The following is a 115,343-nucleotide window of genomic DNA, read 5'->3' on the forward strand; positions in this document are numbered from 1 at the left end:
TCATGATTATAGTTTTTTTAATAATTTATTATATTAAATCCGATATAGCTATCTGATACACTATATCTATAAAATATTTGTTTTTCTACTATTGAATAAGTTGTATCATTAGAATATCCATAGTCTTCCATCCTCGACCATTTGATACCTAAATAATTAGCAAATTCATTAGGATTAGTTACTAATTTAATATCTCCATTATTCATAAAAGACGAAATACTAAATCCATAAATTATATTGGTTTCTACATCAATTATTATGTTAAGGTCACACTCATCAGTACTTAAGCTAATATCCCAGATTTTAACTTTGGTTTCTAAATTCTTTGAATCTATATATGTTTTAAGAGAAAAATTTGTAATCCTTAAGTTATTATCTAAATTAACCTTTGGAAAAATCTCTTTATCTTGTAGCTTCTTAATTTCATTAACTATTGAATCTGGTATTCTTATATTGTTCATTTTGGGTTCAAATAGTTGTTTTTTATCAATTAGAATAATATCTTTATTCATATTTCCATAGCCACATACCATAGATAATTTATCAATAATAGATGTTTCAGAACTGTTGATATTATTATCACTATTTATAGCAGAAGTCTCAACTTTGCCTACAAGGTAGTTCTGTTGAACGTAAGATAAAATTAGAGGCAAAGAAGCAAAGGCTGCTATAATGCTGAAAAATATTATACCAATTATAATATTTTCGTATTTAATTTTATCTTTTCTCATATTGTATTTCACCCCTTAACTTTACTATAACTTTAGTTCCTTCATTTAGCTTACTATGAAATAGAATTTCCCCATTATGAAGTTTTATAATTTCTACGCATATTGCAAGTCCAAGACCAGCTCCAGCTTGACTCCTTGCCCTTGATTTATCTACCATATAAAAGGCCTCTGTAATTCTTGATAGTTCACTTTCTTCCATGCCCTTACCGTTGTCTTCTATAGTAACTATATAATCTTCACCTTGTCTTCTTCCTAATAAAGATATTCTACCACATTCATTATGCTGTCCAGCATTAATAGCCTTAACAGAATTGTCTATTAGATTTATAAATACCGTCTTTAGGAAATCGGGCTCTATATATATTTTTTCTTTATCTACATTAAGTGAAAATTCTATATTATGTTTTCTAAAGGAAGGATGCATAATTCCATTTATCTCTTCAAAAAACTCACCTGTTGATATATAGTACATTTTAAATTCTCTCTTCTTTAAAATAATTAAATCTAAAAGCTTCATAGATAAAGCTTCAATTCTTTTACCCTCCTCAAAGATATAATTAGCTGAAAGCATTATTTCTTCTTGTGACAATTTTTTTGAGCGAAGCATATCTGCATATCCAATCATAGATGTTAAAGGAGTTTTTGTTTCATGGGCAAAGCTTCCTATAAATGACTCCTGCCTAACATTTAAATCTTTAAGTTCTTTGACTGTTGTATCTAAGTTCTCTGCCATCAAATTAAAATTATCTGCAAGGTCTCCGGTTTCATCCTTAGATTTTGTATATACTCTTTGTTCAAAATTCCCCATTGCAATTTCTTGAGTTGCCTTTGATAACCTATATATAGGTTTTAAAATTAGCCATGAAACAAAAAATGATACCATTCCGCTTATAGCTATCATTATAATAACTATATATATAAAGGTTTTGTATTGGTTGTTTAGACTATCAAATACGTGAGAGATATCAGTAAAATTTTGTACATAGAAGGTTTCTTCCAAAGTTTGCATTGGAACTATAGCATGTATGTAGTATTTATTATTTATATGTACGATTTCATGAGCTTTTGTATTTTTATCAAGCTTTTTTATAATTTCATTACCAAACTTGTCTTCCAAGTTTTCATAAATAACTTTACCGTTATCATTGCTTATTCGAAAATTCATCTTGCCTTGAACAGTACCAATATTCACTGTAGGGGCAATTTGAGCTATCCATTGGGATTTAGTGTAATTTGCCTCATCACTATTACTATTTGAAAATTCAATAAACGATTCACTGATGTCATCAAGTTCTTGGGATAAAGTAAAATTTAAAATATCATTTTCTATATAAGTTGTATCAATTTCTCTTTTTAGTGAAGACTTAAAATTGCTGTTAATTAAAATATAGCTTCCAATACTAAAACAGCTAATAGATATTATGATAGTTGCAAAAAAAATTTTCCAAAATATCTTCAAAGATTATACCTCCAGTCTATATCCTATTTTGTATACTGCCACGATTTTATCCTCTAAATCTAATTTTTTTCTCATTCTTTGTACATGCAAATCTACAGTTCGAGTATTTCCCATATAATCGTCGCCCCAAACTCTCATGTATATCTGCTTTCTAAATAGAGCAATATTTTTGTTCTGGATGAAAAGCAATAATAAATCATACTCTTTAGCAGTTAAATTTATAATTTCACTCTTCTTTTTTACTATTCTAGATAAAGTATCTATCTCTATATCAAATAGATAAAGATGATCTTGAAGCTTATTAAAGCGTCGAAGTACTCTCTCCACTCTTGCAAGTAATTCCATTATTTCAAAGGGTTTTGTAAGGTAATCTTCGGCTCCAAGCTTTAAGCCTTTTACCGTATCTTTTACATCAGATTTTGCTGTTAAAAATATAACTGGAATTTCTAGGGGTTTTATATATTCAAATAGTTCATATCCATCTACCTTAGGTAGCATAATATCTAAAAGAATTAAATCATAATTATTTTTTTCAATCATTTCAATAGCTTGTTCTCCATCAAAGGCACATTCGCAATCATAGCCAGCATCTAAAAGATTTATCCTTATTAAATTAGAAATTGGTTTTTCATCTTCAACTGTTAATATTTTAATCATACATTCATCTCCTTATGGAATATAAAATACCCTTATTTCTTTATTTTATATCATTATTGCATCATTCGTCATTTTTTATATAAATAATGCCTTTGTCTTTTTTATCAAATTTAGGAACACTAGAACCTTATCTGGCTAATTTAATAAACAGCAATAGAAATAAAATACAAATAAAATATTAAATCAACTAAATATAAAAGTTAATTAGTCAATTAAATTAAAAAAAGCTGATGCAATACTTATACCGCAACAGCTATATTTAATGAAACTTAAATATTTAATGTACTTTATTAGGTATGATGTATAAATGATATTCAAAGAAGTAATTATATTCTATTAGATATCAAATTAACTAAGAGTTATCCAATACCTTTGAGTTATTTCATCTCCATTTATAACTTCATTTTCTAGAATTCCACCATTATTCATAATGGTTTTAGCTGAACCTACATTACTTTTGTCACAAGTAATTAATGCCTTATTTATTCCTAATTCTTTAGCTATGGGTAGTGCTAGAGTTAACATTTGAGAAGCATAACCTTTTCTCCGCTGAGAAGGTCTTATTCCATATCCAATATGTCCTCCATACTGTAATAAGTAATCATTTAGCTCATGCCTAATATCTATAGCACCATAAATTTTATTATGATTATCTATCAGAAAATACATAGAAGAAGGAACAAGTCCTTTCTCATACATCCTTTCTGATTCATATTCTTCCCACTTATTTACTAACTCTTTGAAACTCATGCTATCTCGTTTAGCTGCATTTGGAACAATCTTCTCTTCAGTAGCTTCCCATTCAGTAACATAGTCTATATATTCTTTCTCCATAGATAATGAGGGTTTAACTAATTTAAACAACTATCTCACTCCTTGTCATATTATATATTTATTAAAGCTTTAATCTATATTTTAATGCCCTTCTCTTTTAAATAATTAAATATACGTTCTTTATCTTTTAATCCTTTGAATAATATTGCCTCATAAATGTAATATCCACTTGTAAATGGAGTTCTTCCTTCTTCATTTATAATGGAGTTTTTTACATTTAAGATTAAGCTCTTGTTTTCTTCATTTAAATTTTTAATTACTTTAGAGATATAGTTTTTATTAAATTCAAAACTTTCTTTATCTACAATCCACAAATCCATTTTCCAAGTTTTATCGGTGATCTTACTTTCATATTGGATTCCCCAATAAAATCCCTTTGGAAGTCCTTTCTTAGGGTAATTAACAAAGTCTTGAAATTTCATCAGTTTAATGTTCTTTATCTTTGCAAGTTCATTCCCCATTTTAAAGAAATTATCTAAAGAAAATTCTTCTCCATTCATTACCATGTTCATATCAATATCTTCCCAGGCCATTAAATTAAATCTATAACTACCAGTATAATTAACTTGTCCATATTTCTTTAGAATAGAGTCAATACCTTCTTTATAAATTATATCTTCAGCTTCTTTATGTAATTCTATAGCACGATTTAAATAATTCATTATTTCACCTCACTCACTATTTTAATTGTGTAATAATCTATTTTCAATTTCAGATTTACATGATAAAGTTCCTTGATGAAAAAACATTTTCCATTTTCCATCACAATATTTCCATATGGAACTACGAAGAGAATATTTTTTATTTTCATCAGTTTCATTATGCTTTATTACTTTATACATGGCTAATATACAATCCTTTGATAATTCTTTTATATTAAAATCTAAAATTTCCCACTGTAATGTAGTATCATCAGCTTGATCTTGATATACATCTCCTTTTTCATAATAATATTCTCTTCCTGAGCCACAAAATTCGATAAAATCATCTGTTAATATATCATTTATCTTTTGTGCTGATTTTCTTACTTCTGATTTTAGTAAATTATTCTCTAATTCTAATATATGTTCTTTGATATAATTCATTATTTCACCTCACTATTAAAATAGTTATCTATATTGTTCATAATAAAATCTGCAAAGTTCACTAGACCTTTCTCATTAAAATTAGCTTCTTCTCCTTTTTCATAGCAGTTTAAAGCTTTTTCCACAGTCTTTATATACTCCTTCGGAAGATTAGAGCATGCCCATTGTCCACCCTCTTTTTTTGAACAAATAACGTCTTCTTTAAGATAATATAAAACTCTACAAAGATTAAGAATAGTATACATAGGCAACTCTATAATTTCTTCTCTAGAATTTGATATGTCAAAATAAATTGATTTTAAATAGTCTTTTCTTGGTACAGGCGAAAAGATATCTTCTATGGGACTACCATATATACAAATCCCTCTAGCTCTTGTTATTGTAATATGAGCAGCTAAATCAGGATCTTCTCCATCTTCACATAAATAGCTATGATTAGCTTCATAAGTTGCTTTATATGCATTAGAATAGTGAAGTATATATGGAGTTGGATGCTTAAAGTTCTTAACATCCTTTTCTAAAAGCACACTCATTTCCAAACCTTTTCCTGGTCCATCTTTAGATAGTCCTAATAAAATATCTACAAGTTTTCTTTTATCATTGGCATTTAGGTTTTCTTTTACTACTACTAAAAAATCTATATCACTTATATCAGGGTTAAAACAATCCATAGCTAAAGAACCATGAATATAGATTCCTATCAGGTTATCCTTTAATATGGTCTTATAGCTTTCTACTATACTATCTAATATGGTTTTTATATTTTGCATTTTATACAATTCCTTTCCTATAACTCATACTTTTCATTACAGATCTCTATGATAAATTTGATGAAGTCTTTAACTGAGTGTTCTCTTTCAAATGTTGATCTGTAAAAGGATGAATCAGAATTTCTCTTCCTAAGTCTTAAACATTCTTTTATAATTAAACTATACTCCTTAGGTATAGTAGTTATTGCATATTCTAAAGCTTTGTCTTTAGAAGTTATAGCTTTATTTTCTAAGGTATATAGTATTCTACATAGGGTTGCAACTGCGAATTCAATCCATTCATCCTGGAGAAATATATAATTTTCACTTAATTTATCCTTCCAATAATTATTTAAATTGTAGTTCATATTCTCTATGATACTACACCAATCTACTTCTATAGATAAACTGTTAACATCAGAGCAATTTATAGGTATGCCAAAATACTTTAATGTCCACCAAGTAATATAATTAATATCGTAATAGCCATAGTAATGAAGAATATTATCACAAAAGTATATATAAGGACTTATTTCTGAATTAAGCTTACCTACTTTATCCTTAGTTATATACATGCCTTCCATCCTATTACCATATTCAAAAGCTTCACTTATTTTCCTATGGACTTTTTCTACGGTACCAATATCTTCATTTTCAAATTCCTCATTTAATATTGTTATAAAATCTATATCGCTTGTTTTCTCACTAAAACAACCTAGTGCTACTGAATTATAAATATATATACCAAATATCTTATTAGGAAAGTTTTCTCTTAGGGATTTATCATATTCATTTAACATAGGAATTAAAATCTCTGGAATGGGCGTGTTTTTTACCTTCTTCTCATAGCAATAAAAGTGACCTTCTCTATTAGGAAAATATAATTTACCTACTCTTTTATATCCATGATTCTCATATAATTTAAGTGCTTTTCTATTTTCGCTATAAGCATCTAATCTGATAGATGTATATACGTTTTCATCAGCAAACTCTTCAATGAATTTTAACATTTTCTTTGCAATTCCCATACCTTGATATTCAGGAAGTATAGCTAACCTATGAATAACCAATACTTTTTCACCTTGAGTAATCCAATTTATGTTATTGTACTCTGATGGTTGCTCTTCATCTAAAGCGAAATATGCTATAGATAGTCCATTGTCTTTTAACAAATAGCAATTACCACTAATAATATCAGTTTCTATAATATCTAAGCTGGGATAAAATTCATTCCATTGATAGATATTATGGCTTTCCATATGAGTTTTACACTTAGAAATTATATCAAAAATACTTAACAGATCTTGTTTTTGGCATTTAACAATATTCATAACATATTTCCTTTTTAATCATATTTTTTTATTGAATATATTTTAAAGTAGTAGTTATATTATACCATTTATATAAATATAATTCATAAATTTATAATAATAATATTGAAGTTAGTGTATAATATTTATATATTTTCAAATTAATTATTTTCATAGAGGTTGTGATTTTTGAAAAGCCTTTAGGTATATTATTTGACTAAGGAGATAAAATAATGGATATTTTAATTAATAATATTGATGAGAATATGAGCTATGAAAAATCATGTGGAGCAGTAGTATATAAAACCTCAAATAAAGGAATTAAATATTTGCTTTTAAATAGTATTGGCCTTGATAGTTATTGGGGATTCCCTAAAGGTCATATGGAATATTCAGAAACAGAAGAAGAAACAGCTTTAAGAGAAGTTTTTGAGGAATGTGGACTGAAAGTTAACTTAATAGATGGATTTCGAGCTACAGATAAATATAATATTGATAATTTTATTGAAAAAGAAGTGGTATTGTTTTTAGGAGAAGCTGATAATAGTTTAATTAAAATTCAAGTAGAAGAAATTGAGGACTATAGATGGTGTAATTATGAGGAAGCTAAGAGCTTATTAACCTATGAAAGTGGGCGAAGAATCCTTAGTGATACTAACAAATTTTTATGTAAGTGAATTTAAGTAAACAGAAATTAAAATAAGAGGTAACCCGGAGGTTACCTCTTTTACATCTGCTCAGCTGCAGCTTGTGCTTTTTCCATCATATCTTTTACCTTCATTAGACGGCTTAAAGCACCTCTTTCATTTTCATCCAGCTTCATTTTAATATACTTAATTGTTTCTTGAAGCTGAGGAATTGTCATATATTCTAGAGCGTTTACCCTTCTTCTTGTCTTCTCAATCTCATCGGCCATAAGCTGACAAGACTTTTCTACTTCTGCAAGTTCTAGAAGCTTAGGAAGAATTAAATAAAGCTGTTCAATTGAATTATCAAGTTCTGAGGAAGTACTGTAAAATCCATAAGGATATATACTACCTGAATCTCCTTCTAGCTTACGTACAAAGTTCATAACAGGTACATTTACACTCATTATGTTTTTTTCTGCTAGCTCTAAAGATATGCTTTCCTTAGGATAAGAAATAGCTTCTTCCAAGAACTCAGGTGATATAGCTGCTGATGCCATTAGGAAATCCTTAAAGGCACCTTGAAGCTTATCTTCAACTTCACCACGTAACTTATTGTTGTATTTTATTAGATCTATGAACCTTCTCATTAATTCATCTTGTTTATCTTTAAGAAGTTTATGCCCTCTAGTTGCTGTAGCTAGTCTTTTCTTTAATTTGGATAGCTCCATTCTAGTAGGATTGACATTTAATCTTGCCATATGCTATGCCTCATCTCCCTTAGGCATATACTTTTCAAGGTATTCATCTCTAATTCTCTTAAGCTCTGTAGTAGGAAGTATGGTTAGAAGCTTCCATCCAAGAGATAAAGTTTCTTCTATGCTTCTATTTGTATTAAATCCTTGAGAAACATATTCATTTTCAAAAGCCTCAGCAAACTTAGCATATTTTTTATCTGCATCTGAAAGAGCAGATTCACCTAGAATTGCTGATAATTCTTTTGCTTGCTTACCTTGTGCATATGCTGAAAATAATTGGTTCATAGTATCTGCATGGTCTTCTCTAGTTTTACCCTTACCTATTCCTTTATCTTTAAGTCTTGATAGTGAAGGTAATACATCTATTGGAGGCATTATACCCTTTTGATATAATTCTCTAGATAGAATAATTTGTCCTTCTGTTATATATCCAGTTAAGTCTGGAATTGGGTGAGTCTTATCATCCTCTGGCATTGTAAGAATCGGAATTTGAGTGATAGATCCTTCTATACCTTTTAATCTTCCAGCTCTTTCATAAAGAGTAGATAGGTCCGTATAAAGATATCCTGGATATCCACGTCTACCTGGAACTTCCTTTCTAGCAGCTGATACTTCTCTTAAAGCTTCTGCATAGTTTGTTATATCAGTCAATATAACAAGTACGTGCATTCCTTTTTCATAAGCTAAATACTCAGCTGTAGTAAGAGCCATTCTTGGGGTAGCTATTCTCTCGATAGCTGGGTCTGAAGCTAAGTTCATGAATAGTACTGATTTATCTATAGCACCAGTCTTTTTAAACTCATCTACGAAGAATTGGGCTTCTTCAAAAGTTATACCTATAGCTCCAAATACAACGGCAAACTTAGAATCTGAGTTAAGAACTTGAGCTTGACGTGCTATTTGAGCAGCCAATTGTGCATGTGGAAGTCCTGAACCTGAAAATACAGGTAGTTTTTGACCTCTAACTAATGTATTAAGCCCATCTATAGCAGAAATTCCAGTTTGAATAAATTCAGATGGATAATCTCTTGATACTGGGTTAATTGGCTCACCGTTTATATCTACTCTTTTTTCAGCTATAATACTAGGACCATCATCGTTTGGATTTCCCATACCATCAAATATTCTTCCTAACATATCCTCAGATACACCAAGTTCTAGAGGTCTTCCTAGAAATTTAGCTTTAGTACCTTTTAAGTTTATTCCAGATGAACCTTCGAAAAGTTGAACCATTGCTTTAGAACCATTAACTTCTAGAACTTTACCTCTTCTCTTTTCTCCAGTTTGTAATTCTATTTCAACTAATTCGTCATATTTAACGCCTTCAACACCTTCAACAACCATCAAAGGTCCTACAACTTCTGTAACAGTTCTGTATTCTTTAAGCATCTAGAACCCCTCCTTCGCTAATTAATCTATTAATTTCTACTACTAATTCCTCAGCGATGTTATTGATAGTGTCAATATTATCTTCGGCAATATATTTACTTCTTGCAATTTTATCTCTCATAGGTAAATTTAATATATTGTTTAGATAAACTCCAGCTTCTAAAGCACGTTCAGCTTCTTTTCTAAATAATAGAATTAATTTTAGCATTTTATGTTGTTTGCCAAGTGAAGCATAAGTGTCTATTTCATGGAAAGCATTTTGTTGTAAATAGTCTTCTCTAAGAGACTTTGCAACTTCTAATTTTAATCTATCTTTTTCAGATAGTGCATCTATACCTACTAATCTAACAATTTCATCAAGGCTAGCTTCTTCTTGTAGTAGTGTCATAGCTTCAATTCTTAATTGAGACCAATCTGATGCTACTTCATCATCCATCCATTGACCTATACTATCTAAGTATAATGAGTATGAACTTAACCAGTTTATTGAAGGGAAGTGACGCTTATAAGCTAATTGAGCATCTAGTCCCCAGAAAACCTTAACTATTCTTAAAGTAGATTGAGTAACTGGTTCAGATAAGTCTCCACCTGGAGGAGATACGGCTCCAATAGCAGTAACTGCTCCTTGTCTACCATCTTTTCCTAAACATACAACCTTACCAGCTCTTTCATAATAATCTGCAAGTCTTGATCCTAGGTAAGCTGGATATCCTTCATCACCAGGCATCTCTTCAAGTCTACCGGACATTTCTCTTAGAGCCTCAGCCCATCTTGAAGTAGAGTCTGCCATTATAGAAACTGAGTATCCCATATCTCTAAAGTATTCTGCTATAGTTATACCAGTATAGATACAAGCTTCACGGGCTGCAACTGGCATATTTGAAGTATTAGCAATAAGTACTGTTCTCTTCATTAAGCTTTCACCAGTTTTTGGGTCTTTAAGTTCTGGGAATTCATTAAGAACGTCTGTCATTTCATTACCACGTTCACCACATCCAACATAAACAACAATTTCAGTATCTCCCCATTTAGCTATCTGGTGTTGAACTACTGTTTTACCAGCTCCGAAAGGTCCTGGTACCGCTGCAGCTCCACCTTTAGCTACTGGGAAAAATGTATCTATAACTCTTTGTCCTGTAATCATTGGCTCAATAGGTTTTAGCTTGCTAGCATAAGGTCTTCCTTTTCTAGCTGGCCATTTTTGCATTAGGGTTAACTCTTTATCACCCTTTTCGGTTTCTACGATACAAACAGTTTCAACTATAGTAAAGTTACCTGATTTTATTTCTTTAATCTTTCCTTTTACTCCATAAGGAACCATTATCTTGTGAAGAACTACGGCAGTTTCTTGAACTGTTCCAATAATATCTCCAGCTTCTACCTCATCTCCAACCTTTGCTGTAGCATTAAATTCCCAAACTCTTGTTCTGTCTAGAGATTTAACTGCAACACCTTTTTTAAGGAAATGAGAATTTGCAGCTTCTTGCAAAGCATTAAGAGGTCTTTGAATACCATCAAACATAGCTTCGATTAATCCTGGTCCAAGTTCTATACTTAGTGGCTCTCCTGTTGTAATTACTGGGTCTCCAGGTCCTATACCAGAGGTTTCCTCATAAACCTGAATGGAAGCTTTATCGCCTCTCATTTCAATGATTTCACCAATAAGTCCCTTTTCACCAACTTTTACAACGTCAAATATATTAGCATTATCCATGTCCTTAGCAACTACTAATGGACCTGAAACTTTAACAATAGTACCATTCTTCAAGTTTTTTACCTACCTTTCTATAAGATATTTACTCCAACAGCTTTTTCTACATAATCGCTGATTTTTTGTTTACCAATATTTAGTGTGCCTTGATTGCTTGGTATAAGTATAATTGCAGGTATAAGCTTCTTATTATACCTTTCAATAGTTTCTTCTAAATGCTGAGCTAATTGCTCAGTTAAAAATATTACAGCATAATTTTCAAAAGCCATTTTATCTACAATTTTTCTTGCTTCTTCAGCTTCAACTGCTGGATAAACATCAATTCCTAAGGCCTTAAATGCTAGTATTGAATCTTTATCTCCAACTACACCTATCTTATACATATAGTTCACGCAACCTTTCTCTGATAACTTCAGTAGCAACCTTATTAATCTTTCCTACCATAATAATTCTAATTATTTTAATTTCAGTTTCTTTAGCAATTATATATGCAATGATAGGCTCTGGTCCGAAGTTAACTCTCTTAGCTTCCTTTGCATGATCCATAATATAATTATCATAGAGTACATCTAAGGATGAAATGCTACCTGTAGCCATGTATTCTTCTAAGATGGTATGTAGTACCTTTGAGTAAGGGGTTCTAGATATTTTACTAGTAAAGATTTCTAGGGATTCATTTATTCCTTCTATAAAAAAGTTATGCTTTATAGTTCCACCAGGTATTAATACACCTTCAAGGAATCTACCATCTTTATTTTGCTTTTTAACTCTAAGCATAGTCTTTATATTAGTAATATCTATAGACTCATTTACATATCTAGTTATATACTGAACATCTATATTCCTTGCTTTTTCTATCATACCTTCAAACATGTATTTATCTAAAAGAGTGTCTATTACTTGAGGATCTGAATTAACTTCAAACTCTTTTTCTACCTTAATGATAACTTTTTGAATTTGCTTATCTAAGGATTTTAGCTCATCAGATAAAATACAGTTTTTAAGAGTATCTAAAGGAATTGTTCCTATTGGTATTAAAATATTAGATAAATCCTTGCCCAAGGCTTTTGCCTTTAATAAAACTTTAATATTATGATAATCATATCTTAAACTCATAATATCTATAATTTCTTTTACAGGAGATATTTTATATAAAGTGCTGTAAAGATTCACTAGCTCTTCCTTAAGGATTTTTTCATAATCATAAACTGAATCTATATTATTAATAAGTTCACCATAAGTAGTTTCTTGTAATATCTTTAAAACTTCCTGTGGTCCATCACTATCCAATAATCTTTCAATTTTATTTTTATCAAGGAGTCTTTTTTCCATTACCCTTAATCGAGCTACAGCATGGGTAAAATCCATTCTGTCCATTTAAATACCTCCTCACTATTCTGTAAACAATATTTTCCCAACTTCATACTCTAATTCATATTTAAGTGAGTTCACAAGTTCATCAAAGGAATTATTTATCTCAATTCCATTTTTACTAAGGATAAACCCACCATCAATTTCATGAGTTTTAACGTTGAATTTTAAATTTCCTAATTTGCCCTTAGATATTAAGGCCTTATTTACCTCGGCTAAGAACTTTTCAGGAAGCTTATCTCTATCTACTGGGTTTATAATTATTTCTTCATCTCCATGGATGTCTAAAGCCATAATAGAGTTCTTTATAAATTTAGTGAATTCTTCTGCATTCATAGCTTTTAGTTTTTCCTTAGCTGCTTCAAACACTTTCTCAATAACTTGTTGTTTTGCTAATAATTTTTTATTTCTTATTTCTAAATCAGTTTTTGAGATAATTCTTTCTTTTATAGTTTTACTTTCCATTTCAGCTTTTTGTAAAATAGAAGAAGCTTTTTTATTGGCATCTTCTGTTTTCTTTTTAATTATTTCATCAGCTTTAACGGTAGCTTCATTTAAAATTTCAATTTTTTTTACTTCTGCATCCTTTATAATTTTAGAAGTAAGATTATCCAAATTAGACATATTATTCACTTCCTTAATTAAAAGTTACCACTCATTACTAGTAGAAGAGACATTACAAATCCTAAAAGTGCATAAGTTTCAACCATAACAGTTAATATAATACCTTTTGTGTTGTGCTCTGGTCTCTTAGCTAAAATTTGAACTGCTGAAGCTGCTGTTTTCGCTTGAGATATAGCTGATTTCCATCCTGCTATAGCTATTGGAAGACAAGCTGCAAATAGATAAAACCCTTGACCAAAAGACATATCTGGTGATAATTGTAAAGATACTAAAAGTGCTATAACAAATCCATATAATCCTTGAGTACCTGGAAGTAATTCAAGAATTAAGGCTTTACCAAACTTCTCTGGTTCTTCTGCTAAAAGTCCACTTGCTGCTTCACCAACTATACCAACACCCTTTGCTGATCCTATCCCTGGTAATGCTGCTGCAAGAGCAACTCCTATAGCTGCTATAATTATTCCACCGTTTCCCATTAAAAAATCCATCATAATATTTTTTCCTCCTAATTTATCTATTTTGATATTTTAAAATATTTAGAATTATATTTTAAAGGCTCAAAGGATGTACCTCCACCTTCATAAAATTTTCCGAAATATTCAAGGTATTGTAATCTACAGGTGTGAACATAGGCACCTAATGCGTTGATAAATAAGTTAAATACATGGCCCACTACGAATATTGCTATACCAAATATAATTGTAGCCCATGAAGTTGATACCATACTTACCATAATATTAAATGCATAAGCGATAAATCCTGTTGCAAGTCCTAAAGCTGCAAGTCTAGTATAAGAAACCAAATCACCTACATAGGATGTTATTCCATATAGAGCATAGAATCCTTGGCCTAACTTACCACCTATAGAACTTTCTTGGCGTCCGTTAGTAAGTACAATTCCTACCATTCCAGCAATAGTACCATATTTTGCTATAGCAATTATTACAGCTGGAACTCCAAGAGAAGCTAAATCTACAAAAGCACTTAATGCCCAAATAATAGCACCAGTTAAGGTAATATACCATAATCCAACGTCTGCAAAGGCTCCAAAGTAATCTTTATCTCTTATTTGCATGTATGCTTTAATTCCAAGACCTACATAAATTTGAATTAGTCCCATTACTACAGAGACAATCATTAGTAATCCTACATTACTATCCGGTTTCATCCATAGAGGAGCTATCTTGATAAAATCCCCAAAATAACTACCATACATGATGCCCCAGAATATAGTAGAAATACTTAATAAGAAAAACATCTTTATAGATTTTCTCGTGTCCTCATCTAAATTAAAAGTAGTAAGTGCAATTAAAGTACCTACAAACATCACAAGGCCATATCCAGCATCTGATAGCATCATTCCAAAGAAGAATATGTAAAAAGGTGCTAACAGTGGTGTTGGATCAATCTCCTTATACTTAGGTACACTGTACATAGAAGTAATATTTTCAAAGGATTCAAAGACTTTATTGTTTTTTAATTTAACAGGTACATCGTCACCTTCTGCGGATTCTGATTCTAAATAATAATCATCACCTAAAATACTTTTCAATGTGCTTTGAAAGTCATTATGCAATTCGGAAGGATAGTATCCTTCTATAGCCACAATGTTTTTACTCTTCAGGAAATTTTCGGTAGATTTTAATCTTAATAATAAAGAACTGTAGTATTCGTAAACTACTTTATATTCTTCTAGTTTATTAACATGTTCTTTCATACCTTCTTGAATAAAATTATTTTCTGTATTTATTGATTCAATGGTTTTTTTGTACTCTTTTATAACTTCTTTAGGTACCCCATCACATTGAATATCAATCTTACTGAAACTTGAAGATTTGAGCAGTTGTTCTATATCAGCTAAGTCATCATTGTGAGCTATCACCATTATGTAGCTGTTTCTACCTATGCTGCTAATAACTTCAAAGTAGTAGTTTTTAGTTGTTTCCTCTAACTTAAGCCTTAAAGAATCTACATTCCCTTGTGGAATTTCACCTAGTATAGCCTTAGATTTTTTTAGTACATTTATGCTTTCTACTGAGGTGTCTAAAGATTCCCATGGTTTTAGCTCTTCTATATTGGCCTTTAATTTAGTTATATAATTATGATTCATGTTTATTTTATTATCTTTTTGTTTTAGGTCACTATATACCTCATGCCAATGAGAGGTACTTGTAATCTGCTCTAACACATCATAGCTATAGCTCTTTTTTCCTTCCTTTAGGTCTTTTAGTAGTTTAGGCTTTTCACTAAATGTGCTCAAAAGCTCAATGATAAATTTTACTTTTGATAATTCACCTTCTACTTCAGAAATTTCACTGCTTGCACTATCACTTTTTAATTGATTCAATTCACTACTTTCATTTTTACTTAAATCTAGGAATTGTACATTTTGGAAGGATTGCAGTTTCTCAAGCAAAGATTTTTTTTGATTTTCAAAGGCTAAGAGCATAAATTTATTCATTTTAACTATTGCCATTGAACTTCACTATCCTCTCAATTACTAAATTAATAGCTAAATCAATCTTTTCCTTAGAAGTATTAATTATATTTTTAACTTCTTCATCCCCTTTAGCTAAGGTTGGTTGTGACTCCTCATTTCCTTTATTAAGAGCATCTTCTTTCATTTTTTTTGCTTTTTCTGTAGCATCTTCAATGATAGCATGGTACTCTTCATTGCCTTTAACTTGAGCATCACTAATTATTTGTTTGCTATTTTCTACTGCTTTATCTAATATATTCTTTGCAGTAGATTCGGCTTGTTGAATTTTACTAATTGCTTCTAGCGCCAAAATATCACCACCTTTTAAGTATTAATTATATATATAACCACTTATATTAAGTCTGCTTTCTGTACTTATGTAAACATAATAATTAAGTGGTATTGGATAACTTATAACATGGATTAGCTCAACTCTTTAAAAGATATATTAAAATCTATTATATCAGTTTTCTTAAAAAGTACAATATATCAATACAAAAAATTAATATATTGTACTTTTTAAAATAACAAAGATTTTACTTGACATTTTATTGAACTTTTAATTCACTTTCCTGTATAAATATTCTTTCCTTAACGTGATTATTTATAAAGGCAACATAATTTAGGGTTTTCTTTATTTCTCCACATTCAATAAAACTTTGTATATTATGATTGAATTTAAACACACTTATTTTATTTATATTATCTATAGAATTTTTATTCATAATGTATTCTTTTATATTTCTCTCTTCAGCTTTACTCATTTCTATTCTTAGAAAGTCAGGTATCCACTTTGTGTTATTATATGAGAAATACTCATATCTTATTATGTCTAATAATAATTCTTTCTCACCAGCTTTGATAAAGTCATTAAATTCAACAAAGAGAGAGTAATAATCTACAGATGCTATGCTGCGTCTAAAGTATCCCTTGACATCATAAAATTTAGATAGTTCATAGTAGAATTCGAATATATCTTTGAATTTATTACTTTTTTTAAAGAAATTTAATATAGTATAAAACTTACCACTATTTAAATACTTATCGACCATATGCTCAATTTTCTTTAGTATAATTAATTCATCATAACTTATATTTTTTGTTTTTAGAATTTCATAAGGTGGATAAGGTGAATAAACCATCCCCCATTTTTCACTTTCTTCCCTCATTTGAGAACCTTTTAAAAGCTTTAAAAATCCTAATTGTAACTCCTCTGGACTAATCTCATATACTTCATTAAAGGATTTTCTGAAGGAGTTAAAATCTTCACCAGGTAACCCTGCAATTAAATCTAGATGTTGCTTAATATTCTTTAGTTTATTTAGCTCTAATACTTTTTCTTTAATAGTTGAAAATTCTATAGTTCTATTAATATTTCTTAATATTTCATTATTGGTGGTTTGAACACCTACCTCAAATTGAAACATGCCACTAGGTGCTTTACTAAGTATATCTATTGATTCACTACTAAATAGATCTGCAGATACTTCAAAGTGGAAACAGGTATTCTCTCCATTTTCAATTAGATAACTCCATATAGCATTTGCAAAAGCTTTATTACAATTAAAGGTTCTATCAACAAATTTAACTAATTTAACTTTTTTATCTATAAAATATTGTAGTTCTTTTAACACTCTATCTATGTTTAAGAATCTTACTCCATGGGTAGTTGAAGATAAACAGTACTTACAATTAAAAGGACATCCTCTAGAAGCTTCATAATATACAATTTTATTTTTTAAGTCGTCATCAGTCTCATAAGGAAATACTATATTGTTCATATCCATTAATGGTCTATTACCTCCATATATAATGCCTTCCTTACTTTTGTAGTATAATCCCTTAATATTTTCACAATTATTATTATCTCCATTAACTTCAATATTTATTTTAAAATTAATTAATTCTCTATAGGTTTCTTCACCTTCTCCTTCAATTAAATATTCACCTACATTTTCTGTTAAAAACTCAATAGGATTATAAGAAGTTTCTGGGCCTCCATATATAATTTCAATATTACTGTCTATAAGCTTTATTAAAGTTGATACCTTTTTAACAAACTCGATATTCCAAATATAACAGGAAAATCCTATTATATTTGGTTTTTCATATAGTATTTCTTCAACTATTCTTTCTTCTCTATCATTTATAGAAAACTCCATAGTGTGACAATTATAATCTAAATCCTTTGTATATGCTTTTAAATATCTTACTGCTAAATTGCTGTGTATATACTTTGAATTTACTGCAACTAAAACTACTTTCATTTTTATTAACATCCTTTCTTTCTGCCCACAATCCTAAAGGTACCATTGGAAGATACTGCTTCTACAATATCAAAATAATTCTTTAGTCCGTCTATAATTTTTGATGAAGTATTATCAGTAAATAGGTTAAGTAAGTTTATTTGAAAATTCTTCATACTTTTATCAGGTAATGATACCCTTATATTTTTTTGTAATGTCTTTAATGGCTCCTTTTCCACATCCCAAATATAAACATATCCATTATTTTTCATTAATCTATATATATTATCAAAAAGCTTTAGCTTTTGTCTATGGGTTTTAATTTTATTTAAGGTAAAAAATACTATACAGCTATCATAATACCCTTCATTATCACAGGATTTAGAAGGTGCATTCTCCAAATAATTAACATCTATAAAATTATCATAATATTTATTAGCCTTATATATTATACCCTGGTTTCCATAAGTAATATCCAATACGTTACCTCTAAAAACCTCTTTTTCTAAACTTACAAATAAGCTCTCCATTTCACACCTCCATATTTTTATATTATTGATAATATTCTTTTTAATTTTGTAAATTCCTTTATTTTTACTATTGCATAAGAAAAAATAAGATTATGTTGAAAATTACAGTTATAGTACCCAAAAAAAAGAACTACCAATATATTTTCGTGGTAGTTCTTACATTATATATAGCTCTAATCTTCACTTTTAGATTCTATAATCTTTAAGGTGTTATAAAAATCGATGAGTAATCCTGCTGTTGTTGTGCAAGCTCTAAGTAATATCACATCTGCAATTTCATTAAACCGATTTTCTTTGATTCTTATACTTTCAAAGGACTTAGCGGTTTTAACAGCAAACTTTGTGTTTTCAATAACATATTTTTCAGGACTTCCATAAGTGATTATAGGATCTTTTAAAGGAATTTTATATCCATTAATAACTTTATCTATTATGAAACTTTCCAGAGGTTTATGTTTTTTCAAGTTTTTCATAGCATGAGCTGGCACTGTGGAGTCTTGTACTAAATGACAAGCAGCACCTAATAAAAATAGAGCTTTATTCATATCAGAATTTGCACCGTAAAACACAGATGCCTTATAATACTTTACACATTCTACTTTAGCATTTGAAAATCCATATAGACCGATTCCCTTCTCATGATGATAGAAATGATTAGTACTTTTCAAATCTGCATCAGCCCATTTTACACCTTTATTCAAATCTAACAAATGTTTAACAAAAAAATGATACTCATCAATATAGCCCTCCTGCTTTAATAAACGTAGAGCTTCTTTATTTATAAATTTATGGACTATACATTCAGTCTTTTTTATTCTCTTTTTTATAGGATTTGCAACTTTTATAAAGGCTGTCATAGTTCTATTATAAGTTCTTTCCATTTTCTTCATGTAATACACCTACGATTCTTTAAGAATAATAAAATAATCATTGAGATATATATTATTATACTCCAATTTAACCATATTATTTTATTATCTATTAAATTTAACGTAGTATTTATATGGAAATTATATATAGTAGCCTATTTTCTAATAGCTAAGGTAAATATAAATCCATGGTTACCATCTAATATATATAGCTCATCTTTTAAAACCTTCATATTAGATACCGTGCAATTTTCCTTTAAAGTTATTAATTTATTTGGAACACCATTTACAGCGCTACACATTATATTATTTTTATTACAATCATAAAAATATAGTTGCAAGGTATTTTGTCCATTAATTTTCCCTGTATCATCTATTGCAATCCATTTTAAACTATTTAAATCATTATGTTGATAAGCAGGTGCTGGTGGTGACATAGGATGTTTTTTTAACAATGGAGGATTTTTTATATTAGATTCACCTTGAAATCTTGGTGAATCTAGAGGATCCCCTCCAGAAAAATCTGGGAATCCATACCAATAACCTTTTTTTAGTTCATAGATATAATCACTGTCATTTTCTACTGGTCTTAATCCTCTGTTTTCATAGCCTCCTATGGTAGCAAAGATTCTACCATCAAGAGTTATATCTAGTCCCTCAATATTTCTTATTCCCCATGCATAGGTTTCAATAGCTTTGGTGTTAATATTATAAATTAGCAGAGATGAATTGCCTATGGACTCACCCTTTATAACCTCGTTGTCTTCATTAGAAGCTCCCTGTGGTACAAAGGCTCCTTTTTCATTTTTATTTAATACTATATTAAAAGGTGATATATCATAACCAGTTGGATTTTTATCTATCCATTGGTTATCACTTCCAACTACAGCTGAATTAGTTGCAGCTCCAATTGAAATAAATAAATAGTCCTTATATCCTCTTATTAAAACATTGCTATAATCTCCTTTATTAGGTATGTTTGATAAGCATTGTTCTAACTTCCCATTGTTTATATCCAAGCTGAGTATTTCATTATTAGTAAGGAAGTATAGTTTATCTCCATTACATTCAAGGGTGGTAATGTTATAGTTTTTGTCTTCAATTAAAGTATAGGGCTCTCCAGTTGATGGAATAGCCATTATTTTATTTTCAAAGGCAACATATAATCCTTTATCATTACTAGTAAAATCTATGGCATTCTTTAATCCCTTATATCTAATTTTCATCTCAACTTCTGAGTCTTTAACCCCTATATTATATATATTATTTTTATCTTTTACTATTAATAAAGAACTAATAGCTAATATTATAAGCAGAATCCATCCAATTATTTTTTTCATAGTTCCTCCATTTAAATATTATTTACACTAATATATATTTAAATATTCTTAATTAAATTACATTAAATGAAATATAAGATAAAAATATATGGTTAGAGAATAATCTTTAATCTACCTTCATAAGTATTATTATATTAAGGCATCTTCAAAAAATAAATAAGTCAGAATGCTCGTTTATTTTGTGTTATACTGTGTCAACAGAACCCTTAGATAGTGCTACTATCTGCGGAACCTGTTTCCTTGTCTAACTCAAAATATACTTCTCATCTTTGATTTGTTATTTATTTTCAGATGCCTAATTGGAGGTAATAAAGATGAGTAAAGATACTTTTTATAGAGATACCTTTGTGTTAACTCTTTCTAATTTAGCCATGGGTGTATTGAGATTTATGTTTTCTATTATACTATCAAGACAGTTAGGACCAGAGGGAGTTGGACTTTATGGTTTGATAATGCCTATATATGATTTATTTTGTTGTTTAGTATGTGGAGGAATAATTGCTGCAATTTCACGAGAAACTTCTGCTTACCTGGGTACTAGTAGATTTGAAGATTTACATAAAACTGTTAATGCTTCCCTAGTTTTTATAGTACTTTGGTCAATTTTTATAGCAGGTATTATGTTTATACTTAGTCCGATAATCTGTAATTATATTATTAAAGACCCTAGAGCCATACGTTCCTTATGGATAGCTTCTCCTGCTATTGTTTTTATTGCTATATCCTGCGTATATAAAGGTTATTTCTATGGAGTAAGTCAAGTAATAACCCCTTCAGTTATAGATATATTAGAAAAAGCTGTTAGAATGGTGATATTAGTAGGAGTAATCTACTATTTATCTCTTAAAACCATCGAAAATACAGTAGCGGCAACCTATCTTTCATTTACTATTGGTGAAATAATAAGTTTCGTATTTCTATATATTTTCTATAAAAGAAGTATTAAAAAGATTCCTTATACCAATAGTGTAAGACCAGATAACAGCTTTCAATTGTTATTTAACATACTAATTATTGCTGTCCCTTTAGCTATAAATGGTTTTTTAACTACAGCGCTTCAAAGTGTATCTACACTTTTAGTACCCATAAGGTTAGTCGCTGCGGGTTTTGATCACATAGGTGCCCTTGAGATAATAGGTAAATTTAATGGTATGGCTCTTGCTATCGTGTACTTCCCATTAGTTATAGTTGTATCTTTGTCTACAGTAATAATTCCAGATATATCTAAAAAGATAAGTCAAAAGGATTTTTCTAATATAAATTCTAGAGTAAATGAAGTAATTAAAATTTGTTTTATGTTAGGGGTTTCTACAGTAATTATTTGCTATGTATGTCCTAATTTATTAGGTGAAGTATTCTTTGATAGAAGTGACTTAGGTAGCTTTATAAAGATAGCTTCCCTTGCAGCTCCATTTATGTATTGTCACTACTGTACCTATAGTATTTTAAATGGTATAGGGAAACAAAAAGTTATCCTTTTAAGCTCCATTGCTACAGCTTTGATTGAGTTAGTTCTAATATTTATACTTATAGGTATTCCTAGCATAAATATCTATGGATATGGAATTTCCTTAATTGTAACCTCTATTATAGGCCTTTTAATAAATCTGTATTATATTGGACAAGTGATAGAGCTATCTTTTCCTATTTGGGAAATATTAATCCTAGTGTTACTAACAGTTTTAGTATACTTAGTAACAACCATCATAAGTTCTATAATTCCTAATACCTTTATCATTCCTAAAATTATAACTATCATTGTAGTTGCTTTTTCATTATTCTTTGTATCAAGTATTTTAATACGAAAAAGCTCATAAAATAGAACCTAGGACTTAGTTTTTTAGATACTAAGTTCTAGGTTCTATTTTAAAATAAATTAATAATATTTACTTTAACTTTTTATATATTCTTCTAGGTATAAGTTTTGTAATTTTATTTGGCAGTGAATTTAAATCAGACTTTTTAACACCACCTATAGTTACTAGCACTAATCCGTAGGCTCCAGCAGATAATGCTATACTTATTAATGATGCAAATAAGTTTAATATGTAACCACCGAAAATTAATCCTAGAACTCCATTAAATATCTTATATGAGAAAAATGTTACTATCCCCATAGCTAATCCAGCTATTAAAGGTTTTATATAACAAGGAATCAAGTGTATCCTTCCATCAATAGAGTCATTTATTTGCCACTGGAATAATATAAGCATTACTAAATAACAGGCTGCATTACCCCAAATAGCTCCAAGGATTCCAAAGGAAGGCATTGCTATTAATATATAATTCACAACAACTTTAGCTAAAATTCCAACTACAGAAAATATAGTTACTACGTTTACCTTACCCATTCCCTGCAAAATAGAAGTTTGAACTAATGTGATAGCATATAAGATTAAAACCCAAGCTCCCCATATTAATAAGGGTGATACCTCTTTATCATAGCCTAGTATTCTTAAAATAGGCATAGATAGAACTCCTAATCCCACAGCACAAGGTATAGCTATCATAAAAGTAACTCTATAGGAAGATTTAATATTAAATCTTAGACCTTTTTTATTATCTAGGGCATGGATTCTAGATATGGCAGGAACAAGAGCAATAGCTAAAGCTCCTATAATTGCCATAGGAATTGACATAAGAGTGTTGTAAAGACCTAAATATCCCCATTGAATATCAACAGTTTTCTGACTTAATCCTGTAGATAAAAGTCTAGACTTTACAATTTTTAAGTCTACTATAGTTCCTGAGTTCTGCAGTGCAGAAGCTATAGTTATTGGAAATGCATATTTTAATATGGATTTAATAATAGTTTTATTACTTAGTCTACTTACCCCTGCTTTGTTCTTTTTGGGGGAATGATTAGATCCATACATTTTATATGCTAATATAAAGTATAAAGATGCTCCAATAGCTCCAACCACTGTACCTATAGTTCCTCCAGCAGCTCCATAGGATACACCTTTTCCCATGAGTAAGTAAGCAAATAATAAACTAAATATTATATTTAGAATTTGTTCGCCTACTTGGGATACTGCAGTGGTAGTCATATTTCCAATACCCTGAAAATAACCTTTGTATGCACCCATTATTGAAGTAAATAATAATGCCGGTGCAAGCCATCTAGTAGCTAATATTGATTCAGGACTATTAAAAGCCATACTTAAGGGTTTTGCCCATATAAACATGAATACGGATAGGATAAGCCCCAAGAGTAAAAGTAAAGTCCTAGATGCTCTAAAGGTTTTTATTGCATCTTTGTAGTTTCCCTTTGCTTCAAGTTCCGATACTAACTTTGCAATGGCTACAGGTATACCTGCATTAGCTATAATGTATATATAAGAAAAAATTGTATATGTAGAATAGTATACTGACCAACCTGTTGATCCTAAAATCTGCCTAAGTAAAGGTGTATAAACTACCGATAACACCTTTACTGACATCATAGATATGGTGAGTACCATAAAGCCTTTAGCTACAGAGTGCTGAGCCCCCTCAGTTCTGTCATTCATATTACCCCTCCATTAAAACTTAAACACATCATTCTTTATCTTCTTTAATACTGGTGGTAAAGATTCTGCTATAGTTTTATTTTTCATATATTCAAGCTCCCCTGAGTTTGATTTAAATATTACTTTATATGCATATAGGAATTGAAAATCTAAACCATATCTATTTACAAAGAAGCTATTAAGCTTTTTATCTCCATATTTAGAATCTCCAACTATAGGATTTCCTAGCTCTGATAAGTGAGCTCTTAATTGATGACTTCTTCCAGTAAGTAAATTAATTTCTATTAGGGAAAAAGTACCACAACTTTGAATAGTTGTAACTTCCATAGCAATTTCTTTACTGTTTGGAACTTCAGTGCTATATACCTTAGAAATATTTGCATCTTCATTTTTTAAGATATATCCTGTATAAGTTCCATCCTTTATTCTTCCTTGTACTAGAGCCATATAGTATTTTTCAATACTTCTTTCTCTTATAGCTTCATTAAGAGCCTTTAGATATTTGAAATTTTTTCCGAATATAACTACCCCAGAGGTATTTCTATCTAATCTATTGCATGGAGCAGGAGTAAAAGTTACTTCTTTTTCAGGTTCATAATCACCCTTGTCATATAGATAGGATAAGGCATAGTCTGTTAAAGTTGGTTCTCCATTCTTTGTGTCACTATGAACTAATAAATTGGGCCACTTTTCTACCATAAGTATATTTTCATCCTCATAGGTAATTTTAAGATTATTTTCTATTCTTTCAAACTTCTTTTTTTCACCACTAGTCTTTATATATCTTATTTCTATGGTGTCTCCCTCTTCTAAAACATATTGTTCTTTTATTTTTTTACCATTTACTCTAATGTCACCTTTTCTAAATGCCTTATATATAGCACTTAATGGTACATCCTTCAGTAACTTTCTAAGGAATTTATCGCATCTTTGACCGGCTTCATTTGAACCTATTTGTATATTATTCATATTGTCCTCCAATATTTCTTTCTTATAGTTTGTTAAGATAGTTTACAGCCATATTACAATGAACTGCTACTCCTATTTGTAGACATTCCTCATCTATATCAAATTTACTACTATGCAGAGGATATATTATTCCTTTTTCAAGGTTTCCACATCCTAATTGATAAAACATAGCTGAAACCTTAAGGGAAAAGTATGCAAAACTTTCTACACCCATAGTAGGTTCTCGTAATATTTTAACCTTATCTTTCCCTAATAGATCTACACTATTATCATAAAATATATTATACATAGCGTCGTCATTATATAAACATGGATAACTCTCATCAATAGTAATTTCACAGGTACCTCTTAAACTTTCTACCTGCATGGTTACCAATTCTTTTAATCTTTTTTTCATGTATTCCCTATCCTCTAGGTTCATAGTTCTAATTATACCAGTTATAGTAACCTTATCTGGTATAATATTGGCTGCTGTACCTCCATTTATAGTTCCTATAGTTATTACCCCTGGTGATACTGGACTAGTCTCTCTACTTACTAATAACTGTAAAGCATTTATAACCTGAGCTGCAATTACTATAGGGTCTATGCCTTTATGGGGACTTGCACCATGAGAACTTTTACCACAAATAGTAATGGTAAAAGGATTAGAAGCAGCATAAGCTACCCCTTGCTTAAGTCCAATAGTTCCCACCTCAAGACTTTCATCTACATGACATCCAATTATTGCATCCACATGAGGAGCTTCTAATGCTCCTTCTTCTATCATAATCTTAGCTCCACCAGTAGTTTCTTCTGCAGGTTCAAAAATAAACTTTACGTTTCCTTTTAACTCTTTCCTATGGTTATTTAAAAGTCTAGCTGCTCCAAGTACCATTGTCATATGAGCATCATGGCCACAGGCATGCATTTTTCCATCCATCTTAGAAATATAGCAGTGACTATTTTTTTCATGGAGAGGTAGTGCATCCATATCACATCTTATAGCTATAGTTTTTCCATTACTACTACCTGCTTCTCCATATATAGTAGCTACAACACCTGTACCTGCGCAAGAATAAAATTCTATATTCTCATTTCTCAAGAAATTTTTTATTCTATCAGAAGTTTTATATAAATCAAAATCTAACTCTGGATTTTCATGGAATTCTCTTCTTATATAAATTAATTCTTCACTTATTTGTTTAGCTTCATGGATAAAGTTCATCTGAAACCTCCTTACTGATAATTATATATTATATACAAATATACAAAAAAATAATAGACTTGAAGTCTATTTAAGAGAAGTCTTAACTATATTGTACTTCAAACCATTATATAACAGAAAAGCTTTCCTTTCAATATTATAGTCAAATATGTTTCAGCTGTGTAAAACCTCCTAGGTGATTCTCCATAATATTTGTAATCCTTCTTATAGTCTATAACTATGAATATATGTAACATTATATATATGACTATGGATAATTTTCACTAGGAAACTAGTTAAATATATACCTATATTAATATTAAACTATATAATTATTTAACTAGTTAACTAGTTGTACTCATAGTGAGGCTTTGGGGTGTATTACCATAATCTATCCATTTCACTGAAACTATGTCTATATACATTAGAAAAGGATGAACTATTCCTCCAAAACCTCTATAAGCCCATTGGTTACAAGGACATCAAAGTCAAATTTTCTCTCCAAATCAGAAAATTTAATAGAGATATTACTTTCTTCTAAGGCTGTTATAGTTCCTGTTCCATAGAATTTATGGGTTACAGTTGTTCCAACCTTAAATTTAACTCTTTCTAGTATCTCTTCTTCTAGCTGGCACTCACATAGAAATTGAGATTTATTTTTCTTTTCACCTCTTATAAATTGGGGGAAAAGAAATATTAAGTTGTTAATAGCTCTAGTAACTCCTACATAAAATAGTCTTCTCTCTTCCTCTATATCATTATTTTTATAGGGAATAGCTCCATCTACTGTGTTAATCATAAATACCGTATCAAATTCCATTCCCTTAACACCGTGAATAGTACTAAGAATTACGCCTTCATTTTTATCCTTATTTCTGGAGCTAGCTTTCTTTGTTTCCTCTTCTACAGTATTTACATGTTCTAAGAAGTCTTTAATAGTTTTAAATCCCTTCACGCTTTCTTTAAACTCATTTAACACATTTTCTAAATCTTCTATGGAAAATTTATATTTCTGTGCATATTCCACCAGATGTTTATGATACATTAAGTCTCCTATAATAAATTCTACGGCAGAAGGTAGTGAAATTCTATTTAAGCTAGAAATATCCCTTTCGAGTTTATCTAATATTTTTAATTGAAACACTGGAGTACTATCTAAGTTTTTTAATTTAGTAAAGATACTGCCTAAGCTATTGCTCTTTTTAACTTCTTCTATACTATTTTTACTTATATACCTATAGGGTTTATTTATTATTCTAGTAAAGCTATCCATGTTTAGAGGATATATGCTTAACTTTAGATAAGCTAATATGTCTTGGCATATGAAGTGAGAGAAAAAATTATATTGTCTATCTAGTAAGGTAAAGGGAATTTTTTTTCTAATAAAACTATCAATTATACTTCTACTTTCTATATTAGTTCTATAAAGCACTGCAAAGTTATTAAAGTTATTATCTTCACTTTCCCTTACCTTAAGAATATAATCACTTATATATGTACCTTGAGCTGTTTCATCACGAACCCCTTGAGCCTTTATTATTCCATCATCAGTTTTACTGGCTCTGATATTCTTTGAAGTTCTAATCTTATTATTTTTTATAGACTTCATAGATAATCTTACTATATTCTGCTTTGACCTATAATTTGTAGATAGATATAAGGTTTTACCTTCTTTAAATATATCTTTAAAGTTTACTATATAGGTTGGATTAGCTCCTCTAAAACTATAGATGCATTGATCCTCATCCCCTACTACAAATAAGTTATTCCCCTTATTTAAAAGCTTTAATATGTCCACTTGTACATCATCACTATCTTGAAATTCATCAACTAATATATGTTTAAATTGATTTTGATATGAATTTAATATGGAGCTATTCTTAATAAATAAATCTCTACACATTAACTGTAGATCTTCAAAGTCAAGGAGGGATTTTTCCTTTTTATAGGATTCATAGAAATTTACACAGTTTTTTAAAAGTTCTTTATCGATTTGATTATTTCCATCTCTATTATATTCTCCCTTGCATTTATAGATGGATATGGCATTTACATATTCCTTAACTCTATCTTCACTAACATCCTCCACATAGGCAGTTAAAAAGTTTTTTACTACTCTATAACTTTCAAAGGGCTCTATTATATTAATTTCTCCATAATAGGACTTTAGTATTTTATAGCAAAGTCCATGAAAGGTTCCAAAGAAAGGACTTACCTTATTTTTATCTATGGCTAGGAACCTATTTCTCATATTAGTTGCTGCTGCCTTGGTAAAGGTTATTATAACTATATTTTTAGGCGATATGTTTTTATGATTTATTAGCTCATAAACTCTATTTACAATAACTACAGTTTTCCCACTTCCAGGACCTGCACTGACTATTATATTTTCATTTGTACAGTTAATGGCTGTTAACTGTTCTTCACTTAAAGTGTTGTTTTTGTTTCTTATCATAATATAAATCTTTCCTTTTACATACTTTCAATTAAATAATATTACCATATTATTTGTCCATATACTATAGAAATGAAAGTTTTCTTATGGTACGATATATAGGATGTAAATGTTAACCTATGGAGATTTTATAAAATTTTATGGTTTATATAAGTGAGGAGAACTAAAAATGGATACAATTACTAGACTTGACCTAAGAAGCCAAAGAAATCTTACCATGTTAGTAGATTTTTATGAGCTTACAATGGCTAATGGTTATTTAAATACTGAAGCAGATGATACCATAGCTTATTTTGACATGTTTTTTAGGAAAATTCCTGATGGTGGTGGCTACTGCATAATGGCAGGAGTTCAACAATTGATTGAATATTTAACTAATCTTAAATTTACTGATGAAGATATAGAATATCTAAGAAGTAAAGATTTATTTAGTAAAGAATTTTTAAATTATTTAGCTAACTTTAAGTTTAGTTGTGATGTATGGGCTATTCCAGAAGGTACCCCAGTATTCCCTAATGAACCACTTGTAACTGTAAGGGGTCCAGTGATGGAAGCTCAGTTTATAGAAACTATGATACTACTAACAATAAATCATCAAACTCTAATTGCTACTAAAGCTGCAAGAATTTGTGAAGCTGCTAGTGGTAGACCTGTAATGGAGTTTGGTTCTAGACGAGCTCAAGGCTATGATGGTGCATTGTATGGAGCTAGAGCTGCAATTATTGGTGGATGTAATGCTACTGCTTGTACTATGGCAGATGAATTATTCAATGTGCCTGTAACTGGAACTATGGCACACTCTTGGATTCAGCTTTTTGATAGTGAATATGAAGCTTTTGCAGCATGGGCTAAAACTTATCCAGATAATACTGTACTTTTAGTAGATACATATAATGTTCTAAAATCAGGTATTCCAAATGCTATAAAGGTTTTTGATGAAATCTTAAAACCTATGGGTAAAAGACCTAAGGCTGTAAGAATTGATAGTGGCGATATTGCATATCTTTCTATAGAAACTAGAAAAATGTTAGATGAAGCTGGCTATGAGGATGTAAAAATCACAATTTCTAACTCTTTAGATGAATTTATAATTAAAGCTGTTCTAGAAAATGGTGCTAAAATAGATAGTTTTGGTGTTGGTGAAAGATTGATAACTGCAAGAAGTGAACCTGTATTTGGTGGCGTTTATAAGCTTGTTGCTATAGAAAAAAATGGAACCATTATCCCTAAAATTAAGATAAGTGAAAATGTAGAAAAAATCACAAATCCAGGGTTTAAATCTCTTTATAGAGTTTATGATAAGAAAACAAATAAAGCTATTGCAGATTTAATTGCTTTAAATGATGAGAATTTTGATAATAATAAGCCTTTGCAGTTGTTTGACCCTAACTACACTTGGAAGAAAAAAAGAATTAAAAATTATAATATAAAAAATCTCATGGTTCAAATATTTGATAAGGGTAAATGTACTTATGAAAGTCCTTCTGTAATGGAGATAAGAGAATTTTGTGGTAAGGAAAAAGCTAGTCTATGGTCAGAGATAAGAAGATTACAAAATCCTCATCAATACTATGTAGACTTATCTAAAAACTTATGGAATTTAAAAGAATCATTATTACACGAATACTCTTCAATATATGAAGAATAATATTAATATACTATCTATGAAGGGTATGATATCTATTGAATAAGAAACTTAAAATAAAAATTTCTAATGATGCCTTTGATTTTATTATTAAACTACTGGAATTTCATGATGAATATGATTGTATAGCATTAAAAGAACCTGAAAATGGTGGATGTTGTAAAAATTCTAAGGTTGATATAATTTTAGATAATACCATTAATTACAATGTTATTGAAGATATACAGGGGTTAAATATTGCTTATAGTGAAGATTTATCTAGTAACTTTAATGAAATAATTATTGTACTGAAGAAAGATTCTCTCTACCTAAAGGCAACACCTTCGCTTACTAATAAATCTAAGGGATGTGGTGGATGTGGATCAAAGTCAAAGGATTGCACATCATGTTCAGGGTGTAGTATGAAATCAAAATAGTTAATAAAAAATCTCCTAGCCTAGGCTGGGAGATTTATATGTTTATTGAAATATACTAATAACACACTTGGATTAGTTTAATCTGGTTGGAGCTTAATATAGATATTATGTTATAAAAAATCCATATTAAAAATAATTTAATTATAAGTAGCTGTCTTTGTATAAAAGAGATATAGGCAACGACTTATCCTCCTTGTACAAATCATAATCATAGAGATTTTTTATTTTGCTCCCCTTGCTACTAAGCTCTTTAAAGGGGCACTTATTATTATTTTCAGCCCAATTATAAAGGACACAGTCCTTTGAACACTCTACATACTCATCATAAGTTGATAAAAAATCACACTTAACCAAGCATACCACCCCCAATAAATACACATTTAATACCCTAAATTATAAATGAGAATTTTCACAAAATAAAGTATTTTTAGTGGATTTATTGAGAGGTTTTCTATATTTAAGAATTTTCGAATATATTTAAAATATAATTATAATATTTTAAAAAAAAGATGGAGTTGTACTACAATTACTAAAATATATATATAAATTTATCCTATGAAAACTACACTTATGTCAATACTTATATTTTTATGTCCTACATTTCTTTGAGTATTATGGATATTCAAGTTACTATCTTCTTTTTTTGCTATATGATTTTTAAGGTTAATAATCTTTTCACTATCAATATTCATTATTTTTTCATATATAGGAAGTAGCTCATTAGGAATCTTATTATTTAAGCCTATATTAATGACTGCTATTTTTTTTATTCCATAAATACAACTTAACAAATCTTCATTGTCAGTGATATAATGAGAAAATTCAGTAAACTCGTCCAATAAGTGGCTACAACCATATAAATCTAGTTGGGATATAGTTGAGGATCTTTTTTTGCCCTCTTTGAAATCTAAAGCCCCTACTTCTTTGTTTAATATGGTACCACCTTTTTCTATGACAGCTTTTTCTAAGTTTAAATCATTTAACTCTAAACAATCATCTATTCTTACTTGAGTTCCAATATCTATATGATACATAATAAAATTTTTAGCTTCTTCCTTAGATCTGACAAGAATACTGTGAATACCAATTTCCTCAAGTTTATTCATCATATCTTGTATTAATATGCTTACAGAAGTTCTATTTACCATACATATTACACCTCCTAAGGCAGTTAAATATTTTCTTTACTTATTTATATGGATGTAATTACTATTTTATGATATCAATGAAAGATTTTATAATATGAGCTGTAAAACCCCAAATTACATAATTATTCCACTGATAAAAGTATTCATCTAATACCCCCTTTGAAAATTTATAATCCTTACCTCCGTTTATTAAATGAAAGGGAAATCCATCTTGATTTATTGGGCCAATATCCATTTTATATAGTAATGGTTCTGTATCAATAAAAAATTTTATTGGTACCTTAAATATATGATCAACTTCACTTGTATTAAACTTAATATTATTTGTATTAAGTTTAGCGATATAGGGACGCATTATCATGAGGTATGGTGATAAGAAATAATCCATTTCACCAATAACTTCAAAATCTTCTTTTTTAATATTCATCTCTTCCATGGTTTCTCTTATTGCAGCATCTCTAAAAGACTCTCCTTCTTCAACCTTTCCACCAGGTAGACAAACATCACCAGGCTGACTATTTAATTTTTTAGCTCTAACTTGAAAAATTATATAAACCTCATCGTCTATAACCTGTAAAAGAATCATCACTGCTGCTTTTTTCATAGGTTGTATAGATGTGGACTCCCTATCTTTAAAAATATCATTTATTCTATCAATATTTATATTTGTCATCAGTTCACTGCTCCTTCTAAATATCTTATATATAGCATACCACAATATTAGATAATAAAAATATAACATATTATTAATAACATATTTTTTCTTTGTCCTTGTTGAAAATTACAGTAAATGTTATACTAGATAGGACTTATTTAATTCTAAAATATAAAATTGGAGAGATGACTTGTGAAAAAGAGAATTTTATCATTATGGGTATTTTTTACTTTAGTATTTACCTTTTCTTTCTCAACTATAGCCATTGCAGAAACTCAACCTGAAATCGTTGGTACTTCTGCTATTGTTATGGACTTAGAAACAAAGGAAATAATCTATTCTAAAAATATCGATGAAAAGAAACAACCAGCCAGTATTACTAAGCTGATGACTGCTTTACTATTAGCTGAAAATAAAAGTAAAACCGATTTACTTACTTATCCAGCTGCAGCCTTAAAAGAAGAGCCTTATTCTTATGGACTTAATGTTCATCCAGTAACTCCTGGAGATACATTTACCGGTAAAGATGCTATGGACATACTACTTCTTTATTCAGGTAATGATATTGCTTATATGGTTGCTGAAAATGTTGGTGGAACAAAGGAAAAGTTCATTACAATGATGAATGAAAAAGCTAAAGCTTTAGGTATGACCAATACTAATTTTGTAACACCTAATGGCCTTGATGATAACACTGATGATCACTATACTACAGCATATGATTTATCCCTATTATTAAATGCAGCTTACGGTAATGAGTGGATTAGAGAAACTATGTCTAAAAAGGAATCAGAAGTAAAATCTACTAATGGACCATCATCAATAGTTGAAAATAGAAATAAACTTATAGGTGTAGATGGAAACATTGGTGGAAAAACTGGTTATACAGAAAAGTCTGGAAGATGCTTAGCAGCTTTATATCAAAGGAATGGACATACTTTAGCAACGGTGGTATTAGGCTCAGATTATAATTTTCCAGTAGACACTCAGGTTTTTGAAGATACTACAAACTTAGCCAATTATGGCTTCAATGCAGAAAAAGAAGTCTTCAAAGCTAAGAACACTGAAATTTCAGAAGTTACTATGGAATATAAAATTTTACCTCTTATAGGACCTAAAAAAGCAATTAAAGTTCCAGTTACTATTCATGAGGATATTTCATTATATCCAACAGACTTAGAACCAGAATTTAATTCTGAAGTAGGTAAGATAAATATTTGGACTTTAAGTAAAGATAAATCTATTGGTAAAGCTACTGTTAATATAAAGGGATATGAAAAACAATATGATATATATTCTGGACTATCCAATATGGATATAATAAAAAGTAATATCCTTTATTATGTATTAGCTCTATTAGTATTAATAATAATAGCATCTTTAGTAATACTAATAATATCTAAAATAAACAAAAAACGTAGAAAAAAAAGAAATCGTATATATAGATAGCTTTAAAGATTCCCTATGTTAATATTAATCATAGGGAATCTTTTTCATGTGTAAATATTTGTAATTTTATATATGTAGGTGTTTTCTATTTACTAAATAATTTTATTTATCATAATAAGTTAAATTTAAATTTTATACTTTTTTATTTTATCATTCTCAATTATGACAATAATACTTATGATAATTTTTTTCGGTAAACACCTAAAATACTAAATAAACTTTATAATGTCTTCAATTTTATCTATTATATAATCAGGATTATGTACTTTAATCTTTTCTATATTTAGTGCAGTATAATTTACTAGACAAGTTTTTGCTCCTGCATTCTTTCCGCATAATATATCATTATGGCTATCTCCTACCATTATAGTTTCATTAGGATTAACTTTTAAGACTTCACAAGCTTTTAACACTGGTTCACCATCTGGTTTATGTTTCCTACTATCTTCTGGAGTAATTATTACATCAAAATATTTCTCTAAGTCAAAACAATTAAGTCCTCTTAAAGCCGTTCCCCTTTTCTTAGATGTAACTATTGCTAATTTTAATCCCTTATCTTTCAGCTTTAATAGTCCATCTTCCACGTGATCATAAGACTTTATGTATTTATCATGGCAATTAAGACAGTATCTTATGTATTCATCAACTAATTCATCAGCTCTATCCTTATCATATTCACTCAATACATCTTTAAGTGGTATACCAAAGGATTCTACAATTTCCTCCTTTCCTATATTTAATCCTAAATAATTATTTAATACATAATTAAAGGAAGTCAATATTAATTCATTGGTATCTATTATTGTACCATCTAGGTCAAACAGTATTGCTTTAATCATATCTTTCTACTCCTTATTTATAAGTAATTTTAGTGGTACGTACCATTTTGAATAACTAAATCCATGGTTATCTCTATATTCACCCTTTATATCCTTCACCATCACTGTAGCTCTTTTATTAATATTTCTAATTATTCCTTCATACAATACACCTTTGTATTTAAATTGAATAACTTGTCCTTTAACAAATGAGTTATTTATGGTTTTATTGAAGGCATCTTTACTCTTTAATATTTCATGATAACTACTTGTATGTCCAAATAAATTAAAGGCTAGATTCTTAAATCTTTCACCTTTACAATTAGAGCTTCCATAATCACTAAATTCTATGACATGGCAAAGCTCATGCTCTAAAATAAGCATAAGAGCTTCTAGTGCATCCTTAGCTTCTATTCCACATACAACTTTACTTCTATTATCTTCTATATATTCTTTCATGACTCTATTACTTATTCTAATCTCATAGGTACATTCTCTTCCTCTTTTTGAAAAGATAGTCTTTCCGCCACTTGAAGTCATCCTATTGGATAAGGATACTTTAATACCCTTTGGTATAGCATTTACTAAATACCCCTTTAATACATAACCATCGTATATATCTATAAGGTTAGAAATGTTTTCTAATGTCAAAATATCTAGAGAATTTAGCACATTAAGTTTATGTCTTCTGCAAAAATCTTTCTTTATAAAATCTCTCATATTCACTTTATCATTTTTGTTAACTTCAGTGTCAATCATTAAGTATGTACTACCTTCCTTAAATAGATTTTTCTATAAAAATGCTGAGCATGCATTATAATTATATTACATGCTCAGCGCTTATCTAATATTTAGAGCATTTTAACACAAACTAACTTAATATTTTATTGATTTATATATAAGTCTGCTTAATTGATCTTTTTCTTTTGCGCCTTCTATACTACTTAAAATTTCCTCATTAATCTTACTTATATCAATATTTAATTCTTCAATATGACTTTCTAAGGAATTTATTGCATTTAAAAGCCTTGTCTTTTTATTATCTTTAACTATTACCTTATCTGCAAAAGATTTAAGAGCAACATATGTGGAGATTAGTACTTCTTCATTCTCTACAAATTCTTCATAATTTTCCACAAGATATACTACAGCTTTAGTTAATAGATTTTTATACATTTCTATACCTTCACCGTGGTGAGTAAAGGCTACTATACTTCTAGCAGTATATATAACCTTATCTATTTTATCATCTTCTACAGATTTACCAAAGGCACCACTTGCTAATTGCTGTGTTGCTAGCACACGTAAGAACTCTGATTTATCTATACCCTCATCCATTAAATTTTCTAACTGCAATTCATCTAGACTTTGACTATAATAAAACTTTGGAGAGATTATATTTGTATCACCCTTATTGAAATCTATGTTAACTGGTAAGAATTTTCTCATAACTCCTCCCAGTACAGGTTCATAAATTTCTTCTATTAAAATAAATGATGTCTCATCACTTATAATTCCAATGTCAGTAGATAACTCTATAATCTTATTTTTCATAGCCTCATGAACTTCTCCACGTTCATAGACGATTCTATTCTCTAAAGATTCTATCCTTTTCTTATACCAAACCTTTTCAATTAAATTTGCATTAACCTCTAAGTCTAATTTAGTTAGAACTATTCTTCGTTGTATTCTTCTATCTCCAACCATACCATTAAGAGTAACAATACCTTCTAGATTCCCATCCATCTTAGCAAATATTGAAAATGGTTCTCCATCATACATATATTCTATGGTTCTAGGGTAAGTTTTCTCAACCTTCATTCCACCCCAATCAATTTCAATATCTGTTATTTGTAGTCCTCTTATTCTATTGAACTGATTTAAGATTACATCTTCTATTCTAATACTTCTATTAATAAATTCTGCTTTTCCAAAGGTAATTCTTGCTATTTTATTGATGAAATAGGTATTAACAGAGGCATCTATTCCAAAAGGAAAAATTCTGCTTCCTACGCAAGTTTTTTCTACATAATCAAGGATATCTTTCTCATCATCCACTACGTCATCAGTAAATAAAATTATAGTATTTTCTTCTCCCTTATCTTCATTTAAAAAGGCATATTTTATTCCATCAAATATATTAGCATCATTTTCACAAGTTAACTTATCTATCCACTTAGATGCTTCCTTTAAATTTTCATCATTAAATTCAACTCTTCTACTCTCTGAAAAATGCTTTAGGGTGTCACCCATAGCAACTATGTTAAAGGTATCACCTTTATATAAATTTCTAAGACATAAGTGTAAAGCAGTTTTAGCCTCCTTTAACTTATCTCCTTCCATAGATTCTGATATGTCTATAAGGAATATATAGTTACCACTTTTCTCTTCTACATCCTCTTCAATTTCAGGTAGAAACCTCAAATAAACAATTCCATTGTCTTCGCTATAATTCTCATATATAATTCCACTTGTTTCGCTGGAATTTTCTTCTAAATAAATTGTCATAGCACTATCCAGGATTTGCTCTTCACCATGAAGGGTTATTTTGTATAAATTGCTCTCATCATCCTCTTCTTCTTCTACCTGAATTTTATGGGTATTACAAGAAAATTTAGCACTTTCAAAGGTCTCTACTAATAGATTTAAAGATAATTTATAGTCTTCTTGTTGACTTTGTTCTTCATTATATGGATTTTCCGGAAGTACAATCTTAGGAATAATTAACTTAAGCTTAGAATGTTCATATACTAGCTCTTCAATATAAGAAATCTTTATAACTACAGTTTCACCTTTTAAGATTGTTCCAATTGACATTTTAAAATAGTTGTTATTTAGTTCTTCTAATATAAGTTTACTTCCTGAATCTTCTCCAATATTTTCATAAATTTTCTCTATTTCTTTTTTATCTTCTACTTTACCTTTTATAACACTGCCACCTATATTAGCTTCAAAACCTGATATAACAGCAGTATCTGGTATAGGGAAGGTATAAATTCCTTTTACATCATCTTCACCAATATTTTCATAAACATGGCTAATTGTAAATTCAACAAACTCTCCACAAATATTACCGTCTATATCTACCTTTTTTAACAATATTTCTCCCTTAGAAATATTGTTCTGTAACTTTTCATATTCCATAACCTCACTCCTTTTATGTTATCTACATTTGCTTCAGAAGGAGTTTTACCTCCCTCTGAAGGATAAATTATTATCTAGGTACTTAGCCATAGTCATATAATTTAATATAAAGGTTTCTATAAATTATATTGTACTACATAACTTCTTTTATTACTCTCAAAGCATTCCTATATAATATTTTTTCTATATGACTTTCATGATATCCTTCTTTTTGTAATGCAGTTATGAGTTTATCTATCTCTCCCATGTTACTAATTTCTAGATTTTTAGGATTTATTCCATCAAAATCACTACCAAGGGATAATACATCTATACCCCCAACATTACAGATATGATTTATATGTTTAACCATATCTGTAACAGCACTTTTACTTCCGCCTTCTATTAAGAAAGATTTTTCAAAGTTGATGCCAGTTATGCCCCCCTTTTCACTGAGAGTTCTAATCATATCATCAGTTAAATTTCTGCTGTGATTACATACAGCTCTACTGTTTGAATGTGATGCTACAAAAGGTTTCTTACTATATCTTGCCACATCATAGAACCCTCCATCGGATAGGTGTGAAACGTCAATAATCATGCCTAGCCTATTCATTTCTTCGAGGGTTTCTAATCCAAAGGTTTTTAACCCTTTATTTCGAAACTCTTCTCTGCAATTTGGATAACCTATACTATTTTCATAATTCCAGGTTAATGTCATAAGTCTAACTCCTAGGTCATAAAAATTTCTTAAATTCTTAAGAGAGCCTTCTATAGCTTCACCTTCTTCAATGGTCAAGAAAGCTGATATTTTATCCTCCTCCTTATTCACTTCAAAATCCTCATAATTTTTTGCTACAGATATTTCATGATTATTTTTTTCTAACTCTTCATAAAATTTATTAAGCATATCCATGGCTCTATTAAATGCCTTAGGATGCTCATTAAGATCAATAAACAAGGCAAAAAATTGTGCTAAGGAATTACCTTTTGTTAACTTTTCTAAATCAATAGCTAGATGATTTCTCTTTAATTCCATATCCTTATTATCTATTAAATGACAAATTGTATCACAATGCAAATCAATTATACTCATACTATATCCCCCTTAATTCTAAGACTATATCTTCTATTAAATTACGAATTTACAAGTTATTTATAACCATAAATATTAAAATTCTATCCCTATTATCTATATTATAAATTCTCCTTCTTTATTTATATATCCTTCTTTTTCATCTATTATAACCTTACATATTCCATTATAAAAGTTATCTACTTCATGAAATTTAGGTTCTATAACTATATGACCTTTTAAATCTACAAAACCCCACTTCTCGTTAATTTCAACAGAAAATAAACCTTCACTGTACTCTAAAACATTATCATACTCTATAGGTATTATTATGTTCCCACTTCTATCTATAAATCCATATTTATCTTCTATGGAAACTGCTGCATAATCTGTATTGAAATTATCTGCCCAGCTATATGTTTTTTCAATAACAAAGTCACCAGAATTATTAATATATCCCCATATATTATCTTGGGATACAGCTGCAAGTCCATTAAGAAATTCGCTAGTAAAATCAAAATTTCCTTCAATCTTTATATTAAAGGTTTCATCCACATATACATTTTTACCTTCTAATCCCACATTGGCTAAACCCTCATTAAAATTGTTAGCATATTCATATATAAATCCGCTAATACACTGACCTTCCCCATTTATATATCCATAGTTCTCACCTTTTCTAACTATAGCGAGGCCATTCTCTTCAAACTCATTAGCTTCATCAAAGGTAGGTGATATAATCATTTTGCCATGTCTATTGATATATCCCCACTTTCCTAATATTTTCACTGCTGCAAGTCCTTCAGTGAATCCTTTTCCTTCTTCATATTTTACTTTTATTACCTCATTGCCTTGTAAGTCTATATATCCATATCTATGGTTTAACTCAACTAAAGCCATGCCTTCATTAAAATAATTTATATCATCATATTTAGGAGCTATTATGTAATCTCCTTGTCTATTGATAAAACCACATAATCCATCCACCTCTATAAAGCCCATTTCATCCTCAAATTCATCGGCAAAATCAAAAATAAAAGGAACTATAGTTTTTCCATTTTCATCTATATAACCATATTTATTATCTAATTCAACGGGATACATTTTCATAATCTTTTCTCCTTTGCTTTTTAAATATATGAATATTATACCATTTATACGAATAAAAAGTCTTATGTTAACCTAATTAAAGATAACCTATTCTATATATTTAACTATTTAAAAACTATTATCTCATACCTTATATATTATTAATACAATGTCTATTTAATTATACTAATTGTTAGTAATTATAATTTATATTATAATTAAAAAGATGTAATAATAAGTGTAGGTATCTCTACACAATACAAAGGAGTGTTAAATATATGAAAAATTGTATAGTAGCTCAATCTGGTGGTCCTACATCTGTAATAAATGCCAGCGCTATGGGAGTATTTAAAGCAAATGAAGAACTACACTATTTTGACAATGTATATGCAGGAATTAACGGTATTGAGGGAATTTTAAATGAAAATATAATAAATCTTTCTCAGATTGACAGTGAAGTTATTGACAGATTAATTTATACACCATCTTCAGGACTTGGATCTTGCAGATACAAATTAAAAACCTATGAAGATAACAAAGAAGAATACATAAAACTTTTTGAGATTTTTAAAAAGTATGAAATTGATACTTTCTTTTACATTGGTGGAAATGATTCTATGGATACAGTTCATAAACTAAGTAACTATGCAAAGGAGCATAACCTTCCTGTAAAATTCTTTGGAGTTCCTAAAACTATAGATAATGACCTTCCAGTAATGGATCATACTCCTGGTTTTGGAAGTGCTGCTAAGTTTATATCAACTATAGCTCTAGAAAACAAACTAGATGCTAGTGTTTATACTGCAAAAAATGTATTTGTTATAGAGGCAATGGGACGTGATACAGGATGGCTAGCTGCTAGTTCTTGTATTGCTACATTAAATGGAGAACCAGTGGTAGATTTAATTTATCTTCCTGAAGTTGCCTTTGATGAAGCTAAGTTTTTAAAAGATGTGGCTAAAAAATTAGAAGAAAAAAATTCTGTAATTATAGTAGTTTCTGAAGGAATAAGAACTGCAGATGGTACTTTCCTTGGTGAAATGGGTGGTACTGGTCTAGATAAATTTGGTCACGCTCAATTAGGTGGTGTTTGTAGTTATATCAAAAATGTAATCACTGAAAATGGAGTTTGCAAAAAAGTAAGAGCTATAGAACTTTCAACTATGCAACGTTGCGCAATGCACTTTGCTTCTCAAACTGATATTGATGAAGCCTTTAATTGTGGATTTGCTGCATTAAAATACTCTGCAGAAGGTGAAAGCGGTTATATGATAGGTATTGAGAGAGTTTCTAATGCTCCATATAAATCAGAAACCTTTGCAGTGCACACTTCAAAAGTAGCAAACTCAATAAAATATTTCCCTAAGGAATGGATCAATGAAGAAGGTAACAATGTAACTAAAGAAGCTTATGAGTATACACTACCTCTAATCATGGGAGAACCAAAAATTCAATACGAAAACGGTCTTCCAAAATATGCTTTCATAACAAAATAGTATTAACAATTTAATTTGCCTATATTAAAAGGAGTGATTTTAAATAAAAAATCACTCCTTTTATAAATTAAATTTTCGCCTTTTTTTCAATGGTAGAAAGAGCATCTTTATCTGCGATAACAGTTAAATTAGGATGTAATTGTAATATTGAAGCAGGAACTTTTGGTGTAATTGCTCCTAAAAGAGCTTCATACAAAATGTCCGCCTTACTAATTCCATTTACTACTAAAAGAATTCCTTTTGACTGCATAATATCCTTTATTCCCATAGTAATAGCATACTTAGGCACTTCTTCAATACTATTAAAGAATCTTGAATTAGCATCAATAGTCCTTTTATTTAACTTAACCTTATGAGTGTTCTTTTCAAAGACTTCTCCCGGTTCATTAAACCCTATATGACCATTATGACCTATACCTAAAAGCTGAAGATCAATGCCTCTAAAATCTGAAATTAATTTATCATATCTACTACACTCTAAATCAATATTAGAAGCGAGTCCATTAGGTATATTAATATTATTTGACGGCATATTAATATGTTTAAAGAAATTTTCCTTCATATAAGAATGGTAACTTTGATTATGGTCTGGTGCCAAACCATAGTATTCATCTAAATTTACACTATGTACCTTTGAAAAATCCAATTCTCTATCATTATATATATCAATTAACTGCTTGTATACTCCTAACGGAGTAGAACCAGTGGCAAGTCCTAATACAGAGTTTGGGTAAAGTATAACTTGAGCAGAAATTATATTGGCAGCTTTTCTACTCATACTTTCATAATCTTCTGCTTTAATAATATTCATTTTTATTCCTCCTCTGTGCTTAAGTTCAATTACAAATTGGTTGTATGCTCTCTTTAAGTTTAATTTAGTATATAGTAGAATATATATTCTATTATAACATATATTGCATAAATAAATTTTAATATAAAGATTTAATTTCGTAACTTATGCCAATAAAAAAGAGCGGAAAATAATTGCATCACCTTCCTATGAACTACTTTCAGGAATAGCTAATAGGAAAAATGTTTAAAATCCACTCTCTTATATTTTATATATTATAGAAGTTTGTAAAATATATCTTTTTATTAAGGTTCAGATCATTAATTATGTATTATCTAGATATATTTTAAGATTAATTTACTAGGTTATATATCTATTATTCTGTATATTTATCATCCGCTCCTAATATATACTCAGGGTAAAATTGTGTTCCTTTTCCAGCTGTAACAGTAATTACATTATTAGTTAAAGCTACAGTAAAATTAGTTTTTAAAGATTGTGATGTTGGAAATTTACCATCAAAATATTTACTACCTATTTCCGTTATATCACTTTCATCAATAGGTCCTGAAGCTTTTATATCTCCCTCTATTATCTCGGTTTTAACTGCCATAGCTATGGCATTAGCATTTGAAACATCTGTTTTTTCTTTAGCTTCACTAACCTTAGATACCATTGTTGGTGCTACTGCTAAGGCTAATACACCTATTATCCCTAAAACTACTAGTAACTCAATTAAGGTAAATCCCTTTTTCTTAGATCTATTAATTTTCTTATTCACACTATTCCTCCTTTCTTTTTTCATTTAAGAATTTATGTAACAATTTATGTACATAAACTATGTTATCCATTAAATACATTTTTATACAATATTTTATATTTTTATAATTATAAATATATTTTCTTCATAAATAAAAACACCTAGGCTTTATTTCAATCCTAGATGTTTACAATATTTATATACTAATTATCTGTTAATTTTTCATTACATTTTTCTCTTATAAGAAAAGCTTCATCATAATGATCGTCAATAACTATAGCTTCTTCTGCACACTTTAATGATTCTTTAAACTTTCCATCTTTAAAGTATATTTTAGCTTTAAGCAAGTAGTATCTTTCATCATCAGACATCTCAATAGCATTATTAATAAAGGTTAAGGCTTTATCATATTGAAAATCAACTATAGCATAAAAATAATAGGCTATTATATAGTAAATTTTATCTTGCCTTGTATATAAATTAAATATACCCATTAAGAAACTAAGAATTTCCTTTCTTGAAAGAAAAGTTTTTCTTACGGTACCTCTATTCATATCTTTATAGGACATCTTAAATAAATAATCCACTGCTTCTGTGTACTTATATCTTCTAATATAAATACACACCTTATTTAAATTCATATATAAATCATTAGGTGCTAGGGTAAGTGCTTGTTCGATATATCCCATGGACTTCTCATATTCCCCAATCTCAAAATGAGTTCTTGCTAAAAGGTTAAAGTATTTACCATTGTCACTTTTTAAACTAATAGCCTTATTAAGATTATATATAACCTCTGAATAAGAAAAACAGTCTAAATTATGAACTCCAACTAAATCCTTTAAGGAGGTTTTAGAACTATTTAAAAGTCTCAACACTAATACAATTGCCCTTCCTTTTCTATAATACCCATGGGGACCATCACTTTTCACCTCAATGAGCCTATCATATATATTTATGGCTTTATTATAATTTTGTATCACTTTGTATACTGATTGGTTTTTTACAATAACTTCATATTCCTCACCTAATTCCAAAGATAACACTTCTATATAATCATACCAAAAATCATTATCTAGTTCTAAATTAATAGCCCTCTTACAGTTGTGTATTATTCTGTCACATCTATCATTTAAAGTTAAATATTCATCTTCCTTTATCCTATGAATTTCATCTCTAAGGAGATCTGACATACTTTTTTTATACTCATCATAATTTCCCTTATATATATCTTCAGCTTCATACATTTTTTTAATTATACACTCATAGCTTTGAACTTTTATATTATAAGGTGATTTCTTATCTCTAGTTATGCCATCTAATACCTCTAATGCCTCATCATATCTTTTTAGTTTCATAAAAATAAAACCTTTATGATACAAGTAATCATAGTAATCTCTATTTTTAATGCCTATAACTTCATTTAAAACCGTTAAAATTATATCTACATCCTTAGTAAGTGAAGTTCTTTCCATAACAGCATCAATAAAGTCCCTCACCTTATTATCTATATAGGTTTTATTAATGTACTCCCTATCCTCATACTCTGAATTGCTTTCTATTTGATATAGAATTTTATATATATTAATCATCCCTAAAAAGTAATCATTATCAATTAAAATATATTTTCCTTCTTCAACTAACTCTAGATATTTTACACTTACATATTCAGAACTACTATGATAGTGATCATTTTCTTCCTCCTTAAGAATAACTTGAAGAAGTTTCATATAGTTTTCATAAAGATTATAATAATCTCTTATATTTATAAATTTCTTTATGTTATCTAAATATTGATTTTTTAAAATTCCCCCTAGTCTAGCTAAATTTTCACCAAATATCTCTACATCTCCATAACTACTATAACTAGAGAGAGCATAATTAAGTCCTTCATAATAGGTTTCGAAAGCTTCTTCAAACCTATCTAATCTTTCTAAAGTTTTTCCTTTATGATTATAAATAAACTCATCTACTGTTATTCCAAAGGATAAATTTATATAATAAAGTGCTTTTTCATAATCTTCCTCCTCGTAATATGCAAAGGATAAAAGGTCATAAACTTCATCAGTTTTATTAAAGGTCATAGCCTTTTCTAAGGTATGAAAAGCATCCTTCATTCTATCCAGCTTAAGGAGCATCTTTCCCTTTAATATGTAATAATCATATCCTTTATCATGATCTATCACACTATCTAATTTTAACAGTATCTTTTCAGCTTCTACCTTGGTTATATTATTATAATTATCATATTTTTCTTCTATGTTAAATTTGTTGTAATCCATATTCCCTCCTAAACATAAGATAAGCTCTACGCATCCATATTCAATTTTACCATATATGGATATAAATCTAAATTAATAAATGATTAACTTTCATATATTGTCATATTATTTATATTTCATATGGACTATAATTACTATATATTTCTTTAAAATATGGTAATATATAATTAAAAACAAAATTTAGGAGGCAATTGAAAATGCAGAATATTAATAGTGAAAATTACAAAACTGCTATATTTGCTGGTGGCTGCTTTTGGTGCATGGTATCCCCTTTTGATGTATTAGATGGAATTATAAGTGTTACTTCTGGGTATACTGGAGGTGAACTTAAAATCCCTACCTATAAAGATGTAAAATCTCAAGGTACAGGTCATTATGAAGCTATTAAAATTATATATGATTCTACTATCATCTCCTATGAAAAGCTCTTAGATGCCTTTTGGAGACAGATAGATCCAACGGATGATGAAGGTCAATTTCAAGATAGAGGTTCTTCCTATATTGCTGCTATCTTCTACATGGATGAGAATCAAAGAATAATTGCTGAAAAATCTAAAAAAGTTCTAAATGATTCAGGTAGATTCCCTGAAGAAATAGTTACTAGGATTCTTCCGGCATCAACCTTCTATGAAGCAGAAGAATATCATCAAGAATTTTATAAAACCCATCCTACAGAATATAAAAAGGATAGAAGTATATCTGGAAGAGATGAGTTTATAGCAAAATATTGGGGTGATGATTATTATAAAATATATGAAGACTAAAATATTTTAAGATTGGATGTGCTGTTATGAAAAAACAACATAGTGAATTATTTAAAATCCTTATCAATGCCTACTATAATGATAAATTAGAGAATGTTATTGAAGAATTATTAAAGGATAATATAGTTGATAAAGAAGCCTTAGCGGGAGAAATTTCTTCTCTCTGTGGAGTGAATTTGTCCTTTAGTAATAATTACATAGAAGATTTAAAAAAAGCCATAAATAATTATGAATCAGATCATAAAATTGTTAATAAAATTAAACTATGTAAAATGGAGTGTAAAGTAGATTGTGATGGAAAGACAAAATGTCAAGAAAGCTGCCCCTTTGATGCTATTTTATATGATGAAAAAACTAAGTGTACTTATATAGATAATGATAAATGTACTGATTGTGGGTTCTGTGTGGAAGGATGTCCAACTGGAAGCATTCTAGATACTGTTGAATTTATGCCTCTTGCTAAACTTTTAAAGGAAAATACTCCTGTAGTAGCTGCTGTAGCCCCTGCTATAATGGGTCAATTTGGAGATAGCACCATTGAACAACTTAGAACTGCCTTTAAATCTCTTGGATTTACTGATATGGTGGAAGTAGCATTCTTTGCAGATATGCTTACCCTTAAAGAAACCATTGAATTTGATGCTCATGTTAAAACTAAATCAGATTTTATGATTACATCTTGCTGCTGTCCTATGTGGGTTGGCATGATAAAAAAAGTATATAAGGATTTATTGCCACATACATCTCCTACTGTATCTCCAATGATTGCAGCTGGTAGGGTGTTAAAAAAATTAAACCCAGATGTAAAGGTAGTATTTATAGGACCATGTGTAGCAAAAAAGGCAGAAGTTAAATCTCCTGACTTGATTGGTGACATTGATTTTGTTCTTACTTTTGCAGAATTACAAGAGATTTTTGAAGCCTTTAATGTAGTTCCAGAAACCCTTGAAGGCACTACCTCCATGGAATATGCATCACGAGGTGGAAGGCTTTATGCACGTACCGGTGGAGTTTCAATTGCCATTGAAGATTGCATAGAAAGAATGTTCCCTGAAAAATATAAACTTGTAACTCCTATTCAAGGTAACGGAATAAAAGAATGTAAGGAAATATTACAAGATCTTCAAAAAGGTATTATAAAAGGAAACTTCATTGAAGGAATGGGATGTGTAGGTGGATGCGTTGGTGGGCCAAAAGCTATTGTCCCTAAAGATAATTCTAAAATTGCCGTAGATACCTTTGCAGATAACTCTAAATATAAAGTTGCCTACGATAGCCCAGTAATGAATGGAATCTTAGATGCCATTGGCATATTCACCATAGAAGATTACAAAGATGAAAATAAAACTGAAATATTTCATAGAGACTTTTAAAAACACTATCTCTATGAAACTTCCTACTAGATTAATTTATCTCTCACAAAAATTGAGCATGCACTTTAATATAAGTGGATGCTCAATTTTTTTATTTATATAATTCCTTCATTTTTTCAAAGGCTTCATTACTTAGAATGTGTTCTATGCGGCAGGCATCTCCATCAGCTACTTCTTTAGATACTTTTAAAGTGTCCATGAGATATTTAGTGATGAGAGTATGTCTTTCATATATTTCACTGGCTTTTTTCATGCCTTTTTCTGTGAGAGTTATCTCCCCTCCTTGTTCCATGGTTATAAACTCAGCTTTTTTCAGTATGCCCATGGCTCTGCTAATGCTAGCCTTTGTATAACCTAATTCATTTGCTATATCTATAGAACGTACAGAGCCCTTTTTTCTCTGAAGCAATAAAATAGTTTCTAAATAATTTTCTCCGGATTCATGTATTTTCATAATAATCTCCTGTATAGTTTCTTTTAACCTATTTTATCATAGGTTAAATTTTCATTCAACTTTCCAAAATTATTCTTTACTTATTTAAAATAACCCAATATATGAAAATTATTCTCATTTTCAGTTGACATCATAAATCATTTATAGTAAACTCAAAATATAGGTTAGTTAAAGCTAACTTATGTTTTTCAATATTAGTTAGCTTGTGCATACTTAAAGGAGGGATTTATATGCCACTTACTATGGCCAAATCTGGAGAAAAAGTTTTTATAAAGAAAATTAATGGTAAAGAAGAAACGGTGAGATTTTTAAAAAGCCTAGGATTTATTGTAGGTGAAAGTATAACTCTTATTTCAGAGTTAGGTGGAAATATAATTATTAATGTTAAAGATAGCCGTATTGCTATAGATAAATCTATGGCAAATAGGATTATTATATAGGAATTATTTTAGGAGGTAATTATGAATACATTAAAGGATGTAAAGCCAGGACAGACTGTTACAGTACTTAAAATTCAAGGAGAAGGTGCTGTGAAACGTAGGATTATGGACATGGGAGTTACTAAAGGCTCTTCTATTCATCTTAGGAAGATAGCTCCCTTAGGAGATCCTATTGAGATAACTATTCGAGGATATGAACTTTCTATTAGAAAATCTGATGCTGAAAAAATATTAGTTGAATAGTTTTTGATTCTAAAATTTTCATAGAGTTAAATCTCTGTATATTTTTCATTAGTAAGTTAGCATTGGCTAACATTTAGGGGGGATTAAAATGGGTATAAAAATAGCTCTTGCTGGAAACCCAAACTGTGGTAAGACCACAATTTTCAATGAACTTACAGGGAGTTCCCAATATGTAGGAAACTGGCCTGGAGTAACTGTAGAAAAGAAAGAAGGAAAATTAAAAGGACACAAGGATGTAACTATCGTTGATTTACCAGGGATTTATTCATTATCACCTTATACCTTAGAAGAAGTTGTAACTCGTAATTTCTTGATTGATGAAAGACCAGATGTGATTATTAATATAGTTGATGGATCAAATATTGAAAGAAATCTTTATTTAACAACTCAACTCGTAGAACTTGGAATTCCTGTAGTTATAGCCTTAAATATGATGGACGTAGTAAATAAAAATGGAGACATAATAAACACTTCAAAGCTTTCTAAGTCACTTGGATGTGAAGTATTAGAAACCTCTGCCCTTAAGGGAAAAGGTCTAAAGGAATTATCTGATAAGGCTGTAGAAATTGGTAAAAGTACTCCAAATGTTACCTTATTAAATACCTTTAGTAAGGATACAGAAGAAGTTATAAGTAACATAGAAAAACTATTAAGAGGAAATTCTTTAATAAAAAATCCACGTTGGTTTTATATTAAACTCTTTGAAAGAGATGAAAAAGTTCTAGAATATTTAAAACTAGATAACAATACAAAAGATAAATTAGATAATTTAATTAATAACTATGAGGAATCTCTTGATGACGATGCGGAAAGTATTATTACCACTGAACGTTATGACTACATAGGTAAAATAATTACCTCCTGTGTTAAGAAGAAAAATAATTCTAATTTATCTACTTCAGATAAAATAGACAAAGTTGTTACTAACAGATGGCTTGCCCTTCCGATTTTTGCACTAGTAATGCTAGGTATATATTATATTGCCGTTACTACCATTGGAACCATAGCCACTGATTGGGTAAATGACACCCTTTTTGCCGAGCTCATTCAAGGAAATGTTTCTAACTGGTTAATGAATATGCAGGTAGCTGACTGGTTACATGGACTAATTGTAGATGGTATTATCGGTGGTGTTGGTGCAGTTCTCGGATTTGTACCACAAATAATGGTATTATTCTTCTTAATATCTTTACTAGAAGACTGTGGATATATGGCTCGTGTAGCTTTTATCATGGACAGGATCTTCCGTAGGTTTGGACTTTCCGGTAAATCTTTTATACCTATGTTAATAGGTTCTGGTTGTAGTGTTCCTGCTGTTATGGCAAGTAGAACCATTGAAAATGATAGAGATAGAAAAATGACTATAATGCTTACTCCATTTATTCCATGTAGTGCTAAACTACCAGTATTTGCACTACTAGCTGGTGCCTTCTTCCCTAGTCAACCTTGGGCAGCACCATCAATGTACTTCTTAGGTATAGCCATGGTTATACTTTCAGGAATAATCCTTAAGAAAACTAAGCTATTCAAAGGTGATCCAGCTCCTTTTGTTATGGAACTGCCACAATACAGAATACCTAGCTTAAAAGGACTTCTTATCCACATGTGGGACAGAGGAAAAGCCTTTATCATAAAAGCTGGTACCATTATCTTTGTAGCTTCAGGTCTTATCTGGTTTTTACAATCCTTTAGCTGGTCTTTACAAATGGTAGACGCACAAGATAGTATATTAGCTTCCATTGGAAATGTAATAGCTCCGATATTTGCACCTCTAGGCTTTGGTAACTGGCAATCTGCCGTTGCTACTGTAACAGGATTCTTAGCTAAAGAAAATGTAGTTGCTACCTTTGGTGTCCTATTCGGACTTGGTGCTGAACTAACAGAAAGTGACCCTAACCTAGTTTCAACTATGGGACAACTATTTAATGTAGTTAGTGCTTACTCTTTCATGGCATTCACCCTACTAGCTGCTCCATGCTTTGCGGCTATAGGCGCTATTAAACGTGAAATGGGTTCTTGGAAATGGACATTTATCGCTATAGGATATCAAACAGGTTTAGCCTATGTGGTTTCCTTAATAATATATCAAGTTGGACGCTTAATCTTTTTATAAAGGAGGTGTTACTATGGCAACATTTTTAATAGGTGCTGTAGTTATAGGTGCTATGATATTAGTATCAGTAAAACAATTAAAAAAACACTCTAAAGGTGACGGTTGTGGCTGTGGTTGCTCAGGCTGCTCCCAGGCTAGCAAGTGTCATAGATAAAATAAAGGGGCTTTCGCAAAATAGATAACTCTATTTTGTGATTGTCCTATCAAAAAAACTGAAATCAAGATTTGATTTCAGTTTTTTTATTGAAAATATTTCTGAAAATATAATCTTTTATTTAAATTATGGTTTAAACTAATCTTATTGTTGTATCTTCCTTCAACTCTTCTTTTAATCGCTTTCTTAAGTTTTCTAATAATAATTCTATGTCCTCATGATTTTTTATAGCCTTTTCATCCTTAACCAATTCCATCACACTAAGTACTTTAGCAATGTTTTCTCTTCCAGTTTCTAAAGTAATTTCATTTAACCACCTTAACTTTAGTTTCTCTCCAAGTTTATACATTGATAATATAACTGGAAAACTCTTTGAACATAGAGTTTTCTTAGTAAGGTTTTCAAAGTCTTCATTAATTTTAGCTTCAAATTCATTATAGAAATCATAGCCCTTCAAGTTTTCTATAATTTCATCCTTACAAGCTTTAATAAATTCTATTGCTGGAGTTATATCTTTATTTAATAGATCTAACACCCTATTATTATACTTTTCTATAAGTGTTGGTAGCTGAGGAATCCTGTTATATGGCTCTTTCATCCTTAAAATACCATATAGTTCTTCTACTAGTCCTTCTATTTCAGAATCATATATAAATTCCTTATTTTCTTCAAAGGAATTAAGGATGTCTGTAGCCGCATCAAAGATTATTCTCTGCTCTCCTCTTACATTTAAGTCAACTGTATTGTTTTCTTTTCTATAAAAAAATCCCTTTATATTATCAACATAATCTATATAGTCTAGGAATTCTTCTTCTAAATCATAGACATACTTAAAAAATTCTTGGATGTCATCTATATTAAGTAGACCTTCAAATAACTTTTCACCTAGAAATACTATTTCTTTTCCAGGATAATCTTTATTTATTGAATAATTAAAATTCATATCCTTAATTTTCTTAAGTTCTTCTTTGCCTAATTCTTTGAAATACTTCATTAGAAGTTCTTCATCATTAGGTATAGAGGCTCCTCCAAAGAGTTCTTTAATTAACTCCCTAGCTGCATCTATATATTTACTAGGTACCTTTTCTCTACTAATAACTATAACCTTTTCTTCATACTCTCCCTTAACTAGGTAATCTACTATATCATTGCTATTAGAAGACACTACCTCATTAGCATATATAATACTTATATATTGCTTTTTAAATAGCTTCAGGAGTATCCCTTGAATATCTAGGTCCTTCCAACCATAGGGTGGACTTGTAAATCTAGCTAATATGCTTTTCACCGTTAATTTAATACTTCTCATGGTACTAGTTAATATATAATTATTTACTTCCTCCAAGGCTAATTTATTTGCCTCATTATCTTCTATACTTCTTTGACGAGTATCAGCTTCCACTATATTATATAGTTCCCTACTATTATATATAAACTCTGTAATGTAGTTTATTTTGTTAAACCTTGAATCTACAAGGGTTCTTAATCCCTCATTGATTCTACTCACTAAACCTTTTACCTTAATGTTTAAAAGAGAGCCACTTACATATATATCTGACCACCTTAAAGCTTCCTCTATTAAGAATTTAGCCCTTTTTAACCTGAGTTCTCTTTCCTTAGTTTTTTTTATCTTAATATCCTCCATGTGAATAGTTGATATTAGGGTACCTTTAAGCCTTATATAACCCTCTATTTTAAGTATATTTTCAATTTCCTCTATATAATTATCCTGGTTTGATATATCAATTATCACATTATTTTCTCTATCAGATAATTCCTTAAGATAATTTTTACTAACCCCTTCTACTAAATTATAATTAGCAGTTATAATCCTAATTCCTACAGGATTTTTTTTAGACCCTCTTACCTTTTCATCTATTAACTTATTAAAACTAAAAGAATAAATTTTAGAATAGGCAAACTTAGAATTTTCATATATATGTTCAAAAACTATCTCACCTATCCTTTGAGCAATCTCTCCACTATCAATTGTCATATTTTTTATCTCTTTATTTACCTCTTGTTCCTGAATTGTTAAAAATACAAATTCATCACCATTTTTTTCAACCAGAGTTTCTCTGATAAGTTTACTTAATGACTCTTGCACCTGCTCCTTAACTTCTTTCTTTGAGGCTTCTATATTATCTATTAAAAGAGTAGATAAGTTCTCAATATTACCCTTTATTCCCCTAGCATATTTTATAAGGAATAGTAATTTAAGGACTTTAACATCATAGCTATTTAGCTTTTCATTATTTTCAGCATAACCAATAACTGTTCTAATAGAAGGGTCTAAAAAAGTCTCTATAGTATTATAAAAAGCTGAGAATGGAATTAAGGTTCCTATGTTTTTGTCCATATACTCAACTGCCACTTGCTTATACGCTCCCAGTAAACTTCTCTCGCCTTTAGACAAGCTTCTTCCAGCTACTCCATGGCTTCTTATGCCATTAAAAACATGTTGTAATAAGTTAAACTGATAAGGTACAAAGGGATAAACCTGTGCAAAATTATCCATGTCCTTATATAATTTCATGTCCACAGTATCTGTGGTGAAGGTTAAAAGATTTCTAATAAAAGATTCTCTCTCCTCATATAGACTTTGTAGCATCTCCATTGCCTGAGTTTTTTTTCTCAAAATACGTTTTTTAATTACTTCATCCACATTAGCAGAAGATAATGACAATCTTGTATTAAACCTTCCTTGAATCTTAGAAAAGTCATTGCCTTTACCTAAAGTAAACACATCTAAATCCTCTTGAGATGTAACAATAACCCAGCATCTACCTTCACATTTGCTACCTAAATCCTCCACCACTGTCTGAAGATTTAGCATAAGCTGAGTATCTTCTCCTAAATATTGGCCAATTTCATCTATTAAAAATACCACATGATGATTATTTCCCTTTAAATCACAATACTCCCTAACCCTAGAAGAAAACTTATCTATAGTTAAGGAATAATTTTCTTCACATTTACTATACCAGTTTCTTGCAGCATCTTCACTCATCTTAGTAGCCTTTGATAAAGCCTCTATTAAGGCATCCTCTTCATAATAAAAATCTTCCCTACCCTGAGTCCAAGGTTTTCCTGATATATGATGAAACACTTCTTTAAAATCTTCATATACCCCATCTTCAGTCATCTGTCTTTCCATATCAGCAATCCAAGGCATAGATCCACAAAAACCCTGCATTTCATTGAAAACCCTATTAAGTACATTAACAATAGCATCCCTATGGGATTCTGAAGCCCGGTCAGACTTAGAATCTATATTAAAAAGGATAGTATCTGTAGATTGGTTATTTATAAGCTCCATATTCCTTAGGGTAGAATCCTGTAGTTCCTTACTATAAAAATAGTCTAAAGTACTTTTATTTCCTATGGTTTCATTAGATAAAACATAGGATAAAATCTTTAAAAAATGAGATTTACCGCTACCGAAAAATCCTGAAATCCATACTCCAATCCTATCAGTACTATCTAATATGTCTCTGCTGTATGCCTCAAAAAACTCATTAAAATTACTACGTAGCTCATCCGTAATCACGTATTCTTCAAGTTCCTGCTTTATATTCTCCTGGTCACATTGACCTACCTTAATTACACCTTTTATATCTCTATTAATTTCTTTCTCAAATAAATCCTTTAACTTTATGTTCATTTTGTTCCCCCTGGTTACTATTAACTTATTCCTAGACCTAGGTTATAAACAGGCTTTTCACTTAAGCCTTATGTAAACTTGCTTTAATATTATACCATATTACAACTAGCTGTAGACATTAATATAAATCATATACGAATTCTATGGTTAATAATGTAATCTTAAACATTATTTACATACTATATTGCATATGATTTAATATAAGTAAGAGAATATTTCCATATGCTTATGGAAATAGAAAGGGGTACAGCTATAGTTAATAAGAAATAATAAGGGGTGCATAAAATGATAGAAAAGGGATTAAATAATTTTTTTTGGGGATTCTTGTTTATATCTTTAAACTTTAGAATTTGTGGTTTTGATATACTCCCCGATGTAATTGGATTTATACTATTTGCTATGGCATTTAGTCAGCTTAAAGAGCATAGCGAGCATTTTTCAAAGGCTTCAACATTAAATATCTTTACCCTAATACTTTCTATTTTTTCAATATATGAAGTTAAAAACAATAACGGTGGTATCACCTTTGGAATTTTAGGACCATTTGGTATTCTAGTAGGATTAGCTTCCTTAATATTAACCTTATATGTAATATACAATTTATTCATGGGTATGAAAGAAATGCTTAACAATCATGATGAACATATGTTAGCTGAAGAAGCTGATGATAGGTGGAATCAATATAAAGCATTAACTATTGCAAGTATATTAGCTTTTATAGTAATATTTATACCTGTAATAAATATCTTATATGTGTTAGGGTTATTTATTTTTGGTATAGTTTTCTTAGTAAAAACCATGCAATATTTTAGTAGTTGTAAAGATAGCTTTATTACCTCATAAAATTTCTTAATAAAAAAGTATTTGTTAACACCTTGATATCTGTAAACAACTTATATATTTAGTCTTAAAATCATTCACTATTCTTTATAAAGTGTTGAGCATGTAATTTAGTATTATTGCTAGTACATGCTCAATATTTATTAAAATCCTATGATTTTCTTCGCACATTCTTAATTACAAATCCACTTTTAGGTAATGTAGGCATTCTTACTAAACTATAAGTTAAATCTTGATCAGGAGTTTCAAACTCAATTTTGTTAACAAGAAAATCAAGGTATGCTTTCATTATTTCCATAGTGATATTCTCCCCAGGGCAGCGATGTCCCTTAAAGGGATTACCTCCACCTTGAGGTATGAAATTAAATAAGTTATCCTCCCATTCCTTAAAACGCTCTGGGCAAAACTCATAGGGTTTATCCCAAATTCTAGAATCGTGATTCGTGCCATATACATCAAGTAATACAAGCATTCCTTCTTTAAATTCATAATTACTCCAATTGAAATCCTTTTTTACTATCCCACCAAGAAAAGGTGTAAATGGATAGTAGCGGCGCACTTCTTGTATGAACATTTCAAGATAATCACTACCACCTTTTAATAGCTTTTCTTTATATTCTGGATGTTTATATAGAGCTAAAGCTGTAAATGTAATAAAAGTTGAAATAGCAACAATGGGTCTTAGTACGTTTATAAGTTCTATTGCTGCCATTTCGTCACTAAGTTCTTTACCATGAAGATCTTTATGAAAAGCCATTGAATAAAGTGCTGAATCTTCTTCTACCTTTAGCTTGTAAGATCGTACATCTTTTATTATACCAACTATCCACTCTTCAGATTTGTTTCTTGCAATTCTGCCTTTCCAGTGACGTGGTCCAACTGCTCCAAATGCATCAACCATTGCACTAAAATCCTCAGCTCTCTCTTTAACATCAGATTCTATTAGCGGAACTCCAGCCCACTTGCATGCAACTCTACATAAAATCTCTTTAGATTCTTGAAAAAGTATGACTTCATCATTGACTTTCCACTTATCAATACTAGCTTCCAAATCCTCTGATACAAGTTTTGCTAATTGTTCCCCATGAAATGGTGTCATTAAGGCCATGAAAAGTTTCTTTCTATGAAGATGTTCTTCTCCATCCATTGTTTGAATGGCATTCATACCAAATAATGTTTTTTGGATTCGTTTGGGTAATGCATTATTTTTTTTAAATCGTTCTTGGTCATAAAATATTTTTGCTCCTTCTCCCCCACTAATGCAAATAACTTTTTTCCCTAATAGTCGAGTCTCAAAAATATTAGTCTTAAACTGATCCATTCTATTTTTTATAAACATATATCCTTCCCGAGATAAATTAAAAAAACTCTCTATATCTTTATCTTTTTTATCAACTTCATCTATTATCATCTACTATCTACCCCTTTCTATCCACCTATATTTCCCACACTATCTAAAAATATTCGTGAAACTCAAATTCAATAGATTTTTATTTAAAAATTATAAAGCCAATGCTTAATTTAAAATCATAAGCACTGGCTTTTTACTATAACTATTAGTGTACATTAAAGATAAATATAAAGATATACACCTATGTAGTTTGGGTGGGTATCTTTATATATTCCTATTCATTTATTTCTTCTGAAATATGAGTTTTCTTTCTATATTCTTTTGTAGCTAAAAATGGCAAATAAATAATACTAAAAATCACAAAGGACAAAAGAACATCTTGCCACCTAATAACAGTATTTGAACCATCTGCACCAAAGAGTAGAAAACCAAGATTATTGTTTAAATAATGTATCATGGACACAGCCCAAATATTTTCCGTCTTAAGATATACATAGCCAAAGAAAACAGAGTAACATATACAAACTATAAGCTGAGTAACTATGCTATAAAAAGAGGTCTCTGGACTATAATAAAATAAATTTATTGGGAGATGCCAAAGTCCCCAAATTACTCCAAGTAAAAGTACACCCCATCTTTTACCAAACTTGTCCTGAAGTACTGGTTGTAAGAAATACCTCCATCCGTATTCCTCTCCAAAGAAAAGAAAATAAGTAAATAAAAAATTTAATGGTAAAAGCAGAAGTAATTTAAAAATAGTCGGATACTTAAGGTATGTAAAAAAATCATCAAGGGATCCACTTATAGCACAGGATATTAAATTTGCTAATAAGTAAAGTACAACAAAAATAAGAATATAGAATAATGATTTCTTACCATTCTTTTTTATGCTAAGTCCAAACTCTTCCCTGGTTTTGCTATCTTCAATACCTAGCATAATAAGTCCCAGAAAACTTCCTGCTGTGACTAATATTCCAGCTACAATCTCTGGCTCACCATATCCAGTAAAGGTCTGTATAGAAAGTATAATTACTGATACCATTGAGAAAATCAAAAATACTCCAAAAAACTTTTTAGGTGCCCTTGTTCTTATTTCCTTGTTACATAAGAATGCAAACATAACTCCCATGGATGGGTAATACATTTGTACGAGGGGAAATGCACCTACAGCCCCTTTAGAATATGCAAAAGCCATTAAAAATCCCATTAATGCTGTCATTCCAAAACATACTATAAAGAATATAATAACAGTACCTTTGCCACTGTGTTGCTTATCCAAATTGTCCATAAATACTCTCCTTATATTTATTACTGTTATACTAAGACAAGTTATATGAATATTTATGTAATTTCATTATATAACTAAGTTTTTACCTCATATAACTAAGTTGCTACCTTAAAATATAATAAATAAAAAACATAAATATTCAACAATTTCATTATATCAAAATTACTAAATATATACAAATCATGGTATTTACGTTAAATTAAAGTAAAACATCAAAGGATTAATTTACCATAAAAAAATATATTGTACATTAAACTAAAATATGATATTATAATCTCACACCAAGGAAATGACTAATAAATAAAAAGTTAAATTTCTGGAATATGCGTTAAGCTCTTATTTTGAACCTACATTTAATTTTAGGGAGTTCAATATTTAAATGAGGAAATGTACCTTCTTGTGAGTCCTTTTCACGGCATTGAGGGCGATTGAGACATCTGTGAGGACACCCACCTATCGTGAGATAGGCTTCAAAATTAGAGTACCGGTATTTTGGATTTTATATTAAAATTTAAGCCAAGCTTATAGTCTTAAGCATTGGCTTTTTGTTTTATCCGATGAATATCAGCTCTAATACTTCCATCTTCTTCAAAATGGTAGTAAAGAGAAGTTACGTCCCTAGATAACGATTTCTACAACTTTCCACTAATCTAATTACAGTTACCCATAGGTATTAATTTAAACTTACCCACAATTCCATAGCTTCATCACGCTTACTACTTAACTCTTCTTTTTTGCAGTATAACTTATTAAGATTTTCATAATCCAACTTTTCATCAGTCATGGCAACATCAATATCCTTTATTTCATTTTCAAGGACTTCAATGATTCTTTCAACCTTAGCCTTTTCCACTTCCTTCTGTTTATCCTCATCAACCTTTTTAGGTTTCTTAACTTTTTCCTGTTTTATCACTGGCTCTTTGATCTCCTGTAGCTTAAGCTGTTCTTTTACATTTTTATAATAATCATAATTTCCAGGATAGCTTTTAAAACCATTATCTTCAATGGCAATTACTCTTTCACTTATTTTATTAATAAAATATCTATCGTGGGATATGAAAAATATAGTTCCTTTAAAATCTTCTAGAGCTTCTTCGAAGTTTTCTATGGAGTCAATATCAAGATGATTAGTAGGCTCATCCAATATCAATAAATTCACGTCTTCATATAATAGCTTACCTAGTTTTAGTCTTATTCTCTCTCCCCCAGATAAATGCTTTATTTTTTTAAATACACTATTCCCATAAAACATGAATTTTGATAGATATTCACGTGCTTGACCTTCAAGTATTGAAATATCTTCTCTAAAGCACTCTAGTACAGTAAACTCCTCATTTTTAAAGGTGATTTTCTGTGGTAAATATGCAGCCATTACATTAGCACCTAATTCCACTACACCAGAATCTGGCTTTTCTTCATCTAAAAGCATTTTCAAGAAAGTAGTTTTACCACTACCGTTTGGGCCAATTAATGCTGCTCTTTCACCGAAATGAATCAATAAATCTACATCTCTTAAAATAACCTTATCATCAAAAGATTTAGAAAGCCCTTTAGCCTTAATTGTCTCATTACCAGATCGTTCACCATCTTTAAAGTTAAGCTTCATATTCTTTCTTTCAAACTTTGGTTTTTCAGTTCTTACATATTGACCCCTGGTTCGATAAAGTTTATCACTTTCAGTATCACTACTTTTCATTTTATCAAGCTTTTTTTGTAGACTAGCAGCTCGTTTAAAGAATTTATTATTATCTACCCTAGCTGCCCAATCCCTTAACTCCTTTATAGCGTTCTGTAGATTCTTAATCTCCTTTTGCTGCTCCTTATATTGGTGAAATTGTTCAAGGATATTCTCTTCTTTTTGCTTTGAAAAATCAGAATAATTTCCTTTATAAGTCTTACTTTCCATATCCTCTATTTCTATAATCTTTGTTACCACATTATCTAAAAAGTATCTATCATGAGATACAATAATTACAATACCATTGTAGCTTTTAAGATAAGCTTCAAGCCATTCAGTTGACTCCATATCCAGATGATTTGTAGGCTCATCTAGTAGTAATATATCTGGGTTATCTATGAGCAGTTTGCCAAGGACAACCGTAGTTTTTTCGCCACCACTTAATAAATTAAATTCTTTATTTAAAAAGCTTTCATCTAATTTTAACCCAGTACAAATCCTACTTAATTTTTCTTCTGTATTGTATCCATCTTTAACTTCATATAATTCAACTAATTGGCTATACTGCTTCAGAGCTTTTTCTAAATTATTATCTTCTAAAAACTTCATTCTATCTTCTAATTCACGCATTTTATTCTCTATGCTATAAACTTCTTCAAAAGCTAATTTTAGAACATCAATAACCTTTATGCCATCTTCATACTTAGGAATTTGCTCAAGGTATGCACAAGTAGCTTCTCTAGGCTTACAAATGAAACCTTCATCATATCCTGGACTTGTAGCTCCCGGATACCCAATACAATAATTCATTGGTAACACTCCTGCTATTAACTTAAGAACAGTACTCTTTCCACTTCCATTAACCCCTACTATACCAACTTTTTCTCCTGAAAAAATCTGAAAGGATATATTTTTAAGAACAAGAGTTGCATCCATATATTTTTTTACACCATCTAATGTTAATTCGAACATAAAAATTCCTTCTTCCATCAATAATTCTAATTATGCATTTCATGGATAGGCACAAAAACACCTTAATTATTATAACTTTTTATTATTTAAAAATAAAAAACTGTAAGAAGATGGTTTCTTCTTACAGTCAGAAATACTCTAATACTATTATAATTTACTTAAATAAGATATAGGTTAAAAACATATTATTATGTTATATATCCCATTATATAACTCTTCAAAGCTTTTTCTCCAATAGTTAAAGCTTATTGAAATATTATAAATTATAGTATTTAATTTCAATAAAGTAAGTTACCTTCTAAATGCCTTATTCCATAAAGAGCACAACAACAAAACCTAAATATAATTAGGTAAATTAAAACTCATTATAAAATATATTAATTATTAAATTAAAATTAATATTAGCAAATAGCTGGTTTCATAACTTACTTCCTCCTCTTGGCGTTTTTTTTATTATACCATTTTTAATATATTATGTAAATACATTTAAAAACTGTATCAACATAGCTATTTAAATCCACCAATTTAAGACCTATACTATGATTTTCTGTGCATTTTCATGGGTATCATCATATTCTTCTCTAAGTAGTGAACACATATATCTATCAACTAGTTTCCCCTTATTTTTAACACTTTTTCTCATTAATCCTTCTACTTGAAATCCTAAACTGGTTAATAAAGCTAAAGAGCCTGTATTCTCCTTTTGTAAAGTTGCATATATCCTAGCTAACTTTAGTTCCTGAAATGCATACCTAATAAGCATTTGTGCTGCTTCTTTGGTATAACCCTTATTCCAAAATTTTTTTCTTATCCAATATCCAATTTCTCCATTTTCATATTGATAATTAATATTACTTAAGGAAACAACTCCTATAAAGTCATCTGTATTTCTATTGAAAATACCCAGTTCAATGCAAGAATCATCTTTTATAGAATTTAAGTACTTTATATAGCTTTCAGCATCTTCTAAAGTATATGGGTATGGAACTTCATGCATATATCTTGTCTGATCAAAATCATTTATGTTTTCTTGAAGGGTTTTTGCACTAACTTTGGTTGTAAGTGTTTCTAAATAAATTCTTTCACCTATTAACAAAAGCTTTCTCACAACAACTACTCCTTTTAAAATTATATTTTTAGGTAAATTACAACTTTACCTAATTATAACTCAATATATAAAAAGTTCAATGATAATTTTATAGGGTGAATAAAAATTCACCCTATAAGTCACTGTTATTTATTCTAAAAAACTAAGCTTCATTCTTATGAGCTATTTTTTCTTTCGTTCTTTGGTCAATTTCTTTCTTCAGCTCTCTTAAATAAGGAGAGAATTCCACCTTATCCGCACCATAAGTAAGTTGCAAGTCATATTCTAGCGGAATCCAAGTACTAATATCCGCCTCGTTATGCTGAATGACTGCTTCTAAATTGTCTAAAGCTTTATAAAGCTTTGCTTCATCAGTCTCAAGTTCATTCATTTCCTTTAAAAGTTCTGTGAATTCCTCACGATAAGGAGTATGGAAGGTTGCGATCCATTTGAAAAACATCTCATCCTCTTTTTCACTATCTTCTTCTTTCTTCTCAAATGTAGGAATATCACCAGTAAAGGCTTCACCTAAATCATGAATCAAACACATACGAATTACCTTGTTCATATCAATTTCTGGAAATTCATCACGCATTAATAATGCCATTAATGCAGTACGCCAGCTATGTTCTGCTACACTTTCATGGCGTCCGCTCGATGTCCATGAGTGCCTAGTATTGCATTTTAGTTTTTCTGCTACTGTTAATATTTCTAGAAATGTTGCTGTATTCATACGAAGGTCTCCCTAGAATTTTTATTTGTGGAATATTATAACAAATACATATAAATAAGACCACGCCTATTTGGCTAAAAGTAAATAAATGAAGTTAATTTAAATTATAGATTTCCTAAAATATAATGAAAAAGATCTAAAATATGGAACCTTATTAAGGTGTAGTTCACCTTATTTTATTTCCTTCTATTACTAAACCATTCAATTGTTACTTTTTCCACCTCTTTAGGAAGCTTTTTATTATATACCTCATCATATAGCCATGCCAATGTCTTATTATTTAAATATTTTTTCATTTCATCTTCTGCTTCTAACATTACAACTTTTATTAAACAAGGACATTTGGTATGTGTATCTGGCAAATTCTCTTTATCTAATAATATATTTTTTTGTCTAATTTCTGCACATTGAAAAAATGATTCAGTTCCTTCTACTGCTTCAACAACATCCCAAAATGTTATTTCTTCTGCACTACGAGCTAGCGCATAACCACCTTTTACACCTGGTATAGATTTTACAATTCCTGACTTACTTAATTTTGCATATACTTTTGATAAGTAAGTTTCTGAGATACCTTGAAATGTCGCCAAATCCTTTATTCCCACAGATTTACCTTCTTCTAAATTTACCATATATAATAAACAATGTATTGCATATTCTACTCCTACTGAAAATTTCATTTTTCATACTCCTTTGATATATATAGTCTTTTATTAATAATATCCTATTATTTATTCTTCTTCAAGATAATCATGTTCCATTAAATATGTACTCTCTTACAAAATATCTCCATTGACAAAAGGGAAAAAAAATTATATTCTTATTAAGGATAACTATTGTCCACGATAATTCTTATCCATAATCTATAAGAAAGAAGGAATGTGAAATGTTTACAGATAAATTTTTTGAGGTACTAAATCATGAAGGAGTAGTTTCTATTGTTACTTGTGCAAATAATACAGCTCATGTCGCTAATACATGGAACAGTTATTTAATTGTTGTAGAAGAAAATAAAATCTTAATTCCTGCAGCAGCTATGATTAAAACAGAAGAAAATATTAATGCTAACCCTAAAGTTAAATTGACTCTTGGTAGTAAAGAAGTAATGGGATACAAATATATGGGAACTGGATTTTTACTTGAAGGAACCGCCAAATTCCTAAAAGATGGAGATAACTTTAAGAAGATGAAAGAAAAATGCCCATTTCTTACAAGAACATTAGAAGTTACAGTTACCTCATGCAAACAAACACTGTAAAGAATATTAAACTCAATCAGAGAAACTATGCTAAGAAAAATAAGGCCTAGAATTAGTTCTAGGCCTTATTTTTTATATAATTTTACATCTTCTTTCTAACTTCTTAATTCAAAAATAAAAAAATGCTTCATACAAAATATTATCTAATTAAAATTGAACCTTTACCAAAACTAAATACTACCTGGGTTGTCAAATGAGCAATAGCTAACTATTGGCATTTTTTATCAAATAGAAATTAGTGTTTTACACCCTTTTCATAATAAATGCTACCCTCTGTTTGTCAAATATTCTCCTTTACTTTCACATGTAAATAGTTATGTATATACCTAGATGTGTTCTAAATTAGGTAAAAGTATAATTTTTTTTATTTTAATATATCAATTGACTTATAGACAATATAAGAAAAATATGAAGTAATTAGATTTTAACTTGTCATTTGAAAACCGAGCAATACTGTGAAATAGTTATCTGATATATAGTTTAAAAATATTCTTTTAGTATTAGTTTATTTTAGTCCAAATTAAACACTACACATATAAGTAATCCTATTTCACAAATCGAAAATAATTGAGCACAAAAATAAGTTTTATAGAAATCATCGGACTGTCGTTTTTCAAGTAAATATATAAAAAATATCATTAATGAAAATATAATTCCTATAATTAAACCAAATATGCCTTCATTTTTAAACGAAAACCAAATACCATTTTGTATTCCATATTTTGTAAAATAATAAGCAAATGTCGGAATGGCAATTATATTTGTTGGTATGAATACTTTCAATTTAATAAATTGTGAAATAAAAGCTAAAAAGAATATTGCACCTAGTATAGCAAGGAACAACAAGATATCTTTAAAAGGAAACCCTATAACTTTTCCTGCCTTTTCATTATTACTGCCCAAAACGATTTTCTCACAATAAATTGCTTTATGGGTATGGGTTAGATATCCTATTTTATAAAAATCATATTTACTTACACCAGATGAAAAGAAAAATTCAACCTCTTCTCCTGTAGACAGATAAACATAGTCTGTTGGGTCTTTGCTATAATGTTTTATTTCTACTACTTCCCCAGTGACATAATTTAGTTTTCCAGTTATTAATTGAGGAATATCAAGAAAGTTCGGTTTAAGAAAGTAAATTGTTATGCCCATAACGATTATAAACCAAATAACTTTCCATGGACTAACCTTACTTATATCCCATCTTTTTCTTTTAGAAAAACTTTCTAAATAATTATATCTATGTTTTTCTTTCGTTGCATTTTTTTAATGCCTAAAAGCCAATTAGAATTTAGTGCTATTATAAGTCCTATTATTAACCAGAATATGATTCCAATTATAAAAAAACATGTTTGAAACATCCTCATTCTTTTACCACCTTAAAATTTTCAATATATATTAGGGTTTATTCAATGTATATCGCTCTTATTTAATTGAATAATGTTCGTACTAATTTACAATTTTCATTTATAAATATAGTTATACAAACTTATTGTAACATAATTACAATATTTAGTTTGTTATATTAGAACTATGTTAGTGATAAAAGCTATCTGCCAGCTCTATTCTCTTAAGAATGTCCGTTAAATCGTCTGTATCAACTACATACATCGCACTCTCTTTAACTTTCGGTGAGCTGTTTATTGCGATAGAGCCTCCACAGTATTGAAAAATTGGAATATCTGTTGAACCATCACCTACAGCAATGCATTCTTCGGGTTTAATACTATTGTTACTACAAAAATCTTGTAAACACTCAATTTTTTGTTCCGCCCCAATATAATTAAGGATTTTTCCAGTAAATACTCCTTCAACTACTTCATAATCACTACCATAATAATAATCAAATCCCCAAATATCACATACAACTTTGGCTACTTGCTTTGGACCGACAGTAATAACAATACATTTAATATTTTGTTCATGTAATGCTTCAACTACACTCTTGATATTTTTTAAAGGTTTTGCAATCTCTAAAAAAGATTGAGCGATTTTACGTTCTTCAAGACCTAAAAGCAATTCTGATCTAAGGTAATCTGCTGATATATAGTCAAGCAGTCCTTTTTCTTCCTGTTCTTGAATGAGAGAGTGCTCTTTTTCTTTCCCATTTAAAATGCATGGCAACATAACGGAATGAATTTCTCTAATGAGAGTATCATCCAAGTCAAAACAAACAAGTTTCAAATTTTTCACTCTAAATACACCATCCTAAAATATAAGTTATACAATTGTAAACTTATTATAACATAATTACAATAATATGTATGACTATATATTAAAAAGCACCTCCTTTAAGAGATGCTTTAATTCAGTATCTATTAAAATTATTCATTAATATTGTTATGATATAGCCATACTTATAACTTCTAATTCCCATTGACCATTTTTATAGACCGCTTTATATTTTGGGAAAACTGCTCCTAAGTTGCCAAACCAGGAAGTAGATTCAACCACAGCTTTATTATTCTTAAATTGCTCTACTTTAATTGAAAGCATTGTTCCATTTAAAGTTCTTGACATCATGCCATTGTCATCAAATTCAAAAAGTGATTTATCATCTTTAACATCTTCATACCAATATACATTTTCTGTTAGACTTTTAAGTCCTTCAAGTACATCTTCCTTTGCCTTTTCTTCTATAAGTCCGTCTAATGTGTCTTTTTGTACAGCAATGAAGCCGTTTCCTCCATTCTCTATTTGAAAGGCTACACTCATAACTGCAACATACAATTTAACCCGTTTAACTTCTTCTTCAGTGTACTGACTATTATCATTCTGTATTGGGTTAGTAGTCTCCTTACAAATAGAAATATTTGTCTTTGTATGTGATACATATATAGCTACGGCTATAGCTCCAATAATGCATAGAGCTAAAATTCCTATAATAATTTTTTTCATTGATTTGACCCCTTTCATATATCTAATATTTAAACTTATACCATAAATAAATATAAATTATATACGAATTTAAAAGGTCACTAGTTCTCAATAGGTTACAATATAACTTCAAATCTTTTCTTCCGCGTTATTTATATTATTTTTTTCATCTTAATAAACTCAAACTCTCCACCATTTGTTTTTTGCATATATTTCTCTACAAACTGGAAGCCTATGTTCTCATATACTTTTATTGCTCGCTTATTAAATGAGACAACTGCCAACATAATATAATCTTTCTTATACTCAAATTCTTTTATCCCAAAGTTAATACCAGCAACTACAAATTCAGCCCCGATCCCTCTTCCAGTTAATTCAGGCTTTAGACCAAACCCTATCCACAGAATACCACCTTCAAAGTAGTATGAGTAATAAGCAATTAACTCACATTCATCATTAAGAACTGCGAAATAATGTCCTTCCCAATTATCTTCATTTAGAAATTCTTTTAAATCTTCTTCGTCAGCTATCATGTCATAGAATGAATATACTCCATTATATTTCCAATTATATGCAATCTCATTTGCATATTCTTTATTCATAGGAATAAAAACATAATTCAAAATATCCCCTCCTCCTTTGCAAATTGTTATATATTGTCTTAAAACGGTTAATTTGTAGTTTTAAGACTACAAACTTATTGTAACATAATTACAATAAAGTGTTTGTTCATATATAAAAAGCACCTCATTAAAGAGATGCTTAAGAATCAAATATAATTACCGTTTCTGTATAAAAGCATAATAAATAACTATTTTAAAATCCATTCATATATGCACTCTTGTCGTTCTCCCTCTAGATACAGTTCATTATATGGTGGCAAATCTACTATCTCTTTAAGTTTAAGTCCTGCTTTTTCGCAAGTTTTTCGAGATGGGTAGTTCTCTGGATTGCAAGTTATTATAAGTCTATTCATTCCATGTGCAATGGCTACATCTTTGATAATTTTACAAGCCTTTGAAGCATAATTATTTCCCCTATAGTTTTCTTCAACTCTATAACCAATATGACCACCATAATATAAATTTTCATTATACCCAATTCGTATATCAATAGCACCTATACTATCATCTGAATCATGTAGCGTAATTCTATATTTATATGCAGGTACATAACCTTTTTCCTTATTAGCTGGAGTTTTTTCAACAATTTTTAAATCAATCTCGCCATCAGTTAAGTAATCAAAATCTTTGAACTCAAACATCTATATTCCTCCTTTATTTTAATCAATTTTAGCCTTATGTATTATAAGATTATTAATGTTCCAATCATCAAAATTTCCATTTTTAACTCCAATCACTATAAAATAAGTTCATATTTTTGTACAATAGATACTTATATTTGATTTTATATCCTATATTGTAATATATTTTACAACATATATTAATATATTGTAAAAGAACAATTATATAAGAACGCACGGTTGGTATGTCTCTTGGTTATCATATTATTTATTTCAAATGCGACGTAAAAAACACTGTAAAATTCAAATTTGAATAATACAGTGTTTTAATGAATCGCTCGTCTTTTCAGTTGTTACGTTAAATAAGAATGGTGTAAATTAGTTCACCTCTATCACTTCAATCATTTTGAATTATTTTCTACTGCTGCTACTGCTTCAATTTCTACCAATTGATTTGTATATCCTAATACTGTAACTCCAAATAAGGTGCTTGGAACATCATGATCACCAAACTCTTTTATTATTTTTTCCCATGCAGTTACCAAATCTGACTGATTTTGAGATGCTACAAGAACTCTGGTATATACAACGTCTTCCAAAGTGGCCCCACAGTCCTTCAGTGCTTCCTTCAAATTCTCTACACAAAGTTTTGCCTGAAGCTCATAATCACTCAAATTAGGTACTTCTCCATCTCTATTAATGGGACATGCACCCGCCAAAAATAATAAGTCCATTCCTGAAGGTATACGTCCAGCATAAGCATAATCTACTGGAGCTAAATTTGTAGAATGAATTAATGATATTTTTTTATTCATTTTGACTCTCTCCTTTTGTTCTAATATATACGAGAATAATTAAAAATTCATTTTTAAAATGAATTTTATGTTCAATATCATTTTAAAGCTTCTATATTTTTTATGAAAGATAATAATCGTTTCTATATCATCTTTTATACAAAAGCTACCACCCATTACAAGAGTGGTAGCTTTTTACTAGTTATCTTTTTTATATACAATTTTCTTAATACTACTATGTGAAAGGAAGAATTCTTCAGCAAGATTGCTAATTGATTGCCCACCTATATATTGGTTTAATATCTTTGCATTTCTAGCTTTTATATAATCTCGGCTTTTAGATTTTTCACCCCATCTTTTTCTCTTTTCAGGAGGGGAAGGCACATATATATATTCACCTTGAATATACTTTTGAATTTCTTTAACTAAATCATCTGGTAATATTCTATCAATTCTTACATATTTCATAAAGCTCACTTCCTTAAATTTATTATTTAATTAAGGAAACAAAGCCTGTATATGTATGAATTTATTTATGAAAAGCGACTAAAATCTATCTCTGTGCAAATTGTCGCCCAAACTCATACTTACAGACTTTGCACAGAGTATTTTAAGCATTTTTCTATCCATGAGGTTAATATTCATGATATCACACTCCCTATTTATATTAAGTCAATTATATTATTTATTAAGACGATACGCAATTTTTTACTAATTTAACTTAATTAATGGTAATTATATTATTATATCATATTTACGCTGCCTTATATGGTTATTTTTGTAACAAAAATCAAATATCTTACTTCTTAACACTGTATTATTCAATTCTCAAAGAACATAATTTATTGTCTAGTTCGCATTTTCTACAAATTGCATAATATATTTGAATTACAAAACAAAAATACCGCATATTCATATTGAATAATACGGTATTTTACATACGTTATTTAATTAAATATTTGTTACGCTATTTAAGAATATTGAGATCTAAGAATTAATTTATTGCGCTGTTTTCATTGCTCTCATAGAGTTTAATACTGCAATTAGTGTTACACCTACATCACCAAATACAGCCTCCCACATAGTTCCTAATCCAAGAGCTACAAGTACTAATATTATTGCTTTAATACCTAAAGCAAAGACAATATTTTGCATAACTATTGCTCTTGTTTTCTTAGCTATTTTTATTGCAGATGCAATCTTTGAAGGTTCATCAGTCATTATTACAACGTCAGCAGCTTCTATTGCTGCATCTGAACCGACACCACCCATAGCTATCCCAATATCTGCTCTTGCTAAAACTGGAGCATCATTTATTCCATCACCAACAAATATTAACTTGCCTTTAGAGGATTTTTCTTTATCTAATGCTTCTACTTTTTCAACCTTTTGATCTGGTAATAACTCTGAATATACTTCATCTAACCCTAATTGCTTGGCAACTTTAGTTCCAACAACTTTATTATCTCCTGTAAGCATAACAGTTTTTCTAACACCAATTTCTTTTAAAGCTTTAATTGCCTTAGCTGAATCTTCTTTCACTTCATCTGAGATAACTATATATCCTGCATACTCTTTATTAACAGCAACATGCACTACAGTACCTATTGTTTCAACTTGTGCATAGGATATATTTTCTTTACTCATTAACTTGTAATTACCTGCTAAAACTTCTTTACCTAAAACAGTAGCTTTTATACCATGTCCTGAAATCTCTTCATAATTTTCAATTGATTCATTATCTATTTCCTTACTATATGCTTTAACAATAGAAGTTGCTATTGGATGATTAGAAAAGCTCTCAGCAAAGGCTGCATAAGTGATAAGTTCGTCCCTTGATACATTGCCTTGAGGTTGTATTTCTGTCACCTTAAATACACCCTTAGTTAATGTTCCAGTTTTATCAAATACTACAACTTCTACATTATTTAATGCCTCAAGGTAGTTTCCACCTTTAACAAGTATTCCATTTTTTGAAGCTCCACCTATACCACCAAAGAAACCAAGAGGAATAGATACAACTAAAGCACATGGGCAAGATACTACTAAAAAGGCTAATGCTCTATATATCCACTCTGAGAAGGTAGCTCCACTTATAAATAGTGGTGGTAATACAGCTAATGCTAATGCTGAGAAAACCACAGCAGGTGTATAATATCTTGCAAATTTTGTTATAAAGTTTTCTGTGGGAGCTTTTTTACTACTTGCATTTTGAACTAAATCAAGTATCTTAGCAATAGTAGAATCTCCAAATTCTTTTTCTACTTCTATAGTTAATAGTCCATTTTTATTAATAACTCCGCCTAGTACATTATCTCCTATTTCTACCTCTCTAGGAACTGATTCACCAGTAAGTGCAGAAGTATCTACCATAGAAATTCCTTCAATTACTTTACCATCTAGAGGAACCTTTTCCCCAGGTCTTACAACTATAATATCACCTATATTAACCTCTTCTGGTGATACCTTTTTAATATCACTACCAATTTTTAAGTTCGCAAAATCCGGCCTTATATCCATTAATTCTGCTATGGATTTTCTTGAGCGATTTACAGCCATACCTTGGAATATTTCACCTAATTGATAGAATAGCATAACTGCCACACCTTCTGGGAACTCACCAATAGCAAAAGCTCCTATAGTAGCTATACTCATAAGGAAGTTTTCATCAAAAATTTGACCTCCTCTAATATTTTTCAATGCTCTTAACACAACTTCTCCACCAACAAGGAGATAACTAACTAAAAACAATGATAACTCAACATAAAAATTAAATTTAAAAGCTGTAGCAATGGCAAAAATTGCTGCGCCAACTCCAAGTCTTACAAATTCCTTTTTGCTATTTTCATGCTCATGCTCATGATTATGATCATGGGATCTTTGCTTTCTGTTCTGATTTCCTTCTTCAGCATATACTTTTACATCAGGTTCAATCCTTTTAACAATTTGTTTAACTGATTCAATAATATTATCTTTATCGCTATTGTTTTCCACTTCTAGAATAAGTTTTTGAGCTACAAAATCAACTACAGCACTACTAACATTAGTAATATTTTGAGATTCTTTTTCAATTTTTGATGCGCAATTTGCACAGCATAACCCCTCAAGAATTATCACTAATTTGTTTGACTTTCCTACAGACTTTTCTTTAACTTTTACATGTGATTCTATTTTGTTTATTGACTCTATAGATGAAGCAATTAACTCATTAACTTTACTTATTTCTTCTAACTCCATAGTTAAAGTTTTAGTGACAAAATTTACTGATGCATTGGCAATTCCATCAATACTATTTAGTTTTGTCTCTATTTTTGATGCACAATGTGCGCAGTCTAACCCTTCCAAAATGAATTGCTTTCTTACTTTTCCAGGGTTTTTCTTTGTCGTTGTTCTCAATTCCATAATAGTATTTGATTTATTATTTGATTGAGATTTTATTTGTAATGATTTATCTTCTTTAACGTTAGGTTTTAAAACTTTATTACTCATTCCCATGCCCCCTAAATTCTTTATTTCTCATATAAATGTTCTAATCCTTGATCAAATATCCCCTTAACATGATCATCATCTAAGGAATAGTATACAACCTTACCTTCTTTTCTATTCTTAACCAACCTAGTTTGTTTAAGAACTCTCAACTGATGGGATATTGCTGATTGATTCATTCCAAGTAGTGCCGCAATATCACAAACACACATTTCTGCTTGGAATAATGCACAAATTATTTTTATTCTTGTACTATCTCCAAAAACCTTAAATAAATCTGCTAATTCATATAAATCTTCTTCATCTGGAATAGTTTCCTTTACTCTCTTAATCACATCTTCATGGATAGTATTACAATTACAGGTACTAATTATTTCATTTTCGTTATTCATTTATATATCACCTCATTAGAATGTATGCACACATGTTCATATGTTTATATATTCAGTATATGTATCTTCTTCATATTTGTCAAATATTTTTATTATAATTTTAAAAATATTTTTAAATATTTATTAAAATAAAAGAGGCTGTATATTTATGTTATATGAAAGATTTCTAATACAGCATTATTCAATTTATAAAGATCATATTTACTAATTGATTTGCATTATCTGCAAATTTAATAATATATCTAAATTGAGAAATAAAAAACTACCGTAAAATTCAATTCTGAATAATACGGTAGTTTAGCAAATCATAAAAATACTATATATCCTTTAAAGAAGATACCCTTGGTAGTATAGAGCGACCATTCCACCTATCGCCAATGCCCAAGTCTTTTGGGGTGACATTTTGGTAGCTTCCATTGATGCCTTGTATATGTATGCCACCATCGTTGTTAATGGTAACAATGGCATATAGCCCCTCATTATATAATACTAAGTCTTTTAAAAAGGGGTAATCTTCATGTATTTCCTTTGAGTAAGGGAAATGCTCATATTCAGGCCCAACCCATATATATGACATAGCATTAAGACCAAAGTAATATGTTTGTCCTATTTTTTCAAGAGAATCTCCATGGTCATGACCATTTACGCATAAAAGTACCTTTTTTCCTGTATCATTTATTCTGTTTATCAAATCTCTAACTTCACCCTTGTTATATACTCCTCTTTTAGCAAATTCATTTTCAAAACTATGGTGTGAAAAAATAATATAATACTCACTATCATCATTGAACTGCTCCTCCAGCCAATTAAATTCATAATCTGGAAGAATTGGATATATGTCCTGTGTTTTATCATAGTTTCTCTTACAATATGGTATATATCCATTATCAGTTTTTATAAAACATGTATCTAATACAATGAACTTAATCTTGTCCATTTTAAATGAATAATAACTATTGTCCATTTTTAAAAACTTCATAACTTCTTCTCTTGGGAATGAATCAGAATCATGATTACCAATGGTATGATAATAAGGCTTCCCTATACTATCAAGGATATCAAGTAAAAATCGATTTTCTTCTTTAGGCACACAAAAATCCCCAAGTTGGATAACAAAATCTATATCTAGATTTTTTACATTGGTAATGAAGTTTTCAAGCCTTTCATAACCATCATGGATATGATCATAATGTAAATCAGTAAATACTGCAAATTTAACGCTATCCATCAATATACCTCTTCTCATAGTTAATATAAAATTTCTAAATATAAATTAAGAAATTTAACCTTATTTTATTCATTAAAATAAAGGAATTATGTTTTATATTAAATATGGTAAAACTTCTGTATACTCTAAATCGAGAGAATCATTTATAAAATCTCTTAAGAGCTTTAAATGACCCGCCCCATATAAAACTAATACACGATCGTCATCATTACAAATATGCTTTAAGTTAGAAAAAATGTGAAGATTTCTTTTATACCATGAAGCAACGAAGTCAATCCCTATAGAATCATCTCCTATTTCAATATCATTAAAAGGTAGGAAGGAGGTTACATGTTGGAACTCATTAAACTCTTTACTATTAAAAGATTTATATATATCTTCAATGGTTGTTTCTTCTGTAAATAATCCATAGTACTTATTTGCAAATTTCATAAATGACTCATTAAGATTTTTGTATAAAGCATGATTTTCTTTAGCTTTCTTAAATACAAGAGGTTGAGTCCAACCATCATAATAATCAATACCATATATATAATTTAATTTATTATATTTCGCTATATCAAAAGCAAATTTAATACGTTCATCTACGGCATCATTAATGCTATAATCTGCTCCTCTTATACCGATTTCAGCTAATTGCTTACTTAAATCCAAATTAGACTTATATAAAAATTCTTGAAAGAGTTTATTATATTGCCCCTCTTCACTAGGTCTTAGTTCAACACATAATTTATTTGGATTAAATTTAGATATTTTCTTTATAATTTCTTTTAATTCATTCTGGCGCTTGTCATCTTGAATTTTAATAATGCTAGTACTCTCTTCAGTTTTAAAATGAAATGTACCTAAAATCATAATTTTTGCTTTGTTCATATATCCTCCTTCATACCTCAATATAGAGTTATGTGATAATCACCAGGTGAAATTCCTTGCAATTATATATTTACAATTACTATACTTTAAATGTGTTTCTAAAATTTATATTTAAAATATTCCCTAATGAAGTTAGCCATAGGATTTTTTTCATCTTCATCTCCTATGTAGTCTAAATCCGAATCATAAAAATATAAATAAGCTATACTTTTTTTATCTTCAGATACTCCAATCATTCCAAAGGATTTAGGAAATTCTGTATTTGAAGTATCATTTTCGTCTACAACTCTAAAATCATAGCTTTTCAAAGAAAACTCATATTCTGGAATATAATATTTACTTTCATCAAAACTAGACTTAATTTTTTCATCTAAAAAAGTATATTGCTCATCTATTTTTTTCTTTTCACTCTCAAAGGTATTATCATCATATTTTACAATTAATGCAACAGAGTCAGATTCAAAAATCAATAGGGACTTATGTGTATATCTATATTTGATATCCTCATATTTAGGCAAGTCCTCTAGCTCTGGCATAATATCTTTCGAATTTGAATCGATTGTTTTCCCAGTGTTGAGATAATTATCAATTTTTGAACTTGAATTACTACAACCAGTAATACAAAGAATAAACGTAATTATCATGACAATTAAATATTTTTTTCTCATTTAAAATCACCTCTTTAAAAATAAATAGTCCTGAATTCTTAAAATGTCATTTGCTAAATTTTAGTTCCTAAAACTTACAATTCATTACATATAGCATAAAGGTAGCCAATTTATCCCATGACTATTAATTTTTAATACTCCATCTCCTTCAAAGTGGAACAAAGAACTCCATTCATTATAACATAATTAGTATAAATTGTATATTAAAGCAAAAATGACCTTGATTTTTAATCAAAGCCATTAAATAATTTATTCTTTAAGTATCCCAACTTTAGGTAATTTATCAAGTTTAGTCATTACATGACAAGCCTTAAATTCACTGGTTAAATCTTGACCTGCAGTATTACCAAAGTGTTTTCCACCTGCCCACTCTGCTACCTTACTCACATCATATACTATACCTTCAATTGCCACATAAACAGGTTTCCCATTACTTCCATCAAACTGTGCTAATTCATCTAATGTAAATTCTTTCTGTTGTCTAGAGTAATTATGTCCTATAAGTTCTTCAATAGTTTTTAAATCAAAATAAAGTGCCATATATACCTCTAAAATATTTATATATATATATCATATGATTATAATAGAAAGTTGTTCAATTAATTAATGTTATAAACTTGAAACTAATCCCCTTATATACTTTTATTGCTTATTTATCTAATGAAATAACCGTAGATATTTACTTATGGAAATCATTTCTACAAACAATATTTGAATAATAATTAGCTTATTACGAATAATAATTTTTGTATCATAAAACTATTTTAAGGAGGACTATATAATGGGAATAGTAACTAATTCAACAGACAAATTTCAACCATGTATTGATGAATGTAACAAATGTGCACAGGCATGTCATGAGTGCTTTACAGCATGTTTAAATGAGCCAGATGTTGCAGCAAGAAAGAAATGTATAAGCATTCTTACTGAATGTGCATGTATGTGCCAAATGTCATCAGCAATGATGTCTATGAATGGCCAATTTACAAAAGAACACTGTCAACTTTGTGCTACTGTTTGTGATAAATGTGCTCAAGAATGTGAAATGTTTAAAGATGACCATTGTCAAAAATGTGCTCAAGAATGTAAAAAATGTGCTACTGAATGTAGAAACATGGCTAGTATGTAATAACCCATAATATAGAAGCCAATAGTGTTATACTACTGGCTTTTGTACTATTTTAAATTACCTTTAGGGTAAAAGTCTATTACACTTCTCAACTCCATCTTACAAATAGTACATCATTTAAGAAAATTGTGAACTAGATATCAATTGTTTTATTTCATCTTGTAATGAAGTTCAACAAATTGATTGAATCTCCTTATCCCCTTTAACTTTAGTTCTAACTCAAAATCATTTCTTTTAAATAAAGGTATTCCATGACCTATTAGTGTAGGTGATATAGTAATAATAAATTCGTCAACTAGCCTTTCTTTAATAAAAGAATTTAGAAGAACACCACCGCCAACAAGCCATATGTTTCCTCCATCCAGTCTTTTGATTTTATTTGTAAATTCCACTACATCTTGATTAATAAATTCTACATTCTCATTCTTACCTTTTTCTGATTTAGAAAATACATAACACTTTTTATTCTTATAAGGAAATTTACCTTTTTCTTTTTCAATAATCCAGTCATAAGTTCTTCTACCAATTAGAATAGTATCAACTGTATTGTAGAATTCAGAATATCCATTATCTCCTTCGCCTTCAGTTTTAAACAACCATTCCAAGGAATCATCTTCTGTAGCTATGTAACCATCTAAACTTGTTGCAATATATAGAACTAATTTTCTATTGTTGTACATCTATAAACCTCCATATTTATAAAATTTAATCTAATTTTAAAACACAATTAGTGAACAATATTCTACAATTATTCATTTGAAAAATCAACCTACTAACTTATTTATAAACAATTTCATATCACTTTCCAAAATAGATAACCCCTGAAACCCGCATGAACACAACAAATAGTTTAATAGTTAAATATATACATAGTTAAATAGGTTCATATTTTTATATTTAAATAGTTTTCTATATCGATATTTATATTTAAAACTAGGCAAGAATATATTTTTTTCATTTTAATATGTCACATGACTTATAAGCAATATCAGAAGAATACGAATTAAAGTTTATAGTTATTCTAATCAGATATTACAGCTCAAATTGCTCTTTTATTATCTGTGCAACAATTTCCGCCGAAAGATTGGTATTGTCAATTTTTATATAGTTATCATAAGGAATCTCACCATCATTACTTACACACCGATACTTGTTATCATCATTTATAAGCCTTTGATTTGACAGTTCTATATCTCGTTTTGAGATTTTATTTTTCAGACGATTTTCAGTAGCATTTCTTTCTAATCTGATTGCTTGAGGAGCAACAAGCTCCACATAACATATATCTGCATTATGTTTTCTGAAAATATCACAAACATATTCAACATAATCCCAATCAGATTGCTGATTAAATGCCCACATATATGTGAAAATTAATCCATAGTGTTCAGATTTTGCAAACTCTTCAAAAATAACTTCTCTCATGCCAGAGATAGCTTTTCCATTAAAATATCCGAATATCTCCAGTACAGGTTCAATCATCATATGATTATGGAATAAACGTAAATCCGTAATTTTAGCTAGTTCTTGTCCTACTGTCATTTTTCCAACAGCACTGTCTCCGATTATAAGTACTAATTTCAAAATATCACCTCTTTTATCAAATATAAATAATCTTTTTTTATCCTATTTCACTTCTGTTCCACCCCATTCAATAACGGTAAATCCCTTTCTTTCAAAAGATTTAAATTCTTGTTCTTCTATTTCTATAGGTTTATCTAATGATTTAAAGAGCATCATTACCCTTAATATCGAATCTGGCTTTGGAGTTATATTAAGCTCTGCTATATTTTCATAATCTTCCCCTGCAAAAGTAATCAGGTTGTATTTATTCTCTTGCATAATTGGTAGCCAATACACTATAAATTCGTTATATTCCCTTGGAGTTAACCCCATGTATTCAAGCTTTTCTTGCAGAAATTCTTCAGTATCTTCTCCTTTTACTACAAACCCTTTTGACATATCCCATTGATTTTTTGAAATCCCTTCCCAATATAAATAAGAATACTTCCTCTTATCTCCAATATTAGTTAATGTACCATCAGGTTCTGCTATTACATTCCAACCATCTTTGTACTCTGGATAAGTACAAGTAAGCTCTCCATTATAATCTAGTTTAACGCTAACTGATTGCTCTGAAGTTGGATACAAATAAATTACAGGTTTCTTAGTCATATCTTTATTTGTACAACCTGTAAATGTTATTAAAATAAGAGATAGTAATATTATAAGAAATTTTGCTTTATTTGTTTTCATATTAACCCCCTAAAAACTTTCTTTGTTATATTATTAATTTTTAAGATATGGTAAAAATATATCATTACACCAACATTTCATTGATTTCTCAATCCATGGCTGATTATAAATTTATATTCATCTTTCATTATTAAGTAAAATATCACAAATAGTTTTTAAATCCTCAATATAATGCAAAAGTGTTATAGAATATTCCTTGAGTTTTTCAGGATTTTTTTCATATCCTTGTAGTAGTGTATATTGTCGCTTATAATATTCCATCAATTTTTGAAAATTAGATGAATAGCTGCTTATCTCTTGAATCTTTTCATTATTAACTACGTATTGAATGTGTTGCATAATTTCAAGAAACTGGTCAGCAGAATATCCTACTGTTTTCTTAAAATCACGCAATACACATTGACGTTCAAAAACATTTCTTTTCATCCAACCATAATATTGTTCTTTATAAACTTTTACCACATTCAGAACAGTTGGAATAATGTTTTGATAATCATTACTTTTAGTGTTTTCACTACTATCTAATTTTAGTAGTAAGCCAGAATCAGACAAAACCTGTATAGCACCAATTTCTTGACCGTTATACCTATCAGCCATTAAAACTGATATAGCAAATCCAGTGCCAGCTTCCTCAACTCCAATTATGTGATCTTTATTCATTTCATAAAATTCTTCTGTTGTTATTCCCATATGAGATGACACAAGCTCTATTCCCTTCATTGCGGTTTCTGTTTTAATGAGTCCTGGACCGATAGTATATACTTTTATATTTGTACTTTCCAATTCTCCATATAGTGTATTAGACAATTCCACCTGTGCTGTTTTAAAGACTTCATATGCGCCCATAAAGGGTGCTGCACCAGAAGATGAAACAAAAACAATTGTCCCAGAACGCTTTTGTTTCATGAGTGGCAAAACTAATTGTGTTAATAGTAATGGGGCTTTGAAATTAACGGCATAACTCTTATCCCATACATCAATAGAAACTTCTTCTACTGTTCCCATAGTAGCTATGGTCGCATTATTAAATAAAACATCTATGCCACCATATTTATCTTTCACATGAGAAACTAGAGCATATATCTGATTTTCATAGGATAAATCAATTTCATAAAATTCTACAGAGTTTTTACCAAATATACTATCTAAAGTGCTTTGTGCACATAATATTTTTCGTTTATCTATTTCAGCCACAATAACCTTCGCGCCCATATAAACTAGTGCTTTTGCAGTTTCAAAACCTATACCACTCCCTGCACCAGTTAAAAGTATAACTTTACCTTCCAATTTATTTTTAAAGGATATATTTTTTTCTATAAGCATCATAATCTCCTTCTTTATAATTGTTAGCCAATTTCATTTTTGGTTTTAAATACTTATCTTTATAATAAGAAAGAAACTTAACTCGACTTCATATTATGTTTACCAATGAGTCCATATTTTAATACAATCAAATCCAAATAGCATTCATTCTCATGGATTTGATACATAATCCAGCCGACATTATTGCCCGTTTAGATATCCAAGATTATATAGTTTTCCTTACGTGATAAAAGTTCGAATCATTCTTTCCATTCGTTTTCAGACGTATTGTTTTCAGCAAAGTATGGTTCATACTCCTCATTTGTAAATAAAGAACGTATAAATTCAACATCACTCACCGTAGTCACACTAAATATAATACACATTAACTTCCCCTCATAAAATATAAATAATTTTCACCTTTGTTTACATATAGGATTTAAACCCCTATCGTTATATCTTCAAACACTTTAAATGCCATATAACTACCTGCATCACGATTGCATAAAACAGTACACACACTTTTGTTATGTGGATAATAAGCGCTTCTGAAAGAGACTCCAGGGTCACCACCCATAACATGAATTTTCATAACCATGTTATTACATGTATCTAACCATACACCATATCCATAGGCACTACCATTTTCTCCAGCTTTTATTTGTGGAGTACACATAGATTGTACATTCTGAACCGATAGCAGTTTTCCATTTATCAAAGCATCCCAGAATAAATACATATCACTTGCAGTAGTATATGCCCCTCCATCTCCACCGCCAATGATAGGCACAGAATAAATATTAGACTTTAAGCCTCCCTTTCCATTATCTGTATAACCAATTGCAGTATCACATGGAAGATTGTCCATCGAAAAATAACCGCTATTACTCATTCCGCATTTGTCAAAAATGTATTTCTGGATAAAAAGTGGAAAATCCACTCCTGAAACTTTTTCTATAATCATAGAAAGTATTACAAATCCACCGTTACTATATTTGAAGCGAGAACCAGGTTCAAACTCCATTTTTTTATTTTTAAGCAATCTCAAAAAATCACTTGGTGATTTCATGACATACATCGGAATATTCTCCCATACCTTAGCATAGTAAACATCAGATTCATTTTCTTCTTCATCAAAATAGTCGCTAAATCCCGATGTATGGGTAAGTAGATGGCGAATTATCACCGAATTATCCATATATGGGAAAAAGTTCGGCAAACAATCTGTAACCGAATCATCTAATGACAGTTTTCCCATTTCAATTAATTTTAATATGGCAATAGCAGTAAAAATCTTACATCCAGATGCTGTTGGAAATCTCGTATTTATATGATTTTTAATATGTTCACTTATATTAGCTTCCCCAATAGCTTCTTGTATAATTTTTTTTCCACTAATCGAGAGGAATATAACTCCAGAAAAATCAGGGTTCTTGTTTAATATTTGTGATTTAATAATATGAGCATCCAATATTTTCACACTCCACTTCAAATTTTACAATTATATTTATAGTATTTTACAGTTCAACCTCACCTATCCATATATAAATTTTACCATTAAATTTATACTATGAAAAACAATTTATGTTAATATAAATATTTCCTAATAATATATCATCCAGTTTACAAATAAGGATTTTTAATTTTATTAGTACTGAAGGTCTTTGAATTGCGAAATAAAAAATACCGCATATTCATTTTGAATAGTACGGTATTGTGAATAAATTATTTAATTGTATATTAGTTTGTCCATTTAAGAAAGGTACGACATAACTGAATAAAAAATATGTTATATCAACCCTACAAATTGGAATTTGATGAACTTCTCATTATACTCATACCTCTTTTTGATAATAAACAGATTCCTTATCTCTGTACATTTCCAAATACCCAAGCTTTTTATAAAATGAATTTGTTCTTGTATTCCAAATCGGAGTTTCTAAGCGCCATGTTGTAATCTTGGGAAACATATTTTCAATATATTTCATTGATTCTAATCCGAAACCTTTTTTATACTCTTTTGGATCTATGAATATTCTTCCCACATACATAATCTCCTTATTTCTTTTATCCTGAAATAAAACGGCTCCCCCAATGAGATAATCCTCCTGCTTTATAGTGTATAAATTATAACTTAACATCATTTTTTTATGCCATTTTTCAGAATCATAATTGGGTGGCCCTCCTACCTCATCGGCACCTACCATTACGTCTGTATCGAAAGCTCTCTTTGAAATATTGGTTACTATTTTGATTTCTTCTGGACTCGCTAACTTAATATCCAATTCACTCACCATCTCTCTAAAATTTCTTTATTTTCATCACTTGATGGATGTCCTAATATGACTGCTCTTCCTTGTATTTGTACATTATTAAAACACATTGCCACTAAAGTATTTTTAATAATTTGTTTATATTTCGCATAGGCTTTCGAAGTCATAAAATATATTTTCAATTCATTTGATGTGCAGTAAACAGTTCTAGCAGTAACTTTTCTATTTTCACAGGTTGCTAATACAACATTTTTTTGTTCTTTCAATCGATCAATTATTTTAGCCCTCATCTCTGTATATTCAAGACTCCTCATTACTTTTCACCTCACAAAATATAAATAATCTTCCCTACAAATTACTATTTATAAATCATTAATTCATCATATAATACCACTATGACTTAACTCATAAAAAAAGTGTATCATACTAACTGTTTTATTGCACTAATTCCCAATATGCTTATGTTAAGTTTTATCTTTAATACCGTATTATTTAGTTTTCAAAGAACATTATTATCACTCTAAATTCAATTAGTTATGTCGCTTTTTTCATAAATTATAACGTAACTAATATATAACTAATTTTATGCTTTTACATATTACTGAATAATACGGTATCTAAATTTTTTTAAGAATTTATAATTTTTCACCAAAGGCATATAAAACAGACTTTGTATGTGGTATGCCTCCTGCTTCTTTCATTTCTCTAAGTTTTTCAAAAACTTCTGATTTAAAGTCTTCAAGCATATCTTTTGGTATCTTTTCTAGTGTGCTTATAGCGCCATGAGTCCAAAGTTTATCCCACCATTCTTGTTCATCTTTGTATATAAAAACTTTTTCTTCACTTATAACTCGTATATTTTTAAATCCAGCTTGATTCAAAATTTTATATAAACCTTCTTCTGTATCAAATTCAGGGATATCCTCTGATTGATACTCATCTAATTCATCTTCAAATACAGGTAAATATTTATCAAATAATTCATTTAGCCACATAAATTTTTCATCTTTTTTTCTAAGAAATGTAGTTAATGAGAATCGACCACCACTTTTTAGAACTCTCATGAATTCATGAAAGGCAACTTTATAATTTGGTAAGAAGAATACTCCAAATCCACAGAGTATATGCTGAAAAGTTTCATTTGCAAATTCTAATTTTTCAGCATCCATTACCATTGCATGTACATTTTTTACACCTCGGCGTTGCATTTCTAAATCAATTTCATTAACCATTCCTTCAGCTATATCAATACCTTTAACAACTCCACTCTTCCCAACTTTCTCTGCTGCTGAAAAAAGTGAAGCTCCTTTTCCTGATGCAACATCTAAAACTCTTTCGCCTTCCTTTACATCTGCAAATTCAACCAATCTCTCTCCAAAGTATGTAAAGTATCTTGGACCACTACCATCAAAAACTGCTGATACCTTATTAAATATATTAGTTATATCTTTTTTTATTTCTATACTTTTGTCTTCCATAAATTTCTCTCCTACCAAATAAGTTAATCAATTATTTTTTAATACTAAATATAATGAACTCATACTATATGTTAACCCAATATATTCAAGCTTTTCTTGCAGAAATTCTTCAGTATTTTCTCCTTTTACCACAAACCCTTTTGTATAATTATTAATCTTTAAGATATGGTAAAAATATGTCATTACACCAACGTTCCATTGATTTCTCAATCCATGGCTGATTATAAATTTTTTCATGTTGACAGATGATAAATAATAGTACCTGTAAGCTTAAACATGTTTGAATAGCTTTTTTATCAACCTTTATACTGCAATAGGATTCATAACCCTTCAAAATTTCTTTATTTAACTTGTCATTATTGATATGACTGAATATTGATGCTAAATCCATTTCTGGAAGGCAATATCCTGATAATGAGAAATCAATTGGAACTATTGCTTCATTACATAAAAGGAGATTTGATTTTCCAAGATCAGCATGAACAAAAGAAAATCTATTTTTATCTTTATCCATCTTCATCTTAATTTTTAATAAAGTATCTATAATAATTGCCCCATGCTCCTTATCATAATGCTTAGCTGCTATTGCATACCTGGCCTCTTCCAATAATTTATCAATCATTTCTGCTCCATATATATATCTATTTTCTATCTTTACCTTACTCATAGATTTATGAACACTACCAATCATCCTTCCTAGCCTCAAGGCTAATTCATTGGTAATTTCCACATTTTCTAAAGTCTTACCCTTTACCCATTCCAAAGCAGTAACCAGACTTCCATCCCTTAAAGTGGTAATAGGTTCTCCACTTTTGTTTCTAAATACTTTTTGTGTCCCTAATTGAGAAGTGTTTTCCAGATAAGTAAGTACTTCCATTTCACTTTCTACAAACTTATTCTGTGCAACTCCAAGACGCAAAAAATCCACTGAAAAACCCTTTGATGGTTTATGTATCCTGAGAACAAATTGTCCATTATCATCAGTAATACAATATGTCATATTTTCATTATGACGCACAAATCTTGATGTGGGATTTACAAAATTGTATTTTTCTATTGCTTCTTCAATCATAATTTTTTCTCCTGAATATTCAGTATTTAAGGACGTTAATTATTTTATAATTGCTTAATGTTGTATGAATATTGCTAATCTTTATTAAATAATAATTTAGTAAACTAAAGTATACATCTATAGCATCTATATCTTTCTTTAATTTCAAAACCTGCATTCAACACAAAATTTAGTTCGTCACTATTATCTTCATCAACAAAATATAATATTTCTTTTACGGAACCAAATTCATTATATAATTCCATGAGCATTTCATTGATTAAAATACTTTCAATACCTTTATTTTTATATTCATTATCAATAAATAAACCAACAACGTCTGATAAGTCTTTGTTACCCTTAGTAAAAATGCTTCCATGAATCTCTTCGTCTTTTCTAAAGACAAGTACTTGAAAATAATCCATATCATTTTTCAAATTTGTGCTATTGTAATAAATACCTAATGGAATAGCATGTTTATCATGAAATATAGCATATTCTTCAAAATTATCTTTAGTAATTTTATCTACGTTATCATGCCTTTGATTCCAATGAGTTTTTAAATTATATAAGTTTGCCACAATACTAGATTCGATACATTCTATATTCTTTTTCTTAAAATATTGGTTTGCATTTTCGTTAGAAAATGGTACACCTATAAATAGCTTATATCCAGACAATTCCTTACTTATGTAATGAATCATTTCTTCTGCAACTTGTTGATAATCGTCTCTTATTAAAAACTGTAGTGTTTGTGCATATTTTTCATCAGGTATCCAAAAATAAGTGCATACGCCCCATAGTACATCATTTTGATAATAGGCTATTATATTACGATTCTTCTCATTTAGAGCCTTTTCAAGTTCTCCTTTAAGCTCCTCTATTGAGTTTATCCTTGGATAACTTGCATGTATATTGTCCTGACTTAATTCCCATATAAAATCAATTACTTCCTCAGATGTATAAACGTTTTTTATCATTTTTATCCCCCATTATTAATTATTTTGAAATCCTATTTAAATATATTTATTAATCTAAACTCTAATTTCCTATTAAAATGTCACATAAAAAATTGAGGTGTAAATTGCTTGTTACTTCACTTGTAATATTAATATAATAGTTTCACTAATTCATTATAAGATGAACTACCATCAAGTATATTCTTATATGTGCTTATCCAGTAAGGTATCAACCCAGCTCTATGAGCTACTGCTTGTGAGGCAATATTAGATGATGATGCACAGTATATGGGTAAAATGTTTTTGCTTAATATTTTATGCATTAAATGATTTACAAGTACTGTAGCCAAACCACCTGTTCTATAATTACCTTTTACATCTATACCCATTTCCCACATATTATTGTATTCCTTAGATGCACCAGCAAGTCCTATGATTTCTCCATCCTTCATAGCAAAAAATACAATTGCAGTAGATGCATTTCCACATTCATCAAACTCTAATGAATTATTAAATCCTTTAATTTCTCTTAATTTATTTATCTCATTTCCTTCTAAATAGAAATATTCGTATTGTGGTAATAAATCACATAACTTCATTTCTTTCATATCAGGAATATAATAAATTGATTGACCATATATTAAAGGGCATTCAAATACCTCATCTCTTGATTTCCCAACTAATAAAGTCTTCACATTTTCCATAATTTCATCTGAAGCTGATACAATAATTGTTTTTTCAATGCTCGTAATTTCCAAAAATGGATTTTGTTGAAATTCATTTAATTTAATTGGTTTATGAAAAATTAATCCGTTATGATCAAAGATTTCTTGTTCACAATTTAAGTGTTCTCCAAGATTTTCTTTCACAATTTTTTTAATTTGCATCTTATTCATTTATCCATCTCCTAAGTTTTATCTATCCATGTATTATTTAATAATCTTTACTTCACCTTACCTACACGCAGTGAATTAATAATTCCTAATTTTCAAATTTTTCAACATAGATATATTCTGATTTTTTTCATCTCTAACTTCATATTCTAAACTTTTATATAGTGAATAAGCGGGTTTATTGTATTTAAAAACATTGAGTAATATTTTATTAAACCCCTTTTCTATTGCTTCTTTTTCAAGCATAAGCAAGGTCTGTTTTCCATAACCTTGTTTACGGTACTTCTCAAGTATTAAGAAATCGCAAATAAACCCTATATCTTCCTTATACTTTTGATACCAGATAAATCCCAAACTTTCATTGTCCTTATTTACAATCACATAAATATAATTATCTTTTGTGCCCTTTCCTTGTGGGAGCAATTCATTAAAACTTTCTTTTGCATCCTCCAGTGCATTTTCTTCACTAGATAGACCCGCCTTTATTAAATCTTTGGAATAATCTAGAATATCCCACTGAGCAAATCTATCAAACTCAGCATCACTCATTTCTCTAAATTTTATATTGAAGTCTTCCATGTTCTTCCTCCTTAAGTATAGTTTTAATTATACTAATTATAACATGATTTACAATATTATATATATATTACCCAGGGATAGCTGAAAAAAATACCTTTAAAGATAGGATTTTAAACTTTTCAAATCAGATTTTAGGGATGATTAAAATTTAAATAGATTGGATAGTGAACTGAATTAAATGGTTGAAGCAATGATCTTGCTATGATAAAATATAAAAATAACCACTAGGCAAAATATTTGCAAAGGGGTTGTGTCCCTAAATTACCCTGTGGGATGTTTTTGTATTTGGAGTTATTAGGATTAATGAAAGAATAGCAAGAATAAAATTTTTAATGGAAAATAATTGTTTTAAAATGAAATTTTAAAAATGGAGTATAAATATAGAGCTTCATATTGAATGGATTCAAAGATGACGTATAGATTAAGGAGTAAAATATGAATAATTTTGGAACTATATTAGCCGTTATAGGTGCAGTGGGATTTATTGTAGCAATTTGGATATTATTTGGATGTCTTTACTTTAAAAAAAGAAATTTTAAAACCGGTTTATTGCTTTTACTTGTTTCTTTGCTGCTTGTGGCAGGTGGGGTTTTTATTGGTGTACAAGGTGCATGGAATAGTGCATCAAAGGGAATAGCCTTGTCTGAAGAAATTATTGAAATTATTGAAACTAAAAGCGTAGAAGAAACCACGCAAGAACAGCAAGCAAAAGTAGGTAGCAGTGTATTTTTAAAAATTGATGAAGATGATTGGGCTAAATATGAAGATAAAATAATGACATATTACATTGCCTGGCAAAAAAGCTTAAACCCTCAGGCAGAAGATGAAGCTATAAAAATCGAGTTTAAAAATTTGAGAGTGAAAGCCCTTTTAAATTAATCGATTATTTAAGATTAATGCAAATCAAAATTTATGGAAGCGCAATATGAACATAGTAAAATTCTTGTTGGCTAGGACGTAGATGGATAACCTTTTTATATTTTCATATGAAATTCATGTTTAAAATTTTTACAGTTGCATTTTAAAAAAGACACCCTATTGTAAAATACTAGGTATTTTAAAATAGGGTGTCTGTATTCTTAAGCCTTTCATTAACCTCTTCACTAGTATTAAGTGCTACCTCACTAGGGGATGCCCAATTTCTAATTTCCCTATTAAACCTTTAAGGATGCCTCTCTCTTGTAATATTATAAACCTTTCTTCTATGAGCCATTATTTCTTCATCTTTTCCACAACTATTTTACCACCCAAGGCACCATTAAAATTATTGTTTATTAACCGAGTATATAGAGTGTGGTGAAGATCATTAAAGCAATAGCAAGTACAATTCCTACAATTAAATTTTTTAATTTTCATTCCCAAGAGTGAAGAATATGCTATAGTTTCAAACTAAAATTAAAATCTCCTAATATGAAAATGTCTGCAGCAGTAATAGTCCAAAAATTAATACTCCTGCTATACCAGAAAATCTATAGAAAAAAACCTTAGGGTCCTCCTTATCTAATTCTTGTAGGATAAACATAACTCTAATTGTGTTCATAATTTTCAAAGGTTTTATAATTATAAATATACTTATTAGTATCAATATAATACAAAGAATTTGGTCTAATAACATAAATATACCACCTATAATTTTCAATCCATCTAATTATTTATTAATCTTTTTGTTTCTTTTAAATTATTATCTATTTTCAAGTCTAGTCTTTCACCTTTTTTATTCCAATTGTATTATACCGTCTGCTTACTTAAATAATCTTGTTTAGTTAATTCAACAATTTCATCTGAAACTCTTTTAAAGCCTACTTTATTAAACACTTTTTCTGCGGATATTCTGGATTTTGGAAAATCATAGAATACCTTATCTGCTCCTAACTCATTGAATGCAACATCAACTAATAATCTTAAGGCTTGTTCACTAAATCCATTGCCCCTATGTCTTGCTTCGATTATTATATTAACACAGTAAGACTTTTTTTCACTTACATATCGTAGAGCAACCTCACCAACAGGTAAATTTTCATCAGTCTTAATAATATATGCATAATATCTTTCTGGAGTATTATTAACCCATCTAAAAAACCAGTCTCTCCAAGTATTTTCCTTAAAATCTATACATCCTGTTCCATCAGTGTCTTCATACCCTATATTGTAAATCATTGTTTCTCTATCTGATAAAAGTTTTCTTCTATAATCTAACTCTTCAAATTTAGGTGTCTTTAATTCCACTTTGATATTTTCCATTTATGCTCCCCCATATTAGATAAATTAGTGTAAAGTTTTATGCACTTTTTATTTTATAAATTATTTGCATATTAAGGTTTCTATAGTGTTTTGTATAATATGAAAATTACACTTCCCAATTACTTCTTACAGACAGTATATTATTTAAGAAGAGTGTGAATTAATTATACGCCCATATCATCTATAAGCCATGGTGAATTTTCATCTTTTCTTATAACAAAATACCACCAATCATATATCCCACTATTTTGGGGACTCGCTCCATCATTTTTATACTTTACTTCATACTTTACTTTGTAAACTTTAAGGTTATTTTCTGTTGTTCCATTTGTACTACCTCGTCCATTATGCAAATAACCTTCTTTAACTTTTTCGTTCATTTCCTCTTCAATGCTTATTATCTTAGTGCTGTCCAAATTATCAAAGCCCCAAACTACATTTGGAGCGTTGAAATGCTCTGTTAAAGTAGTTAATAACTTATCTTTATTTTTTTCATTTTCATACTTAAAATAATTCTCTACTACAGTTTGAGCAGAATCACCTTTAGTATCAATTGACCTATTGCTCTCACTTGAGCAACCGACAAGAAGGATCAAAGTAATAATAATAAGCATAACATTGAAACTTATATTTCTCTTCATAATACCCCTCCTATGAATTAACTTTTTCTTTTTCCCATTATAATACATTCCCATTTGAAAACATAGTTGTATATACTTATTGTAGCATAATTACAATAAAATGTATGTATACAAAAAAGCACCCCTATAAAGAGATCCTTTAAATATTGTCTTTTACTATTTCTTACATTAAATAATTATTTTAACTCTTCCATAATCCTTTTAATATCAAAATCCTTATCTTGGATTTTATAATATTTTTCCTTATGCTGATCTTGTTCTCGAAAACCAATTACGTTATCATCATAAAATGTAATAGAAAATACATCTTTAGTATAAGTAGTGTATTCATCTTCATCATAGCTTGCCATAAAATTAAGACTAAATTTAGACCAATCCTTAGGCCTCCTAGCTTTTTTATAAGATAACTCATCAATTATACTGACTAACTTATTTACTTTGTCATCTTCAGTATTATCTATCCAAGTTGAATTATCTAGTAAATCTGAATCTATTTCATCTTCTTGTCTATAGGTATAGTCATATGCATTTACTTGTTTATAGGTGTAATCATAATTATTTTTTGATATTAAGTTATTTGTAGGAAAAATATATGGTATGTCAATCCATACAATTATAGCAAAGAAAATAAAAATAACTATTCCCCAAATGATTTTTTTCTTATTCACAAATAATCCTCCTAATTTTATAAGGTAGTTTAAAGATGTTTCACTTATATTTTATAGTTTCAATATTGTATACTTATTATAGCATAAATGCTATATAATGTATGTTTATATTTATAAAAGTTACTACTATAAATAACACTTTCTATCTCACAATTAGGCACTTCAATTTCTACACTTCCTAATGTCGGTTGCAGTATTCCAATTAAACATTTTAACGTAGTACTCTTACCAGCATCAGTAGGTCCAATATGGATTAGCAAATATTTATTCTATACTCTCATTTCCAAGATATACTACCGTTTCTTCAGCATTATATAAATTCATTATCTGTTTTCTTAATTTTGAAGGATATAATGGCTCATTCATAAGATTTTCAATAGGTAACCAATCAAATCCAATTTGATTATAATCACCAGTAATTTGAGCATCAGGTATTTCTTTGATGTACTCACACAAAAATACTAAATCAACTCTATGAAATGACTCCCCTGTTACTCCTTCAATTACAAATTCAAGGGTTTTGGGTTCAACAATCAATCCAAACTCTTCTTTAACTTCTCTTCTAACAGCCTCTTCCAAAGTTTCTTCAGATTCTTGACCACCTCCAGGCATTATATAAAAAATATCACCGTTATCATTGATTTTTGATGCTAACATTTTCCCATCTTTAATAATCAATGCCTTTGCAGAATTACGTATTTTTCTTTCCATTCTCTTACTCCTTTTATATCTACAAATATAAATAATATTTACTTGGTTCTATCCTATAATTTTTCATTTGCAAACATGGTTACATATACTTATTGAAGCAGAATTACAATAAAATGTACTTATTTAAAGCATCCTATCAACTATTTCATTTATAGCATCAATTACTATCTGAGGCTTATCCTTCTGTATATAATGACAACAATCTTTAACCATGATGTGTTTACTATAATCCGATAATGTTACTATGTCATTTTGATAGTTTAACCAGGTTTCTTCCGAAATGGCAGCAGACTCTTCACCTTTATGGTCAGCAGTAAGTACAATTATTGGAATATTCCTTAAAGCATCCTTTTTTCTTATTTCTTTTACTTGCTTAGCACTTATTAATAATTTATCAAAAGTTTGCTCTTCTCCAATCAATTGTTTTCTCACCATTTCTATTTCTTCAGCAGAAGAACGGTTTACCCTATCTTCAAATTGATTTTCATGTGAACAGTCAATAAATATAATACCAGCTAATTCTTTAGGATATGTACCAGCAAATAATCTTGCATTATAGCCTCCTATTGAGTGTGCAACTATAATATAGGGTGCTTTAACCTTTGCTTTATTTAAAAGGGTATGTAACTCGTGAACTTGCTCTAAACTTGTTCTTGATAAATCACCTATAGCACTATTTCTCAGCTGTGCTCTATCATAAGAAAATGTTATTGTAGTTTTTGAAATTTCTTGCTGAACTAACTTCCAAACTCCATTATCATCGCCTAAACCTGATTCAAATATCACAGTTGGCGTTCCTTTTACCTCACATTTATATTTATTTCTATTATCTTCAACATTCCAATGACATTGATTCTGTTTCCAATTAACATCCTGACTTGCCAAATCTCTATTCGTACTTCCTCCACTCAATGCTTTTACTCTATCGTCCATATTAGTACCCCTTTCATAAATTCCTATTTTAAAGTAATTTTAATAAAAGCACCCCTATAAAGAGATGCTATAAATATCGCCTTTTACTAATTCTTTATATTAAATAACTATTCCCCAAATGATTTTTTTCTTATTCACAAATAATCCTCCTACTGTTAAAGCGTGTTGCAGAATTTTTTGCAACACGCTTATTTCTGTCGATTATATATTAAACTATTTTTCACCAAAAGACATAGTATATTCCATTTCTTTTGTATCCTCATGAATACGTTCATCTACAACTATAAAATCGTTTTTATCATAGAAGTTTATTGCTCTTTTGTTTTTTGTAAAGACATCTAATAGGAGATATGGATACCTAGATTTACAATGATCTATCAGTTTCTGTCCTATACCTTCTTTTTGATATTCTTTTTTCACAAAAATTCCTGCTATATAATTTTGTTCTACAATTCCTATAAAACCCTTTATAATATTATTTTCTTCATAAACATAAATATCAGCAGATGGCAACATTTGTTTCACCATATCATAATTTTTAATCCAGTATTCTTCCGGTATAAAACTGTGAGCGTTAATGTTAGTTTCAAGCCAGATTGCCATTACATCATCTAATTTACTTATATCAAATTTTTTAATCATTCTATTCTCCTTCATTTTTAAAAATATTAAAAGTAAGAGTAGAATACACTCATGAAGTTCACCCTTTCTATTGCTTTTCTAATAATATATTTTATACTATTAGAAAACTCTATTAAGTTAAATAAATACTATTAACTATATTACATCATATCATATTATTTAGTATTTCTTATTATATTTTTCTTATTTCTTCAATAATCTAATCAATAAACTTTAATTTATATTGTTCTATGGATATACATTCTTGTCAGATTTTTTTCACCCTCGGCTTGGACCATACACAGAAACTCCCAACCATGACGCTCATAAAAAGACGTGTGGTCTGTAACAAGATAAAGTGTATCAACATTTTTTTCTTTCATATCATCACATACATAGTTCAGCATTTTACCAGCAATTCCTTGACAGCGATAATCATCTTCCACATAAACAGCACATACATTAGGAGTTAAATCTTTTCTGTTGTGAAAATCATTTTCTATTACACCAAGTCCACCTACAATTTTATCTCCTATTATTACTATATACCATTGTGGAACAGCAGTTTTATTTTTCATACATTCATCTATGCTTTCAATATATGCTTCAAGGGGAATATTCCACTTTTCATGAAACCAATTTGCCGCGTAGTTTTTCAATTCAGGGTATTCCTGTAATTTTATAATTCTATAATTGCTCATTTTTCACTCCTTATAAATTATAATTTTATTTTATAAAATAAACTTCTTCTATCTTTTATACTTTACTTTTACAATTCTTATTATTAGCTTCTACTAATTCATAATCTACTTTCTTTATATTACACTTTCCTTTTTTATTGGTTCAATAATTCATAATAGTATGAAGGCACACCATCCTCTTCAAACTCCTCAAGCATCCTAAATCCCACACTTTCTAAGACACCTTTAGATCTTGTGTTATTTTTATATGTGAATGCACATAACTTGCTGACATTATATTTTTCAAATACAATGTGGCAAAATTGTGTTAACGCATTCTTACCAATCCCTTTACCCCAATATGTCTTATCAAATATAACTATACTTACAAATGCCTGTTTCTCATCAGCTTCATCGATTCCATAACACCAGATATCACCTATGTATTTATCATCAAAATAAATAACCTTCCCAAAACTCCTTGCACCAGGCTTTAATGATTCCTCATACATCTTAACTGCTTGGTCTAATGTATTCCTTTCAAATGGAAACATAGCTTCTACTTCTTCGTCCTGGGATTGTCTCCAAAATATTTTTACATTTTCAAGTTTGCGAGGTTTTAGTGATAAATTTTCCAATTTTACATTCCTCCAATTATAATACATTCCTCTCGATTTATACCTTATTTCATATATTTTCTTAGATATTTTCCTGTATAGGATTCATCACACATTATAATATCCTCAGGGGTTCCCGCTGTTACTATTTGACCATCATTTTCTCCTGTATCTTGGCCCATATCTATTATATAGTCTGCGGTTTTTATCAAATCCAAATTATGTTCAATTACCTTTTTTAGTGGCATATTATCTTATAATCATAGCTTATGTCAACATTACTTTTTACCATGTTCCAAACAGGGCATAACGACTCTTCCATCAGTTTTATAGTCCTTTCGATCTCATCAGTCTGTACGTCCTTTGATGCAATTTCAAATATTAAATGTATACTTTTAAAATATGTAGGATAGATTTCTCTTCTTTCACCTGAAGCGATTACTTTTAATTCAGATACAGTTTTGTTCATCTTCCTAAGCAATAAAGCTAAGGTCATCCCACTGCAGGTTGCCAGACTCATAAGAAATAGCTCAAGTGGAGTATACCCATCGCCATCCACGGAATCAATGATTATCTCCTTATTATAACGTGATACCCCTGAAAATTTCACCTTGTCATTTATAAGATCTGCTGTTACTGTCAAATTATTACTCACAATAAAACCTCCTAAAATTACATTTATACTATTTGATAATATTTTATTTTTTTACAACTATGTATTAACTCACAAGAAAAGTACAATATATTTACTACTTTATTGCATACACTTTTCATACATTTGGTAATATATGCTATTTTTCTAGCATTGTTTATTATAAGTCTATTTTATTCATCATATCTTTCATAAAATCCAGTGATTAAGCTCATAATTCATTTTATCTGGCTTAAACACATTAGAAACAGCTTCTGCAACTATCGACATTTCTTCAAGGTGTTGAACCTCTGATACCATCCTAAGATAACATATCCAGTTTCAAGTTCCATAATAAAATATGGATCATTTGTAATATTCTTTTGTTGTTCACATATCTTGCATTGCATATTATAATCCCCTGAATAAAATATAAATTTTATACTTCTAATTATTTTGCAACTATTTATTTACAATCATAATTATAATACTTATTATAGCATGATTACAATAAAATGTATTTACATAAAAAAAGCACCTCTATAAAGAGATGCTCTAAAATAAATGGCTTCAATTTTTAATCAAAGCCATTAAATAATTTTATTCCTAAATAATCCTGACAATCCTCTAAAACATACATAGGATCAGTATGTAAAGTATTAATGTCTAAATATCCATAGGTTGTTTGTCATTAGTAATAATAACAATAAAATCACTAAGATAGTTCCTATTGTTGCAATTATATTTATGAATTTTTGTGCCTTAACACTATTTTTAAATGCTTTTTCAATTCCTTTATATATCATTAATCCAATTATTCCGCCTAAAGTATTATTAATTATATCTGTAATATCAGAAGCCCCAACATTTAAAATAAATTGGAATACTTCACATATTAAACTAATTAAGAAAAACAAGAAAAGTTTTTTTCCAATACTCCATCTTTTAAATAAAATTCCTGCATATATACCAAGTGGTACAAAAATCACTACATTCATAATGATTTCACTAAAAGCAATTTTACCATTTAAGATTAAAGGTTCACTAAAAGGAATTAAGTTTATACTTCTCATATTTCTCAAAGAAGGTAATCGTACATTAAATTTAAATACTATAATCCAAAATAATGCAATCAAATAAATTATAAATAATACATTAGTTAACTTGTTTGTTTTATTATTATCTTTCATATTGTTCCTCCAATGTTTTGCAAATTCATGTTTAACCATAAGATTATATAAATAACTACTAGTTCGCATTTTTTATAATTATTCATTTACAATTACTTATTATAGCACATTATAACAAACTATATCAAAATACAAAAGCACCTCTATAAAGAAATGCTCTAAATATGGCTTATTATATTTTATAACTAAAAGTGAAAATACCTAACAACAATTTCATTATCTTTCATTGCAACAATAGAATAAATTGTATTTAACCTTTAACATATTTTCCATCTGTTTTTATCCACATTATAGCATATTTTCAAATACCGTACTGTTCAATTTTCTAATTACATATATGTTACGTCATTTAAGAAAAAAGTAACATAATTACAGCTGCTATTAATTCTATAATTTTACTAATAATCTATTTTTACCCTAAAATACTTTTCAAGTGTGTCATCAATTTCTTCTTCATTTTTTAACTTGACTTTCTTTATTACTTTTGCATTTTCATAAAATTTTAAAGTGTTGCCTACAAGTGTAATATTAGATGTATCAGTAAAAATTGATATCTTTTTATAACCAGTAAAAAGCGATTGTTGATGTTTTTCACAGAAGAAAGAAGGCATGACATAATCAATGTCCAGTTGAGGTTCTTCTGTAAAACCATAAACTCTTTTCCAACTCTTACCTTGCTCCTTCTGCCAAAAAGTATGTCCATAAAAGTCATCATGCTCAAATATATATTCACTTCTCACCCACACATCACATATATAGATACCATCATTCGTTGTAACTTTAAGTATACGATGGCTTCGCATCTTAATAGTAGTCTCATCATTCGCAAAACGCCCTGCTAAATTTGTAACATTAAATCCAAGGCTTTTTAACAAATTACTATATAATCCGTTTAACTCAAAGCAATACCCGCCCCTATGGTTTAATATCATTTTTTGAATAAGTCTTCTGCATTAAGAGACAGCGGAACTTGATTTAAAATATCCAAGTTTTCATATGGAATATTTTTTAAGTGAACAATTTGTAATTTATAATTTTAGTTCAAAATCTCCTTTAATCCTGAATTTCTTTGCCATGAATGATGCTTATAATAGGAAATTATCTTTACATAAAGTGTTATAAATTTCATGCAACAATAATTTTACTGCTTTTACTACCTTTAAGACCTCCCTTGTGAGCTTTGCGAGGCATAGTTAAAGTTGTACTTTTTTTATGGTCGTCTTTAAAAAGTTCTCTAAAAAAGCCTCGTCAATTTCCCACAACATAGTGATGTACAATTCAAAAAAACTTGAAATATTATCTAATCTATTAAATATATTGGAATTTGTTAGCTTAGCATTATGCTCATTTTCTTTGTTGATTTTTTAGAATGATATAACTAAAAATCAAAGTAATGATATATACAACAATAAATACAGCAATGGCATAAATATCTGTAGGATAAGGAGAAATTACCTGTCTGCATAATAACGAAATCGCAATAGAAATTGGCATAAATAAACCAATGGCTAAATTAGCGAAGTTTATTACAAGTGGTATTTTTGATTGAGAATATATCTTTCCAATGAAGTAACCTACAATACCGACAATTTGTATAATCATTCCACCCCAAATAGCTTCAGCAGATTGCTCTTCATACCAACCGCCAAATGCGCAAAATAAACCGATTGCTAAAAATGCTACAGAAGATATTAATAAAATTTGTGCGGTAACATCATTTTTGTTCCCTTGAAGTGTAATTTTGCTTATGCTGATCTCTTGTTCATCTTTCAAAAGATAATCTGTTGTTACATCAAAAATATTGCTTATTTGTACAATTTTTTTCCATATCGGGATTTGATTCACCGAGCTCCCATTTTGAAATAGCTTGTCTTGATACATTAATTTGTGTAGCAAGTTGTTCTTGCGACATACATTTTGATTTTCTTAATAATTGTAGTTTTTCCCCAAATGTCATAAAGACCACCTCCTGTTTTCTTGCTTTTAGTTTAGCATTTTGCTCAGTTGCATTCTACCAAAGAGACCTTGAACTTTCGCAACTGCCAGTTGCAGGTCTTATTCAAAGCTATTTCCAGATAAGTATACTTGTCACGTCATTTAAGAAGATAATGAACTAACTAAACTCAAATTATGATTATTCTGTATGGTTGGTATCGTCATTACCTGAACATATTTCAATAAGGTTTCCTTCGGGGTCTGCAACATAGCAGATTCGCATACCATAAGATTCAGTAGTAGGCCTATAAATTGGTTTTGCTCCTGCATTTATAACACGTTCAAATTCCATGTCTACATCAGAATACTTAGGAACATCAAAACAAATCTCCATATTACCGTTTATGCCTTTACTCCAATGAAATACCTCAGGTATAGAATTTTCAAAACATAAGTTTAAAGATTATGATAAATTTAATGTTAAAAATTTTGCATTTCAGGATTTTGAGTGTCCTGCTAATTCATTTGACCTCATCTTTTCAGCATCAGCCTTTCACTAGATTCCTGAAGATATAGGATATACCAAAGTATTTGACATACTAAAAAGCGGTGGTATTTTTGCACGATTTGCTAATCACCCATACAAAGATAAGAAACGCAATAACATACATATTGCATTTGAAAATATATATGCAAAGTATAGCCTGATTCATTAGGTGGAGATGAATATAGTGAGGAAAATGCTAAAAATATAGCAAATATAGCTTACAAATATGGATTTATAGATGTAAGTTATAGACTCTATCATAGAACAAGAACTTTTACAGCTGACGAATATACATCATTATTGGGTACTTATTCAGACCACATTGCTATTGAAGAAACCACAAGAATGAAATTCTTTGATGAAATAAAAGAAACAATTAATGACAACAGTGGTATTATTACTATATACGATATAATAGATTTACAACTTGCAAGAAAACAATAACTTCCTGTTATGATAATAACAGGAAGTTAGCTAAATTCCAATTTATAGAATTAATTTACCCACTTTTGCTCTTAGAGGGGGTTTTGTCGAAAATGTTGGCTCTCTCCCTCAAAGAACATAATTTAATCTCTACTTCGCATATGCTAAAATTATTCATTTAAATCTATTTGTTAAACTGGAATATATATATTATATAATTATTATTAGTACCATACTATCCAATTTTCAAAGAACAATTTATATAAGGATGTATGGTTGTCCTACACACTAGGTCTGATATACTTGAATTACGACGTAAAATACCGTGCAACTCATTTCTGAACAATACGGTATTTTCATAAATTATTCGATTTTATTTTTAGTGAGCTATTTATATTTTTCACAGCTTTACATTTCAATTACTTCACTATATTGAATATCATTTTTATAATTATCAAGAGCTATTTTTCTAATATCAATAATTTCATTTGGAAGATCATCTATTTTAAACCATCTCAATTCTGAGCACTTATCTGGTTCTATGACTTTAGGTATACCATGATACTTATTAACGACAAAATAAATATCATAATAAGTTCTTCCTCCAGTATTGCTAACACGATGAGATAGATGAACAAAAGATAAATCTTTAATTTTCACATCAATCCCTAACTCTTCTGCACACTCTCTTACAACAGCCATTTTAGCCGTTTCACCTTCATCCACATGTCCACTTGCTGCTATATCCCACTTCCCGTCTTGATAACCAGTATTTTTTCTACGATGCAATAAAATTTGTATAGTATCATCCTTCGCTTGTAAAATAATTGGAAATATTGCTGAAAATGACTTAAAATGTTTTCCCATTTTTCACCTCTTCAAATTATTTATTAAAATTTATTTTTCTTATACTCGTCAATTCTTGATTTATTATCATAAGCAAGTAAATACTCATTATATTTAGAAGTATCATAGTTTTCTCCTAATTTTTCTTTTGCTTCATTTGCTGAAAGTCCTTGCCTTTGATTAAAAGTGGAACAGGGATATTTGTTACATTCTCCACAATGATTTAAATTTTCTTCTATAACGCATTTTCTTACAGGACAATTGGTATCAATAAGTTTTCGATTTTCTTTTTCACATCTACATCCATCACAATGTATATCTTCTGCTAAAATATCAAGTTCATAATAATCCTTCCATGCTTTTGAAAGTTCTTTTCGCTGATCATTTTCTTTTATATTTGGTTCAAATGTTTTGCATAAGTCGCAACAATATCCACATCTTGTTATATTCATGATAGTTACGCTCTCTTTCTATTTGGTTTTTTCTTTATAAATAATAATCTTTCTATATCTGCAATTAATGTGTTATTTATTACATCTAAATATAACCATTTCCCATCATGATACTGGCGAGTATTATCATAGAAATTATTAATATATTCAGAGAAGTCTTTCCTTGAAGTTTCAAACTTTTCTCGTTCATTCTTTCCCAATATAATTAAAACTTTCATACCTTTTTCTCTTGGATACAACGCACAAAATGTTTTTCCACTCTTACGATATTTTAATTCAAAAACACCTGTTTTCCCGCCATTATCCCATAGCATATCCATATCATAATTATCCTTAATGAAGTTATTGATAGAACACCAAGTTTTAAATACATCTTCTTCCATTAATTGATTCAATTCCTCTTCTGTTGGTACTTTTTCAAGCATAAGTATATCCCCCTTTTTATAAATTTGAATAATTGAAACTTATATAATCATCATTGTCTCCTATAGATAATTATGTATATTTATTACCTTGATAGGTTCACAATTCATTAATATTGTGTAATAAGTTTACTTTAGATTATGCTTATACCATACATAGTGAATTAATGTGAATTGCAAAATTCATCTAATGCAATGAGCAACATTTTATATCCGGTCTTATGCTGCCAAAATGATTTATTCTGATTCATTACTATATTTTTAAATTCATCATAACTTATGTATTTTACCGCCTGTACTTCTTCTTCCTGCACAGTGACCTCGTCAATATCAAAATTTGCCTTTAATACAAAAACATCATAAAATTCATTATCAAAAAAAGCTCCATTTTTTTCTATCATAGTTTCCTTGAACGTATAAAGATATTCTACAGAATTCATGAAAGGTGAAATATCCAGCCCTAATTCTTCCTTTGTTTCACGTATTAACGTACTTTCAATGCTTTCACTGCTCTCAATATGCCCACCGACTGATACATACCACAAATTAGCGCCTGCATCTTTGTCCGCACTACGTTGCTGAATTAATAGCTCATTTCGAGAATTTAGAATCCATAAGTGTATTACCCTATGGCATATCCCATTCTTATGAGCTTCGTTTCGCTCAATTATTGCACCTGTTTTTTCTCCATATTTGTTATATACATTAAAATATTCCATATATGCTCTCCTCAACATTACACCACATTTGACTTTCACCAAAAGATGCGCACTTAATTACAATTACGAGTTAATTATAGCATATATTGTAAACACCGTACTATTCAATTTTCAAAGAACATTTTTAAATTTTCACTTCGCAATATCTACAAATTACACACTAACATCACTTCAAATTATGATTATTCTACATGGTAAGTATCGTCATTACCTGAGCATATTTCAATAAGATTTCCTTCTGGATCTGCAACATAACAGATTCGCATACCATAAGATTCAGTAGTAGGTTTATAAACTGGCTTTGCTCCTGCATTTATAATACGTTGAAATTCTATATCTACATCAGAATAGTTAGGAACATCAAAACAAAGCTCCATATTGCCATTTATGCCTTTATTCCAATGGTATACCTCAGGTATAGATTTTTCAAAACCTTCTCTTATGCATAAAATAAAATGATGAATTTGTCCTTCCATTTCAATAGCTGTAAATCCACTGCCATCCCAATTTAAATTTAATCCCATTACATTTTCATAAAATTTAACCATGGTTTCCATGTTATTGACATATAATCCAATTGCTCCAAATCTCATTGTTATACCTCCGTTAATTCAAATAATCTTTTAGTTCACCACAAATTATAATTATTCACTTACATTTACAGTTTTATATACTTATTGTAGCATAAATACTATATAATGTATTTTTATATTTGTAAAAATTACTTCTATAAAGATATGCTCTAAGTAGCGTATGATCAATTTTTCATATTATTTAAGTCACAAAATAAAAAATACCGCATAATTCACTTCTGAATAATACGGTATTTAAAATGCTACTATCTTCTAGGGTTTTCAAAGGAAGGTGGTGTTGGGTTTGGAGCTTCATTGGAAGGTCCTGGAGTTGATAAATCAAAATATAACTTAGAATCTTCAGTAACTCCAAAATCCTTATTTGAACCACTCTTTTGAACTTTATTTAAAGCCTCTCTAAACAATGCGTTATGAGCTTCTTCTCTATTAAGTAAAAAATCTATTGTTGCTCTTACTTCTTTATCCTCTATCTGTCTATAGAGATATTCATAAACAACCTTTGCTCTTTGTTCAGATGCTATATTAGATAGTAAATCTGCAACTAAGTCTCCCGTAACAGTTACATAATCTGCTGTCCATGGAGCACCTGATGAGTTAATAAGTACAGGTGATAAACCACATTGTACATGTGTTTGAATTTCTCCATTACATACTTCAGTATTATTAACATCATGACCATTCAAAAGATTTATAGTCTGTGCAACCATTTCCATATGGCTAAGTTCCTCAGCTCCTATATCTAAGAATAAGTCCTTTATTTCAGGATCTTTTATTCTAAAGCTCTGAGAAATATACTGCATAGCTGCTTTTAACTCACCATTTCCTCCTCCTAGTTGTTCTTGCATTAGTACTGCATACTGAGGATTTGGTCTCTCTACTTTAACTTCATGCAACAATTGCTTTTTATGTTCAAACATTCTACTTCCTCCTAATAATATATTTTTATTAAATTTATTATTAGCAAAGTTTCAGTGTAATATTCTACACCTTTACCATAATATGGTATTAAAAATAATAATATTTGATTATATCTTTATTCATCATTGAAAGTATCTACTTTCGAACCCTAAACTACCTATAGAAATAGATGATTTATTAATTGGAAGGATGGTCAATGGCTTGAACATCTAATTCCAATGATTTCAATGATTTCGTTCTTCTTTCTAAAATTGGTCTTTGCCATTTAAAATGATATCAGCTAAAGCCTCTGCATTTTTATAATAATAAGTGAAACCTTCATCTCTTTCAAGAGATTCATCATTTAATTCTCTTTCAATAAATTCAATACATTCATTTAGCCGTGAAAGTGTCACATCCCAAAGAAACTGTTTGTAATCAGGTTTATATAACAATTTATTATATATGCTTTTTAGGAAAATCTCTCTATATTCATCTGTCATATAAAATGGAAAAGGAAAAAACTTCTCTGATCCGTGGGATATTAAACGCGCAATATCCAAAGAATAAGGCATAATACCTGCAAATGCCCAGTCTATTAAAACAATACCTTCATTGCTTTCTATTGCATTACACTGCAAGAAATCCCCATTACATAAGGTGCGTGGACATACTAACTGTCTATCTAAAAAAACATCATATGCAGAAAATAGTTTCTGCTCATTTATAAGACATTTTGACCTTTTATTTATTCTTGTCCAATATCTTTCAAATCGGTTGTCCAACTCATTATCTTTAAAGTCATTTTCCTGCCAGTACATATTAAAAATACGAGAAAGACTATCAGCACATCCATAGGCCATGTCTTCATTAAACATTCGTAAATCCGTTCCAGCAATATATTCAATTAATATCCACCTCACGTTGTTAAAATAAGCCCACCCCTCAAGTTTTGGCACAGGTAGATTTTTATTCTCAAGAAATTTTTCATAAACTTCCACCTCATATTTATCTGTCTTTTTCAAAATATATGTCTTATCATCTGATATTATTTTATAGACATTATGTGTCCTGTCAACACCTTCTCCGTTATCGTGAAAACGTTCAATATAAATTTGCTGTGAAAGTGTTACATTAATTGCATGAAGAACACTCTTCAACATATATATATGGTTTATGTCTCTTATTTTTTCTGTATATACCCCTTTCATTGGATACCCCCCTTTTGTATGGTGAACAATTTCTTACAATAGACATTTATATTTATTTTACCTAGTTATTTACGATTTTTGTTACAATTTTATTTAATCTATACAACAAATATTATCAGTAATTATTCATTAATAAGGCCTTTTTCTTCCATGAATTGAATCTATAAAACCTAAACTACCTATAGAAATAGATGATTTATTCATTTGAATAATGGTCAATGGCTTGAATAGCAAACTCCAATGATTTAATCCTTCTTTCTAAAAGCGTTCTTTGAGGACTTCCAACCTTAGACTTAGCATAAACTCTTTCAATTGATGGGAGTAAACCAGTAAGAATATTTCCAGCTTCAACTAATTCTTTCTCATTGTAATGGTGGGGTATTTGATTCCAAACTTTCTCTAGCATTGCCAACCCAATGTGAAGAGCTTTAAGCCGTTTTTTTATTAATGTAGTATTTGAACCTTTTTCTGTCATCTGAGCCAAGGCCTTTTCGGATTTACTGATAGTTGACTGGAAGGATTTTATTGATTCCAATTTACATTCATCTGATATATTTTCCATGTTAGTGCTCTCCTTTTTTCGTCTATTAATTATTTTGATTCACGAGGTTAAACCATATTTGGTAATTTTCATAATATGTATTTATATTTGATTATATTAGCTAATATATTTAAAATACGACTTAACTACCTCTTATTTATACTTCATAATCTTAGTATTTACTCATAATCTGCAAATATCAGCTAAAGCATTAGTAAATAGTTTCGGTTGATCAAGCATCATAAAGTGACCAGCTTCTTTTATAATAAACATTTTTTTGTTTGGTGCATTAATTGAATCAAAATAACGACTTGCTATTGTATGCGGGGCTTGAAAATCTCTGTCCCCAAGAATATAAAAAACAGGTATTTCATAATCACGACTTTCTTCATATAAACTATGTGAAAATAAAAAATCCCAAAGTTTTTTATTACTACTCATCCCTTTAAATAAACTCACAATATCTGACAACCTGAAAATTGGGCTTTTAAGTAATGTTTTTATTATAGGAATAAAATTCATTCCAACCTTATACTTTCCTTGCAATATTCTAATTCTTTGTAATTTCTTTATCATAGGTTTTTCGTAATTTTTTTCAGGATAAACCCCTATTTTTTCAAGGCTGTCTAAATCCTTTTTATTGCCCACTTTTATTATTAATTCCCTTACTTTTTCGTAACCAATCTTTTCATTCTCCACTATATCTATTACTTGTCCTGCACCGATGTAGTATAATACCTCTTGAGGATATTTCAGCACAAATAATGTTCCCAGTACACTTCCCCAAGAATGACCTAAAATAACAATCTTCTCCTTGTTATATTTCTTTTTCAAATAATTAACTATTTCAAATAAATCATCTATTAATTCTTCACAAGAAGGATAGTTACTATTTCTTTTCGATTTGGTTAATGTTTTTCCTGCACCTCTTTGATCCCAATGAACAATGTTAAAAAAACTTGATAATTCTTTTTGAAAAGCATATGCGAATGTTGACTCTGGCATTCCTGGACCACCATGTAAAAACAAAAGTACAGGAAGTTCAGCACTGATGGTGTGGTGTAACAAGTATTGTTCTATTCCATTGATTTTGATATATTCTGAAGAATAATCGTTTTGTTTTTTCATAACTTACACCTCCTCTATAAAAATAATCTCTATTTCTGAACATACTGGTATTTCAACATTATTACTTATAGTTGTACAAATTTTATTTTACTACCTCACCATTATATCCACCAGTAATTTCAATAATGTTATCATCAGGGTCTTTTAATTGAAAATAATAATATGGTGTTCTGGAATAAAAATATTTTATATTAGTAATCTTCGTTGATATATTTAAACTTATAATCCTATCGTATTCCTTTTGCAAATCTTCAATCCAAAAATTTAAAACAAACTTATTTTTATTAGGTGCACTTGTTACACCAGTAAAATCAAATTCTTTATTATATTTGCCTATACTTATTATCTTATCAGGATTTTCTTCATCGAAGTGTGGATTAAGCATAGATATGTTGTGTCCTTCAAAGTGAAATTCTGCAAACCTATTTTGATTTCTACAACTTACTTCTATATCAAGCAATTTACTGTAGAAATCTATAGATTTATTAATATCTGCTACAACAAGATAAATGGAACCTAAATGTAACATAAAAAAATCCTCCTCTACTTCTTTTTCCAACGTTTCAAATTTGGCATATACTTCATCATTTTAGCTCGTGCAGTTTCTGCATCTGGACAATCGTCGCTTATTATAAACGGAATACAGCTTTCAATCATTTCTTCCAAAGTTTCATCTTTTATAAATCTACCATTAGAAAAACAATAACAGCAATAGTCTTCATTACTTGAACTATCTGAATTTTTTCCAAGCTCCTTCTCATCTTCTAAAGACATACCACAACTTTGACATATTTTTTTCTCCATAGTTAATCTCTCCTATCAATATTTAAATTGTTAATTCTGTATTATTATACCATTTTAAAATTGACACCTGTATGTCAACTTTAAAAATAATTTTCATAAGCTTCTTTAAATCTATTTGCAACTTCACTTTTTAATGATTCAGGAGAAATAACTTTAGCATGATTCTCAAATGACATAATCATCCCATAAAGCCACTCATCTTTAGGATAATTCAATGATACAGTAAAAGTTCCATCCTCATTAGATTTTATTTCATGTTCTTCAAAATAATCAAATACTTGATATGCCATACATTTATCTATTTTCATAGAAAACGAAATTTTATTTTGCGGAGAATCTATATATTTATCAATTTCTTCTTTATCCTCTATGTTAAGCTCCTTCTTTTTAAAAGACTCATCAAGACATTCAACTCTTTTCATTCTTGACAATTTAAATACTCTAATAGCCTGTTTTTCTTGACAGTACCCTCTTAAATACCATGCATGTCCTTTAAACCAAAGTTGTATTGGCTCCACTTTACGAGTTGAAATATCTCCAATTCTACCATAATAATCAAATTTTAAAACACGTTTTTTCACTATTGCAAATTTTACTCTTTGAAATAATTCTTGATGTTGATTACTCCAATCAGAAAAATCTATCGAAATCCAATTTGGATTTTTTATTTGAAATAGCCCAGATAATTTAACTAATAAATCATTAATAGTGCCTTTTTCTACCTCTTGTATACTTTGAATGGCTGCTAAAATTTGAATCTGTTCATCTTCAGATACAATACTTTTTTCAAAAACAAAATTATCAAGTATTGCAATTCCTCCATACTTTCCTTTTTTAGCGTATATAGGAATTCCAGCCATACTTAACGTTTCCACATCACGATAAATAGTTCGTACAGATACTTCAAAATGTTCTGCTAATTCACTAGCTTTTATACATTTTTTTTCTGATAGCAAATACATTATTTCAAATAATCGCTTCAATCAATCTCCCCCCAAAATGGTGTACAACTAATCAATTATCAACATTAAATCCTCTCCTGCAGGATATCTATATTGTACATAAATTGAATAAAACTTACCACAATAGAATTATATGGTAAGCTTTGTATAAGGTATCTTCTCTATATATTTTGTCATAACAAAAATATTTTAACCGTGATTATAAGCTATATGTTCTGAACCGAAAAACTTAGGATTCTCACTACTTATCATTTCAAAAATATTATCATTTAAAAAACTAGGTAATAAATATATTTCCTTTAAATTATTTATATCAATCCATTCACTTTTAAGTTGCATATCATCTATTTCTGTAGGATTAATAGTTTTGTCATTTTTTAATTTACATATAAAAATATGGTACATTTTATGAATATATTCAGGATATAACTCTCGTATTTTAGGGCTATCACATATTTCTTCATATAAAGCAGAAAATCTTATTGGTACAACATTGTATCCTGTTTCTTCAAGACATTCTCTTATAACAGCCTCATGTAAAGTTTCATATATATCTTGTCCTCCACCTGGCAATGAATAATAATTCCCATTATTCTCATCAAAGCACTTGTTTAATAAAATTTTATTGTTATCTATAATAATTGCTTTTGCTGCACTTCTAATGCTCATTTTTACCTCCATAAAAAAACTAACTGGTTGTTAAAATACTCTTTGTCTGACACTTAAAAAGAACTTCATCTTTTCATTTTAATATCTCGCATGACTTATAAGCAATATAAGAAAAATACGAATTACTTAATTTTAGATTATGCTGAAGATCTATTCATCATCATTAAAAAACAATGCTAAATTCTTTGAACTTTCCATTGCTTTCATATCATCTTTAGATGATATATTATTTGTATTATGGCTATAAATAATTGGTGCAATATCCCTAGAGTTCATATGATGTAAAATTGTACATGCTGTAGTGTAGGCATCTTCAATACGTCCATCCCCACCTCCAACAATTATAACTCCACCTTTTTTTTTCTTTATTAATAGGTTTTATATTTTGAAAATGTCTTGCACAAAAATATGTTTGTAACCTGCTTGTAATAGCCAGTAACTGACCTGTTAATTGAGAAAAGTAAAGTGGTGATGCAATTAATATGTTGTCACATTCTTGAATATATTTATAAACTTCTTGCATCTCATCGTTTATACAGCAGCCATCATTTTGCCAACAGTATCTACAATCAATACAAGGATGAATATGGCAATCATATGCATCTACTATTTTATATTCACCATCTAAATATTTAATAAACTCGTTTATCAAAACCATAGTATCACCATTTTTTCTAGGTGTGCCACTAAAAATAAGAGTTTTCATTAATCAATACTCCTCGTATAATAAGTTTATAGTCAGTTAAATGACTGCTATAAACTTATTTATTTTTATATTTTAGTATAGATAAGAATGTGTCTGTGTTTTTCTGTGGGGATTCTCCTGCAATTATTCATTTGTAAATTCAATCTACTAACTTATTGATAAACAATTTCATGTCGCTTTCAAAAATAGATAACCCCTGAAACCCGCATGAACACAACAACTAGTTTTATAGTTAAATATATCCATAGTTAAATATATCCATAGTTAAATAGGTTCATATTTTTATATTTAAATAGTTCTCTATATCCATTTTTACCTATATAAATAGGTAAATATACACCTATTTATATTTAAAACTAGGAAAGGATATTTTTTTCATTTTAATATCTCACATGACTTATAATCAATATAAGAATATTGTGTATTAATATAACTTCTGATTATGATTATTTTGCGGGTGTTAGAGGATACTTATTCATTGATGTATATTTTGATACTCGAAATCCGAGATTTTCATATAATGGTTTCCCTTTTTCAGTCGCCATTAAATCAACTGCGGCAACGCCTAATAGCTTTGCTTCCGATAAAAGTTCTGTCATAACTTTAGTTGCAATGCCTTTTCCTCTATATTGAGGGTATGTAAAAACATTGTATACCGTACCTACAAGATATGATGAAAACGCTATTATCGGAGGTCTTTCCACGATTGACATAAATGCAGTTGCTAATACTTCATTTTCATTCTCGGCAATGATAGCAATAAATCCCTTGTTAAGGTGTTGAGTAAAATATTCTTCTAACTTCATTCTAATATCTTGCACCTCTTCCGAAGAATACACACCTTTTTCTGCAAACAGGTAATCCATACGAATATTTATGAGGAGGTCAATATCCTCTTTAACCATTTTTCTTACTTTCATGTTTTGCACCACCTTATATTTATAATCTTCAGTTCGTACTTTCCTTTGAATTGCTACATAAAAAATATCGCATATCCTCGTTGAGTAATACGGTATTCACATAGATTATTCTATTTATGCTTAGTCGTTAAATGAGAAAAATACGAACAAGCTAACCGATAAATTGGAATTTGTCAGCTTAATATATTGCTTATTTTGAAAAGTACTACTTTAACTGCTTCCTCATAACAAGCCCTTGTTCAGTCTCAAAAGACACATTAAATCCACTTTTTTTATACATCTCAAAATGGCCGCCAAAATCTGATGACTGATAACTAGATTCTTTGTATGGGTATGCCTCCACAAAGTCAAATCCATCCTGGACCGCATCCTTACACACACGCTCCAATAGCAGTGTGGCAATGCCTTTTCTTTTCATCTCCGGAGCAATCACGAAACAAAATATGGATTTCACCTTTATGCCCGTGTTGGATTGTCCTAAAGGTACATAATCCATAAATCTTCGCCAACTAGCGCATTTCAAACAATCTGATTTCGTATTTGCGTTGCACCATCCAACGACTGTATCACCACTATAAACAAGATAACCTTGAATGTTATTGCCTTTAACATATTGTAAGGCACATTCTCTTCTTTTCGCTACTGTTGAAAGATCTTTGCCCTCATAATCATCGTTACACCAACACACACAATAACATTTATGCTCGTCCACATTGTTATCGTGTGGCGTAGTGTCAAAAAAATGCACGTAATCTTCTGCAAGCTCTGGTATTAACTTGCGTATCTCAATATCCATTCATTTACCTCCAGTAATATAAATAACTTACAATTCAAATTCCTGTTTATCTGTTTGTTAAATAGGTATCACTACTTCGCAATATCTACAAAATACGAATTAAAACACAGTAAAATTCACTTCTGAATTAATACGATATCCTGGTTCCTTGACTTTATTTTCTCTCTACAATTTCACCACTACTTTTCAAAATACTATTCTCTGGAATATAACCTCTTACAGAACTTAATGGATAAACAATACTATCTTTTCCTATTATTGTCCCTGGGTTTAAAACTGAGTTACATCCTACTTCAGCTGAATCGCCTAGAATTGCACCAAATTTCCTTAAACCAGTTTCAACAATATCTGTACCATATTTTACTTTTACTAATGTTCCATCAGATTTTAAATTGGAGGTTATTGCACCTGCCCCCAAATGGGCTTTATACCCTAATATTGAATCACCAACATAATTGTAATGGGGAACTTGCACTTTATTAAAGAGGATTGAATTTTTAATTTCAGTTGAGTTTCCAATTACAACATCATTACCAATAATAACATTGTCTCTAATGTAAGCAGAATGCCTGATTTCGCAATTGTAACCGATAATCGCTGGACCGTTTATAAGAACACTTTTTTCTATAGTAGTGCCTTTGCCAACCCATACAAATTCCTTTATTCTTTCAAAATCGCTTGGCAGATTTTTTGCGTATTCAAAAATGAAATCCTTAATTTCTGTAAGAGCTTCCCAAGGATACTTAACTCCTTCAAATATGGCTCTTGCATCTAATTCTTCAATGTTTAATAGTTCGTTTACAGAAACTTTCATTATAATCCTCCTCTGATTTATTTCGTCATATCCTACAATTATTCATTTGTAAATTCAACCTACTAACTCATTGATAAACAATTTCATGTCGCTTTCAAAAATAAGTAAACCCTGAAACCCGCATGGCGACAACAACTAGTTTAATAGTTAAATATATCCATAGTTAAATAGGTAAGTATATACCTATTTATATTTAAAACTAGGCAAGGATATTTTTTCATTTTAATATCTCACATGACTTATAACTAATATAAAAATATTGTAACCAGATTATAAAAATACAAAAATATATTACAGTTTTTTAACCATTATTATGAATTCCGTATATCCATCAGAAGTCTCCAATACATTTCTTTCAGTTTCTTTAAAACCTAACTTTTTATATATCTTTATTGCTCTTTCATTGAAGGATGCTACCATTAGCTTAACATTATTTCCTTTATAGTTTAGTCTTTTAATACCAAACTCAATGCATGCTCTGGTAAATTCTTTGCCCAAGCCTTGTCCCGTTAACTCAGGTTTGATCCCTAACCCTATGGTCATTTGTCCATCCTCTAACCAGTGGCAATAAAATCCTATCATATATTCTCCATTAAAACAGGCAAAATATCTTACCTCGCTATCTGGTGCTAAAAATTCCTTTAAACCATCTTCTGATGGCATATCATAAAATGAATAAATTCCATCATAGTGCCACTTGTTAACTTCACGTATATGTTCTATTTTAAATTCCTTAAATTCTAAATTCATTTTTTATCCCCCCATTTTGGTAAAGCATATTTATTATTAAATATTATAAAATCATTAATTTCACCTCTTAATTATAAAAAGACTATGGGATATTACTCTCCCCTCAGTACTTGTATTTATAAGATAATCATACTTATAATTTTTTACAGTAGTTATTTATATTAAATTTTATTACCTAATCTATTAAGATTACGATTTTAAATATTATGTTTATTGCTTTACATTATTTGTTTCTATTTACTGACGCTTCAACTATTCTTTTGTTAATAGAATAATTACATCCAAAATTAGAATCATCAAACAATTCTATTCTCGATAGTAAATCAATATCTTTTATATTACTCCAGTTAATTTCGCTGCTTAATTCTTTTAATATTATTTCTGAATCAAAACCAAGATAACCCCTACTATAATAGTTTATAATTTTAGGTTCTACATAACTTGTTAAGCCTATAGAATTATGTTTCTCTATTATCTTAATGTATAAGTTACATAAAGCTGCTTCCCGTTCTTTTCTTTCAGGTGAAGCTATCGCCGTCTCTATTAAATCAGATATAGCACTCGATATTTCAAGCCTTTTGAAAGCAACTCCGAACCACTTGCTATAGGGATAATATTTTTTTTCATAATAAAAACATATCTTCATTAGCTTATTTATTATTCTATTCGTAATAATACTTTCACCTATTCTATCATCCTTTTCTGCACATCTACCTATAAAAGCTTGTTCCTCATTAATTGATTTCCATAGTATAAATAAACGTAAGAGCAAAACATTCCTTGGGAAAAATTGAATAGCTTGTCTTGCTTTAGTTAAATCTCCAATTCCATCATAAAATACTTCTCCACTTGTTAGTTCTAGTAGATGCTGTATTGGGAAGGATATCCAGTCCTTAAAATCTATTTCTCTATGTTGATTAACAACTATATCATTGTTAAAAAAAGAATTTACCGTATTTATTTCTACAAAATGGTTAATAGGATATGTATTCTTATATTGCATATAACTATTATTAGTCCATCCTTCGACAGCCTTGTAGTTAGTTGGAAACCCCTTATATTCAAAGGGTAGGTTATATTTGAAGAGGGTATCTAACTTAGTTTTTACATCATTAAAGTTTTCTTCCTCTAAAAAAATTTGTAATCTGGGCCCCCAAACATGGTCAGTGGATTTATAGTCATCAAACCCCAATACATCTGAGCAATGTCCAACGAGCGCTGCTGCATATCGAAGATCCGGATATTGCTTATCTATTAGTGGTTTTATAATATCAAAGTAAAATCCTTTATTTAATTTTAATCCTGGAATAAATTCATTCTCACTTTTACATACAAAGATATCACTCATATTCCTACTCCTTTTATCAATTAGTGAATAATATCTTACAATTATTCATATACAATCATAATTATAATACTTATTATAGAACAATTACAATAAAATGTTTTAAAATACAAAAAGCACCTCTATAAAGAGATGCTCTAGTCAGTGTATGAATAACGTTTATTATAATTTGAGTTATTAAATAAAAAATACCGTCGTGATATATTAACCTTACTTATAATTATTATGATATTCTCGATCCAGCATACTAAAATAGAATTGGTCGACCCACTTACCTCTACATAGATATTCTTCCCTAAATACACCCTGCTTTGACATACCTACCTTTTCCATTATTGATGCAGATTTTTTATTTTCGCAATGGCACATACCTAATACCTTATGAGCTTTCAATTCATTAAATGCAAAGGAAAGCAAAAGCTGTACACTCTCTAAACAATATCCATTACCTTGAAACTCAGGCAAGATAACATATCCAATTTCCCAGCTCTTACGTGAGGAAATACATTCCCATATATAAACTACTGCCATCTGTACCCCATCTGAACTGCGTTTAACTACAAAATCAAAAACATCATTTTCTTCAATTCGCTTAATAAACTTCTTTCGAAGACGATCTTTGTCAGTCTCAACATGTTCCTCATAACACCATAATTCTTCATCACTTTCTTCATTACATATAAATTCCATATGTTCTTCAGTTACAGGTACAAGTTCTATAGATTTTCCTTTTAATAGATGATGTAATTGTTTTTTCATATTTTCCATCCTTATCCCCCACTTTTTCATTTTCCTCTGCTAATCTAATTTCATATAACATTCTAATACATCTCTATATTTCATATATAGGTGCAGACCTCTTTGCTTTTATTGCATAATCATCAAGGTAATCTGGTAATCTTTCCTCTATACTACATCCATCTAATGAATACCAAGTTATTTTTTCAATGACATCACACAAACTTTTGCCATGAAATACTTTGGAATTTAAAATATCCTCTAATTTAGCATAATCATAGGCTTGTAAGCCATTTAATGTTAATCCATACCAGTATACTTCTTTACCTGGATTATCTCTATCTGGCATTTTCCCAAGCCAGCAATCTTCATATTCTGTGTCATCATCAATACAAAAGTTAATTTCAATACATGAATTATACTTTACTACATCACTTTTTAGTACTGTTATTAAGTCTTGCAATTTGATTTTCGCCAACATTCTCACCCCCAATACTTGTTTTCATAAGATAACCCAGCTTTGTAATTTCTACTCCGCAATTTATACATAATTAGAATAGCTCATCTAATAAAATATAGTATTTTATTTTTACATAATCAGGTTTTATTTCTAATTCTTCAAACAACATATCTGTATATCTTGAATCAAAATCCATTAAT

Annotated in this window: 126 protein-coding genes, 1 other RNA gene and 1 pseudogene (1 of these 128 only partly in view); 18 read left to right on the plus strand and 110 right to left on the minus strand. The window is 29.4% G+C overall.

Annotated elements, in window-relative coordinates; translation table 11 throughout:
- Positions 1–17: 17 nt before the first annotated feature.
- From B3Z56_RS11790 to B3Z56_RS11825, 8 genes are all read right to left on the minus strand, one after another.
- Positions 18–731: a hypothetical protein gene (locus B3Z56_RS11790; protein ID WP_346878826.1), complete on the minus strand. Its 714-nt coding sequence runs from the start codon at positions 729–731 to the stop codon at positions 18–20.
- Entirely contained in the window at positions 718–2,190 is a 1,473-nt protein-coding gene (locus B3Z56_RS11795; RefSeq protein WP_346878827.1) for a HAMP domain-containing sensor histidine kinase, read from the minus strand. The genes B3Z56_RS11790 and B3Z56_RS11795 overlap by 14 nt, the downstream gene beginning before the upstream one ends.
- A 3-nt stretch (positions 2,191–2,193) precedes the next feature.
- A complete protein-coding gene (locus tag B3Z56_RS11800) occupies positions 2,194–2,847 on the minus strand; it encodes a response regulator transcription factor (protein ID WP_346878828.1) in 654 nt (217 codons plus the stop codon).
- Positions 2,848–3,195: 348 nt separating this feature from the next.
- Positions 3,196–3,711 (minus strand): GNAT family N-acetyltransferase, encoded by a 516-nt coding sequence (locus tag B3Z56_RS11805; RefSeq protein ID WP_414632883.1) that lies wholly within the window; start codon positions 3,709–3,711, stop codon positions 3,196–3,198.
- A 44-nt stretch (positions 3,712–3,755) separates the two neighbouring features.
- Complete coding sequence (locus tag B3Z56_RS11810; RefSeq protein ID WP_346878829.1) at positions 3,756–4,343, minus strand: hypothetical protein; 588 nt, start codon at positions 4,341–4,343, stop codon at positions 3,756–3,758.
- Positions 4,344–4,364: 21 nt separating this feature from the next.
- Positions 4,365–4,766 (minus strand): DUF4440 domain-containing protein, encoded by a 402-nt coding sequence (locus B3Z56_RS11815; RefSeq protein WP_346878830.1) that lies wholly within the window; start codon positions 4,764–4,766, stop codon positions 4,365–4,367.
- On the minus strand, positions 4,766–5,536 hold the full coding sequence (locus B3Z56_RS11820; RefSeq protein WP_346878831.1) for an aminoglycoside adenylyltransferase domain-containing protein: 771 nt from the start codon (positions 5,534–5,536) through the stop codon (positions 4,766–4,768). Before B3Z56_RS11820 ends, B3Z56_RS11815 begins: the two co-directional genes overlap by 1 nt.
- Before the next feature lie 17 nt (positions 5,537–5,553).
- Complete coding sequence (locus B3Z56_RS11825) at positions 5,554–6,846, minus strand: GNAT family N-acetyltransferase (protein ID WP_346878832.1); 1,293 nt, start codon at positions 6,844–6,846, stop codon at positions 5,554–5,556.
- 212 nt (positions 6,847–7,058) lie between these two features.
- Here B3Z56_RS11825 and B3Z56_RS11830 point away from each other — a divergent pair, with 212 nt between their 5' ends.
- Positions 7,059–7,502: a bis(5'-nucleosyl)-tetraphosphatase gene (locus tag B3Z56_RS11830; protein ID WP_346848166.1), complete on the plus strand. Its 444-nt coding sequence runs from the start codon at positions 7,059–7,061 to the stop codon at positions 7,500–7,502.
- 50 nt (positions 7,503–7,552) lie between these two features.
- Here B3Z56_RS11830 and B3Z56_RS11835 read toward each other — a convergent pair whose 3' ends face one another.
- The 13 genes from B3Z56_RS11835 to B3Z56_RS11895 all read right to left on the minus strand — a co-directional run bounded on the left by B3Z56_RS11835 (position 7,553) and on the right by B3Z56_RS11895 (position 20,768).
- Entirely contained in the window at positions 7,553–8,212 is a 660-nt protein-coding gene (locus B3Z56_RS11835; protein WP_035131357.1) for a V-type ATP synthase subunit D, read from the minus strand.
- A gap of 3 nt (positions 8,213–8,215) precedes the next feature.
- A complete protein-coding gene (locus B3Z56_RS11840) occupies positions 8,216–9,598 on the minus strand; it encodes a V-type ATP synthase subunit B (RefSeq protein ID WP_035131359.1) in 1,383 nt (460 codons plus the stop codon).
- A complete protein-coding gene (locus B3Z56_RS11845) occupies positions 9,591–11,366 on the minus strand; it encodes a V-type ATP synthase subunit A (RefSeq protein WP_035131361.1) in 1,776 nt (591 codons plus the stop codon). The genes B3Z56_RS11840 and B3Z56_RS11845 overlap by 8 nt, the downstream gene beginning before the upstream one ends.
- A 17-nt stretch (positions 11,367–11,383) precedes the next feature.
- On the minus strand, positions 11,384–11,692 hold the full coding sequence (locus tag B3Z56_RS11850) for a V-type ATP synthase subunit F (RefSeq protein WP_035131363.1): 309 nt from the start codon (positions 11,690–11,692) through the stop codon (positions 11,384–11,386).
- Entirely contained in the window at positions 11,685–12,686 is a 1,002-nt protein-coding gene (locus tag B3Z56_RS11855) for a V-type ATP synthase subunit C (RefSeq protein WP_346848167.1), read from the minus strand. The genes B3Z56_RS11850 and B3Z56_RS11855 overlap by 8 nt, the downstream gene beginning before the upstream one ends.
- Positions 12,687–12,701: 15 nt before the next feature.
- Positions 12,702–13,304, minus strand: a complete 603-nt coding sequence (locus B3Z56_RS11860) for a V-type ATP synthase subunit E (RefSeq protein WP_346848168.1) — start codon at positions 13,302–13,304, stop codon at positions 12,702–12,704.
- 17 nt (positions 13,305–13,321) lie between these two features.
- On the minus strand, positions 13,322–13,795 hold the full coding sequence (locus B3Z56_RS11865; RefSeq protein ID WP_156964299.1) for a V-type ATP synthase subunit K: 474 nt from the start codon (positions 13,793–13,795) through the stop codon (positions 13,322–13,324).
- Positions 13,796–13,818: 23 nt separating this feature from the next.
- Positions 13,819–15,780: a V-type ATP synthase subunit I gene (locus B3Z56_RS11870; protein WP_346848169.1), complete on the minus strand. Its 1,962-nt coding sequence runs from the start codon at positions 15,778–15,780 to the stop codon at positions 13,819–13,821.
- Positions 15,767–16,093 carry an ATPase gene (locus B3Z56_RS11875; protein WP_346848170.1) on the minus strand — a complete coding sequence of 109 codons (327 nt, stop codon included), beginning with the start codon at positions 16,091–16,093 and terminating at the stop codon, positions 15,767–15,769. The genes B3Z56_RS11870 and B3Z56_RS11875 overlap by 14 nt, the downstream gene beginning before the upstream one ends.
- 238 nt (positions 16,094–16,331) lie before the next feature.
- Positions 16,332–18,050: a B12-binding domain-containing radical SAM protein gene (locus B3Z56_RS11880; protein WP_346848171.1), complete on the minus strand. Its 1,719-nt coding sequence runs from the start codon at positions 18,048–18,050 to the stop codon at positions 16,332–16,334.
- Between the two features lie 5 nt (positions 18,051–18,055).
- On the minus strand, positions 18,056–18,559 hold the full coding sequence (locus tag B3Z56_RS11885) for a hypothetical protein (RefSeq protein WP_150845503.1): 504 nt from the start codon (positions 18,557–18,559) through the stop codon (positions 18,056–18,058).
- 173 nt (positions 18,560–18,732) lie between these two features.
- Positions 18,733–19,449, minus strand: a complete 717-nt coding sequence (locus tag B3Z56_RS11890) for a zinc dependent phospholipase C family protein (RefSeq protein WP_346848172.1) — start codon at positions 19,447–19,449, stop codon at positions 18,733–18,735.
- Between the two features lie 134 nt (positions 19,450–19,583).
- On the minus strand, positions 19,584–20,768 hold the full coding sequence (locus tag B3Z56_RS11895) for a hypothetical protein (RefSeq protein ID WP_346876224.1): 1,185 nt from the start codon (positions 20,766–20,768) through the stop codon (positions 19,584–19,586).
- A gap of 314 nt (positions 20,769–21,082) precedes the next feature.
- On the opposite strand from B3Z56_RS11895, the gene spoVB reads away from it, so the two are divergent.
- Positions 21,083–22,585 carry a stage V sporulation protein B gene (gene spoVB, locus B3Z56_RS11900; protein WP_346878833.1) on the plus strand — a complete coding sequence of 501 codons (1,503 nt, stop codon included), beginning with the start codon at positions 21,083–21,085 and terminating at the stop codon, positions 22,583–22,585.
- Positions 22,586–22,654: 69 nt separating this feature from the next.
- Here the strand turns inward: spoVB and B3Z56_RS11905 are convergent, their stop codons facing one another.
- The 4 genes from B3Z56_RS11905 to B3Z56_RS11920 form a co-directional block, all read right to left on the minus strand.
- Positions 22,655–24,280, minus strand: a complete 1,626-nt coding sequence (locus B3Z56_RS11905) for a polysaccharide biosynthesis protein (RefSeq protein WP_346876225.1) — start codon at positions 24,278–24,280, stop codon at positions 22,655–22,657.
- 12 nt (positions 24,281–24,292) lie between these two features.
- The gene (locus B3Z56_RS11910; RefSeq protein ID WP_346876226.1) at positions 24,293–25,249 is read right to left on the minus strand and encodes an RluA family pseudouridine synthase; all 957 of its coding nucleotides are present in this window, start codon (positions 25,247–25,249) and stop codon (positions 24,293–24,295) included.
- Between the two features lie 22 nt (positions 25,250–25,271).
- Positions 25,272–26,456, minus strand: a complete 1,185-nt coding sequence (locus B3Z56_RS11915) for a M20 family metallopeptidase (RefSeq protein WP_346878834.1) — start codon at positions 26,454–26,456, stop codon at positions 25,272–25,274.
- Between the two features lie 418 nt (positions 26,457–26,874).
- Entirely contained in the window at positions 26,875–28,890 is a 2,016-nt protein-coding gene (locus tag B3Z56_RS11920; protein WP_346878835.1) for an ATP-dependent helicase, read from the minus strand.
- A 169-nt stretch (positions 28,891–29,059) separates the two neighbouring features.
- Between B3Z56_RS11920 and B3Z56_RS11925 the strand changes: the two genes are divergently transcribed.
- A complete protein-coding gene (locus B3Z56_RS11925) occupies positions 29,060–30,538 on the plus strand; it encodes a nicotinate phosphoribosyltransferase (protein WP_346848191.1) in 1,479 nt (492 codons plus the stop codon).
- A gap of 35 nt (positions 30,539–30,573) precedes the next feature.
- Positions 30,574–30,951 (plus strand): hypothetical protein, encoded by a 378-nt coding sequence (locus B3Z56_RS11930; RefSeq protein WP_346878836.1) that lies wholly within the window; start codon positions 30,574–30,576, stop codon positions 30,949–30,951.
- Between the two features lie 141 nt (positions 30,952–31,092).
- Here B3Z56_RS11930 and B3Z56_RS11935 read toward each other — a convergent pair whose 3' ends face one another.
- The 3 genes from B3Z56_RS11935 to B3Z56_RS11945 all read right to left on the minus strand — a co-directional run bounded on the left by B3Z56_RS11935 (position 31,093) and on the right by B3Z56_RS11945 (position 32,772).
- Complete coding sequence (locus tag B3Z56_RS11935; protein WP_346876231.1) at positions 31,093–31,305, minus strand: hypothetical protein; 213 nt, start codon at positions 31,303–31,305, stop codon at positions 31,093–31,095.
- Positions 31,306–31,499: 194 nt separating this feature from the next.
- Positions 31,500–32,099 (minus strand): hypothetical protein, encoded by a 600-nt coding sequence (locus B3Z56_RS11940; RefSeq protein WP_346876232.1) that lies wholly within the window; start codon positions 32,097–32,099, stop codon positions 31,500–31,502.
- A 61-nt stretch (positions 32,100–32,160) separates the two neighbouring features.
- The gene (locus B3Z56_RS11945) at positions 32,161–32,772 is read right to left on the minus strand and encodes an NUDIX hydrolase (protein ID WP_035131399.1); all 612 of its coding nucleotides are present in this window, start codon (positions 32,770–32,772) and stop codon (positions 32,161–32,163) included.
- Between the two features lie 174 nt (positions 32,773–32,946).
- Between B3Z56_RS11945 and B3Z56_RS11950 the strand changes: the two genes are divergently transcribed.
- Positions 32,947–34,203: a D-alanyl-D-alanine carboxypeptidase family protein gene (locus B3Z56_RS11950; RefSeq protein WP_346876233.1), complete on the plus strand. Its 1,257-nt coding sequence runs from the start codon at positions 32,947–32,949 to the stop codon at positions 34,201–34,203.
- A 209-nt stretch (positions 34,204–34,412) separates the two neighbouring features.
- On the opposite strand, the gene ppaX is transcribed toward B3Z56_RS11950, so the two are convergent.
- The 5 genes from ppaX to B3Z56_RS11975 form a co-directional block, all read right to left on the minus strand.
- Positions 34,413–35,042 carry a pyrophosphatase PpaX gene (ppaX, locus tag B3Z56_RS11955; RefSeq protein WP_346878837.1) on the minus strand — a complete coding sequence of 210 codons (630 nt, stop codon included), beginning with the start codon at positions 35,040–35,042 and terminating at the stop codon, positions 34,413–34,415.
- Positions 35,043–35,048: 6 nt separating this feature from the next.
- Positions 35,049–35,780 (minus strand): hypothetical protein, encoded by a 732-nt coding sequence (locus tag B3Z56_RS11960; protein ID WP_346876235.1) that lies wholly within the window; start codon positions 35,778–35,780, stop codon positions 35,049–35,051.
- Between the two features lie 117 nt (positions 35,781–35,897).
- Positions 35,898–38,165: a VIT and VWA domain-containing protein gene (locus B3Z56_RS11965; RefSeq protein WP_346878838.1), complete on the minus strand. Its 2,268-nt coding sequence runs from the start codon at positions 38,163–38,165 to the stop codon at positions 35,898–35,900.
- A gap of 133 nt (positions 38,166–38,298) precedes the next feature.
- Complete coding sequence (locus tag B3Z56_RS11970; RefSeq protein WP_346876236.1) at positions 38,299–39,240, minus strand: dipeptidase; 942 nt, start codon at positions 39,238–39,240, stop codon at positions 38,299–38,301.
- Positions 39,241–39,336: 96 nt separating this feature from the next.
- Positions 39,337–40,329 (minus strand): WG repeat-containing protein, encoded by a 993-nt coding sequence (locus B3Z56_RS11975; RefSeq protein WP_346848200.1) that lies wholly within the window; start codon positions 40,327–40,329, stop codon positions 39,337–39,339.
- Positions 40,330–40,586: 257 nt separating this feature from the next.
- Here B3Z56_RS11975 and B3Z56_RS11980 point away from each other — a divergent pair, with 257 nt between their 5' ends.
- Positions 40,587–41,804: a 6-phosphofructokinase gene (locus B3Z56_RS11980; protein ID WP_346876237.1), complete on the plus strand. Its 1,218-nt coding sequence runs from the start codon at positions 40,587–40,589 to the stop codon at positions 41,802–41,804.
- A 67-nt stretch (positions 41,805–41,871) separates the two neighbouring features.
- Here the strand turns inward: B3Z56_RS11980 and nagB are convergent, their stop codons facing one another.
- From nagB to B3Z56_RS11995, 3 genes are all read right to left on the minus strand, one after another.
- A complete protein-coding gene (gene nagB / locus B3Z56_RS11985; protein ID WP_346876238.1) occupies positions 41,872–42,615 on the minus strand; it encodes a glucosamine-6-phosphate deaminase in 744 nt (247 codons plus the stop codon).
- A gap of 355 nt (positions 42,616–42,970) precedes the next feature.
- On the minus strand, positions 42,971–43,375 hold the full coding sequence (locus B3Z56_RS11990) for a type II secretion system protein (RefSeq protein WP_346876239.1): 405 nt from the start codon (positions 43,373–43,375) through the stop codon (positions 42,971–42,973).
- Positions 43,376–43,557: 182 nt separating this feature from the next.
- Positions 43,558–45,636 (minus strand): hypothetical protein, encoded by a 2,079-nt coding sequence (locus tag B3Z56_RS11995; protein ID WP_346878839.1) that lies wholly within the window; start codon positions 45,634–45,636, stop codon positions 43,558–43,560.
- Positions 45,637–45,833: 197 nt separating this feature from the next.
- Between B3Z56_RS11995 and msrA the strand changes: the two genes are divergently transcribed.
- Complete coding sequence (gene msrA / locus B3Z56_RS12000; protein WP_346878840.1) at positions 45,834–46,400, plus strand: peptide-methionine (S)-S-oxide reductase MsrA; 567 nt, start codon at positions 45,834–45,836, stop codon at positions 46,398–46,400.
- A 26-nt stretch (positions 46,401–46,426) separates the two neighbouring features.
- Positions 46,427–47,773 carry a [Fe-Fe] hydrogenase large subunit C-terminal domain-containing protein gene (locus B3Z56_RS12005; RefSeq protein WP_346848206.1) on the plus strand — a complete coding sequence of 449 codons (1,347 nt, stop codon included), beginning with the start codon at positions 46,427–46,429 and terminating at the stop codon, positions 47,771–47,773.
- A gap of 91 nt (positions 47,774–47,864) precedes the next feature.
- Here the strand turns inward: B3Z56_RS12005 and B3Z56_RS12010 are convergent, their stop codons facing one another.
- Positions 47,865–48,227, minus strand: a complete 363-nt coding sequence (locus B3Z56_RS12010; RefSeq protein ID WP_035131426.1) for a metal-dependent transcriptional regulator — start codon at positions 48,225–48,227, stop codon at positions 47,865–47,867.
- A 230-nt stretch (positions 48,228–48,457) separates the two neighbouring features.
- Here B3Z56_RS12010 and B3Z56_RS12015 point away from each other — a divergent pair, with 230 nt between their 5' ends.
- The 4 genes from B3Z56_RS12015 to B3Z56_RS12030 all read left to right on the plus strand — a co-directional run bounded on the left by B3Z56_RS12015 (position 48,458) and on the right by B3Z56_RS12030 (position 51,177).
- Positions 48,458–48,667, plus strand: coding sequence for a FeoA family protein (locus tag B3Z56_RS12015; RefSeq protein ID WP_035131427.1), 210 nt, complete (start codon positions 48,458–48,460; stop codon positions 48,665–48,667).
- 21 nt (positions 48,668–48,688) lie between these two features.
- Complete coding sequence (locus B3Z56_RS12020) at positions 48,689–48,910, plus strand: FeoA family protein (protein WP_035131429.1); 222 nt, start codon at positions 48,689–48,691, stop codon at positions 48,908–48,910.
- A gap of 88 nt (positions 48,911–48,998) precedes the next feature.
- The gene (gene feoB, locus B3Z56_RS12025) at positions 48,999–51,023 is read left to right on the plus strand and encodes a ferrous iron transport protein B (RefSeq protein WP_346878841.1); all 2,025 of its coding nucleotides are present in this window, start codon (positions 48,999–49,001) and stop codon (positions 51,021–51,023) included.
- 13 nt (positions 51,024–51,036) lie between these two features.
- Positions 51,037–51,177 (plus strand): FeoB-associated Cys-rich membrane protein, encoded by a 141-nt coding sequence (locus B3Z56_RS12030; RefSeq protein WP_150845475.1) that lies wholly within the window; start codon positions 51,037–51,039, stop codon positions 51,175–51,177.
- Between the two features lie 133 nt (positions 51,178–51,310).
- Here the strand turns inward: B3Z56_RS12030 and brxC are convergent, their stop codons facing one another.
- Positions 51,311–54,841, minus strand: a complete 3,531-nt coding sequence (gene brxC, locus B3Z56_RS12035; protein WP_346878842.1) for a BREX system P-loop protein BrxC — start codon at positions 54,839–54,841, stop codon at positions 51,311–51,313.
- A gap of 285 nt (positions 54,842–55,126) precedes the next feature.
- Here brxC and B3Z56_RS12040 point away from each other — a divergent pair, with 285 nt between their 5' ends.
- Positions 55,127–55,684 (plus strand): hypothetical protein, encoded by a 558-nt coding sequence (locus B3Z56_RS12040; RefSeq protein WP_346878843.1) that lies wholly within the window; start codon positions 55,127–55,129, stop codon positions 55,682–55,684.
- A gap of 148 nt (positions 55,685–55,832) precedes the next feature.
- Here B3Z56_RS12040 and B3Z56_RS12045 read toward each other — a convergent pair whose 3' ends face one another.
- Positions 55,833–57,092 (minus strand): cytochrome P450, encoded by a 1,260-nt coding sequence (locus B3Z56_RS12045; RefSeq protein ID WP_346848210.1) that lies wholly within the window; start codon positions 57,090–57,092, stop codon positions 55,833–55,835.
- A gap of 214 nt (positions 57,093–57,306) precedes the next feature.
- The gene (locus B3Z56_RS12050) at positions 57,307–58,320 is read right to left on the minus strand and encodes a type II CAAX endopeptidase family protein (protein WP_346878844.1); all 1,014 of its coding nucleotides are present in this window, start codon (positions 58,318–58,320) and stop codon (positions 57,307–57,309) included.
- Between the two features lie 310 nt (positions 58,321–58,630).
- On the opposite strand from B3Z56_RS12050, the gene ssrS reads away from it, so the two are divergent.
- A non-coding RNA gene (gene ssrS, locus B3Z56_RS12055) (6S RNA) lies at positions 58,631–58,823 on the plus strand.
- A 170-nt stretch (positions 58,824–58,993) separates the two neighbouring features.
- Here ssrS and abc-f read toward each other — a convergent pair.
- From abc-f to B3Z56_RS12075, 4 genes are all read right to left on the minus strand, one after another.
- Positions 58,994–60,970: a ribosomal protection-like ABC-F family protein gene (abc-f, locus tag B3Z56_RS12060; protein ID WP_346878845.1), complete on the minus strand. Its 1,977-nt coding sequence runs from the start codon at positions 60,968–60,970 to the stop codon at positions 58,994–58,996.
- Positions 60,971–61,502: 532 nt separating this feature from the next.
- On the minus strand, positions 61,503–62,078 hold the full coding sequence (locus B3Z56_RS12065) for a GNAT family N-acetyltransferase (protein ID WP_346878846.1): 576 nt from the start codon (positions 62,076–62,078) through the stop codon (positions 61,503–61,505).
- Between the two features lie 142 nt (positions 62,079–62,220).
- Entirely contained in the window at positions 62,221–62,790 is a 570-nt protein-coding gene (locus B3Z56_RS12070) for an HD domain-containing protein (RefSeq protein WP_346878847.1), read from the minus strand.
- 176 nt (positions 62,791–62,966) lie between these two features.
- A complete protein-coding gene (locus tag B3Z56_RS12075; protein WP_346876717.1) occupies positions 62,967–63,470 on the minus strand; it encodes an Rrf2 family transcriptional regulator in 504 nt (167 codons plus the stop codon).
- A 206-nt stretch (positions 63,471–63,676) separates the two neighbouring features.
- Between B3Z56_RS12075 and B3Z56_RS12080 the strand changes: the two genes are divergently transcribed.
- The gene (locus tag B3Z56_RS12080; protein ID WP_346876718.1) at positions 63,677–64,048 is read left to right on the plus strand and encodes a pyridoxamine 5'-phosphate oxidase family protein; all 372 of its coding nucleotides are present in this window, start codon (positions 63,677–63,679) and stop codon (positions 64,046–64,048) included.
- A gap of 510 nt (positions 64,049–64,558) precedes the next feature.
- Here B3Z56_RS12080 and B3Z56_RS12085 read toward each other — a convergent pair.
- From B3Z56_RS12085 to B3Z56_RS12150, 14 genes are all read right to left on the minus strand, one after another.
- Positions 64,559–65,203 (minus strand): hypothetical protein, encoded by a 645-nt coding sequence (locus B3Z56_RS12085; protein ID WP_346878848.1) that lies wholly within the window; start codon positions 65,201–65,203, stop codon positions 64,559–64,561.
- 74 nt (positions 65,204–65,277) lie between these two features.
- Positions 65,278–65,418: a hypothetical protein gene (locus B3Z56_RS12090; RefSeq protein WP_346878849.1), complete on the minus strand. Its 141-nt coding sequence runs from the start codon at positions 65,416–65,418 to the stop codon at positions 65,278–65,280.
- 169 nt (positions 65,419–65,587) lie between these two features.
- Positions 65,588–66,244, minus strand: a complete 657-nt coding sequence (locus B3Z56_RS12095) for an HAD family phosphatase (protein ID WP_346846887.1) — start codon at positions 66,242–66,244, stop codon at positions 65,588–65,590.
- 147 nt (positions 66,245–66,391) lie between these two features.
- Positions 66,392–66,949, minus strand: coding sequence for a hypothetical protein (locus B3Z56_RS12100; RefSeq protein WP_346878850.1), 558 nt, complete (start codon positions 66,947–66,949; stop codon positions 66,392–66,394).
- Between the two features lie 131 nt (positions 66,950–67,080).
- Complete coding sequence (locus tag B3Z56_RS12105) at positions 67,081–67,551, minus strand: GNAT family N-acetyltransferase (protein ID WP_346878851.1); 471 nt, start codon at positions 67,549–67,551, stop codon at positions 67,081–67,083.
- Positions 67,552–67,739: 188 nt separating this feature from the next.
- Positions 67,740–68,192, minus strand: coding sequence for a GNAT family N-acetyltransferase (locus B3Z56_RS12110; RefSeq protein ID WP_346878852.1), 453 nt, complete (start codon positions 68,190–68,192; stop codon positions 67,740–67,742).
- A gap of 380 nt (positions 68,193–68,572) precedes the next feature.
- Positions 68,573–68,986 (minus strand): RidA family protein, encoded by a 414-nt coding sequence (locus B3Z56_RS12115; protein ID WP_346846883.1) that lies wholly within the window; start codon positions 68,984–68,986, stop codon positions 68,573–68,575.
- Between the two features lie 177 nt (positions 68,987–69,163).
- Entirely contained in the window at positions 69,164–69,433 is a 270-nt protein-coding gene (locus B3Z56_RS12120) for a CD3324 family protein (RefSeq protein WP_346876724.1), read from the minus strand.
- Positions 69,434–69,964: 531 nt separating this feature from the next.
- Positions 69,965–72,367: a heavy metal translocating P-type ATPase gene (locus B3Z56_RS12125; RefSeq protein ID WP_346878970.1), complete on the minus strand. Its 2,403-nt coding sequence runs from the start codon at positions 72,365–72,367 to the stop codon at positions 69,965–69,967.
- Positions 72,368–72,474: 107 nt separating this feature from the next.
- A complete protein-coding gene (locus tag B3Z56_RS12130) occupies positions 72,475–72,843 on the minus strand; it encodes a metalloregulator ArsR/SmtB family transcription factor (RefSeq protein WP_346846881.1) in 369 nt (122 codons plus the stop codon).
- A gap of 316 nt (positions 72,844–73,159) precedes the next feature.
- On the minus strand, positions 73,160–74,071 hold the full coding sequence (locus B3Z56_RS12135; protein WP_346876725.1) for a metallophosphoesterase family protein: 912 nt from the start codon (positions 74,069–74,071) through the stop codon (positions 73,160–73,162).
- Between the two features lie 93 nt (positions 74,072–74,164).
- Positions 74,165–74,944, minus strand: coding sequence for a DUF5694 domain-containing protein (locus B3Z56_RS12140; RefSeq protein ID WP_346876726.1), 780 nt, complete (start codon positions 74,942–74,944; stop codon positions 74,165–74,167).
- Between the two features lie 98 nt (positions 74,945–75,042).
- A complete protein-coding gene (locus B3Z56_RS12145) occupies positions 75,043–75,612 on the minus strand; it encodes a hypothetical protein (RefSeq protein ID WP_346846878.1) in 570 nt (189 codons plus the stop codon).
- Between the two features lie 249 nt (positions 75,613–75,861).
- On the minus strand, positions 75,862–76,152 hold the full coding sequence (locus B3Z56_RS12150) for a cytochrome b5 domain-containing protein (RefSeq protein WP_346846877.1): 291 nt from the start codon (positions 76,150–76,152) through the stop codon (positions 75,862–75,864).
- A gap of 241 nt (positions 76,153–76,393) precedes the next feature.
- Between B3Z56_RS12150 and B3Z56_RS12155 the strand changes: the two genes are divergently transcribed.
- Complete coding sequence (locus B3Z56_RS12155; RefSeq protein ID WP_346846876.1) at positions 76,394–76,741, plus strand: four-helix bundle copper-binding protein; 348 nt, start codon at positions 76,394–76,396, stop codon at positions 76,739–76,741.
- A 149-nt stretch (positions 76,742–76,890) separates the two neighbouring features.
- Here B3Z56_RS12155 and B3Z56_RS12160 read toward each other — a convergent pair whose 3' ends face one another.
- The 12 genes from B3Z56_RS12160 to B3Z56_RS12215 all read right to left on the minus strand — a co-directional run bounded on the left by B3Z56_RS12160 (position 76,891) and on the right by B3Z56_RS12215 (position 87,532).
- Complete coding sequence (locus B3Z56_RS12160; RefSeq protein ID WP_346876727.1) at positions 76,891–77,421, minus strand: dihydrofolate reductase family protein; 531 nt, start codon at positions 77,419–77,421, stop codon at positions 76,891–76,893.
- A 352-nt stretch (positions 77,422–77,773) separates the two neighbouring features.
- A complete protein-coding gene (locus tag B3Z56_RS12165) occupies positions 77,774–78,325 on the minus strand; it encodes an AAA family ATPase (RefSeq protein ID WP_346878853.1) in 552 nt (183 codons plus the stop codon).
- 42 nt (positions 78,326–78,367) lie between these two features.
- Positions 78,368–78,997 (minus strand): hypothetical protein, encoded by a 630-nt coding sequence (locus B3Z56_RS12170; protein WP_346878854.1) that lies wholly within the window; start codon positions 78,995–78,997, stop codon positions 78,368–78,370.
- Positions 78,998–79,114: 117 nt separating this feature from the next.
- On the minus strand, positions 79,115–80,320 hold the full coding sequence (locus tag B3Z56_RS12175) for an SDR family NAD(P)-dependent oxidoreductase (protein WP_346878855.1): 1,206 nt from the start codon (positions 80,318–80,320) through the stop codon (positions 79,115–79,117).
- 418 nt (positions 80,321–80,738) lie between these two features.
- A complete protein-coding gene (locus B3Z56_RS12180; protein WP_346878856.1) occupies positions 80,739–81,779 on the minus strand; it encodes a serine hydrolase in 1,041 nt (346 codons plus the stop codon).
- Between the two features lie 355 nt (positions 81,780–82,134).
- Positions 82,135–82,584: a GNAT family N-acetyltransferase gene (locus tag B3Z56_RS12185; RefSeq protein WP_346878857.1), complete on the minus strand. Its 450-nt coding sequence runs from the start codon at positions 82,582–82,584 to the stop codon at positions 82,135–82,137.
- A 5-nt stretch (positions 82,585–82,589) separates the two neighbouring features.
- The gene (locus B3Z56_RS12190; protein WP_346876733.1) at positions 82,590–82,886 is read right to left on the minus strand and encodes a pyridoxamine 5'-phosphate oxidase family protein; all 297 of its coding nucleotides are present in this window, start codon (positions 82,884–82,886) and stop codon (positions 82,590–82,592) included.
- 321 nt (positions 82,887–83,207) lie between these two features.
- Positions 83,208–84,050 carry a class I SAM-dependent methyltransferase gene (locus tag B3Z56_RS12195; RefSeq protein WP_346878858.1) on the minus strand — a complete coding sequence of 281 codons (843 nt, stop codon included), beginning with the start codon at positions 84,048–84,050 and terminating at the stop codon, positions 83,208–83,210.
- A gap of 151 nt (positions 84,051–84,201) precedes the next feature.
- Entirely contained in the window at positions 84,202–85,122 is a 921-nt protein-coding gene (locus B3Z56_RS12200) for a phosphotransferase enzyme family protein (RefSeq protein WP_346878859.1), read from the minus strand.
- 104 nt (positions 85,123–85,226) lie between these two features.
- A complete protein-coding gene (locus tag B3Z56_RS12205; protein WP_346876736.1) occupies positions 85,227–86,081 on the minus strand; it encodes a hypothetical protein in 855 nt (284 codons plus the stop codon).
- A gap of 128 nt (positions 86,082–86,209) precedes the next feature.
- Positions 86,210–86,956 (minus strand): GNAT family N-acetyltransferase, encoded by a 747-nt coding sequence (locus tag B3Z56_RS12210; RefSeq protein ID WP_346876737.1) that lies wholly within the window; start codon positions 86,954–86,956, stop codon positions 86,210–86,212.
- 75 nt (positions 86,957–87,031) lie between these two features.
- Positions 87,032–87,532 (minus strand): GNAT family N-acetyltransferase, encoded by a 501-nt coding sequence (locus B3Z56_RS12215; RefSeq protein WP_346878860.1) that lies wholly within the window; start codon positions 87,530–87,532, stop codon positions 87,032–87,034.
- Between the two features lie 435 nt (positions 87,533–87,967).
- On the opposite strand from B3Z56_RS12215, the gene B3Z56_RS12220 reads away from it, so the two are divergent.
- On the plus strand, positions 87,968–88,411 hold the full coding sequence (locus tag B3Z56_RS12220; RefSeq protein WP_346876739.1) for a hypothetical protein: 444 nt from the start codon (positions 87,968–87,970) through the stop codon (positions 88,409–88,411).
- A gap of 333 nt (positions 88,412–88,744) precedes the next feature.
- Here B3Z56_RS12220 and B3Z56_RS12225 read toward each other — a convergent pair whose 3' ends face one another.
- The 17 genes and pseudogenes from B3Z56_RS12225 to B3Z56_RS12310 all read right to left on the minus strand — a co-directional run bounded on the left by B3Z56_RS12225 (position 88,745) and on the right by B3Z56_RS12310 (position 98,794).
- Positions 88,745–88,888: a hypothetical protein gene (locus tag B3Z56_RS12225; protein ID WP_346876740.1), complete on the minus strand. Its 144-nt coding sequence runs from the start codon at positions 88,886–88,888 to the stop codon at positions 88,745–88,747.
- A gap of 49 nt (positions 88,889–88,937) precedes the next feature.
- On the minus strand, positions 88,938–89,147 hold the full coding sequence (locus tag B3Z56_RS12230) for a hypothetical protein (RefSeq protein ID WP_346876741.1): 210 nt from the start codon (positions 89,145–89,147) through the stop codon (positions 88,938–88,940).
- Positions 89,148–89,260: 113 nt separating this feature from the next.
- Positions 89,261–89,773 (minus strand): GNAT family N-acetyltransferase, encoded by a 513-nt coding sequence (locus B3Z56_RS12235; RefSeq protein WP_346876742.1) that lies wholly within the window; start codon positions 89,771–89,773, stop codon positions 89,261–89,263.
- 164 nt (positions 89,774–89,937) lie between these two features.
- Positions 89,938–90,414: a DUF4829 domain-containing protein gene (locus B3Z56_RS12240; protein ID WP_346876743.1), complete on the minus strand. Its 477-nt coding sequence runs from the start codon at positions 90,412–90,414 to the stop codon at positions 89,938–89,940.
- Between the two features lie 176 nt (positions 90,415–90,590).
- On the minus strand, positions 90,591–91,082 hold the full coding sequence (locus B3Z56_RS12245) for a hypothetical protein (RefSeq protein WP_346876744.1): 492 nt from the start codon (positions 91,080–91,082) through the stop codon (positions 90,591–90,593).
- Positions 91,083–91,346: 264 nt separating this feature from the next.
- Complete coding sequence (locus B3Z56_RS12250; RefSeq protein ID WP_346876745.1) at positions 91,347–91,793, minus strand: NUDIX domain-containing protein; 447 nt, start codon at positions 91,791–91,793, stop codon at positions 91,347–91,349.
- Positions 91,794–91,916: 123 nt separating this feature from the next.
- Entirely contained in the window at positions 91,917–92,726 is an 810-nt protein-coding gene (locus B3Z56_RS12255) for an alpha/beta fold hydrolase (RefSeq protein ID WP_346876746.1), read from the minus strand.
- A gap of 213 nt (positions 92,727–92,939) precedes the next feature.
- A complete protein-coding gene (locus B3Z56_RS12260) occupies positions 92,940–93,368 on the minus strand; it encodes an N-acetyltransferase (protein WP_346846853.1) in 429 nt (142 codons plus the stop codon).
- A 218-nt stretch (positions 93,369–93,586) separates the two neighbouring features.
- Positions 93,587–94,048 carry a GNAT family N-acetyltransferase gene (locus B3Z56_RS12265; protein WP_346876748.1) on the minus strand — a complete coding sequence of 154 codons (462 nt, stop codon included), beginning with the start codon at positions 94,046–94,048 and terminating at the stop codon, positions 93,587–93,589.
- A gap of 134 nt (positions 94,049–94,182) precedes the next feature.
- Positions 94,183–94,665 carry a GNAT family N-acetyltransferase gene (locus B3Z56_RS12270; RefSeq protein WP_346846851.1) on the minus strand — a complete coding sequence of 161 codons (483 nt, stop codon included), beginning with the start codon at positions 94,663–94,665 and terminating at the stop codon, positions 94,183–94,185.
- A gap of 44 nt (positions 94,666–94,709) precedes the next feature.
- A complete protein-coding gene (locus B3Z56_RS12275) occupies positions 94,710–94,892 on the minus strand; it encodes a hypothetical protein (protein ID WP_346846850.1) in 183 nt (60 codons plus the stop codon).
- Positions 94,883–95,299 carry an OsmC family protein gene (locus B3Z56_RS12280; RefSeq protein ID WP_346846849.1) on the minus strand — a complete coding sequence of 139 codons (417 nt, stop codon included), beginning with the start codon at positions 95,297–95,299 and terminating at the stop codon, positions 94,883–94,885. The genes B3Z56_RS12275 and B3Z56_RS12280 overlap by 10 nt, the downstream gene beginning before the upstream one ends.
- 635 nt (positions 95,300–95,934) lie before the next feature.
- Positions 95,935–96,465 carry a VanZ family protein gene (locus B3Z56_RS12290; RefSeq protein ID WP_346876749.1) on the minus strand — a complete coding sequence of 177 codons (531 nt, stop codon included), beginning with the start codon at positions 96,463–96,465 and terminating at the stop codon, positions 95,935–95,937.
- A 398-nt stretch (positions 96,466–96,863) separates the two neighbouring features.
- Positions 96,864–97,453: pseudogene (locus B3Z56_RS12295) on the minus strand (arylamine N-acetyltransferase family protein).
- Between the two features lie 356 nt (positions 97,454–97,809).
- Positions 97,810–98,238 (minus strand): hypothetical protein, encoded by a 429-nt coding sequence (locus B3Z56_RS12300; RefSeq protein WP_346878861.1) that lies wholly within the window; start codon positions 98,236–98,238, stop codon positions 97,810–97,812.
- A gap of 19 nt (positions 98,239–98,257) precedes the next feature.
- Positions 98,258–98,422, minus strand: a complete 165-nt coding sequence (locus B3Z56_RS12305; protein WP_346876751.1) for a helix-turn-helix transcriptional regulator — start codon at positions 98,420–98,422, stop codon at positions 98,258–98,260.
- 177 nt (positions 98,423–98,599) lie between these two features.
- Complete coding sequence (locus tag B3Z56_RS12310) at positions 98,600–98,794, minus strand: VOC family protein (protein ID WP_346878862.1); 195 nt, start codon at positions 98,792–98,794, stop codon at positions 98,600–98,602.
- A gap of 453 nt (positions 98,795–99,247) precedes the next feature.
- Here B3Z56_RS12310 and B3Z56_RS12315 point away from each other — a divergent pair, with 453 nt between their 5' ends.
- The gene (locus B3Z56_RS12315) at positions 99,248–99,391 is read left to right on the plus strand and encodes a hypothetical protein (RefSeq protein WP_346876753.1); all 144 of its coding nucleotides are present in this window, start codon (positions 99,248–99,250) and stop codon (positions 99,389–99,391) included.
- Positions 99,392–99,778: 387 nt separating this feature from the next.
- On the opposite strand, the gene B3Z56_RS12320 is transcribed toward B3Z56_RS12315, so the two are convergent.
- The 23 genes from B3Z56_RS12320 to B3Z56_RS12430 form a co-directional block, all read right to left on the minus strand.
- Positions 99,779–100,237: an NUDIX hydrolase gene (locus B3Z56_RS12320; RefSeq protein WP_346878863.1), complete on the minus strand. Its 459-nt coding sequence runs from the start codon at positions 100,235–100,237 to the stop codon at positions 99,779–99,781.
- A gap of 23 nt (positions 100,238–100,260) precedes the next feature.
- Positions 100,261–100,668, minus strand: coding sequence for a DUF3795 domain-containing protein (locus B3Z56_RS12325; RefSeq protein WP_346878864.1), 408 nt, complete (start codon positions 100,666–100,668; stop codon positions 100,261–100,263).
- 5 nt (positions 100,669–100,673) lie between these two features.
- Positions 100,674–101,093: a DUF3788 domain-containing protein gene (locus B3Z56_RS12330; RefSeq protein WP_346878865.1), complete on the minus strand. Its 420-nt coding sequence runs from the start codon at positions 101,091–101,093 to the stop codon at positions 100,674–100,676.
- Between the two features lie 161 nt (positions 101,094–101,254).
- Entirely contained in the window at positions 101,255–101,824 is a 570-nt protein-coding gene (locus tag B3Z56_RS12335; RefSeq protein ID WP_346878866.1) for an NUDIX hydrolase, read from the minus strand.
- A 167-nt stretch (positions 101,825–101,991) separates the two neighbouring features.
- Positions 101,992–102,402 (minus strand): VOC family protein, encoded by a 411-nt coding sequence (locus tag B3Z56_RS12340; protein WP_346878867.1) that lies wholly within the window; start codon positions 102,400–102,402, stop codon positions 101,992–101,994.
- A 245-nt stretch (positions 102,403–102,647) separates the two neighbouring features.
- On the minus strand, positions 102,648–103,319 hold the full coding sequence (locus tag B3Z56_RS12345) for a manganese catalase family protein (protein ID WP_346878868.1): 672 nt from the start codon (positions 103,317–103,319) through the stop codon (positions 102,648–102,650).
- A gap of 246 nt (positions 103,320–103,565) precedes the next feature.
- A complete protein-coding gene (locus tag B3Z56_RS12350; protein ID WP_346878869.1) occupies positions 103,566–104,510 on the minus strand; it encodes a phosphotransferase in 945 nt (314 codons plus the stop codon).
- Positions 104,511–104,706: 196 nt separating this feature from the next.
- Positions 104,707–105,072 carry a hypothetical protein gene (locus B3Z56_RS12355; protein ID WP_346876760.1) on the minus strand — a complete coding sequence of 122 codons (366 nt, stop codon included), beginning with the start codon at positions 105,070–105,072 and terminating at the stop codon, positions 104,707–104,709.
- A gap of 162 nt (positions 105,073–105,234) precedes the next feature.
- Complete coding sequence (locus tag B3Z56_RS12360; protein ID WP_346876761.1) at positions 105,235–106,179, minus strand: alpha/beta hydrolase; 945 nt, start codon at positions 106,177–106,179, stop codon at positions 105,235–105,237.
- An 82-nt stretch (positions 106,180–106,261) separates the two neighbouring features.
- Positions 106,262–106,708: a VOC family protein gene (locus B3Z56_RS12365; RefSeq protein WP_346876762.1), complete on the minus strand. Its 447-nt coding sequence runs from the start codon at positions 106,706–106,708 to the stop codon at positions 106,262–106,264.
- 14 nt (positions 106,709–106,722) lie between these two features.
- A complete protein-coding gene (locus tag B3Z56_RS12370; protein WP_346878870.1) occupies positions 106,723–106,983 on the minus strand; it encodes a zinc ribbon domain-containing protein in 261 nt (86 codons plus the stop codon).
- Positions 106,984–107,063: 80 nt separating this feature from the next.
- Positions 107,064–107,966, minus strand: a complete 903-nt coding sequence (locus tag B3Z56_RS12375; protein ID WP_346878871.1) for a YafY family protein — start codon at positions 107,964–107,966, stop codon at positions 107,064–107,066.
- A gap of 168 nt (positions 107,967–108,134) precedes the next feature.
- Entirely contained in the window at positions 108,135–108,614 is a 480-nt protein-coding gene (locus tag B3Z56_RS12380; protein ID WP_346876765.1) for an NUDIX domain-containing protein, read from the minus strand.
- Positions 108,615–108,764: 150 nt separating this feature from the next.
- Positions 108,765–108,890, minus strand: a complete 126-nt coding sequence (locus tag B3Z56_RS12385) for a hypothetical protein (protein ID WP_346878872.1) — start codon at positions 108,888–108,890, stop codon at positions 108,765–108,767.
- Positions 108,891–108,927: 37 nt separating this feature from the next.
- The gene (locus tag B3Z56_RS12390) at positions 108,928–109,320 is read right to left on the minus strand and encodes a flavodoxin family protein (RefSeq protein ID WP_346878873.1); all 393 of its coding nucleotides are present in this window, start codon (positions 109,318–109,320) and stop codon (positions 108,928–108,930) included.
- A 446-nt stretch (positions 109,321–109,766) separates the two neighbouring features.
- Positions 109,767–110,240: a GNAT family N-acetyltransferase gene (locus B3Z56_RS12395; RefSeq protein ID WP_346878874.1), complete on the minus strand. Its 474-nt coding sequence runs from the start codon at positions 110,238–110,240 to the stop codon at positions 109,767–109,769.
- Between the two features lie 205 nt (positions 110,241–110,445).
- Positions 110,446–111,036: a GNAT family N-acetyltransferase gene (locus B3Z56_RS12400; protein WP_346878875.1), complete on the minus strand. Its 591-nt coding sequence runs from the start codon at positions 111,034–111,036 to the stop codon at positions 110,446–110,448.
- A 154-nt stretch (positions 111,037–111,190) separates the two neighbouring features.
- The gene (locus tag B3Z56_RS12405; RefSeq protein WP_346878876.1) at positions 111,191–111,850 is read right to left on the minus strand and encodes a UDP-N-acetylglucosamine pyrophosphorylase; all 660 of its coding nucleotides are present in this window, start codon (positions 111,848–111,850) and stop codon (positions 111,191–111,193) included.
- Positions 111,851–112,141: 291 nt separating this feature from the next.
- Complete coding sequence (locus tag B3Z56_RS12410) at positions 112,142–112,600, minus strand: GNAT family N-acetyltransferase (protein WP_346878877.1); 459 nt, start codon at positions 112,598–112,600, stop codon at positions 112,142–112,144.
- 223 nt (positions 112,601–112,823) lie between these two features.
- A complete protein-coding gene (locus B3Z56_RS12415) occupies positions 112,824–113,948 on the minus strand; it encodes a DUF4037 domain-containing protein (RefSeq protein ID WP_346878878.1) in 1,125 nt (374 codons plus the stop codon).
- Positions 113,949–114,155: 207 nt separating this feature from the next.
- Positions 114,156–114,713 (minus strand): GNAT family protein, encoded by a 558-nt coding sequence (locus B3Z56_RS12420; RefSeq protein ID WP_346878879.1) that lies wholly within the window; start codon positions 114,711–114,713, stop codon positions 114,156–114,158.
- A 64-nt stretch (positions 114,714–114,777) separates the two neighbouring features.
- On the minus strand, positions 114,778–115,164 hold the full coding sequence (locus B3Z56_RS12425; protein ID WP_346878880.1) for a hypothetical protein: 387 nt from the start codon (positions 115,162–115,164) through the stop codon (positions 114,778–114,780).
- Between the two features lie 70 nt (positions 115,165–115,234).
- Positions 115,235–115,343 carry the end of an APH(3') family aminoglycoside O-phosphotransferase gene (locus B3Z56_RS12430; protein ID WP_346878881.1) on the minus strand. 650 nt of this gene lie beyond the right edge of the window, so 109 of the gene's 759 nt are visible here — the last part of the coding sequence; its start codon lies off the right edge, out of view — the gene reads right to left on this strand; its stop codon occupies positions 115,235–115,237.

The organism is Clostridium sp. UBA7791 (assembly GCF_002480755.1).
Taxonomy (GTDB): domain Bacteria; phylum Bacillota; class Clostridia; order Clostridiales; family Clostridiaceae; genus Clostridium_J; species Clostridium_J sulfidigenes.

Coding starts and splice junctions, on each gene's coding strand:
- B3Z56_RS11895 (WP_346876224.1), bottom strand. CDS start 20,768: ATGAAAAAAATAATTGGATGGATTCTGCTTATAATATTAGCTATTAGT.
- B3Z56_RS12275 (WP_346846850.1), bottom strand. CDS start 94,892: ATGCCACTAAAAAAGGTAATTGAACATAATTTGGATTTGATAAAAACC.
- B3Z56_RS12010 (WP_035131426.1), bottom strand. CDS start 48,227: ATGAAAATACATGAATCCGGAGAAAATTATTTAGAAACTATTTTATTG.
- B3Z56_RS11960 (WP_346876235.1), bottom strand. CDS start 35,780: ATGATTGACACTGAAGTTAACAAAAATGATAAAGTGAATATGAGAGAT.
- B3Z56_RS12130 (WP_346846881.1), bottom strand. CDS start 72,843: ATGAATAACGAAAATGAAATAATTAGTACCTGTAATTGTAATACTATC.
- B3Z56_RS12155 (WP_346846876.1), top strand. CDS start 76,394: ATGGGAATAGTAACTAATTCAACAGACAAATTTCAACCATGTATTGAT.
- B3Z56_RS12205 (WP_346876736.1), bottom strand. CDS start 86,081: ATGATAAAAAACGTTTATACATCTGAGGAAGTAATTGATTTTATATGG.
- feoB (WP_346878841.1), top strand. CDS start 48,999: ATGGGTATAAAAATAGCTCTTGCTGGAAACCCAAACTGTGGTAAGACC.
- B3Z56_RS12140 (WP_346876726.1), bottom strand. CDS start 74,944: ATGAACAAAGCAAAAATTATGATTTTAGGTACATTTCATTTTAAAACT.
- B3Z56_RS11825 (WP_346878832.1), bottom strand. CDS start 6,846: ATGAATATTGTTAAATGCCAAAAACAAGATCTGTTAAGTATTTTTGAT.
- B3Z56_RS12045 (WP_346848210.1), bottom strand. CDS start 57,092: ATGATAATAGATGAAGTTGATAAAAAAGATAAAGATATAGAGAGTTTT.
- B3Z56_RS12310 (WP_346878862.1), bottom strand. CDS start 98,794: ATGGAGATTTGTTTTGATGTTCCTAAGTATTCTGATGTAGACATGGAA.
- B3Z56_RS11915 (WP_346878834.1), bottom strand. CDS start 26,456: ATGAACTTTATCCATGAAGCTAAACAAATAAGTGAAGAATTAATTTAT.
- B3Z56_RS11880 (WP_346848171.1), bottom strand. CDS start 18,050: ATGAAAGTAGTTTTAGTTGCAGTAAATTCAAAGTATATACACAGCAAT.
- B3Z56_RS11855 (WP_346848167.1), bottom strand. CDS start 12,686: ATGGACAGAATGGATTTTACCCATGCTGTAGCTCGATTAAGGGTAATG.
- B3Z56_RS12170 (WP_346878854.1), bottom strand. CDS start 78,997: ATGAAAACAAATAAAGCAAAATTTCTTATAATATTACTATCTCTTATT.
- B3Z56_RS11945 (WP_035131399.1), bottom strand. CDS start 32,772: ATGACAAATATAAATATTGATAGAATAAATGATATTTTTAAAGATAGG.
- B3Z56_RS12340 (WP_346878867.1), bottom strand. CDS start 102,402: ATGAGATTTGGAGCAATTGGATTATATGTCAATAACATGGAAACCATG.
- B3Z56_RS11840 (WP_035131359.1), bottom strand. CDS start 9,598: ATGCTTAAAGAATACAGAACTGTTACAGAAGTTGTAGGACCTTTGATG.
- spoVB (WP_346878833.1), top strand. CDS start 21,083: ATGAGTAAAGATACTTTTTATAGAGATACCTTTGTGTTAACTCTTTCT.
- B3Z56_RS11815 (WP_346878830.1), bottom strand. CDS start 4,766: ATGAATTATATCAAAGAACATATATTAGAATTAGAGAATAATTTACTA.
- B3Z56_RS11810 (WP_346878829.1), bottom strand. CDS start 4,343: ATGAATTATTTAAATCGTGCTATAGAATTACATAAAGAAGCTGAAGAT.
- B3Z56_RS12200 (WP_346878859.1), bottom strand. CDS start 85,122: ATGATTGAAGAAGCAATAGAAAAATACAATTTTGTAAATCCCACATCA.
- B3Z56_RS12255 (WP_346876746.1), bottom strand. CDS start 92,726: ATGGACGATAGAGTAAAAGCATTGAGTGGAGGAAGTACGAATAGAGAT.
- B3Z56_RS12220 (WP_346876739.1), top strand. CDS start 87,968: ATGAATAATTTTGGAACTATATTAGCCGTTATAGGTGCAGTGGGATTT.
- B3Z56_RS12370 (WP_346878870.1), bottom strand. CDS start 106,983: ATGGAGAAAAAAATATGTCAAAGTTGTGGTATGTCTTTAGAAGATGAG.
- B3Z56_RS11910 (WP_346876226.1), bottom strand. CDS start 25,249: ATGAATAATATACAAATAGGTTCAAATGAAGCCGGTCAAAGATGCGAT.
- B3Z56_RS12360 (WP_346876761.1), bottom strand. CDS start 106,179: ATGAAAAAACAAAACGATTATTCTTCAGAATATATCAAAATCAATGGA.
- B3Z56_RS11860 (WP_346848168.1), bottom strand. CDS start 13,304: ATGTCTAATTTGGATAATCTTACTTCTAAAATTATAAAGGATGCAGAA.
- B3Z56_RS12290 (WP_346876749.1), bottom strand. CDS start 96,465: ATGAAAGATAATAATAAAACAAACAAGTTAACTAATGTATTATTTATA.
- B3Z56_RS11870 (WP_346848169.1), bottom strand. CDS start 15,780: ATGGCAATAGTTAAAATGAATAAATTTATGCTCTTAGCCTTTGAAAAT.
- B3Z56_RS12210 (WP_346876737.1), bottom strand. CDS start 86,956: ATGAATAAGATGCAAATTAAAAAAATTGTGAAAGAAAATCTTGGAGAA.
- B3Z56_RS12110 (WP_346878852.1), bottom strand. CDS start 68,192: ATGTTTGAGTTCAAAGATTTTGATTACTTAACTGATGGCGAGATTGAT.
- B3Z56_RS12075 (WP_346876717.1), bottom strand. CDS start 63,470: ATGAAATTTTCAGTAGGAGTAGAATATGCAATACATTGTTTATTATAT.
- B3Z56_RS12085 (WP_346878848.1), bottom strand. CDS start 65,203: ATGGGCATAACAATTTACTTTCTTAAACCGAACTTTCTTGATATTCCT.
- B3Z56_RS12265 (WP_346876748.1), bottom strand. CDS start 94,048: ATGAGCAATTATAGAATTATAAAATTACAGGAATACCCTGAATTGAAA.
- ppaX (WP_346878837.1), bottom strand. CDS start 35,042: ATGATTAAAGCAATACTGTTTGACCTAGATGGTACAATAATAGATACC.
- msrA (WP_346878840.1), top strand. CDS start 45,834: ATGCAGAATATTAATAGTGAAAATTACAAAACTGCTATATTTGCTGGT.
- B3Z56_RS12250 (WP_346876745.1), bottom strand. CDS start 91,793: ATGGAAAGAAAAATACGTAATTCTGCAAAGGCATTGATTATTAAAGAT.
- B3Z56_RS11970 (WP_346876236.1), bottom strand. CDS start 39,240: ATGAGTATAATTGATTTGCATTGTGATACAATTTGTCATTTAATAGAT.
- B3Z56_RS11965 (WP_346878838.1), bottom strand. CDS start 38,165: ATGGAATATGAAAAGTTACAGAACAATATTTCTAAGGGAGAAATATTG.
- B3Z56_RS12120 (WP_346876724.1), bottom strand. CDS start 69,433: ATGAAATATGTAAGAATTGATAGAATATTACCAGATGATTTAGTTAAA.
- B3Z56_RS12365 (WP_346876762.1), bottom strand. CDS start 106,708: ATGTTACATTTAGGTTCCATTTATCTTGTTGTAGCAGATATTAATAAA.
- abc-f (WP_346878845.1), bottom strand. CDS start 60,970: ATGTTCGAATTAACATTAGATGGTGTAAAAAAATATATGGATGCAACT.
- B3Z56_RS11830 (WP_346848166.1), top strand. CDS start 7,059: ATGGATATTTTAATTAATAATATTGATGAGAATATGAGCTATGAAAAA.
- B3Z56_RS11920 (WP_346878835.1), bottom strand. CDS start 28,890: ATGATAAGAAACAAAAACAACACTTTAAGTGAAGAACAGTTAACAGCC.
- nagB (WP_346876238.1), bottom strand. CDS start 42,615: ATGAATATTATTAAAGCAGAAGATTATGAAAGTATGAGTAGAAAAGCT.
- B3Z56_RS12150 (WP_346846877.1), bottom strand. CDS start 76,152: ATGGCACTTTATTTTGATTTAAAAACTATTGAAGAACTTATAGGACAT.
- B3Z56_RS12225 (WP_346876740.1), bottom strand. CDS start 88,888: ATGAAAATTAAAAAATTTAATTGTAGGAATTGTACTTGCTATTGCTTT.
- B3Z56_RS12080 (WP_346876718.1), top strand. CDS start 63,677: ATGTTTACAGATAAATTTTTTGAGGTACTAAATCATGAAGGAGTAGTT.
- B3Z56_RS12350 (WP_346878869.1), bottom strand. CDS start 104,510: ATGAAAGGGGTATATACAGAAAAAATAAGAGACATAAACCATATATAT.
- B3Z56_RS12175 (WP_346878855.1), bottom strand. CDS start 80,320: ATGCTTATAGAAAAAAATATATCCTTTAAAAATAAATTGGAAGGTAAA.
- B3Z56_RS12400 (WP_346878875.1), bottom strand. CDS start 111,036: ATGGATATTGAGATACGCAAGTTAATACCAGAGCTTGCAGAAGATTAC.
- B3Z56_RS12425 (WP_346878880.1), bottom strand. CDS start 115,164: ATGTTGGCGAAAATCAAATTGCAAGACTTAATAACAGTACTAAAAAGT.
- B3Z56_RS12020 (WP_035131429.1), top strand. CDS start 48,689: ATGAATACATTAAAGGATGTAAAGCCAGGACAGACTGTTACAGTACTT.
- B3Z56_RS11995 (WP_346878839.1), bottom strand. CDS start 45,636: ATGGATTACAACAAATTTAACATAGAAGAAAAATATGATAATTATAAT.
- B3Z56_RS12005 (WP_346848206.1), top strand. CDS start 46,427: ATGAAAAAACAACATAGTGAATTATTTAAAATCCTTATCAATGCCTAC.
- B3Z56_RS11905 (WP_346876225.1), bottom strand. CDS start 24,280: ATGAATGACAGAACTGAGGGGGCTCAGCACTCTGTAGCTAAAGGCTTT.
- B3Z56_RS11925 (WP_346848191.1), top strand. CDS start 29,060: ATGGATACAATTACTAGACTTGACCTAAGAAGCCAAAGAAATCTTACC.
- B3Z56_RS12420 (WP_346878879.1), bottom strand. CDS start 114,713: ATGGAAAATATGAAAAAACAATTACATCATCTATTAAAAGGAAAATCT.
- B3Z56_RS12320 (WP_346878863.1), bottom strand. CDS start 100,237: ATGGGAAAACATTTTAAGTCATTTTCAGCAATATTTCCAATTATTTTA.
- B3Z56_RS12125 (WP_346878970.1), bottom strand. CDS start 72,367: ATGGAATTGAGAACAACGACAAAGAAAAACCCTGGAAAAGTAAGAAAG.
- B3Z56_RS12195 (WP_346878858.1), bottom strand. CDS start 84,050: ATGGAAGACAAAAGTATAGAAATAAAAAAAGATATAACTAATATATTT.
- brxC (WP_346878842.1), bottom strand. CDS start 54,841: ATGAACATAAAGTTAAAGGATTTATTTGAGAAAGAAATTAATAGAGAT.
- B3Z56_RS12330 (WP_346878865.1), bottom strand. CDS start 101,093: ATGCTTGAAAAAGTACCAACAGAAGAGGAATTGAATCAATTAATGGAA.
- B3Z56_RS12325 (WP_346878864.1), bottom strand. CDS start 100,668: ATGAATATAACAAGATGTGGATATTGTTGCGACTTATGCAAAACATTT.
- B3Z56_RS12405 (WP_346878876.1), bottom strand. CDS start 111,850: ATGAAAGTTTCTGTAAACGAACTATTAAACATTGAAGAATTAGATGCA.
- B3Z56_RS12355 (WP_346876760.1), bottom strand. CDS start 105,072: ATGGAAAATATATCAGATGAATGTAAATTGGAATCAATAAAATCCTTC.
- B3Z56_RS11800 (WP_346878828.1), bottom strand. CDS start 2,847: ATGATTAAAATATTAACAGTTGAAGATGAAAAACCAATTTCTAATTTA.
- B3Z56_RS11885 (WP_150845503.1), bottom strand. CDS start 18,559: ATGGAGAGCTTATTTGTAAGTTTAGAAAAAGAGGTTTTTAGAGGTAAC.
- B3Z56_RS12115 (WP_346846883.1), bottom strand. CDS start 68,986: ATGAATAAAAAAATATCATTAATTCATTCTACAAATTTAGCTCCAGTA.
- B3Z56_RS12100 (WP_346878850.1), bottom strand. CDS start 66,949: ATGAAAAAAATTATTATAGGAATTTTAGCTCTATGCATTATTGGAGCT.
- B3Z56_RS12230 (WP_346876741.1), bottom strand. CDS start 89,147: ATGTTATTAGACCAAATTCTTTGTATTATATTGATACTAATAAGTATA.
- B3Z56_RS12160 (WP_346876727.1), bottom strand. CDS start 77,421: ATGTACAACAATAGAAAATTAGTTCTATATATTGCAACAAGTTTAGAT.
- B3Z56_RS12345 (WP_346878868.1), bottom strand. CDS start 103,319: ATGTTTGAACATAAAAAGCAATTGTTGCATGAAGTTAAAGTAGAGAGA.
- B3Z56_RS11890 (WP_346848172.1), bottom strand. CDS start 19,449: ATGAAGAAAATGGAAAGAACTTATAATAGAACTATGACAGCCTTTATA.
- B3Z56_RS11975 (WP_346848200.1), bottom strand. CDS start 40,329: ATGAAAATGTATCCCGTTGAATTAGATAATAAATATGGTTATATAGAT.
- B3Z56_RS12410 (WP_346878877.1), bottom strand. CDS start 112,600: ATGAATTTAGAATTTAAGGAATTTAAAATAGAACATATACGTGAAGTT.
- B3Z56_RS11835 (WP_035131357.1), bottom strand. CDS start 8,212: ATGGCAAGATTAAATGTCAATCCTACTAGAATGGAGCTATCCAAATTA.
- B3Z56_RS12395 (WP_346878874.1), bottom strand. CDS start 110,240: ATGAAAGTAAGAAAAATGGTTAAAGAGGATATTGACCTCCTCATAAAT.
- B3Z56_RS12215 (WP_346878860.1), bottom strand. CDS start 87,532: ATGGAAGACTTCAATATAAAATTTAGAGAAATGAGTGATGCTGAGTTT.
- B3Z56_RS11865 (WP_156964299.1), bottom strand. CDS start 13,795: ATGATGGATTTTTTAATGGGAAACGGTGGAATAATTATAGCAGCTATA.
- B3Z56_RS12190 (WP_346876733.1), bottom strand. CDS start 82,886: ATGAGGAGTCTTGAATATACAGAGATGAGGGCTAAAATAATTGATCGA.
- B3Z56_RS12385 (WP_346878872.1), bottom strand. CDS start 108,890: ATGAACTCTAGGGATATTGCACCAATTATTTATAGCCATAATACAAAT.
- B3Z56_RS12090 (WP_346878849.1), bottom strand. CDS start 65,418: ATGAGGATGTTTCAAACATGTTTTTTTATAATTGGAATCATATTCTGG.
- B3Z56_RS12260 (WP_346846853.1), bottom strand. CDS start 93,368: ATGATTAAAAAATTTGATATAAGTAAATTAGATGATGTAATGGCAATC.
- B3Z56_RS12050 (WP_346878844.1), bottom strand. CDS start 58,320: ATGGACAATTTGGATAAGCAACACAGTGGCAAAGGTACTGTTATTATA.
- B3Z56_RS12240 (WP_346876743.1), bottom strand. CDS start 90,414: ATGAAGAGAAATATAAGTTTCAATGTTATGCTTATTATTATTACTTTG.
- B3Z56_RS11850 (WP_035131363.1), bottom strand. CDS start 11,692: ATGTATAAGATAGGTGTAGTTGGAGATAAAGATTCAATACTAGCATTT.
- B3Z56_RS12070 (WP_346878847.1), bottom strand. CDS start 62,790: ATGAATACAGCAACATTTCTAGAAATATTAACAGTAGCAGAAAAACTA.
- B3Z56_RS12380 (WP_346876765.1), bottom strand. CDS start 108,614: ATGAGCATTAGAAGTGCAGCAAAAGCAATTATTATAGATAACAATAAA.
- B3Z56_RS11820 (WP_346878831.1), bottom strand. CDS start 5,536: ATGCAAAATATAAAAACCATATTAGATAGTATAGTAGAAAGCTATAAG.
- B3Z56_RS12030 (WP_150845475.1), top strand. CDS start 51,037: ATGGCAACATTTTTAATAGGTGCTGTAGTTATAGGTGCTATGATATTA.
- B3Z56_RS11790 (WP_346878826.1), bottom strand. CDS start 731: ATGAGAAAAGATAAAATTAAATACGAAAATATTATAATTGGTATAATA.
- B3Z56_RS12145 (WP_346846878.1), bottom strand. CDS start 75,612: ATGAGAAAAAAATATTTAATTGTCATGATAATTACGTTTATTCTTTGT.
- B3Z56_RS12415 (WP_346878878.1), bottom strand. CDS start 113,948: ATGAGTGATATCTTTGTATGTAAAAGTGAGAATGAATTTATTCCAGGA.
- B3Z56_RS11940 (WP_346876232.1), bottom strand. CDS start 32,099: ATGGTAAATAGAACTTCTGTAAGCATATTAATACAAGATATGATGAAT.
- B3Z56_RS12040 (WP_346878843.1), top strand. CDS start 55,127: ATGATAGAAAAGGGATTAAATAATTTTTTTTGGGGATTCTTGTTTATA.
- B3Z56_RS12305 (WP_346876751.1), bottom strand. CDS start 98,422: ATGACATTTGGGGAAAAACTACAATTATTAAGAAAATCAAAATGTATG.
- B3Z56_RS12235 (WP_346876742.1), bottom strand. CDS start 89,773: ATGGAAAATATCAAAGTGGAATTAAAGACACCTAAATTTGAAGAGTTA.
- B3Z56_RS12135 (WP_346876725.1), bottom strand. CDS start 74,071: ATGGATAGCGTTAAATTTGCAGTATTTACTGATTTACATTATGATCAT.
- B3Z56_RS11980 (WP_346876237.1), top strand. CDS start 40,587: ATGAAAAATTGTATAGTAGCTCAATCTGGTGGTCCTACATCTGTAATA.
- B3Z56_RS12015 (WP_035131427.1), top strand. CDS start 48,458: ATGCCACTTACTATGGCCAAATCTGGAGAAAAAGTTTTTATAAAGAAA.
- B3Z56_RS12390 (WP_346878873.1), bottom strand. CDS start 109,320: ATGAAAACTCTTATTTTTAGTGGCACACCTAGAAAAAATGGTGATACT.